At 61.7% G+C, this 113,003-nt stretch carries 104 protein-coding genes and 2 pseudogenes (2 of these 106 running past the window's edge); 54 read left to right on the forward strand and 52 right to left on the reverse strand.

All coding sequences use genetic code 11. The annotated features are described in order from the left end of the window. A protein-coding gene (locus N005_RS03490) for an alkaline phosphatase D family protein (RefSeq protein ID WP_047699444.1) crosses the window boundary here: on the forward strand, nucleotides 1-1,374 show its 3' portion. The gene continues 168 nt to the left of window position 1, outside the view; only the last 1,374 of its 1,542 coding nucleotides appear in the window; its start codon lies off the left edge, out of view; its stop codon occupies nucleotides 1,372-1,374. 131 nt (nucleotides 1,375-1,505) lie between these two features. Here the strand turns inward: N005_RS03490 and N005_RS03495 are convergent, their stop codons facing one another. Both N005_RS03495 and N005_RS03500 read right to left on the reverse strand, forming a co-directional pair. Then, nucleotides 1,506-4,031 (reverse strand): PepSY domain-containing protein, encoded by a 2,526-nt coding sequence (locus N005_RS03495; protein ID WP_047699699.1) that lies wholly within the window; start codon nucleotides 4,029-4,031, stop codon nucleotides 1,506-1,508. Nucleotides 4,032-4,303: 272 nt separating this feature from the next. Continuing rightward, nucleotides 4,304-6,622: a TonB-dependent receptor gene (locus N005_RS03500; protein WP_047699446.1), complete on the reverse strand. Its 2,319-nt coding sequence runs from the start codon at nucleotides 6,620-6,622 to the stop codon at nucleotides 4,304-4,306. Nucleotides 6,623-6,828: 206 nt separating this feature from the next. Here N005_RS03500 and N005_RS03505 point away from each other — a divergent pair, with 206 nt between their 5' ends. Together N005_RS03505 and N005_RS03510 are read left to right on the forward strand one after the other, a co-directional pair. Next, nucleotides 6,829-7,509 (forward strand): Fe2+-dependent dioxygenase, encoded by a 681-nt coding sequence (locus tag N005_RS03505; RefSeq protein ID WP_047699448.1) that lies wholly within the window; start codon nucleotides 6,829-6,831, stop codon nucleotides 7,507-7,509. Further along, nucleotides 7,510-8,271 carry a tetratricopeptide repeat protein gene (locus tag N005_RS03510; protein WP_047699450.1) on the forward strand — a complete coding sequence of 254 codons (762 nt, stop codon included), beginning with the start codon at nucleotides 7,510-7,512 and terminating at the stop codon, nucleotides 8,269-8,271. Between the two features lie 77 nt (nucleotides 8,272-8,348). On the opposite strand, the gene N005_RS03515 is transcribed toward N005_RS03510, so the two are convergent. From N005_RS03515 to N005_RS03535, 5 genes are all read right to left on the reverse strand, one after another. Beyond that, the gene (locus N005_RS03515; RefSeq protein WP_047699451.1) at nucleotides 8,349-9,512 is read right to left on the reverse strand and encodes a type III PLP-dependent enzyme; all 1,164 of its coding nucleotides are present in this window, start codon (nucleotides 9,510-9,512) and stop codon (nucleotides 8,349-8,351) included. Between the two features lie 487 nt (nucleotides 9,513-9,999). Then, nucleotides 10,000-11,157 carry an osmoprotectant ABC transporter ATP-binding protein OsmV gene (locus N005_RS03520; RefSeq protein ID WP_047699453.1) on the reverse strand — a complete coding sequence of 386 codons (1,158 nt, stop codon included), beginning with the start codon at nucleotides 11,155-11,157 and terminating at the stop codon, nucleotides 10,000-10,002. Between the two features lie 222 nt (nucleotides 11,158-11,379). Continuing rightward, nucleotides 11,380-12,072 (reverse strand): ABC transporter permease, encoded by a 693-nt coding sequence (locus N005_RS03525; protein WP_047699455.1) that lies wholly within the window; start codon nucleotides 12,070-12,072, stop codon nucleotides 11,380-11,382. 10 nt (nucleotides 12,073-12,082) lie between these two features. Then, the gene (locus N005_RS03530) at nucleotides 12,083-12,976 is read right to left on the reverse strand and encodes a glycine betaine ABC transporter substrate-binding protein (protein WP_047699456.1); all 894 of its coding nucleotides are present in this window, start codon (nucleotides 12,974-12,976) and stop codon (nucleotides 12,083-12,085) included. Between the two features lie 24 nt (nucleotides 12,977-13,000). Continuing rightward, nucleotides 13,001-13,717, reverse strand: coding sequence for an ABC transporter permease (locus N005_RS03535; protein ID WP_047699458.1), 717 nt, complete (start codon nucleotides 13,715-13,717; stop codon nucleotides 13,001-13,003). Nucleotides 13,718-14,045: 328 nt separating this feature from the next. Between N005_RS03535 and N005_RS03540 the strand changes: the two genes are divergently transcribed. Together N005_RS03540 and N005_RS03545 are read left to right on the forward strand one after the other, a co-directional pair. Then, complete coding sequence (locus tag N005_RS03540; protein WP_047699459.1) at nucleotides 14,046-15,629, forward strand: peptide chain release factor 3; 1,584 nt, start codon at nucleotides 14,046-14,048, stop codon at nucleotides 15,627-15,629. 597 nt (nucleotides 15,630-16,226) lie between these two features. Beyond that, nucleotides 16,227-16,476, forward strand: a pseudogene (locus N005_RS03545) (hypothetical protein). Nucleotides 16,477-16,566: 90 nt separating this feature from the next. Here N005_RS03545 and N005_RS03550 read toward each other — a convergent pair. From N005_RS03550 to N005_RS03590, 9 genes are all read right to left on the reverse strand, one after another. Next, complete coding sequence (locus N005_RS03550; protein WP_047699461.1) at nucleotides 16,567-17,547, reverse strand: peptide ABC transporter ATP-binding protein; 981 nt, start codon at nucleotides 17,545-17,547, stop codon at nucleotides 16,567-16,569. Beyond that, nucleotides 17,547-18,515 (reverse strand): ABC transporter ATP-binding protein, encoded by a 969-nt coding sequence (locus N005_RS03555; RefSeq protein WP_047699463.1) that lies wholly within the window; start codon nucleotides 18,513-18,515, stop codon nucleotides 17,547-17,549. Before N005_RS03555 ends, N005_RS03550 begins: the two co-directional genes overlap by 1 nt. Nucleotides 18,516-18,525: 10 nt before the next feature. After that, a complete protein-coding gene (locus tag N005_RS03560) occupies nucleotides 18,526-19,437 on the reverse strand; it encodes an ABC transporter permease subunit (protein WP_041020610.1) in 912 nt (303 codons plus the stop codon). Between the two features lie 10 nt (nucleotides 19,438-19,447). Then, the gene (locus tag N005_RS03565) at nucleotides 19,448-20,458 is read right to left on the reverse strand and encodes an ABC transporter permease subunit (protein ID WP_047699469.1); all 1,011 of its coding nucleotides are present in this window, start codon (nucleotides 20,456-20,458) and stop codon (nucleotides 19,448-19,450) included. 75 nt (nucleotides 20,459-20,533) lie between these two features. Next, nucleotides 20,534-22,129, reverse strand: coding sequence for an ABC transporter substrate-binding protein (locus N005_RS03570; RefSeq protein ID WP_047699471.1), 1,596 nt, complete (start codon nucleotides 22,127-22,129; stop codon nucleotides 20,534-20,536). Nucleotides 22,130-22,204: 75 nt separating this feature from the next. After that, a complete protein-coding gene (locus N005_RS03575) occupies nucleotides 22,205-23,578 on the reverse strand; it encodes an OprD family porin (protein ID WP_047699473.1) in 1,374 nt (457 codons plus the stop codon). Nucleotides 23,579-23,748: 170 nt separating this feature from the next. Next, nucleotides 23,749-25,353 carry an ABC transporter substrate-binding protein gene (locus tag N005_RS03580; RefSeq protein ID WP_047699475.1) on the reverse strand — a complete coding sequence of 535 codons (1,605 nt, stop codon included), beginning with the start codon at nucleotides 25,351-25,353 and terminating at the stop codon, nucleotides 23,749-23,751. A gap of 446 nt (nucleotides 25,354-25,799) precedes the next feature. Then, nucleotides 25,800-27,425: an ABC transporter substrate-binding protein gene (locus N005_RS03585; protein WP_047699477.1), complete on the reverse strand. Its 1,626-nt coding sequence runs from the start codon at nucleotides 27,423-27,425 to the stop codon at nucleotides 25,800-25,802. A 255-nt stretch (nucleotides 27,426-27,680) separates the two neighbouring features. Beyond that, complete coding sequence (locus N005_RS03590) at nucleotides 27,681-29,282, reverse strand: ABC transporter substrate-binding protein (protein ID WP_047699479.1); 1,602 nt, start codon at nucleotides 29,280-29,282, stop codon at nucleotides 27,681-27,683. A 520-nt stretch (nucleotides 29,283-29,802) separates the two neighbouring features. On the opposite strand from N005_RS03590, the gene N005_RS03595 reads away from it, so the two are divergent. Then, nucleotides 29,803-30,195, forward strand: coding sequence for a DUF6124 family protein (locus N005_RS03595; protein ID WP_047699481.1), 393 nt, complete (start codon nucleotides 29,803-29,805; stop codon nucleotides 30,193-30,195). Between the two features lie 191 nt (nucleotides 30,196-30,386). On the opposite strand, the gene N005_RS03600 is transcribed toward N005_RS03595, so the two are convergent. Next, nucleotides 30,387-31,103, reverse strand: a complete 717-nt coding sequence (locus tag N005_RS03600) for an SIMPL domain-containing protein (RefSeq protein ID WP_047699482.1) — start codon at nucleotides 31,101-31,103, stop codon at nucleotides 30,387-30,389. Between the two features lie 229 nt (nucleotides 31,104-31,332). Between N005_RS03600 and N005_RS03605 the strand changes: the two genes are divergently transcribed. The 4 genes from N005_RS03605 to N005_RS03620 all read left to right on the forward strand — a co-directional run bounded on the left by N005_RS03605 (nucleotide 31,333) and on the right by N005_RS03620 (nucleotide 36,005). Then, on the forward strand, nucleotides 31,333-32,595 hold the full coding sequence (locus N005_RS03605) for an ATP-binding protein (protein WP_047699484.1): 1,263 nt from the start codon (nucleotides 31,333-31,335) through the stop codon (nucleotides 32,593-32,595). Beyond that, complete coding sequence (locus N005_RS03610; RefSeq protein WP_003177957.1) at nucleotides 32,588-33,148, forward strand: response regulator transcription factor; 561 nt, start codon at nucleotides 32,588-32,590, stop codon at nucleotides 33,146-33,148. Before N005_RS03605 ends, N005_RS03610 begins: the two co-directional genes overlap by 8 nt. Nucleotides 33,149-33,242: 94 nt before the next feature. Then, nucleotides 33,243-34,970 carry an ABC transporter ATP-binding protein/permease gene (locus N005_RS03615; protein WP_047699486.1) on the forward strand — a complete coding sequence of 576 codons (1,728 nt, stop codon included), beginning with the start codon at nucleotides 33,243-33,245 and terminating at the stop codon, nucleotides 34,968-34,970. 288 nt (nucleotides 34,971-35,258) lie between these two features. Beyond that, a complete protein-coding gene (locus N005_RS03620; RefSeq protein ID WP_047699487.1) occupies nucleotides 35,259-36,005 on the forward strand; it encodes a FadR/GntR family transcriptional regulator in 747 nt (248 codons plus the stop codon). A gap of 67 nt (nucleotides 36,006-36,072) precedes the next feature. Here N005_RS03620 and N005_RS03625 read toward each other — a convergent pair whose 3' ends face one another. Next, complete coding sequence (locus tag N005_RS03625; protein WP_047699488.1) at nucleotides 36,073-36,450, reverse strand: hypothetical protein; 378 nt, start codon at nucleotides 36,448-36,450, stop codon at nucleotides 36,073-36,075. 229 nt (nucleotides 36,451-36,679) lie between these two features. Between N005_RS03625 and kdgD the strand changes: the two genes are divergently transcribed. From kdgD to N005_RS03650, 5 genes are all read left to right on the forward strand, one after another. Further along, a complete protein-coding gene (gene kdgD, locus N005_RS03630; protein WP_041022062.1) occupies nucleotides 36,680-37,591 on the forward strand; it encodes a 5-dehydro-4-deoxyglucarate dehydratase in 912 nt (303 codons plus the stop codon). Nucleotides 37,592-37,765: 174 nt separating this feature from the next. Continuing rightward, entirely contained in the window at nucleotides 37,766-39,211 is a 1,446-nt protein-coding gene (locus tag N005_RS03635; protein WP_047699490.1) for an aldehyde dehydrogenase family protein, read from the forward strand. 84 nt (nucleotides 39,212-39,295) lie between these two features. Next, a complete protein-coding gene (locus N005_RS03640; RefSeq protein ID WP_047699492.1) occupies nucleotides 39,296-40,666 on the forward strand; it encodes an MFS transporter in 1,371 nt (456 codons plus the stop codon). Between the two features lie 13 nt (nucleotides 40,667-40,679). After that, a complete protein-coding gene (garD, locus tag N005_RS03645; RefSeq protein ID WP_047699494.1) occupies nucleotides 40,680-42,233 on the forward strand; it encodes a galactarate dehydratase in 1,554 nt (517 codons plus the stop codon). 180 nt (nucleotides 42,234-42,413) lie between these two features. Beyond that, nucleotides 42,414-43,355, forward strand: a complete 942-nt coding sequence (locus N005_RS03650; RefSeq protein ID WP_047699496.1) for an AEC family transporter — start codon at nucleotides 42,414-42,416, stop codon at nucleotides 43,353-43,355. A 144-nt stretch (nucleotides 43,356-43,499) separates the two neighbouring features. Here the strand turns inward: N005_RS03650 and N005_RS03655 are convergent, their stop codons facing one another. The 6 genes from N005_RS03655 to gatC all read right to left on the reverse strand — a co-directional run bounded on the left by N005_RS03655 (nucleotide 43,500) and on the right by gatC (nucleotide 48,710). Then, nucleotides 43,500-43,880, reverse strand: a complete 381-nt coding sequence (locus N005_RS03655) for a carboxymuconolactone decarboxylase family protein (RefSeq protein WP_047699499.1) — start codon at nucleotides 43,878-43,880, stop codon at nucleotides 43,500-43,502. Further along, nucleotides 43,877-44,938, reverse strand: coding sequence for a calcium/sodium antiporter (locus N005_RS03660; protein WP_047699501.1), 1,062 nt, complete (start codon nucleotides 44,936-44,938; stop codon nucleotides 43,877-43,879). The genes N005_RS03655 and N005_RS03660 overlap by 4 nt, the downstream gene beginning before the upstream one ends. Before the next feature lie 49 nt (nucleotides 44,939-44,987). Further along, nucleotides 44,988-45,365 (reverse strand): septal ring lytic transglycosylase RlpA family protein, encoded by a 378-nt coding sequence (locus tag N005_RS03665; RefSeq protein WP_047699503.1) that lies wholly within the window; start codon nucleotides 45,363-45,365, stop codon nucleotides 44,988-44,990. 133 nt (nucleotides 45,366-45,498) lie between these two features. Then, nucleotides 45,499-46,944: an Asp-tRNA(Asn)/Glu-tRNA(Gln) amidotransferase subunit GatB gene (gene gatB / locus N005_RS03670; protein ID WP_041024438.1), complete on the reverse strand. Its 1,446-nt coding sequence runs from the start codon at nucleotides 46,942-46,944 to the stop codon at nucleotides 45,499-45,501. 10 nt (nucleotides 46,945-46,954) lie between these two features. Further along, the gene (gatA, locus tag N005_RS03675) at nucleotides 46,955-48,406 is read right to left on the reverse strand and encodes an Asp-tRNA(Asn)/Glu-tRNA(Gln) amidotransferase subunit GatA (protein WP_047699506.1); all 1,452 of its coding nucleotides are present in this window, start codon (nucleotides 48,404-48,406) and stop codon (nucleotides 46,955-46,957) included. A 16-nt stretch (nucleotides 48,407-48,422) separates the two neighbouring features. Continuing rightward, nucleotides 48,423-48,710 (reverse strand): Asp-tRNA(Asn)/Glu-tRNA(Gln) amidotransferase subunit GatC, encoded by a 288-nt coding sequence (gene gatC / locus N005_RS03680; RefSeq protein WP_047699507.1) that lies wholly within the window; start codon nucleotides 48,708-48,710, stop codon nucleotides 48,423-48,425. Nucleotides 48,711-49,082: 372 nt separating this feature from the next. On the opposite strand from gatC, the gene mreB reads away from it, so the two are divergent. From mreB to tldD, 8 genes are all read left to right on the forward strand, one after another. Continuing rightward, nucleotides 49,083-50,120: a rod shape-determining protein MreB gene (gene mreB / locus N005_RS03685; RefSeq protein WP_002555108.1), complete on the forward strand. Its 1,038-nt coding sequence runs from the start codon at nucleotides 49,083-49,085 to the stop codon at nucleotides 50,118-50,120. Nucleotides 50,121-50,258: 138 nt separating this feature from the next. Next, entirely contained in the window at nucleotides 50,259-51,398 is a 1,140-nt protein-coding gene (mreC, locus tag N005_RS03690) for a rod shape-determining protein MreC (protein ID WP_081993216.1), read from the forward strand. Next, complete coding sequence (gene mreD, locus N005_RS03695) at nucleotides 51,395-51,883, forward strand: rod shape-determining protein MreD (RefSeq protein ID WP_047699512.1); 489 nt, start codon at nucleotides 51,395-51,397, stop codon at nucleotides 51,881-51,883. Before mreC ends, mreD begins: the two co-directional genes overlap by 4 nt. A 169-nt stretch (nucleotides 51,884-52,052) precedes the next feature. Then, complete coding sequence (locus N005_RS03700; RefSeq protein ID WP_047699702.1) at nucleotides 52,053-52,649, forward strand: Maf family protein; 597 nt, start codon at nucleotides 52,053-52,055, stop codon at nucleotides 52,647-52,649. Nucleotides 52,650-52,705: 56 nt separating this feature from the next. Next, nucleotides 52,706-54,163, forward strand: coding sequence for a ribonuclease G (rng, locus tag N005_RS03705; protein WP_041024433.1), 1,458 nt, complete (start codon nucleotides 52,706-52,708; stop codon nucleotides 54,161-54,163). Between the two features lie 61 nt (nucleotides 54,164-54,224). Next, the gene (locus N005_RS03710; RefSeq protein WP_047699514.1) at nucleotides 54,225-58,028 is read left to right on the forward strand and encodes a YhdP family protein; all 3,804 of its coding nucleotides are present in this window, start codon (nucleotides 54,225-54,227) and stop codon (nucleotides 58,026-58,028) included. A gap of 160 nt (nucleotides 58,029-58,188) precedes the next feature. Then, nucleotides 58,189-59,052 carry a carbon-nitrogen hydrolase family protein gene (locus tag N005_RS03715; protein ID WP_047699516.1) on the forward strand — a complete coding sequence of 288 codons (864 nt, stop codon included), beginning with the start codon at nucleotides 58,189-58,191 and terminating at the stop codon, nucleotides 59,050-59,052. 5 nt (nucleotides 59,053-59,057) lie between these two features. After that, nucleotides 59,058-60,500, forward strand: a complete 1,443-nt coding sequence (gene tldD, locus N005_RS03720) for a metalloprotease TldD (RefSeq protein ID WP_047699517.1) — start codon at nucleotides 59,058-59,060, stop codon at nucleotides 60,498-60,500. A 44-nt stretch (nucleotides 60,501-60,544) separates the two neighbouring features. On the opposite strand, the gene yjgA is transcribed toward tldD, so the two are convergent. After that, nucleotides 60,545-61,069, reverse strand: a complete 525-nt coding sequence (yjgA, locus tag N005_RS03725) for a ribosome biogenesis factor YjgA (RefSeq protein ID WP_041020876.1) — start codon at nucleotides 61,067-61,069, stop codon at nucleotides 60,545-60,547. Nucleotides 61,070-61,176: 107 nt separating this feature from the next. Here yjgA and pmbA point away from each other — a divergent pair, with 107 nt between their 5' ends. From pmbA to N005_RS03755, 7 genes and pseudogenes are all read left to right on the forward strand, one after another. Beyond that, nucleotides 61,177-62,523 carry a metalloprotease PmbA gene (pmbA, locus tag N005_RS03730; RefSeq protein ID WP_047699520.1) on the forward strand — a complete coding sequence of 449 codons (1,347 nt, stop codon included), beginning with the start codon at nucleotides 61,177-61,179 and terminating at the stop codon, nucleotides 62,521-62,523. 306 nt (nucleotides 62,524-62,829) lie between these two features. Beyond that, nucleotides 62,830-63,225 carry a hypothetical protein gene (locus N005_RS03735; protein ID WP_047699522.1) on the forward strand — a complete coding sequence of 132 codons (396 nt, stop codon included), beginning with the start codon at nucleotides 62,830-62,832 and terminating at the stop codon, nucleotides 63,223-63,225. Continuing rightward, entirely contained in the window at nucleotides 63,218-64,594 is a 1,377-nt protein-coding gene (locus N005_RS03740) for a class II fumarate hydratase (protein WP_047699524.1), read from the forward strand. The genes N005_RS03735 and N005_RS03740 overlap by 8 nt, the downstream gene beginning before the upstream one ends. Nucleotides 64,595-64,621: 27 nt before the next feature. Further along, entirely contained in the window at nucleotides 64,622-65,062 is a 441-nt protein-coding gene (locus N005_RS03745; RefSeq protein ID WP_047699526.1) for a hypothetical protein, read from the forward strand. Nucleotides 65,063-65,064: 2 nt separating this feature from the next. Further along, entirely contained in the window at nucleotides 65,065-65,676 is a 612-nt protein-coding gene (locus N005_RS03750) for a superoxide dismutase (protein WP_047699528.1), read from the forward strand. Between the two features lie 29 nt (nucleotides 65,677-65,705). Then, complete coding sequence (locus N005_RS29915) at nucleotides 65,706-65,900, forward strand: hypothetical protein (RefSeq protein WP_392397508.1); 195 nt, start codon at nucleotides 65,706-65,708, stop codon at nucleotides 65,898-65,900. Further along, nucleotides 65,846-66,076 (forward strand): annotated as a pseudogene (locus N005_RS03755) (ZIP family metal transporter); the annotation flags it as partial. The gene N005_RS29915 and the pseudogene N005_RS03755, both read left to right, overlap by 55 nt. A 130-nt stretch (nucleotides 66,077-66,206) precedes the next feature. Here the strand turns inward: N005_RS03755 and N005_RS03760 are convergent. The 10 genes from N005_RS03760 to N005_RS03805 form a co-directional block, all read right to left on the reverse strand. Next, nucleotides 66,207-66,488, reverse strand: coding sequence for an HPr family phosphocarrier protein (locus N005_RS03760; protein ID WP_047699529.1), 282 nt, complete (start codon nucleotides 66,486-66,488; stop codon nucleotides 66,207-66,209). Nucleotides 66,489-66,503: 15 nt separating this feature from the next. Continuing rightward, on the reverse strand, nucleotides 66,504-67,361 hold the full coding sequence (gene rapZ / locus N005_RS03765) for an RNase adapter RapZ (RefSeq protein ID WP_047699531.1): 858 nt from the start codon (nucleotides 67,359-67,361) through the stop codon (nucleotides 66,504-66,506). Between the two features lie 2 nt (nucleotides 67,362-67,363). Further along, the gene (gene ptsN, locus N005_RS03770) at nucleotides 67,364-67,828 is read right to left on the reverse strand and encodes a PTS IIA-like nitrogen regulatory protein PtsN (RefSeq protein WP_047699533.1); all 465 of its coding nucleotides are present in this window, start codon (nucleotides 67,826-67,828) and stop codon (nucleotides 67,364-67,366) included. A gap of 12 nt (nucleotides 67,829-67,840) precedes the next feature. Continuing rightward, complete coding sequence (hpf, locus tag N005_RS03775) at nucleotides 67,841-68,149, reverse strand: ribosome hibernation-promoting factor, HPF/YfiA family (protein WP_047699535.1); 309 nt, start codon at nucleotides 68,147-68,149, stop codon at nucleotides 67,841-67,843. A 77-nt stretch (nucleotides 68,150-68,226) separates the two neighbouring features. Continuing rightward, nucleotides 68,227-69,723 carry an RNA polymerase factor sigma-54 gene (locus N005_RS03780; RefSeq protein WP_047699536.1) on the reverse strand — a complete coding sequence of 499 codons (1,497 nt, stop codon included), beginning with the start codon at nucleotides 69,721-69,723 and terminating at the stop codon, nucleotides 68,227-68,229. 219 nt (nucleotides 69,724-69,942) lie between these two features. Beyond that, nucleotides 69,943-70,668, reverse strand: coding sequence for an LPS export ABC transporter ATP-binding protein (gene lptB / locus N005_RS03785; protein WP_047699538.1), 726 nt, complete (start codon nucleotides 70,666-70,668; stop codon nucleotides 69,943-69,945). Next, a complete protein-coding gene (gene lptA / locus N005_RS03790; protein WP_047699539.1) occupies nucleotides 70,668-71,213 on the reverse strand; it encodes a lipopolysaccharide transport periplasmic protein LptA in 546 nt (181 codons plus the stop codon). The genes lptB and lptA overlap by 1 nt, the downstream gene beginning before the upstream one ends. Continuing rightward, nucleotides 71,200-71,772: an LPS export ABC transporter periplasmic protein LptC gene (lptC, locus tag N005_RS03795; RefSeq protein ID WP_047699541.1), complete on the reverse strand. Its 573-nt coding sequence runs from the start codon at nucleotides 71,770-71,772 to the stop codon at nucleotides 71,200-71,202. Before lptC ends, lptA begins: the two co-directional genes overlap by 14 nt. 7 nt (nucleotides 71,773-71,779) lie before the next feature. Continuing rightward, nucleotides 71,780-72,304, reverse strand: a complete 525-nt coding sequence (locus N005_RS03800) for a KdsC family phosphatase (protein WP_047699543.1) — start codon at nucleotides 72,302-72,304, stop codon at nucleotides 71,780-71,782. Beyond that, entirely contained in the window at nucleotides 72,305-73,279 is a 975-nt protein-coding gene (locus N005_RS03805; RefSeq protein WP_047699544.1) for a KpsF/GutQ family sugar-phosphate isomerase, read from the reverse strand. It abuts the gene before it with no gap. A gap of 274 nt (nucleotides 73,280-73,553) precedes the next feature. On the opposite strand from N005_RS03805, the gene N005_RS03810 reads away from it, so the two are divergent. From N005_RS03810 to hisC, 10 genes are all read left to right on the forward strand, one after another. Continuing rightward, complete coding sequence (locus tag N005_RS03810) at nucleotides 73,554-74,363, forward strand: ATP-binding cassette domain-containing protein (RefSeq protein ID WP_047699546.1); 810 nt, start codon at nucleotides 73,554-73,556, stop codon at nucleotides 74,361-74,363. Continuing rightward, on the forward strand, nucleotides 74,363-75,160 hold the full coding sequence (gene mlaE, locus N005_RS03815; RefSeq protein WP_047699547.1) for a lipid asymmetry maintenance ABC transporter permease subunit MlaE: 798 nt from the start codon (nucleotides 74,363-74,365) through the stop codon (nucleotides 75,158-75,160). The genes N005_RS03810 and mlaE overlap by 1 nt, the downstream gene beginning before the upstream one ends. Then, nucleotides 75,160-75,627, forward strand: coding sequence for an outer membrane lipid asymmetry maintenance protein MlaD (gene mlaD / locus N005_RS03820; RefSeq protein ID WP_041020863.1), 468 nt, complete (start codon nucleotides 75,160-75,162; stop codon nucleotides 75,625-75,627). Before mlaE ends, mlaD begins: the two co-directional genes overlap by 1 nt. 11 nt (nucleotides 75,628-75,638) lie before the next feature. Beyond that, nucleotides 75,639-76,292 carry an MlaC/ttg2D family ABC transporter substrate-binding protein gene (locus N005_RS03825; RefSeq protein WP_041020862.1) on the forward strand — a complete coding sequence of 218 codons (654 nt, stop codon included), beginning with the start codon at nucleotides 75,639-75,641 and terminating at the stop codon, nucleotides 76,290-76,292. A gap of 8 nt (nucleotides 76,293-76,300) precedes the next feature. Further along, on the forward strand, nucleotides 76,301-76,606 hold the full coding sequence (locus N005_RS03830; RefSeq protein ID WP_047699704.1) for an STAS domain-containing protein: 306 nt from the start codon (nucleotides 76,301-76,303) through the stop codon (nucleotides 76,604-76,606). Nucleotides 76,607-76,721: 115 nt separating this feature from the next. Further along, a complete protein-coding gene (locus N005_RS03835) occupies nucleotides 76,722-76,961 on the forward strand; it encodes a BolA family protein (RefSeq protein ID WP_007953556.1) in 240 nt (79 codons plus the stop codon). Nucleotides 76,962-76,983: 22 nt separating this feature from the next. Then, nucleotides 76,984-78,249 carry a UDP-N-acetylglucosamine 1-carboxyvinyltransferase gene (gene murA / locus N005_RS03840; RefSeq protein ID WP_047699550.1) on the forward strand — a complete coding sequence of 422 codons (1,266 nt, stop codon included), beginning with the start codon at nucleotides 76,984-76,986 and terminating at the stop codon, nucleotides 78,247-78,249. A 127-nt stretch (nucleotides 78,250-78,376) separates the two neighbouring features. Continuing rightward, nucleotides 78,377-79,012, forward strand: a complete 636-nt coding sequence (gene hisG, locus N005_RS03845; protein WP_047699553.1) for an ATP phosphoribosyltransferase — start codon at nucleotides 78,377-78,379, stop codon at nucleotides 79,010-79,012. 123 nt (nucleotides 79,013-79,135) lie between these two features. After that, nucleotides 79,136-80,473: a histidinol dehydrogenase gene (gene hisD / locus N005_RS03850; RefSeq protein WP_047699555.1), complete on the forward strand. Its 1,338-nt coding sequence runs from the start codon at nucleotides 79,136-79,138 to the stop codon at nucleotides 80,471-80,473. 1 nt (nucleotide 80,474) lies between these two features. Further along, the gene (gene hisC, locus N005_RS03855) at nucleotides 80,475-81,527 is read left to right on the forward strand and encodes a histidinol-phosphate transaminase (RefSeq protein ID WP_047699557.1); all 1,053 of its coding nucleotides are present in this window, start codon (nucleotides 80,475-80,477) and stop codon (nucleotides 81,525-81,527) included. 270 nt (nucleotides 81,528-81,797) lie between these two features. On the opposite strand, the gene N005_RS03860 is transcribed toward hisC, so the two are convergent. The 3 genes from N005_RS03860 to algW all read right to left on the reverse strand — a co-directional run bounded on the left by N005_RS03860 (nucleotide 81,798) and on the right by algW (nucleotide 86,047). Beyond that, nucleotides 81,798-82,517 carry a DUF4198 domain-containing protein gene (locus N005_RS03860; RefSeq protein WP_047699558.1) on the reverse strand — a complete coding sequence of 240 codons (720 nt, stop codon included), beginning with the start codon at nucleotides 82,515-82,517 and terminating at the stop codon, nucleotides 81,798-81,800. Nucleotides 82,518-82,531: 14 nt separating this feature from the next. Beyond that, nucleotides 82,532-84,637: a TonB-dependent siderophore receptor gene (locus N005_RS03865; protein ID WP_047699561.1), complete on the reverse strand. Its 2,106-nt coding sequence runs from the start codon at nucleotides 84,635-84,637 to the stop codon at nucleotides 82,532-82,534. 249 nt (nucleotides 84,638-84,886) lie between these two features. Beyond that, a complete protein-coding gene (algW, locus tag N005_RS03870) occupies nucleotides 84,887-86,047 on the reverse strand; it encodes a Do family serine endopeptidase AlgW (RefSeq protein ID WP_024777501.1) in 1,161 nt (386 codons plus the stop codon). 104 nt (nucleotides 86,048-86,151) lie between these two features. On the opposite strand from algW, the gene N005_RS03875 reads away from it, so the two are divergent. From N005_RS03875 to cysN, 4 genes are all read left to right on the forward strand, one after another. Then, nucleotides 86,152-86,910: a Nif3-like dinuclear metal center hexameric protein gene (locus tag N005_RS03875; protein ID WP_047699563.1), complete on the forward strand. Its 759-nt coding sequence runs from the start codon at nucleotides 86,152-86,154 to the stop codon at nucleotides 86,908-86,910. A gap of 191 nt (nucleotides 86,911-87,101) precedes the next feature. Beyond that, nucleotides 87,102-88,019 carry a sulfate adenylyltransferase subunit CysD gene (cysD, locus tag N005_RS03880; protein WP_024777503.1) on the forward strand — a complete coding sequence of 306 codons (918 nt, stop codon included), beginning with the start codon at nucleotides 87,102-87,104 and terminating at the stop codon, nucleotides 88,017-88,019. Between the two features lie 102 nt (nucleotides 88,020-88,121). After that, nucleotides 88,122-88,463 (forward strand): four helix bundle protein, encoded by a 342-nt coding sequence (locus tag N005_RS03885; RefSeq protein WP_041020851.1) that lies wholly within the window; start codon nucleotides 88,122-88,124, stop codon nucleotides 88,461-88,463. A 53-nt stretch (nucleotides 88,464-88,516) separates the two neighbouring features. Beyond that, entirely contained in the window at nucleotides 88,517-90,415 is a 1,899-nt protein-coding gene (cysN, locus tag N005_RS03890; protein ID WP_047699566.1) for a sulfate adenylyltransferase subunit CysN, read from the forward strand. A 176-nt stretch (nucleotides 90,416-90,591) separates the two neighbouring features. On the opposite strand, the gene N005_RS03895 is transcribed toward cysN, so the two are convergent. The 3 genes from N005_RS03895 to N005_RS27985 are packed head-to-tail and all read right to left on the reverse strand — an operon-like array spanning nucleotide 90,592 to nucleotide 93,999. Continuing rightward, on the reverse strand, nucleotides 90,592-91,500 hold the full coding sequence (locus N005_RS03895; RefSeq protein ID WP_047699568.1) for an acyltransferase: 909 nt from the start codon (nucleotides 91,498-91,500) through the stop codon (nucleotides 90,592-90,594). Further along, entirely contained in the window at nucleotides 91,501-93,600 is a 2,100-nt protein-coding gene (gene pta, locus N005_RS03900) for a phosphate acetyltransferase (RefSeq protein ID WP_047699570.1), read from the reverse strand. A 60-nt stretch (nucleotides 93,601-93,660) separates the two neighbouring features. Beyond that, a complete protein-coding gene (locus N005_RS27985; RefSeq protein WP_081993217.1) occupies nucleotides 93,661-93,999 on the reverse strand; it encodes a DUF3565 domain-containing protein in 339 nt (112 codons plus the stop codon). Between N005_RS27985 and N005_RS03905 the strand changes: the two genes are divergently transcribed. The 3 genes from N005_RS03905 (at nucleotide 93,968) to N005_RS03915 (ending at nucleotide 96,417) form a co-directional block, all read left to right on the forward strand. Further along, entirely contained in the window at nucleotides 93,968-94,453 is a 486-nt protein-coding gene (locus N005_RS03905; RefSeq protein WP_024777507.1) for an FKBP-type peptidyl-prolyl cis-trans isomerase, read from the forward strand. The two genes, N005_RS27985 and N005_RS03905, sit on opposite strands and share 32 nt — an antisense overlap. 104 nt (nucleotides 94,454-94,557) lie before the next feature. Continuing rightward, on the forward strand, nucleotides 94,558-95,040 hold the full coding sequence (locus N005_RS03910; RefSeq protein WP_047699572.1) for a glutathione peroxidase: 483 nt from the start codon (nucleotides 94,558-94,560) through the stop codon (nucleotides 95,038-95,040). 273 nt (nucleotides 95,041-95,313) lie between these two features. After that, on the forward strand, nucleotides 95,314-96,417 hold the full coding sequence (locus N005_RS03915) for an NADH:flavin oxidoreductase (protein WP_047699575.1): 1,104 nt from the start codon (nucleotides 95,314-95,316) through the stop codon (nucleotides 96,415-96,417). A 136-nt stretch (nucleotides 96,418-96,553) separates the two neighbouring features. Here N005_RS03915 and N005_RS03920 read toward each other — a convergent pair whose 3' ends face one another. Together N005_RS03920 and cysZ are read right to left on the reverse strand one after the other, a co-directional pair. After that, the gene (locus tag N005_RS03920) at nucleotides 96,554-97,750 is read right to left on the reverse strand and encodes a glycosyltransferase family 4 protein (RefSeq protein ID WP_047699577.1); all 1,197 of its coding nucleotides are present in this window, start codon (nucleotides 97,748-97,750) and stop codon (nucleotides 96,554-96,556) included. A gap of 40 nt (nucleotides 97,751-97,790) precedes the next feature. Then, on the reverse strand, nucleotides 97,791-98,546 hold the full coding sequence (gene cysZ / locus N005_RS03925) for a sulfate transporter CysZ (protein WP_047699579.1): 756 nt from the start codon (nucleotides 98,544-98,546) through the stop codon (nucleotides 97,791-97,793). 309 nt (nucleotides 98,547-98,855) lie between these two features. Between cysZ and trxB the strand changes: the two genes are divergently transcribed. Next, entirely contained in the window at nucleotides 98,856-99,818 is a 963-nt protein-coding gene (gene trxB / locus N005_RS03930; protein ID WP_003205459.1) for a thioredoxin-disulfide reductase, read from the forward strand. Between the two features lie 134 nt (nucleotides 99,819-99,952). Here trxB and N005_RS03935 read toward each other — a convergent pair whose 3' ends face one another. The 6 genes from N005_RS03935 to folM form a co-directional block, all read right to left on the reverse strand. After that, complete coding sequence (locus tag N005_RS03935) at nucleotides 99,953-101,203, reverse strand: 2-aminoadipate transaminase (protein WP_047699582.1); 1,251 nt, start codon at nucleotides 101,201-101,203, stop codon at nucleotides 99,953-99,955. A 270-nt stretch (nucleotides 101,204-101,473) separates the two neighbouring features. Next, complete coding sequence (locus N005_RS03940; RefSeq protein ID WP_047699584.1) at nucleotides 101,474-101,812, reverse strand: HopJ type III effector protein; 339 nt, start codon at nucleotides 101,810-101,812, stop codon at nucleotides 101,474-101,476. Continuing rightward, a complete protein-coding gene (locus N005_RS03945) occupies nucleotides 101,805-102,101 on the reverse strand; it encodes a DUF1244 domain-containing protein (protein WP_047699585.1) in 297 nt (98 codons plus the stop codon). Before N005_RS03945 ends, N005_RS03940 begins: the two co-directional genes overlap by 8 nt. Nucleotides 102,102-102,186: 85 nt before the next feature. After that, nucleotides 102,187-102,567, reverse strand: a complete 381-nt coding sequence (folX, locus tag N005_RS03950) for a dihydroneopterin triphosphate 2'-epimerase (RefSeq protein ID WP_047699587.1) — start codon at nucleotides 102,565-102,567, stop codon at nucleotides 102,187-102,189. After that, a complete protein-coding gene (gene folE / locus N005_RS03955) occupies nucleotides 102,568-103,128 on the reverse strand; it encodes a GTP cyclohydrolase I FolE (protein ID WP_024777516.1) in 561 nt (186 codons plus the stop codon). A gap of 20 nt (nucleotides 103,129-103,148) precedes the next feature. Then, nucleotides 103,149-103,859 carry a dihydromonapterin reductase gene (folM, locus tag N005_RS03960; RefSeq protein ID WP_047699589.1) on the reverse strand — a complete coding sequence of 237 codons (711 nt, stop codon included), beginning with the start codon at nucleotides 103,857-103,859 and terminating at the stop codon, nucleotides 103,149-103,151. 248 nt (nucleotides 103,860-104,107) lie between these two features. On the opposite strand from folM, the gene N005_RS03965 reads away from it, so the two are divergent. Further along, entirely contained in the window at nucleotides 104,108-105,067 is a 960-nt protein-coding gene (locus N005_RS03965) for a MerR family transcriptional regulator (RefSeq protein ID WP_047699591.1), read from the forward strand. Between the two features lie 5 nt (nucleotides 105,068-105,072). On the opposite strand, the gene N005_RS03970 is transcribed toward N005_RS03965, so the two are convergent. Continuing rightward, nucleotides 105,073-105,678 carry a hypothetical protein gene (locus N005_RS03970; protein ID WP_047699593.1) on the reverse strand — a complete coding sequence of 202 codons (606 nt, stop codon included), beginning with the start codon at nucleotides 105,676-105,678 and terminating at the stop codon, nucleotides 105,073-105,075. 52 nt (nucleotides 105,679-105,730) lie between these two features. Continuing rightward, nucleotides 105,731-106,204 carry a PAS domain-containing protein gene (locus tag N005_RS03975; protein WP_047699595.1) on the reverse strand — a complete coding sequence of 158 codons (474 nt, stop codon included), beginning with the start codon at nucleotides 106,202-106,204 and terminating at the stop codon, nucleotides 105,731-105,733. A 159-nt stretch (nucleotides 106,205-106,363) separates the two neighbouring features. Between N005_RS03975 and N005_RS03980 the strand changes: the two genes are divergently transcribed. From N005_RS03980 to N005_RS03995, 4 genes are all read left to right on the forward strand, one after another. Continuing rightward, the gene (locus N005_RS03980; RefSeq protein ID WP_047699597.1) at nucleotides 106,364-106,819 is read left to right on the forward strand and encodes a flavodoxin; all 456 of its coding nucleotides are present in this window, start codon (nucleotides 106,364-106,366) and stop codon (nucleotides 106,817-106,819) included. A gap of 136 nt (nucleotides 106,820-106,955) precedes the next feature. Beyond that, a complete protein-coding gene (locus tag N005_RS03985) occupies nucleotides 106,956-107,738 on the forward strand; it encodes a class II aldolase/adducin family protein (protein WP_047699599.1) in 783 nt (260 codons plus the stop codon). Continuing rightward, a complete protein-coding gene (locus N005_RS03990) occupies nucleotides 107,738-108,649 on the forward strand; it encodes an alpha/beta fold hydrolase (protein WP_047699601.1) in 912 nt (303 codons plus the stop codon). The genes N005_RS03985 and N005_RS03990 overlap by 1 nt, the downstream gene beginning before the upstream one ends. A 360-nt stretch (nucleotides 108,650-109,009) precedes the next feature. Beyond that, a complete protein-coding gene (locus tag N005_RS03995) occupies nucleotides 109,010-109,921 on the forward strand; it encodes an SDR family oxidoreductase (protein ID WP_047699603.1) in 912 nt (303 codons plus the stop codon). A gap of 44 nt (nucleotides 109,922-109,965) precedes the next feature. On the opposite strand, the gene N005_RS04000 is transcribed toward N005_RS03995, so the two are convergent. Continuing rightward, nucleotides 109,966-110,733, reverse strand: coding sequence for an N-acetylmuramoyl-L-alanine amidase (locus N005_RS04000; protein WP_047699604.1), 768 nt, complete (start codon nucleotides 110,731-110,733; stop codon nucleotides 109,966-109,968). Between the two features lie 809 nt (nucleotides 110,734-111,542). Here N005_RS04000 and N005_RS04005 point away from each other — a divergent pair. Continuing rightward, a protein-coding gene (locus tag N005_RS04005; protein ID WP_047699606.1) for a DUF1302 domain-containing protein crosses the window boundary here: on the forward strand, nucleotides 111,543-113,003 show its 5' portion. The gene runs 333 nt beyond the window's last position; 1,461 of the gene's 1,794 nt are visible here — the first part of the coding sequence; the start codon lies at nucleotides 111,543-111,545; its stop codon lies off the right edge, out of view.

The raw sequence follows: 113,003 nt of genomic DNA on the forward strand, positions 1-113,003 counted from the left end.
CGCAGCGACCGCCCGGCGCGGATGGTGGTGGAGTGGGACACCCGTAGCGGCTTCCTCAACCCCCGGCGCGTCGTCTCGCCACTGGCTGACAGCCGCAGCGATTTCACCGCCCGGGTCGAACTCACCGGCCTGCCGCCCGACCAGGCGATTTTCTACCGCGTCCATTTCGAAGACGCCCGGAGCGGCGTCGCCAGTGAGCCCTGGTTGGGTCATCTGCGCAGCGCGCCGCAGTTCAAGCGCAATATCCGTTTTGTCTGGAGCGGCGACACCGTCGGCCAGGGCTTCGGGATCAACCCGGACCTTGGCGGCATGCGCATCTACGAGGCCATGCGCCTGCGCCTGCCGGACTTCTTCATCCACAGCGGCGACACGATTTACGCCGACGGCCCGGTGCCGGCCCAGATCGCCACGGAAGGCGGGCGCATCTGGCGCAACCTCACCACCGAAGCCAAGAGCAAGGTGGCCGAGACGCTGGACGAGTATCGCGGCAACTACCGCTACAACCTGATGGACGAGAACGTGCGGCGTTTCAACGCCGAGGTGCCGCAGATCTGGCAGTGGGACGACCATGAGGTGGTCAACAACTGGTCACCGGGCAAGCAGTTGGACGAGCGCTACCAGACCAAGGATATCGGCACCCTGGTGGGCCGTGCGCGCCAGGCCTGGCTGGAATACGCGCCGATGCGCTTGCAGAAGGCCGATGGCGGCGGGCGGATCTATCGCAAGCTCGCCTATGGACCAATGCTGGATGTGTTCTTCCTCGACATGCGCAGCTACCGCGAGGCCAATGACGCCAACCTCGGCGCGGCCAAACCCTTCCTCGGTCGCGAGCAGTTGAATTGGCTCAAGCGCGAGTTGAAGCAGTCCCGTGCCCAATGGAAAGTCATCGCCGCCGACATGCCCATCGGCCTGGGCGTGCCCGACGGCGAGGTCAGCCCCGGTGTGCCGCGCTGGGAAGCCGTCGCCAACGGTGACCCGGGCCAGGCCCAGGGCCGCGAAGTGGAAATCGCCGAACTGCTCGGGTACCTGCGCAAGCAGCAGGTGCGCAACTACGTCTGGCTTACCGCCGATGTCCACTATTGCGCCGCCCACCACTATCACCCCGAACAGGCCGCGTTCCAGGATTTCGAACCGTTCTGGAAGTTTGTCGCCGGGCCGCTGAACGCCGGCAGCTTCGGACCCAACCCCCTGGACAAGACCTTCGGCCCCGAAGTGGTGTTCCAGAAGGCGCCACCGGCCCAGAACACCTCGCCGTTTGCCGGCTATCAATTCTTTGGCGAGGTGAACATCGACGGGCAGAGCGGGGAGATGAGCGTGGTGTTGCGGGATCTGGAAGGCGTGGCGGTGTTCGAGAAGAAATTGCAGCCGGTGTGAATCCCTGCCGCACAACATTCCCCCTGTGGGAGCGAGCCTGCTCGCGATGCGGTGTGCCAGTCGACAAAAATGCTGTCTGATGCACCGCTATCGCGAGCAGGCTCGCTCCCACAGAAGGGCAAGGGGTTCGGTCAGTAAACGTCCCGCCGATACCGCCCGTGCTCGATCAACCGCTCCACTTCCTCGGCCCCCAGCACGTCGTTGAGCACCCGATCCACTCCCGACGCCATGCCCTGCAAGCTGCCGCAGACATAGATCACCGCGCCGTCGGCCAGCCATTGCTTGAGCAGCGCGGCGGACTCGCGCAGGCGGTCCTGGACGTAGATTTTCTGTTGCTGGTCCCGGGAGAACGCCAGGTCCAGGCGTTCCAGGTCGCCGGAGGTGACCCATTCCTGCAGCTCATCGCGGCAATGGAAATCATGCTCGCGCTGGCGCTCGCCAAACAGCAGCCAGTTGCGTTGCGGGCCTTCGGCGACGCGGGCCTTGAGCAAGCTGCGCAGGCCTGCCAGGCCGGTGCCGTTGCCGAGCAGGATCATCGGCACGTCCTGGGGCGGCAGGTGGAAGCCGCTGTTGCGCCGCACCCGCAGGCTGATGCCGCTGCCCAGCGGGGCATATTCGGTGAGCCAGCCGGAGCCGATGCCCAGGCTGCCGTCGGCGTGGCGTTCCTGGCGCACGATCAGTTCCAGCACGCCATCAGCCGGGATCGAGGCGATGGAATATTCACGCGGCGCCAGCGGGGCCAGCGCGTCCAGCAGCGCCTGGGCATGCAGGCCTACCAGATGGGCGCGGTTTGCCGGCAACTGGCGGGTCGCCAAGGCCTGCTCCAGATGCTGCGGCAATCCGTCGACCTGGACGCGAGCGTTGCCGGCGATACCCAGGCCATCGAGAAAATGCTCGATGGCCAGCAGGTCGTTGCGCGGCAGTATTTCCACCAGGTCGCCGGCGAGCCAACTGCTTGGCCCAGGGGCGCCGAGGCCCAGCAGGTACACACCCGAACCGCTGCTGTCGGGGTTGAGCAAGGTGCGCTGGCTGAGCGTCCACTGTTCGAAATCGGGGGCTTTCCAGGTGTCCGCCGGCGTTTGCCCGGTCAGTTCGGCCAGTTGCTGTTGCCAATGACGCAGGGCGTAAGGGTCGCCGCTGTCGACTTCCACTGGGGCGAACAGGGTCTTGCCGCCGTGCTCCGCCAGCCAGGTGTGCAGGCGCCGGGCGAAACCGCAGAAGTTCTCGTACTGTCGGTCACCCAGGCCCAGCACCGCATACTGCAGGCGCTCCAGGCCCAGGGGGCGACTTAGTATCTTGCGCTCGAAACCCCGGGCGCTGTCCGGTCCTTCGCCGTCGCCAAAGGTACTGACCACAAACAAGGCGTGGGTGGAATTGCTCAGGTCCTGCTCGCTGACCCCGGCCAGTGGCTGAACGTTCACCGGCAGCCCGGCGGCCTGGAGCTGGCCGGCGGTCTGCCACGCCAACTGTTCGGCAAAGCCGCTTTGGCTGGCGAAGCCGATCAGCCATGCGGGCGCGTCGCCGTGGCTGGCCGCCAGCCCTTGCCGCGCCTGGCGGACTTGACGTTTCTTGCGACGACGGTCCAGATACAGCAACCAGCCGGTGATGAAGAACAGCGGCATGGTCAGCGCCGCCACCGTCACCAGGATCCGGCCGATCAGGCCGAAATAGCTGCCGACATGCAGGGCATAGACGCTGGTCAGCAGTTGCGCCTTGAGGCTCTTGTCGCTGTAGCGGCTGTGTTGGCTGACGACGCCGGTGGCCGGGTCGAGGATGATCTGGTTCAGCGCCCGGTCATGGGGCGAGTTTTTCAGCAGGTAGAACACCGTCGCCGGTTGTCCGGCCACCGGCGGCATGCGCACATTGTAGGAGGCCAGGTCCGGGCCGGCGGCGCTGTAGATGCTGCTCCACATGGCCCGGTAATCGGCCACCGGCGGTGGGCCTTCAGGCGCGGGGCCGCGGTTGCGCACCCGTTCTTGATTCGGTGAGTCGGAGAGCAGGCGGGTCACGCCCTTGTTGTACCAGTCGTAGGACCAGGTCAGCCCGGTCAGGGCCGCCAACAGGTAGAACGCCAGGCACCAGGTACCGGCCACCGAATGCAAGTCCCAGTTGAAACTGCGGCCTTTCTTCTTCCAGTCGAGGGCCAGCCAGGCACGCCAGCTGCGCCATTGGCGCGGCCAACGCAGGTACAGCCCGGACAGGCAGAAAAACACCAGGATCAACGTGCAGGCTCCGGTGATCTGCCGGCCTACGTCATCCAGGGCCAGGATGCGGTGCAGCTTGAGCAGCAGGCCGAAGAAGTCCTGGCCCACCACATCGCCCATGAATTGAGCGTTGTACGGGTTGAAATAACGCATGGCACCGCGCTTTTCCCCGGGGGGCGCGGCGAAGATCGCCCGAGCGGCATTGTCGCTGTCAGTCTCGACCCAGAGCATGGCGACGGTTTTACCGGCGGCAGCCTCGATCTGTTCCACCAGTTCGGCGGGCGGCAGGACACCGGCGGGTTGTTTCTCCACCGTCAGCACCTGCGGGTTGAGTGCCCGCAGGATCTCGTCCTGGAACGACACCGCCGCACCGGTAATGCCCATAAATGCCAGGACCAGCCCGGCACTGATGCCGAAAAACCAGTGCAACTGGAACAGGGTTTTCTTCAACACGTCGCCCGCCTTGTTCATTCATTACTATTCATCACGGCGTGCATTATGCCGTGTGTTATCGAGAAGCATTCATAAACACACATAAAAGCCCCGCTCATGAAGATGGGCGGGGCTTTTATGTGTGTGGCCAGCGATGTCGAAAGCCAACCCTGTGGGAGCGAGCCTGCTCGCGATGGCGGCATGTCAGGCGATTGTGTGGTCGACTGATCCACCGCTTAGCGCTCGTCCGAGCGAGGGTGTCCACTGGCCATCACGGCCCCAGCCATTTCCGATCAGAAATGGAAGTTGGTGCTCAACAGCGCCGTGCGCCCCGCCGCCTGGTTGGCGAAATGGGTCGAGAACGCTTTGTCGTAGTAGGTTTCGTTCGTCAGGTTCTGCACGTTGAGTTGCAGGTCCAGGTGCTTGCTGACCTTGTAGGCGGCCATGGCGTCATAGCGTACGTAAGAGTCGACCATGGTGGTGTTGGCCACGCTGCCGAACACATCGTCGACATAGAAAGCGCCGCCGCCGATGCTCAGCTTCGAAGTGAGTGCGTAGGTGGTCCAGACACTGGCGCTGTTCTTCGGTGTGTTCGGCAGCTCATTGCCGTTGGTGACGCTCAACGGGCCGCCGTCGACCTGTTCGCTGTCCAAGTAGCTGTAGCCGGCGAACACTTGCCACTTGTCGGTGATCTTGCCGCTGGCCGACAGTTCGAGACCGTCGACGCGGGTCTTGCCGGCATTCTCATAAGTCGTGGTATCGACCTGGACCCGGGCGTTCTCCTTCTCGGTGCGGAAGATCGCCGCGGTCAGCGAGAGGCGACTGCCCAGCAGATCCCACTTGGTGCCGATCTCGTAGTTCTTGGTGGTTTCCGGCTCCATGTCGCTTGCCAGCAGGTTGCCGCTACGGTCCGGCGTGCCGCCCAGCGGATTGCCCTCCTGGCCTTCGCCGACCATGTTGCCCGGCGGTGTGGCCGAGGTGGCGTAGGACGCGTAGATGCTGCCGTTGTCTGCCGGTTTCCAGACCAGGCCCAACTGACCGGTGACGAACTCACTGACATCGTCGCCTTTGGACGTAGTGGTGCCGGCGGCGTTGTAGGTCTTGTACTTTGTGTCGAAGTGGTCGTAGCGCAGGCCCATGTTCACCAGCCATTGCGGCGTCAGCTCCAGGGTGTCGAACGCATAGAGCGCACGGGTGACGCTGGTGGTGTCGGTGCCGGCGTAGTTGCGCGCGATGGTGCCGTTCCACGGATCGTCCGGGTTCGGGTTGGACAACGAGGTGCAGTTGAAGCCACTCGACGAACCGATCATTGCCGGGGTGCAGTTGGTGTTCGCAGCGGCGGTGCCCGGTACGGTGTCGGTGTTGACGGTGTAGGAGGACTTTTCACCTTTCTCGCGGCTCAGCTCGATGCCGGTGGAGAAGCTGTTCTTGAACCCGGCCACATAGAAATCGCCAAACAGATCGGTCTGGTTGGTGGTGGTGTCGACGTTGCTGACCCGGGTGTTGGCCCGACGCCAGACTGTCCCATTGTTGACGTTGCCCTTGCTGTCGTCGGGCTGGGTCAGGATGTAGTCCTGCATGCTCGAGCCGTGGCGCAGGGTGTTCTTGACCGTCAGGGCATCGTTCAGGTCGTGTTCGATGGCGAAGGTCGCGGTGTCGACGCGGGTCTTGCGGAAGTCGCGGTCGGTGAGGCCATAGAAGTTGCTGCTGTCGCCGCCGTCGTTGGGCTTGTCCGGGTTGGACTTGGTGCGGTCTGCCGTTCTTCCTGACGCTGGCATGCTGTAAGGGATGCCCGAGTCCGGCAGGTCATTGCTTTCCAGATGGTAGTAGTCGAGGTTGACCCGGGTGTCCGTGCCGAGGCCGAACGCCAGCGAGGGCGCGATGCCCCAGCGGTCGTTATTGACCTTGTCGCGGCCGGCGACGTTGTTTTCGTGGCTCATCAGGTTGAGACGGCCGGCGGCGCTGTCGCTGAACTGATAGTTGCCATCCAGGGTGTAGCGCTGGGTCTGGTCCGAGCCCCAGGTGAAGCCTCCATCGAGGCTGTCGCCGAGGTGGGCCTTCTTGCTCACCAGGTTGATGGTGCCACCTGCCGCGCCACGACCACCGATGGCCGAGTTCGGGCCTTTGCTGACTTCGATGGATTCAATGGCGAAGATCTCGCGGCTTTGCGAGCCGGTGTCGCGCATGCCATCCAGATAAGTGTCGCCCTGGGCATCGAAACCGCGGATGAATGGACGGTCACCCTGGGGATTGCCGCCTTCACCAGCGCCGAATGTAATGCCCGGCACGGTGCGCAGGGCATCCTGCATATTGAGCGCGCCGGTGTCCTTGAGCACTTGCTGGGGGATGACGGTCACCGAGCGCGGGGTGTCGACCAGCGGCGCGGTATATTTCGGGGAAGAGGCTTTTTCGACCTGATAGGAGGTCGTGTCCTGAGCTTCGCCGGTGATGCTGGTGGCATCCAGGGCAATGGCCTCGCGCGGGGATTTCTCATCGGTATTCTCCGCCGCCTGGGCCAACTGGGCTGCGGACGTCGCACTCAGCGCGACGCCGATGGCGGATGCCAGCAGACGGGGTGATTGGACCGGTAATTGTGGTGATTGACGCGACATGAAGGTTGCCTTCCCCAAGGTTTCGAGGCCGCGGAATATAGGGTAAACGTGTATTTGTATCAATTGCGAAATATTGCTATTTGAGAGGAATTTACGTTCTTTACACTTTGCCTTTACGGCGTTGATCACATGATGTGCAGTGGGGGTTGTGCACAGACAATAAGAATCACTACCATTGACGCCCATTTTATCCACAGGCCTGATCCATGTTGCTGCACATCCCCGGTGTGTTTTCTCCTGACGAAGTGCAGCGCATCCGCGAGGCACTGGAACAGGCCGAATGGGCGGACGGAAAGATCACCGCCGGTTATCAGTCGGCCAAGGCCAAGCACAACCTGCAATTGCCCGAGGGCCATCCCCTGGCCAAGGAAATCGGCGCGGCGATGCTCGAGCGGTTGTGGAGCAACCCGTTGTTCATGTCCGCCGCGATACCGCACAAGGTCTTCCCGCCGCTATTGAACTGCTACACCGCCGGCGGCAACTTCGACTTCCACATCGACAACGCCGTGCGCCAACCCAAGAGCAGCGCCGAACGGGTGCGCACCGATCTGTCGGCCACCCTGTTCTTCAGCGATCCCCAGGACTACGACGGCGGCGAGCTGGAGATCCAGGACACCTACGGCACCCAACGGGTCAAGCTGCCGGCCGGAGACATGGTGTTGTATCCGGGCACCAGCCTGCACAAGGTCAACCCGGTAACCCGTGGTGCCCGCTATGCGTCGTTCTTCTGGATCCAGAGCCTGGTGCGCGAGGACAGCCAGCGCGCGTTGCTGTTCGAGATGGATGGGGCGATCCAGGCGTTGACTCGCGACGTGCCGGATCACCCTTCGTTGATTCGCCTGACCGGCACCTACCACAACCTGTTGCGCCGCTGGGTAGAGGTGTAGATGGCGGATTTTCGTCTGCGCCGCAAGGAGGTGCTCGACGGCGAGCATCTTCGGGCCATGCTGGATGAAAGCCCGGCGCGGGCGGCCCAGGCGATCCTGCTCGCGGCGGGCGAAGGCGTGCTCGATGCCCAGGCGTTGCTGGGGCAGATCCTGCTCGACGGCCAGGGCATCGCCCGGGATCCGGTGCTGGCGGTACGTTGGTTCGACATTGCCGCGCGGCGAGGGCAGCCAATGGCGCGCAACATGCTGGGGCGTTGCCATGAACACGGTTGGGGTTGTGTCGCCGATGCCAGCGTCGCCGCCGGGCATTACCGCCTGGCCGCCGAGGCGGGGTTGGACTGGGGGATGTACAACTACGCCAATCTGCTGGCGACCGGGCGCGGTGTGGCCCAAGACCAGGCGCAGGCCTTGAGTCTCTACCGTCGCGCCGCCGAGGCGGGTCACGCAAAGTCGATGAATCTGCTGGGGCGATATCTGGAAGACGGACGTTGCTGCCGGGCGGATCCGTTAGCGGCGGTTGAGTGGTATCGACGCTCGGCCGAAGCTGGCGATTTTCGGGGGCAGTTCAGTCATGCGGCGGTGTTGGCGGGGAAGGGGCTCATTGACGAGGCCCTGGGCTGGTTGCGCAAGGCGCTGGCTACCGGGAACGTGAATTTCCTGCGTGTGAGCAGTGAATCGTTATTGGGTGCCTCTCACCCTGAGATTCGCGCCATGGCGCATGCTTACCACCAGCGTTTTCTCCAGTTGACCCCGTTGCCGTAGCGAACGGGATGATTCGAGACCTGGCAGCGCAAAAAAAAGGTCCATGACGTCATGGACCTTTTTATCGACAGGTTGCGTTACACGTAGAACGACTTCAAGGGCGGGAAGCCATTGAATTCCACGGCGCTGTAGCTGGTGGTGTAGGCACCGGTCGAGAGCCAGTACAGGCGGTCGCCGATGGCCAGGTTCAGTGGCAGGCCGTACTTGTAGTTCTCGTACATGATGTCGGCGCTGTCGCAGGTCGGGCCGGCGATGACCACTTCTTCCATCTCGCCTTTCTTCTCGGTCCAGATCGGGAACTTGATGGCTTCGTCCATGGTTTCGATCAGGCCGGAGAACTTGCCCACGTCGGTGTAGACCCAACGCTCGACGGCGGTACGGGATTTACGGGCGACCAGCACCACTTCGCTGACGAGGATACCGGCGTTGGCAATCAGCGAACGGCCCGGCTCGAGGATGATCTCCGGCAGGTCGTCGCCGAAGTCTTCCTTGAGGAAGCGGATGATTTCCTCGGCGTAGGTTTCCAGGCTGTTGGTGCGGGTGATGTAGTTGGCCGGGAAGCCACCGCCCATGTTGATCAGTTTCAGCTCGATGCCGTCTTCTTCCTTGAGACGCTCGAAGATCACCTTGACCTTGGCGATGGCGGCGTCCCAGACGCTGATGTCGCGCTGTTGCGAGCCGACGTGGAACGAGATGCCGTACGGCACCAGGCCCAGGTCGCGGGCCAGGATCAGCAGGTCCATGGCCATGTCGGTCTGGCAGCCGAATTTGCGCGACAGCGGCCAGTCGGCGGTGGTCGAGCCTTCGGTCAGGATGCGTACATAGACTTTCGAACCCGGCGCGGCCTTGGCGATGTTGCGCAGGTCGGCTTCGGAGTCGGTGGCGTACAGGCGCACGCCCTTGTCGTAGAAGTAGCGGATGTCCCGGGACTTCTTGATGGTGTTGCCGTAGCTGATCTGGTCGGGGGTGACGCCCCGGCTCAGGACCTTGTCCAGCTCATAGATCGAGGCGATGTCGAAGTTCGAGCCTTTCTGCTTGAGCAGGTCGATGATTTCCACCGCCGGGTTGGCCTTGACGGCGTAGTAGACCTTGGCGAATTCGAAACCTGCGCGCAGGTCATCGTAGGCCTGGGCGATCATCGCGGTGTCGATCACCACGAACGGGGTTTCCTGCTTGTCGGCGAATGCCTTCATTTTCTGAAAGGTTTCGCGCGCGAAATAATCTTCGACCTGGATCGACATACGTTGGGACTCCTACTGGCAAACATCAGAATCAATGGGTTTGAGGGCAAGCTGCCCCCGTGAACGTCCTCCGTATCCCCACTTTGGTTCGCCTACTTCCCAAGGCATGTCGCCGAAAGCAAAAAGGCCATGGGCTGCGTGGTGCCCTTGGCCTTGCTGTCTCGTCGTCAGTACTTGAGCCGGATGGATCGTTTCCAGCATGGACGTTCGGCGCGAACTTTAGGGCGTGAGGGGCCTGAGATCAACTAAAAATGTCGCGTTTTTGCACACATCCGTCGTGCGGCCCGCGACAGCTCTTGATGTAACCGACCTGTGTGACGGATTGATGTTCCCCTGAGTCGGCTAAAGAGCCTGCCTGGTGTGGTGGGCGCTGCTGTGGCGAGGGAGCTTGCTCCCGCTTGAGTGCGGAGCGCTCATCGGTTTTTTGGGGGCCGCTTCGCGACCCAGCGGGAGCAAGCTCCCTCGCCACAAAGGTGAACTCTCCTGATCAGGCCTGCGCGGTTTCGGCCGGCGAGACAATGCTGGTCTTGCCGCCACGAGAGCGTCCGGAACTCAGGTACTCGGCGATGGACTCCTGGGTCACCTCGCCGAGGAACACCCGTTCGGCATCCATCACCGGCAGCCACGAGCGGTTGAACTCGTACATGCGCGACAGCAGGATCCGCAAGTGCTCGTCATAGGCCGCCGTGGCATTGAACTCCCGCAGGAATTGCCCGCAGGTGCCGGTCTGGCGGTGCAGGTCGCGCCGGCGCACATAGCCCAGGGCCTTGTTCTCGGCGCAGGTGACTACCACGTAGCGACGGTCATGCTCGTCCATCAATTCCAGCGCCTCGGCCACCGGGGTTTCCGGGCTGACCGAGGGCGCGTTGTCGGCCGCGTCCTCGGCCTTGACCAGCAGCAGACGCTTGAGCGTGCTGTCCTGGCCGACGAAATTGCTGACGAACTCGTCGGCCGGGTGCGCCAGCAGCGTGTCCGGATGGTCGCACTGGACCAGCTTGCCGGCACGGAAGATCGCAATCCTGTCCCCCAGCTTGATGGCCTCGTCGATGTCGTGGCTGACCATGATCACGGTCTTGTTCAGCGCCCGTTGCATGTCGAAGAACTCGTTCTGGATCATCTCGCGGTTGATCGGGTCCACCGCGCCGAAGGGCTCGTCCATCAACAGCAGCGGCGCATCGGCCGCCAGGGCACGGATCACGCCGATCCGTTGCTGCTGGCCGCCCGACAGTTCACGGGGATAGCGATGCAGGTACTGCTTGGGTTCGAGCTTGATCATGCTCATCAGCTCGCGGGCGCGGTCGTGGCATTTCTGCTTGTCCCAGCCGAGCAGCTTCGGCACCACCACGATGTTCTCCTCGATGGTCATGTTCGGGAACAGGCCGATCTGCTGGATCACGTAGCCGATGTTGCGGCGCAGGGTCACTTCGTCGAGGCCGGTGGTGTCTTCGCCATTGATCAGGATCTTGCCCGAGGTGGGCTTGATCAGCCGATTGATCATCTTCAACGTGGTGCTCTTGCCACAGCCCGACGGCCCGAGGAATACGCAGATCTCGCCTTCGTTGACGGTCAGGTTCACCGAGTCCACGGCTTTCACATCCTTGCCGTTGCTCTGGAAGATTTTGCTGAGGTTTTGAAGTTCGATCATTTGAGGAGTCCTGTGTAGGGGGTGTTCGCCGCAAATGACGGGCGCGTTGGAGCTGAGATCGCGCCGGGCAAGGCGTGGGACGCAGGGAATGGTGTTCCCTTTCCAAGTCCCACAACGCAGCCCGGCGCGATCTCAGCTCCAACCCGTAGGGCCGAGCCCCACAAAGCGCAATCCGTCGTTGCTCGTCGTTCATTTGGATAAACCAAACTTCTCTCCTCGCGCCTAGTCTTGCGCTTTGTGGGGCGTCGGCGCGCCCGTCATTTGCGGCGAACACCCCCTACTAGTCAGCGAGCGTTGCAGCCATTGCAAAAGTAGGTCGGCGAAGATGGCCAGGAGGCTGACCAGCACGGCGCCGACGATCAGCATCGACATGTCGCTGCGGCTGATGGAAGCGAGGATCAGTACGCCCAGGCCACCGGCGCCGATGGTGGCGGCGATGGTCATGACGCCGATGTTCATGACCACGGCGGTGCGCACGCCGGCGAGGATCACGGGTACGGCGATGGGCAGTTCGACCATGCGCAGGCGCTGGCCGAAGGTCATGCCGATGCCGCGGGCGGCTTCACGGATGCCCGGTTCAACGCCGGTGAGGGCCAGGTAGGTGTTGCGCATGATCGGCAGCAGCGAGTACAGGAACACGGCGGTAATCGCCGGCATCGGCCCCAGGCCCTGGCCGACCTTCGAGTAGAACGGCAATAACAGGCCGAACAGGGCAATCGACGGGATCGTCAGCAGCACTGTCGCGCTGGCCTGCAACGGCCCGGCGAGTGCCGGGAAGCGGGTCATGAAAATGCCCAAGGGCACGCCGATGAGAATCGCCAGGGTGACGGCGATGCCTACCAGGGTGATGTGCTGCCAGGTCAGGTGCATCACCTGCTGCCAGTCGAGATGGGAAAAGGCGTTCAACAGTTCCATGGCTTTTTCCTCAGTCGATGGGGTGCTGGCGCAGGAAGTCGGCGGCCACCACGGAAGGGCTTTCATGGTCGACGTCCACGCGGGCATTGAGTTGGCGCATGGTTTCGTCGTCGAACAGCTCGGCCAGCGGCTTGAGTTGCGCGGCCAGTTGCGGATGGGCGTCGAGGAACGCCTGGCGCACCACCGGCGCGGCGGTGTAGTCGGGGAAGTAGTGCTTGTCGTCCTCGAGCAATTTCAACTTGAAGGCGTTCAACCGGCCGTCGGTGGTGTACACCAGCCCGGCGAATACCTGGCCGTTGCGCAGGGCGGTGTAGACCAGTCCTGCGTCCATCTGCCGGATATTTTTGCGGGTCAGGTTCATGCCGTACTGCTCGACCAGGCCCGCCAGTCCATCAGAGCGGTTGGCGAATTCGGTGTCCAGGGCCACCAGATGGTTCTCGTCCGCTTCGGCCTGCAGAACGCTGTTCAATTGGCTGATGTTGCGGATCTGCGGGTACTGGCGGGCGACTTTCTCCGGCAGCGCCAGGGCGTAGGTGTTGCTGAATTTCGACGGCGCCAGCCAGGCCAGGCCCTTTTTCGCATCGAGTGCTTTCACCCGGGCGTAGGACTGGGCGCTGTCGAGTTTCTCCGTGACATGGTTGTAGGCCACCAGGGACACGCCGGTGTATTCCCAGAGCAGGTCCAGTTGCCCGGTTTCATGGGCGCTGCGGGCCAGGTTGCTGCCCAGGCCGCCAGTGATCTGCGCGTCGTAGCCTTTGCTGCGCAGGTATTGCGCGGTGATCTCCGCCAGCAGCGTCTGCTCGGTGAAGACCCGGGCGCCGAGGCGGATCAGCGGTTTTTCCGCCGCTTGGGCGAACCCGGCGAACAGCAGCACGCAGCCCAGTATCAAGCTCAACTTTTTCATGATGATTCCTTTATCCAGCCGGCTTTATGACGGTCGCAGACCGCGTTCCAGCCAGAGTCGGCTGGCCAGTGTCACCAGGCCGTCGAGCAACAACGCCAGCAGGGCGGTGCAAGCGGCGCCGAGCAGCAGCTGCGGCTGATTGTTCAAGGCGATGCCCGGGAAGATCAGGCTGCCAAGGCTGTTGGCACCGATCAGGAAGGCCAGCGGCGCGGTGCCGACGTTGATCGCCAGGGCGACCCGCACGCCACCGACAATGATCGGCACGGCGTTAGGCAGTTCGACTTTCCACAGCACCTGGCGCGGGGTCATGCCGATGCCGGTGGCGGCTTCCTTGAGCGAACCCTGGACGTTTTTCAGGCCTTCGTAGGTGTTGCGCACGATGGGCAGCAGCGAGGCGAGGAACAGGGCGAAGATGGCCGGCCCGCTGCCGATCCCCAGCACGCCGAGGGCGATGGCCAGTACGGCCAGGGGCGGCACGGTGTTGCCGATATTGAAGACTTGCATGAAGCGCTCGGCGCGCCCGACCATGCCGGGTCGGCTCAAGGCGATACCGGCGGGGATGCCGACGAGCAGGGCTGCCAGCATGGAAACCAGTACCAGCATCAGGTGGGCTTGCAGATAGAACAACAGGTCGTCGCGATAATGTCGGATCGTATCGATGCCGATCCAGTGGACCAACAGGGCCAGGAGCGCGACGACGACCACGCCTCCTGTCAGCCCTTTGCCATAGCGGATAGCCACAGGCGGACTCCTTTGTCTTTCAGTCGGCGCACGCTTCCCCAGGCGGCAGACCGTGGGGTTGCCGGGAAAACGTTCGCGAAAAGCAGCTCTTTTCGATGCCGGTAAAACGGCAGGTGATCGAGCCATGAGCGCAGCCTCGTCAGGCTAACTTGCTGATTTTTCAGCCCCTGACGAATAAATGCAGCAGGGGGGTGGACGTCTCCACGGCGCAAAAGGTTCCCCGTCGGCAAGCCTCCGGCCACCTTCGATGTGCTCAACGGTTCGGTTCCTGGCACAAGTTGAGCTATAATCGCCGCCCTTTTTTGAATCACCTGCCAGGCGATTTCCCATGACCAAACAGGCCGCCGAAGTCGCGAAACGCCGCACTTTCGCCATTATTTCCCACCCCGATGCCGGTAAGACCACCATCACCGAGAAGCTCCTGCTGATGGGCAAGGCGATTGCGATTGCCGGCACGGTGAAGTCGCGCAAGTCCGACCGCCATGCCACCTCCGACTGGATGGAGATGGAGAAGCAGCGGGGTATTTCCATTACCACGTCGGTCATGCAGTTCCCGTATCGCGAACACATGATCAACCTGCTCGACACCCCAGGCCACGAAGACTTCTCCGAAGACACCTACCGCACCCTGACCGCGGTGGACTCGGCGTTGATGGTGCTCGACGGCGGTAAAGGCGTCGAGCCGCGGACCATTGCGCTGATGGAAGTCTGCCGCCTGCGGGACACGCCGATTGTCAGCTTCATCAACAAACTCGACCGCGACATCCGCGACCCGATCGAACTGCTCGACGAGATCGAGGCAGTGCTGAAGATCAAGGCTGCGCCGATCACCTGGCCGATTGGCTGCTACCGTGACTTCAAGGGCGTGTACCACCTGGCCGGTGACTACATCATCGTCTACACCGCCGGTCATGGCCACGAGCGCACCGAAACCAAGATCATCGAACGACTGGACTCCGACGAAGCGCGCGCGCACCTGGGCGACGAATACGAGCGTTTCGTCGAACAACTGGAACTGGTGCAGGGTGCCTGCCATGAGTTCGACCAGCAGGCGTTCATCGATGGTCAGATGACTCCGGTGTTCTTCGGTACCGCGCTGGGCAATTTCGGTGTGGACCACGTGCTCGACGCCGTGGTCGACTGGGCCCCGCGTCCGCTGCCGCGGGTCGCCAACGAGCGTACCGTGGAGCCGGTGGAAGAGAAGTTCTCGGGCTTCATCTTCAAGATCCAGGCGAACATGGACCCCAAGCACCGCGACCGTATCGCGTTCATGCGCATCTGCTCCGGCAAGTACGAAAAAGGCATGAAGATGCGCCATGTGCGCACCGGCAAGGACGTGCGCATCGGCGACGCCCTGACCTTCTTCTCGTCGGAACGCGAACAACTGGAAGAGGCCTTCGCCGGTGACATCATCGGCTTGCACAACCATGGCACGATCCAGATCGGCGACACCTTCACCGAAGGCGAAACCCTGGGCTTCACCGGCATCCCGCACTTCGCCCCGGAATTGTTCCGCCGCGTACGCCTGAAGGATCCGCTCAAGTCCAAGCAACTGCGCCAGGGCCTGCAACAACTGGCCGAAGAGGGCGCTACCCAGGTGTTCTTCCCCGAGCGCAGCAACGACATCATTCTCGGTGCGGTCGGCGTGCTGCAGTTCGATGTGGTCGCCAGCCGCTTGAAGGAGGAATACAAGGTCGAGTGCTCCTATGAGCCGATCACCGTGTACTCGGCCCGCTGGATCGAATGCGGCGATAAGAAGAAGCTTGAAGAGTTTTCCAATAAAGCCGTGGAAAACCTCGCCCTGGACGGTGGCGGTCACCTGACCTATCTGGCTCCGACCCGGGTCAACCTGGCGCTGATGGAAGAGCGCTGGCCGGACGTGAAATTCCGCGCGACCCGCGAGCATCACTAAGCGCTGAGCGGCAAGACCCAAAGCCCCGTTGCGAAAGCTGCGGGGCTTTTTTCTGCCTGCTCGTTACGGCGCTGCCCCTGTGGGAGCCGAGTGTGCTCGCGATGGCGGTGGCCCATTCGGCATTGATGTTGACTGATAGATCGCCATCGCGAGCAGGCTCGCTCCCACAGTGGAACTGCTGGATAGAGGATATTTATGTACGACGCCAGAGACTGTGGGAGCGAGCTTGCTCGCGATGGCGGCGCCCCATTCGGCATTGATGTTGGCTGACAGGTCGCTATCGCGAGCAGGCTCGCTCCCACAGTGGAACTGCTGGATAGAGGATATTTGTGTACGACGCCAGAGACTGTGGGAGCGAGCGTGCTCGCGATAGCGGTGGCCCATTCGGCATTGATGTTGGCTGACAGATCGCTATCGCGAGCAGGCTCGCTCCCACAGGTCATAGCCGTTGGGAATAGACGCTATTCGAAAGTGGTCTGTCCCCAAGTGGCATTCTGTCCTCGGTTCTGCGTCCTAGTCTTACGAGCCAGCCTGTTCGGGATTGGATTTCCTGAACGCCGTGGGGTCCCGGCTTTATTCAGGAAAGAGGAATCGGCTATGAATAGGTTTCTACGCGTGATGTTGCTGCTGAAGGTGTTGGTGATGTTGTCTCTGGGGTCCAGTGCTGTCTGGGCCGAGTGCGTCGATCACGGACAGCATGCTTCGAGCGGGCAAGGGGGGGCAGGGGGCAATGATGTTTGCTGCGACCGAACCCCAACCGGGGGATCAGGACGATGACGACTCGACGATAGACCAGCCCGACACCGACGATGGGGATGAGGACGACGAAGGCGACAGCCAGACGTAATTTCCCGGGTCAGTAGAAAACTGTGGCGAGGGAGCAAGCTCCCTCGCCACAACTGTTTTTCTGCCTTGAGTGCTTTGCAGCTTTTCAGCCTTACGCCGCGCCGTCGAGGAACTGCTCGGCGTAGTGACACGCTACCAACCGATTATCCAGAGGACGCAAGGCCGGTTCATCGGTCTTGCAACGCTCGGTGGCATACGGACAACGCTTGTGGAAGGCGCAGCCGGACGGTGGGTTAAGCGGGTTGGGTAATTCCCCGACGATCTTGATCTTCGGCTTGTTCGGGTCCGGGTGGATGGTCGGGGTGGCCGACAGCAGCGCCTGAGTGTACGGGTGCAGTGGGCGGCTGTAGATGGACTCGTTAGGGCCCATTTCCACCGGACGACCGAGGTACATCACCATCACGTCGTCCGCTACGTGCTGCACCACCGCCAGGTTGTGGGAGATGAACACGTAGGCGGTGTTGAATTCCTGCTGCAAATCCATGAACAGGTTCAGCACCTGGGCCTGGATCGACACGTCCAGCGCCGAGGTCGGTTCGTCCGCCACCAGCACCTTGGGTTGCAGCATCATGGCGCGGGCCAGGGCGATGCGCTGGCGCTGGCCGCCGGAGAACATGTGCGGGTAGCGCTGATAATGCTCGGGACGCAGGCCCACCTGCTTCATCATCGCCTGGACTTTTTCCCGCCGCTCGGTGGCCGACAGGCTGGTGTTGATCAGCAGCGGTTCGGCCAATTGATCGCCGATCTTCTGCCGCGGGTTGAGGGACGCGTAAGGGCTCTGGAACACCATCTGCACGTCTTTGCGCAACTGCTTGCGCTCGGCCTTGTTGGCGCCGGCGACTTCCTGCCCGGCGATTTTCAACGAGCCGGAGGACGGTTCTTCGATCAGGGTCAGGGCCCGGGCGAGGGTGGATTTGCCGCAACCGGATTCGCCCACCACGGCCAGGGTCTTGCCGGCCTCGAGCTCGAACGACACGCCGTTGAGGGCGCGCACGGTGGCGTGGCCCTTGAACATGCCACGGGACACTTCGTAATGACGGGTCAGGTCACGGGCGGTAAGTACGACGGCCATCACGCCACCTCCTGGTTCAGCGGGTAGAAGCAGCGGGCGAGGCTGTTGGTTTTCGGGTCAAGGGCTGGGCGTTGTTGACGGCAGTTGTCCTGCACGTAGGGGCAGCGTGGCGACAACAGGCAGCCTTGCGGACGGTCGTAGCGGCCAGGAACGATGCCCGGCAGCGTCGCCAGGCGCTCGGCGCCCATGCTGTGTTCCGGAATCGCCGCCAGCAACGCTTCGCTGTACGGGTGGGCCGGAATGTCGAACAACTGCGGCACCTTGCCCACTTCCACGGCTTGACCGGCGTACATCACGCAGACGCGCTGGGCGGTTTCCGCGACGACGGCGAGGTCGTGGGTAATCAACACCAGGCCCATGTTCTGTTCTTTCTGCAGGGCCAGCAGCAGGTCCATGATCTGCGCCTGGATGGTCACGTCCAGGGCGGTGGTCGGTTCGTCGGCGATCAACAGCTTCGGCTCGCCGGCAATGGCCATGGCAATCGCCACGCGCTGGCTCATGCCGCCGGACAGTTGATGAGGGTAAGCCTCCATGCGGCTCGCGGCGCCCGGGATCTCGACTTTTTCCAGCAGTTCGATGGCGCGCTTGCGGGCGGCCTTGCCGGACATCTTCAGGTGCAGGCGCAGCACTTCTTCGATCTGGAAGCCCACGGTGTAGCTGGGGTTGAGCGCGGTCATCGGGTCCTGGAACACCATCGCCAGGTCCTTGCCGACGATCTGCCGGCGCTGACGGGCGCTCAGCTTGAGCATGTTCTTGCCGTCGAAGTTCAGCGCATCGGCGGTGACGATGCCGGGGTGCTCGATCAGGCCCATCAGCGCCATCATGGTCACGGATTTACCCGAGCCCGATTCGCCAACGATGGCCAGTACTTCGCCTTTTTCCACGCTCAGGTCTAGGCCATCGACCACGGGTACGGCGTTGGCGTCGCCGAAGCGGACGTTGAGATTCTTGATTTCTAGCAGTGACATGGGAATCTCCTCAGGCGGCATTCTTGAGTTTCGGGTCCAGCGCATCGCGCAGGCCGTCGCCCATCAGGTTGATTGCCAGCACGCTGAGCAAAATGGTCAAACCGGGCAGGCTCACGACCCACCAGGCGCGTTCGATGTAGTCCCGGGCCGAGGCCAGCATGGTGCCCCACTCCGGCGTCGGCGGCTGCACGCCCAGGCCGAGGAAGCCCAGGGCGGCGGCGTCGAGGATGGCCGAGGAAAAGCTCAGGGTCGCCTGGACGATCAGCGGTGCCATGCAATTGGGCAGCACGGTGATGAACATCAGGCGCGGCAGGCCGGCACCGGCCAGACGGGCGGCGGTCACGTAGTCGCGGTTCAGTTCGCCCATGACGGCGGCGCGGGTCAGGCGTACGTAGGACGGCAGCGACACGATGGCGATGGCGATCACGGTGTTGATCAGGCCTGGGCCGAGGATGGCGACGATGGCCACGGCCAGCAGCAGCGAAGGCAGGGCCAGCATGATGTCCATCAGGCGCATGATGGTCGGGCCGAGGATGCGCGGGAAGAACCCGGCGAACAGGCCCAGCAGGATGCCCGGGATCAGCGACATCACCACCGACGACAAGCCGATCAGCAGCGACAGGCGCGAACCCTGGATCAGCCGGGACAGCAGGTCGCGGCCCAGTTCGTCGGTGCCCAGCAGGAACTGGATCTGCCCGCCTTCGAGCCAGGCCGGCGGCGTCAGCAGGAAGTCGCGGTACTGCTCGCTCGGATCGTGGGGGGCGACCCACGGGGCGAAGATCGCGCAGAACACCACCAGGATCATGAACATCAGCCCGGCCACGGCGCCCTTGTTACGGGAAAACGCCTGCCAGAATTCTTTGTACGGGGACGGGTACAGCAGGCTTTGATCGACTGCTACCGAAGGAGTTGGAGTACTCATGGATTTGATCTCAGCGCTGGTGACGGATGCGTGGGTTGGCAAAGCCGTAGAGGATGTCCACGACGAAGTTGACCAGAATCACCAGGCAGGCGATTAACAGGATGCCGTTCTGCACCACGGGGTAGTCCCGGGCGCCGATGGCTTCGATCAGCCACTTGCCGATGCCCGGCCAGGAGAAGATCGTTTCGGTCAGGACCGCACCGGCCAGCAGTGTGCCGACCTGCAGGCCGACCACGGTCAATACCGGGATCAGCGCGTTGCGCAGGCCGTGGACGAACACCACGCGCGTTGGCGACAGGCCCTTGGCCCGGGCGGTGCGGATGTAGTCTTCGCGCAGCACTTCCAGCATCGAAGAGCGGGTCATGCGGGCGATCACCGCCAGCGGAATGGTGCCCAGCACAATGGCCGGCAGGATCAAGTGGTGCAGCGCGTCGAGGAACGCGCCCGGCTCATCGGCGAGCAAGGTGTCGATCAGCATGAAGCCGGTTTTCGGCTCGATGTCGTAGAGCAGGTCGATGCGTCCCGATACCGGGGTCCAGCCCAGGGACACCGAGAAGAACATGATCAGGATCAGGCCCCACCAGAAGATCGGCATCGAATACCCCGCCAGGGAGACGCCCATCACCCCATGGTCGAACAGGGACCCTCGCTTGAGTGCCGCGATCACCCCGGCCAGCAGGCCCAGGATACCGGCGAACAACAGGGCGGCCATGGACAGTTCCAGGGTCGCGGGAAACAGTGAGCTGAACTCGGTCCAGACGCTTTCGCGGGTGCGCAACGATTCGCCGAGATCACCGTGGGCCAGTTTGCCGATGTAGTCCAGGTACTGGGCGTACAGCGGTTTATTGAGGCCAAGGCGTTCCATTGCCTGAGCATGCATTTCGGGATCGACCCGACGTTCGCCCATCATCACTTCCACGGGGTCGCCGGGAATCATGCGAATCAACGCGAAGGTCAGCAAGGTGATGCCGAAGAACGTGGGGATCAACAATCCCAGTCGGCGGGCAATAAAACTAAACATCTTCAGGTGTACCTCATCAGCCGGTTAGGCATGTCCGGCACCCCTTCGATCAGGGGATACCGGACGCTTTCTTATCTACTTCACCTGGGTGGTGGCGAAGTTGTTGGTGGTGAGCGGGCTAATGGAGTAGCCCTCTACGTTCTTGCGCATTGCCGTGAACATCCGGGTGTGGGCCATGCTGATCCACGGTTGGTCCTGGTTGAAAATCACCTGGGCCTGTTCATAGAGCTTGATGCGCTCCTCGGGGTTCACTGTGGCGCGGGCCTGGTCGATCAGCGCCTGGAATTTCTCGTTGCACCAGCGGGCGTAGTTTTCGCCGTTCTTGGCCGCCTCGCAACTGAGCATAGGCGTCAGGAAGTTATCCGGGTCGCCGTTGTCGCCCGCCCATCCGGCGGAGACCATGTCGTGCTCGCCGTTTTTCGCGCGCTTGAGCATTTCGCCCCATTCCATGACGCGGATGTCGACCTTGATCCCGACTTTCGCCAGGTCAGCCTGCATCATCTGCGCGCCGAGCATCGGGTTGGGGTTGGTCGGGCCGCCGCCGTTGCGGGTGAACAGGGTGAACACGGTGCCTTCCGGCACGCCGGCTTCCTTGAGCAGTTGGCGCGCCTTGTCCAGGTCCCGGGGTGGATTCTTCAGCTCGTGATTGAAGCCCAGCAGCGTTGGCGGGTAAGGGTTGACCGCCACGGTAGCGTTGCCCTTGCCGAACAGTGCGTTGACGTAGGCTTCCTTATCGAAGGCGATGTCGATGGCTTTGCGCACCCGCACATCGCTCATGTATTTGTGCTGGGTGTTCATGGCGACGTAGGACACGGTCATGGCGTCCAGTTCATCGACCTTCAGGTTGGCGTCTTTCTTGATGCTCGGGATGTCGTCGGGCTTGGGGTACAGCGCGACCTGGCACTCGTTGGCCTTGAGCTTCTGCAGGCGCACGTTGTTGTCGGTGGCGATGGCCAGCACCAGTGCATCGGCCGGCGGCTTGCCGCGGAAGTAGTCCGGGTTGGCCTTGAAGCGAACCTGGGCGTCCTTGTTGTAGCGCTGGAAGATGAACGGCCCGGTGCCGACCGGCTTGCTGTTGAGGTCGCCGGCCTTGTTGGCCTTGAGCAACTGGTCGGCGTATTCGGCCGGGTAGATCGAGGAGAAGGCCATGGCGATGTCGGCCAGGAACGGCGCTTCGCGGCGGGTCAGGGTGAACTTGACCGTGTGCTCGTCGACTTTCTCGACGCTTTTCAGCAGCTCTTTGAAGCCCATGCTTTCAAAGTAGGGGAAGCCCACGCTCGACAGTTTGTGCCATGGGTGATTCGGGTCCAGCTGGCGCTGGAAGCTCCAGACCACATCGTCGGCGTTCATGTCGCGGGTCGGCTTGAAGTATTCGGTGGTGTGGAACTTGACGCCTTTGCGCAGATGGAACGTGTACGTCAGGCCATCGTCACTGATGTCCCAGGATTCGGCCAGGGCCGGAATCACCTCGGTGGTGCCGGGCTTGAAATCGGCCAGGCGATTGAAAATGGTTTCCGCCACGGCGTCGGCAGTGACTGCAGTCGTGTACTGGACCATGTCGAAGCCTTCCGGACTGGCTTCTGTGCAAACCACGAGTGGCTTGGCCGTGGCGCCAACGGCGACACTCAGCAACGCAGCGGCGATGGCTGCGCGTAGGGGGATCATGTTCATCGTCATATCCTCTGCAATCGGTTGAACGGCAAAAAACCGAACGGTCGACCTTGTGGGTCGACCGTCGGTGGAAGGTTAGAGAATGTTGAACGGAACGGTGGTGACCAAGCGGAACTCGTTGATGCTGCCGTCGGCCTGGTTACGGCTGGAACGGTGTTCGGTGTAGGTGGCACGAATGGCCGTGGCCTTCAGGGGGCCACTCTGCACCGCATAGGACGCGCCGACGCCGGTTTCATAGTGGTTCTCGTCATCCATGCCGCGTACGTCATAGGCGGTACCGGTGTAGTGGGTGCCGTCGATGCCCCAGCCGCGCGCACGGTAGACGTTGAATTTCAGACCTGGCACGCCGTATTCGGCCATGTTGATGCCATAGGCGATCTGGAAGGATTTTTCGTTCGGGCCGTTGAAATCCGACAGCAGGGAGTTGGCCAAGTAGATGCCGTTGGTTTCGTGCAGGTAGTCGAAGTATTCGTTACCGTTCACCGCCTGGTAGGAGAACGTCAGGGTATGGGCCTGGTGGGTCAGGCCCAGCGACAGCGAGTAGGTATCGTTGTCGATTTCCCCCATCTCCTTTTTGCCTTCGTCCACGGTCTTGTAGTAGTTCAGGCCGGTGGTCAATGCCAGCACCGATGCGTCGCCCAGCTCGTGGGTGGCACCGAAGTAGTACTGGTTCCAGAAGTCTTCGACCTTGGAGGCGTACAGGCTGGTCTTCAAGCTCTTGAGTGGCTGGTAGTTCAGGCCGACGACGCTGACCTTGTCGGTTTCTGCGCCGTTGTTGGTGTACTCGGAGCGGAATTTCGACAGGCTCTGTTCGGTACGTGGCGAGACGCGGTCAAACACGCCGGCATCGAACGACAGGTTGCTGAACTCTTCGCTGTGCAGGCTTACACCTTCGAAACTCGAAGGCAGCGGACGGTTGCCGATTACGTCGACGATCGGGGTGCTGAAGTTCTGGCGACCCGCGGTCAGGGTGGTGTTGGAAATCCGGGCTTTTACGTTGGCCAGGCCCAGCTTGCTCCACTGGTCCACGGCATCGCCGTTGTTCTCGGCCAGGGTGCGGTTACCACCGTTGGCAATGTCCTTGCGACTGCGATCCAGGACTACCGCGTTATAGGCCGCGACTTCGGTGCTGAAACCCACGGTGCCTTGAGTGAAGCCCGAGGTGTAGTTGAGGATGGTGCCCTGGACCCAGTTGATACGACGATCGGTGGGGCGTGTCTCACCGTGCTTCTGATAGCTGAAGTTTCCGCGTTTCAACAATTCATTGGCATACCAGTTGCGCGTAGTGCCCGACAGGCTTTGGCCGTCGATAAAGCCCTTGGCTTCGGATTGGGCACTGGTACTCGCCAGTTCGGTCGGCACGAATGCCTGGCTTTGCTGCTCAGCGTACGCCGTAGCGGTAACGCTGCTGATGGCCAGGGCCAGTAACGCGGTGCTGCTCAATTTCATGGGTAACGCTCCTTTTTCTTTCTTTATTAACGCCGGTCTTTTTTGGTGATACGGCTATCGATTTTGCTGCTGACCAGGGATCGCAAACGTTTGCAGTTGGCCTGATCGGCGAATGACGGCAAGACCTCTGCGTAAGGGCCCCAAGGGGCCCTCGCTGTAGGACTGATCGGTTATGGGTTCAGGCTGACGCCCGAGAACACGTTGCGGCCGAAGGGGCTGACTTTGAATCCTTCGACTTTGGCACTCAGCGGCTGGTTGACCGTCGAGTGGGCAACAGGGGTGATCGGCACTTGTTGCTTGAGCAACTGTTGGGCCTGTTTGTAGAGCACGGTGCGCTGGTCGCGGTCGGTGACGACCTTGGCCTGCTTGATCAGCTTGTCGTAATCCTGGTCGCACCACATGGAGTAGTTGTTGCCGCCGATGGCGTCGCAGCTGTACAGCGTGCCCAACCAGTTGTCCGGGTCACCGTTGTCGCCGGTCCAGCCGATCAGGCTGATATCGTGCTCACCGTTCTTGGTGCGCTTGATGTACTCGCCCCATTCGTAGCTGACGATCTTCACCTTCAGGCCGATCTTCGCCCAGTCGGCCTGGAGCATTTCGGCCATCAGCTTGGCGTTGGGGTTGTACGGGCGCTGCACGGGCATGGCCCAGAGGGTGATTTCGGTGCCTTCCTTGACCCCGGCGGCCTTGAGCAGCTCCTTGGCTTTTTCCGGGTCGTAGGCGGCGTCCTTGATCGTGTCGTCGTAGGACCACTGGGTCGGTGGCATGGCGTTGACCGCCAGTTGCCCGGCGCCCTGGTACACCGCATTGAGGATGCCCTGCTTGTTCACCGCCATGTCCAGCGCACGACGCACTTCGACCTGGTCGAACGGCTTGTGGCGGGTGTTATAAGCGATGTAGCCGAGGTTGAAACCGGGTTTCTCGATCAACTGCAGCTTGGGGTCGTTCTTCAACGCCGGCACATCGGCCGGACGCGGATGCAGGGTAATCTGGCATTCGTTAGCCTTGAGCTTCTGCACCCGTACCGAGGCGTCGGTGTTGATCGAGAAGATCAGGTTCTTCAGCTTGACCCGCTCCGGCGCCCAGTAATGGGTGTTGGCGACGTAGCGGATGTTGGAGTCTTTCTGGTAACTCTTGAACTCGAACGGGCCAGTACCGATGGGTTTCTGGTTGATGTCGCTCGGCTTGCCGCTCTTGAGCAACTGCTCGGCGTACTCGGCCGACAGGATCGCAGCGAAGCTCATGGCGATGTTCTGGATGAACGCGGCATCGACGCTGTTGAGGGTCATGACCACGGTCAGTGGGCCGGTCTTCTCCACCTTGGCGATGTTCTTGTTCAGGCTCATGCCGTTGAAGTACGGGAATTCGGTGGGGTAGGCCTTGCGGAAGGGATGCTGCGGGTCAAGCATGCGGTTGAAGGTGAACAGTACGTCATCGGCGTTGAAATCACGGGTCGGCGTGAAGTAGTCGGTGCTATGGAATTTCACCCCTTCGCGCAAATGGAACGTGTATTTCAGGCCGTCTTCGGAAATGTCCCAGCTTGTCGCCAGGCCTGGGACAACGTTGGTCGCGCCCTTTTCAAACTCGGCCAGGCGGTTGTACAGCGGCTCGGCGGCATCGTTATCGGTGGCGGTGGTGTATTGCGCCGTGTCGAAGCCGGCGGGGCTGCCTTCGGAGCAGAACACCAGGCTACCGCCGGCGGCGGCTTGGGCCGCGGATGTTGCGGCCAACAGGCCGGTACTCAGCAATGCAGAAAAAATCAGGGTATGGCGCATGACGCTCCCTCTCTCGTTCGGGGTGTTAAACAGTGAACCGGCGTCCATCCGGGGACAGGTCCGGGGCACTGAGTTCATTCCATTGCATGCAGCGATGTTGCAGGTGAGAAAAGCCGTAGAGCCTCGATCCACTGTCGGGTATGCAGAGGCTTCGGGATGTAGGCAATTTCCGGGGGCTCGGCAGGTAAGGCAATGGCGCGTTTAAAAGCGCTGTTGCAGTCATGCCAGTCAGTCAAGAAAAACCAAGCTGCATGCCGCTCTTGTGGCGAGGGGATTTAGCGAAACGTCGCACCGCCCCACTTGGCTGCGAAGCGGCCCCAATGGCTGGCACCTTTATATGCCTGACACAGCGGGGTCGGCTCTTTAGGGCCGCTTCGCGCCCCAACGGGGATAAATCCCCTCGCCACAAGAGTTCTATGCAGCTAGTTGTTTAACTGGCCCGCACCTCAGTTGCTGACGCTGACACCGTAGAAGGAGTTCAAGCCGAATGGGCTGATCTTGAAGTCCTGCACGTTGGTGCGCATGGGTTGGAACACCGTCGAGTGAGCGATAGGTGTCATCGGCACGGCATCCTTGAGGATGTGTTGCGCCTGTTTGTACAGCTCGGTGCGCTTGGACTGGTCCGAAGTGCGCTTGGCCTGCTTGACGATGTCGTCGAACTTCTTGTCGCACCACTTGGAGAAGTTGTTGCCCTGCAGCGAGTCGCAACCGAACAGCACGTTGAGCCAGTTGTCCGGGTCACCGTTGTCGCCGCTCCAGCCGATCAGCATCGCGCCGTTCTCACCGCCCTTGGAGCGCTTGATGTACTCGCCCCACTCGTAAGTGACGATCTTGGCCTTGATGCCGATCTTGGCCCAGTCGGACTGCAGCATTTCAGCCATCAGCTTGGCGTTGGGGTTGTACGGACGCTGGACCGGCATCGCCCACAGGTTGATTTCGGTGCCTTCCTTGACGCCCGCTTCCTTGAGCAGTTGCTTGGCTTTCTCAGGGTTGTACCCAGCATCCTTGATGGTGGTGTCGTAGGACCACTGGGTCGGTGGCATGGCGTTGACCGCCAGTTGGCCGGCACCCTGGTACACCGAGTCGATGATCTGCTGCTTGTTGACGGCCATGTCCAGCGCCTGGCGCACTTTCAACTGGGCCATCGGGTTGGGCTGGTCGCTGCCCTTGATCTTGTCCATCACGTTGTAGGCGATGTAGCCCAGGTTGAAGCCCGGCTGGTCCGGCATCTTCAGGTTCTTGTCTTCACGGATGGCCTGCAGGTCGGCAGGGCGCGGGAAGAGGGTGACCTGGCATTCGTTCTTCTTCAGCTTCTGGATACGCACCGACGGGTCGGTGGTGATGGCGAAGATCAGGTTGTCGATCTTCACGTCTTCCGGAAGCCAGTATTCCTTGTTGCCGGTGAAGCGGATGTTCGAGTCTTTCTGGTAGCTCTTGAACACGAACGGGCCGGTGCCGATCGGCTTCTGGTTGATGTCGGAAGGCTTGCCTTCCTTGAGCAACTGGGCGGCGTATTCGGCGGACTGGATGGACGCGAAGTGCATCGCCATGTTCTGGATGAACGCGGCATCGACGGCGTTGAGGGTGAACTTGACGGTCTTGTCGTCGAGCTTCTCGACCTTGGCAATGTTGGTGTCCATGCCCATGTCGGTGAAGTACGGGAATTCGGTCGGGTACGCCTTACGGAACGGATCGTCCTTGTTGATCATGCGGTTGAACGTGAACAGCACGTCGTCGGCGTTGAAGGTACGGGTCGGCTTGAAGTACGGGGTCGTATGGAACTTGACGCCTTCGCGCAGATGGAAGGTGTAGGTGAGGCCGTCTTCGGAAATGTCCCACTTGGTCGCCAGGCCCGGGATCACGGCGGTGCCGCCGCGTTCGAACTGGGTCAGACGGTTGAAGATGGTCTCGGCTGAGGCGTCGAAGTCGGTTCCGGTGGTGTATTGACCCGGGTCGAAACCGGCCGGGCTGCCCTCGGAGCAGAACACCAGGTTAGTCGCCGCTTGGGCGAACGGGGCGCTGGCTAATAGGCTTGCGCCGACTAAAAACGGAATGACCGCGTGTTTAAGCATGTTGGCCTCATGATTTGTTGTCATTTTTGGATTTGAGGGCGACCTCGTGAGTCGTCCTGCGGATACTTATGCAGGCCCCATACCCAATGCAAGATCCAGAGCGGTTCCATATCTGAAACAGTGGCACGAACGTACCTTAATGTCGCATCTGTGTAAGTTCTGACGCGGTTGATCGTTTGCGCCGGCTTTTTTGGTGCAAACAGTGCCTTGAATCGGTGCGTCACGGGTAGGTGGCGCACCGGTTCGGGGCGGGTTCTACTGCTGCAAACCCACGCCGTAGAAGGGCGTAAGGCCGAACGGGCTGAGTTTGAAATCCACGACCTTTTTGTTTATCGGTTGGAACACCGTGGAGTTGGCAATCGGCGTGATGGGCACCTGCGCCTTGAGAATCTTTTGCGCCTGCCGGTACAGGTCGATCCGTTGTTGACGGTCGGTCGAGACCTTGGCTTGCTGGATCAGCTTGTCGTAGGCCGGGTCGCACCACTTGGCGTAGTTGCTGCCCTTGACCGCCGCGCAGCTGTAGAGCACGCCAAGCCAGTTGTCCGGGTCGCCGTTGTCGCCGGTCCAGCCATAGATCATGGCGTCGTGCTCGCCATTCTTGGCGCGCTTGATGTACTCACCCCACTCATAGCTGACGATGTTGGCCTTGATGCCGATTTTCGCCCAATCCTGCTGGATCATCTGCGCCGACATCCGCGCGTTGGGATTGGAAGCCCGTTGCACCGTCATCGCCCATAAATTGATGGTGGTACCTGGCGCCACCCCGGCTTCCTTGAGTAGCGCCTTGGCCTTGGTCACGTCGTGGGGCGCGTCCTTGATGGCCGGGTCGAACGACCACTGGGCCGGCGGCAGGGCGTTCTGGGCCAGTTGCCCGGCACTCTGGTAAACCGCCTTGATGATCGCCGGTTTATCGATGGCCATGTCCAGCGCCTGGCGGACCTTGAGCTGGTCCAGGGGCGGGTGCGTCACGTTGTAGGCAAGGAAACCCAGGTTGAATCCCGGTTGCTTGAGCACTTGCAGGTTCGGGTCCTGTTCCATCACTTCGATGTCGGCCGGACGCGGGTAGCCGCTGACCTGGCATTCGTTGCGCTTGAGCTTTTGCAGGCGCACGGCGGCGTCGGGGGTGATGGAGAAGATCAGGTTGTCGACCCTCACGTCCTCGGGTTTCCAGTAGGCCGTGTTGGCGGCGTAGCGGATCTGCGAGTCCTTCTGGTAGCGCTTGAACACGAACGGGCCGGTGCCGACGGGTTTCTGGTTGAGGTCGCCGGCCTTGCCTTCCTTCAACAACTGCGCGGCGTATTCGGCAGACTGCACGGAGGCGAAGCTCATTGCCAGGTTCTGCACGAACGCGGCGTCGACGTTGTTCAAGTTGAAGCGCACGGTGTGCTCGTCGACTTTCTCGACGCTCTTGATCGTGGTGTTCAGGCCCATGTCGGTGAAGTAGGGCGACTCGGTCGGGTAGGCCTGGCGGAACGGGTGCTGCGGATCGAGCAGGCGCTGGAAGGTGAACACCACGTCGTCGGCGTTGAAGTCGCGGGTGGGGGTGAAGTAGTCGGTGGTGTGGAATTTCACGCCGTCGCGCAGGTGGAAGGTGTAGACCAGGCCATCGGCGGAGACATCCCAACGCGTCGCCAACCCCGGCTCGACTTCGGTACCACCGCGCTTGAACTGGGTGAGACGGTTGAAGACGGTTTCGGCCGAGGCGTCGAAGTCGGTGCCGCTGGTGTATTGGCTGGGATCGAACCCGGCGGGGCTGGCTTCGGAGCAATAGACCAGGGTGGTGGCGGCCTGGGCCAGGGGGGCGCAGCCGATCAGGGCGAGGGTGAGCAGCAATGGTTGGAAAGTGGTTCTGTCCATGAAATCCCTTGGGGCGTGGTGACGGTTTTCATGGAGAGTAGCTGTGTAGTGGGGATGGTTGGAAATATCCAAAAGTGAGGGGGACCCCTGGCTTTGGGCATAGCCGCAGGTTGGATGCTGTCCTGTGGCGAGGGAGCAAGCTCCCTCGCCACGGTGTTGCGGTAGGGCTGGAGGCAGCGCGAATCATTCAGGTGCATCGGAAGGATCTTCTGGACCGAAGGGAAACATCCCACGGCTTTTTAGGGTTGTCCCTCGGAAGTGGGCTCTCTAACCTTTGAACGTCGCTGCCATTCAGCGACCGGGTGTGGAAACCTGAACCTTTTAGTAGTGGCATAACTGAACCTCGTGTTGCCGACGTCCTGTTTCGTCTGCAAACTGCGTCCTGGCAGCTGTGCGTGGGCAGGCTTCGGTCTGGCCGGGTCCTACTAACCGGTATTTCCACCCCGCGTACCGCTGCCACCTTATTGTCGTGTGGAAACGACATAGGGATGGCTCCAATCTTCAAGTAGGAGCATTGAATATGGACAAGTTGATTCCCGATCCGCCGTTCAACAGAACCAACCCTCTTTCCAGTTTCGACACCGTCGAAGAACTCCTCAAAGACCGCGCCGCTGCCGAGCGGGTACTCGATCATTACCTCAACCCAAAGTCTCCAGAGCCCAGCACCGACCCGCGCATCGACAGCCTCTTTTCAGTCACCGCCAAAGCAGACGCCGACACGCTATTGACCAGCACCTGCGAAACCCTGGCCTCGGTCAAAGCCATGGCCGAGGATCTGGCCTTCGAGGTGGACGGCACGCGTCGCAGCGTGGCCTTGGGGATTCATCAGTTGGTGGAGTTGTGTCAGTTACTGGTGGACAAGGCGCTGGATCAGCTTGAGGCGCCGGCCCGTTCCGAGGGGGCGCCCACCTGATAAAAGGCGGACACTGACCTGTGGCGAGGGGATTTATCCCCGCTGGGCTGCGAAGCAGACCCAATCCTGACACCTCGGTGTGTCAGAATGATTGAGGTCGCTGCCTTTAGGGCTGCTGTGCAGCCCAGCGGGGATAAATCCCCTCGCCACAAAGGCATGTCACTGGGCTGGATATTTCTGTCAGCCCACTCTCACTGCATCAACACCTCAATCGCCCCATCCGCCGTCATGCTCACCTTGCTGGTGCCCGCTTCCACTTCAGGTGTGACGGACTCGGCATCCATGGCCCCGGCCTTCATCATCATCGGTGCGCGCAGGTAGGGCTGCGGATAACCGTTGGTGTTGAGGTTCAGGTTGACGATTTTGTAGCCCTTGCCACCCAGGGCTTCGGTGGCCAGTTGGGCGCGGGCCTTGAAGGCGTTGACGGCGTCCTTGAGCAGGGCGTCTTCGCTGGTCTGGCGGGTGGCGGTGGAGATGGCGAAGTCCATGCCGCCCATTTTCATGTCGGTCAGCAGTTCGCCGGTGAGTTTGGACAGGGCGGCGAAGTCGGCGCTTTCCAGGCGCAGTTCGGCACGTTCGCGCCAGCCGGTGATTTTCTGGCCCTTGCCGTCGTAGATCGGATAGCTGTTGCGGCTGCCCTGGCGCAGGGTGATGTCCTTGACTTGCTTGGCCTGGCCGATGGCTTTGTTCAGGGTAGTGCTGACGGCGGCGGCGAGTTTGGCCGGGTCGGTGTTTTGCTCTTCGGTGTAGAGCGTGACGATCATCAGGTCACGGGCCACTTCCTGGCTGGCTTCGGCGCGCAGGGAAATCTGGTTGTAGTGCAGTTCATCGGCGGCCAGTGCCGGCAGGCTGGCGACGGTGCCGAGGCTGAGGGCGAGGAGGGCGGCGGGGCGACTGAACATGTGCATGAAAGCTCCTTGGAAAAAGAGCAGCTTCAAGCGGCAAGCTTCAAGCTGCAAGTAAAAGAGTGTAAGTCTAGCCTCTGGCTTGCAGCTTGCAGCTTGCAGCTTGCAGCTTCCAGCTTGCAGCTTGCAGCTTGCAGCTGCTCCTGTGGCGCTTTGCCGCATAGCTGCCGCTGCCGCCCGCGCCTTGGTTATACTCCGTGCGATTCGCCTGGAGCGCTCATCAGGAGAGCTCATGCTCGCCCCTTTGCAAATGACTTCCGCCTCACGCCAGAACCTCTGGCGGCTGACGTTCATCCGTATTCTGGTCCTCGCGGCCCAGGCCGGGTCCGTGGGGCTCGCCTATTGGTTCCAACTGTTGCCGCTGCCCTGGCTGCAACTGGCGATTACCCTGGTGTGTGCCTCGGTGCTGTGTGCGCTGACGGCCATCCGCCTGCGCGCCTCGTGGCCGGTGACGGAGCTGGAGTACGCGGTGCAACTGGCCTGCGACCTGTTTATCCACAGTGCCTTGCTGTATTTCTCCGGCGGTTCGACCAACCCGTTCGTGTCCTATTACCTGGTGCCGCTGACCATCGCCGCGGTGACGCTGCCGTGGCGTTATTCGCTGATCCTGTCCGGCATCGCCCTGGCGCTGTACACCTTGTTGTTGGCGCGGTTCTATCCCCTGGAAACCTTCCCCATCGCCCGGGAGAACCTGCAGATCTACGGCATGTGGCTGAGTTTCGCCCTGGCCGCGGCGGTCATCACGTTTTTCGCCGCGCGCATGGCCGAGGAGCTTCGTCGCCAGGAAGAACTCCGGGCCATCCGTCGTGAAGAAGGCCTGCGGGACGAACAACTGCTGGCCGTGGCGACCCAGGCCGCCGGCGCCGCTCATGAGCTGGGCACACCGCTGGCGACCATGAGCGTGCTGCTCAAGGAGATGCAACAGGATCATCCCGACCCGCTGTTGCAGGAAGACCTCAGCGTGTTGCAGGATCAGGTCAAGCTCTGCAAGGAGACCCTGCAATACCTGGTGCGTGCCGCCGAGGCCAACCGCCGGCTGGCGATCGACATGCAGGACGTCACCGACTGGCTCGACGAGGCCCTCAATCGCTGGCACCTGATGCGCCCGGAAGCCAGTTACCGCTTCCAGTGCCTGGGCTATGGCCCGGTGCCGCGCATGGCGCCGCCACCGGACTTGACCCAGGCGCTGCTGAATCTGTTGAACAACGCCGCCGATGCCTGCCCCGAAGGCCTGGAGGTGGCGCTGGACTGGAATGCCTACGAATTGACCATCAGCATTCGCGACCACGGCGCCGGTGTGCCGCTGGCCATCGCCGAGCAGATCGGCAAGCCGTTCTACACCACCAAGGGCAAAGGCCTGGGCCTGGGCCTGTTTTTGAGCAAGGCGAGCGTGACACGCGCTGGCGGCTCGGTGAAACTCTACCCCCATGAGAGCGGCGGCACGCTCACCGAGCTGCGCCTGCCCCATGCCGACCGAGGAGACGAACATGAGTGACGAGATCCAAGTCGACGGCGAAGAACTGCCGCACCTGTTGCTGGTGGACGATGACGCCACGTTTACCCGCGTCATGGCCCGGGCGATGTCCCGTCGCGGCTTTCGCGTGAGCACCGCCGGTTCCGCCGAGGAGGGCCTGACCATCGCCCAGGCCGACCTGCCGGACTACGCCGCCCTGGACCTGAAGATGGACGGCGACTCGGGCCTGGTGCTGCTGCCCAAGCTGCTGGAGCTGGACCCGGAGATGCGCGTGGTGATCCTCACCGGTTATTCGAGCATCGCCACGGCGGTCGAGGCCATCAAGCGCGGCGCCTGCAATTACCTGTGCAAACCGGCCGATGCCGATGACGTGTTGGCCGCGCTGCTGTCCGAGCACGCCGACCTCGACACCCTGGTGCCGGAGAACCCGATGTCGGTGGATCGCCTGCAATGGGAGCACATCCAGCGGGTGCTGACCGAACACGAAGGCAACATTTCCGCCACTGCCCGCGCCCTGGGCATGCACCGGCGCACCTTGCAGCGCAAATTGCAGAAGCGCCCCGTGCGTCGCTGAACCTGCGCTGAACGGATGTTGTCCACCCCCTCGCGACACATCGGGCCGTTGCTCTATGATCGGCCCGACTCTTTCTCTTTATTGAGCTTTAACGATGAATCAGAACGCTGAATATTCCGCGGTCAACGATGCGGTGCGCGGGCAGTTTTTCCGCCGTGTCTGGCACATGACCACGCCGTACTGGCGAAGTGAGGAGAAGGGCAAGGCCTGGACATTGTTGATCGCGGTTATCGCGCTGTCGCTGTTCAGCGTGGCGATTTCGGTGTGGATCAACAGCTGGTACAAGGATTTCTACAACGCCCTGCAAGAGAAGAACAGCGCGGCATTCTGGCAGTTGATCCTGTACTTCTGCGGCATCGCCGCGGTGGCGATCCTCGGGGCGGTGTATCGCTTGTACCTCACGCAGATGCTCACCATTCGCTGGCGGGCCTGGTTGACCGAGCAGCATTTTGCCCGTTGGCTCGACCACAAGAATTACTACCAGCTGGAGCAGGGTGGTTACACCGACAACCCGGACCAGCGGATTTCCGAAGACCTCAACAGCTTCACCAGCAATACCCTGGGCCTGGGGCTGGGCTTGCTGCGCAACGTGGTCAGCCTGGTGTCATTCTCGGTCATCCTGTGGGGTGTGTCGGGGAGCATCGAGGTGTTCGGCTACACCATTCCCGGCTACATGTTCTGGTGCGCGCTGGTGTACGCGGCGGTGGGCAGTTGGCTGACGCATTTGATCGGCCGGCGCCTGATCGGCCTGAACAACAACCAGCAGCGCTTCGAAGCCGACCTGCGTTTTTCCATGGTGCGGGTGCGCGAGAACGCCGAAAGCATTGCGCTGTACAACGGCGAGCCCAACGAAAACCGTCGCCTGAGCGGGCGTTTCGGCCTGGTCTGGCATAACTTCTGGGACATCATGCGGGTGTCCAAGCGCCTGACGTTCTTCACCTCCGGCTATGGCCAGATCGCGATCATCTTCCCGTTCATGGTGGCGGCGCCGCGCTACTTCGCCGGCAAGATCCAGCTGGGTGAACTCATGCAGATCAACTCGGCGTTCGGCAATGTGCAGGAGAGTTTCAGCTGGTTCATCAGCGCCTATACCGACCTCGCCGCGTGGCGCGCCACCTGTGATCGTCTGCTGAGTTTCCGCCAGGCCATGAGCGACAACGAAGCGCGCGTGCCGGCCATCGATGTGCAAAGCCAGGGCAACCAACTGGAGGTGCACCACCTGGGGTTGGACCTGAATGACGGGCGTCATCTGCTCGACGACGCCGACATGACCGTTGGTGCTGGGGAGCGGGTGATGCTCAGTGGCCGTTCCGGCAGTGGTAAATCCACGCTGTTCCGGGCGATGGGGCACCTATGGCCCACCGGGCATGGTCGCATTGTATTGCCGGCGGCGCGTTATCTGTTCCTGCCGCAGAAACCCTATCTGCCGATTGGCAGCCTGCGCGAAGTGCTGAGTTATCCACAGCCCGGCGACGTCTACCCCAACGAACGTTATGCACAGGTGCTGGAAACCTGCCGCCTGCCGCACCTGATCGCGCGGCTGGATGAAAGCAACCACTGGCAACGCATGCTCTCGCCCGGCGAGCAGCAACGCCTGGCCTTTGCCCGCGCGCTGCTCTACGCGCCGCTGTGGTTGTACATGGACGAAGCGACGTCGGCGATGGATGAGGAAGACGAAGCGACGCTGTACCAGGCGCTCATCGACCAGTTGCCGGGATTGAGTATCGTCAGCGTCGGCCACCGAAGCAGTTTGAAACGATTCCATCCACGACATGTACGTATCGAAAATGGCCAACTGCTGGAGCGCACCGTAACGGTGTGACCACCACAAACCTGTGGGAGCGAGCTTGCTCGCGATAGCGCCAGGTCAGTTGATATTGCTGCGGCTGATCCGCCGCCATCGCGAGCAGGCTCGCTCCCACAAGGGTTTGTGGTGAACCGGATGGTTTGTGTCTACAACCGATCCAATGTGGGAGCGAGCCTGCTCGCGAAGGGGGTCGCTCGGTTCGCTGCATAGACTCAAACGATGGCATCGCGCATCCCACGGTGATCATACAACCACGTTACGCTATGATAATGCGCATTCAATCGCTTGCCGAGAAAGAGCCCCATGGAAAACCCGATCGACGTACCACGCTTTCCCCGTAAGCGCCGCAGCCTGGCGCAGGAGTTGGTGACGGTGCTGACCGAGCAGATCCGTGACGGCCTGCTCAAGCGTGGCGACAAGTTGCCCACCGAGTCGGCGATCATGGAGGCCCATGGCGTCAGCCGCACCGTGGTCCGCGAAGCGATTTCCCGCTTGCAGGCGGCCGGCCAGGTGGAAACCCGCCACGGCATCGGCACCTTCGTGCTGGACACCCCCAGCCCGAGTGGTTTTCGGATCGACCCGGCCACGGTGGTCACCTTGCGCGATGTGCTGGCGATCCTGGAATTGCGCATCAGCCTGGAAGTGGAATCCGCCGGGCTCGCAGCCCAGCGTCGCAGCGACGAGCAGTTGGCCGCGATGCGCGCCGCCCTCGATGCGCTGAACGAGAGCGCGGCCCATGCTACCGACGCGGTGGCCTCGGACTTCGCTTTCCACCTGGAAATCGCCCTGTCCACCGGCAACCGCTATTTCACCGACATCATGACCCACCTGGGCACCAGCATCATCCCGCGCACCCGGGTGAACTCGGCCCGCCTGGCCCATGACGACCAGCAACACTACATGGACCGCCTGAGTCGCGAGCACGAGGAAATCTACGAAGCCATTGCCCGCCAGGACTCCGATGCCGCCCGTGCCGCCATGCGCCTGCACCTGACCAACAGCCGCGAGCGGTTGCGCCAGGCCCATGAAGAAGCGCAAGCGCAGGGCTAAATCCCCTCGCCACAGGATGGTCTACCTCCATACCTATGTGCCTGCACGCGGCCCAAGCCGAAGAACCCTACTCAACCTTCAAGCGCACCGGCGCCGAAAGCATGTCGTCGCCATAATTATCGGACTCGCTGAAATACCGATAACGCAGTTCGACCACCTGGCCGCGATATTTTTCCAGCCTGGCCTTGGGCACGGTCAGTTCCAGTACGGTGAGTTTCTGCGCGTTGCCCTCGTCGTCATAGCTGGCCAGGGACTTTCGATCGGCCCATTCAACGGGTTCCGAGCCGAGTACCGGGGCGACTTCCCACTCGTATTCGATTTTATCCAGGTCCGGGATCCTGAATTTCAATCCGGCCTCCAGGTCCGCCAAATGAATGGTGACCACATCCGTGTTGGGATCTGTGTCTGAGAATTGGACGAGAACGGGCTTTTTATAGGTGCTCATGACGTCACTCCTTGAGGGATCGACCGTGCGGTCAGGCTGTTTTTAGGACATCGCCTGACGAGGCGAAACTGTCAAAGTCGACAGTGCGGATGAACGGTCTGCCGGACTTTTTCCCCCTCGATGACGAAATGCAGTTGACGTTCGTATTTTAAGTTGTACGATGACCTACAACTTCTGGCCGAAGCTTATCTCTCTCATACACATTTTTGCGTCCCAGGGTGTTCGAATAATGAATCCACAAGAACTGAAGTCCATCCTCTCGTCTGGCCTGCTGTCGTTCCCGGTCACCGATTTTACTGCCCAAGGCGATTTCAATCGCGACAGCTACATCAAGCGCCTCGAGTGGCTGGCTCCCTACGGCGCCTCGGCCCTGTTCGCCGCCGGTGGTACCGGTGAATTCTTCTCCCTGGCCGCCAGCGAGTATTCCCAGGTCATCAAGACGGCTGTAGACACCTGCGCCACCAGCGTGCCAATCCTCGCCGGTGTCGGCGGTGCGACTCGCCAGGCCATCGAATACGCCCAAGAAGCCGAGCGTCTGGGTGCCAAAGGCTTGTTGCTGCTGCCGCACTACCTGACCGAAGCCAGCCAGGACGGCGTTGCCGCCCACGTTGAAGCCGTATGCAAATCGGTGAAAATCGGCGTGGTGGTTTACAACCGCAACGTCTGCCGCCTGAACGCCGTGCAGCTCGAACAACTGGCCGAGCGTTGCCCGAACCTGATCGGCTACAAGGACGGCCTGGGCGATATCGAGCTCATGGTGTCGATCCGTCGTCGCCTCGGCGATCGCTTCAGCTACCTGGGCGGCTTGCCGACCGCTGAAGTCTACGCTGCGGCCTACAAGGCCCTGGGCGTGCCGGTCTACTCCTCGGCGGTGTTCAACTTCATCCCGAAAACCGCGATGGACTTCTACAACGCTATCGCCCGCGACGATCACGCCACCGTCGGCAAGATCATCGATGACTTCTTCCTGCCGTACCTGGATATCCGCAACCGCAAGGCCGGTTATGCCGTGAGCATCGTCAAGGCAGGGGCGAAGATCGTCGGCTACGACGCCGGTCCCGTGCGCACGCCGCTGACCGATCTGCTGCCGGACGAATACGAAGCCCTGGCCGCGCTGATCGACAAGCAAGGCAAGCAGTAAAAGACTCGACGAGCCGCTGAGCAATCAGCGGCTCGTTCCCATGCGGAGCGTGGGGATACACCCAGGGATGCTCTGCGTCGCCAAAAGCCGAACGCAGAGCGTCCGTTGAGGCGTTTCCACGTTGAGCGTGGGAACGATCGGATCCAGACAGGCTATTTGTAAGGAGAAGCATCCGTGGCAGATGCAAAGCGTTTCGATAACTACATCAATGGTCAGTGGGTGGCCGGTGCCGACTATTGCACCAACATCAACCCGTCTGACCTGTCCGATGTCATCGGTGAGTACGCCAAGGCTGACGCTGCTCAAGTCAATGCCGCCATCGAAGCCGCCCGCGCCGCGTTCCCGGCCTGGTCGACGTCGGGCATCCAGGCGCGTCACGATGCGCTGGACAAGGTCGGCAGCGAGATCCTCGCCCGCCGTGAAGAGCTCGGCCAACTGCTGGCCCGGGAGGAGGGCAAGACCCTGCCCGAGGCCATTGGCGAAGTGACCCGCGCTGGCAATATTTTCAAGTTCTTCGCCGGTGAATGCCTGCGCCTGTCCGGCGACTACGTGCCGTCGGTACGTCCGGGCGTCAACGTCGAAGTGACCCGTGAAGCCCTGGGTGTGGTCGGTTTGATCACGCCGTGGAACTTCCCCATCGCCATCCCCGCGTGGAAAATCGCTCCGGCCCTGGCCTACGGCAACTGCGTGGTGATCAAGCCCGCCGAGCTGGTGCCGGGTTGCGCCTGGGCCCTGGCGGAAATCATTTCCCGCGCCGGTTTCCCGGCCGGTGCGTTCAACCTGGTGATGGGCAGCGGCCGCGTGGTCGGTGACATCCTGGTCAACAGCCCGAAAGTCGACGGCATCAGCTTCACCGGTTCCGTAGGCGTGGGTCGGCAGATCGCTGTCAGCTGCGTATCGCGCCAGGCCAAGGTGCAGTTGGAAATGGGCGGCAAGAACCCGCAGATCATCCTCGACGACGCCGACCTCAAGCAGGCTGTCGAACTGGCGGTGCAGAGCGCGTTCTATTCCACCGGTCAACGCTGCACGGCCTCGAGTCGCCTGATCGTCACCGCCGGTATCCACGACAAATTTGTCGAGGCCATGGCCGAGCGCATGCAGTCGATCAAGGTCGGTCATGCCCTGAAGGCGGGTACGGACATCGGCCCGGTGGTCTCCGAGGCCCAGCTCAACCAGGACCTGAAATACATCGACATCGGCCAGAGCGAAGGTGCGCGGCTGGTCAGCGGTGGTGGCCTGGTGACCTGCGACACCGAAGGCTATTTCCTGGCGCCGACCCTGTTCGCCGACAGCGAAGCGGCCATGCGCATCAGCCGTGAAGAGATCTTCGGCCCGGTGGCCAACGTCGTGCGCGTCGCCGACTACGAGGCAGCGCTGGCGATGGCCAACGACACCGAGTTCGGTCTGTCCGCCGGTATCGCCACCACGTCGTTGAAGTACGCCAACCACTTCAAGCGCCATTCCCAGGCGGGCATGGTGATGGTCAACCTGCCAACCGCCGGCGTGGATTACCACGTGCCATTCGGCGGGCGCAAAGGTTCGTCCTATGGTTCGCGCGAGCAAGGTCGCTACGCGCAGGAGTTCTACACCGTGGTGAAAACCTCCTACATCGGCTCGTAACCGCAACACCGGCCGGGCTGGCTATCCAGCCCGGTCGCACAATCTGCTGACCCGCATAAAAATAAATAGTGGGAGTACTGTTACATGCAAGCGACCAAGCCGACTCACGTCCGCTATTTGATCCTGCTCATGCTGTTCGTGGTGACAACGATCAACTATGCCGACCGTGCCACCATCGCCATCGCAGGCTCCAGCCTGCAAAAAGACCTCGGCATCGATGCCGTCACCCTCGGTTATATCTTCTCCGCCTTCGGCTGGGCCTACGTGGCCGGGCAGATTCCCGGCGGCTGGCTGCTCGACCGTTTCGGGTCGAAAAAAATCTATGCGCTGAGCATCTTCACCTGGTCGCTGTTCACCGTACTGCAAGGTTATGTCGGTGAGTTCGGCCTCTCCACCGCCGTGGTTGCGCTGTTCATGCTGCGTTTCCTGGTCGGGCTGGCCGAAGCGCCGTCCTTCCCGGGTAACGCACGCATCGTCGCGGCCTGGTTCCCCACCGCAGAACGCGGCACCGCCTCGGCGATTTTCAACTCGGCGCAATACTTCGCCACCGTGTTGTTCGCACCGCTGATGGGCTGGATCGTCTACCGCTTCGGCTGGCAGCACGTGTTCATCGTGATGGGCGTGATCGGCATCGTGTTCTCGCTGATCTGGCTCAAAGTGATCCACAGCCCGCGCCAGCACCCGATGATCAACGAAGCCGAGTTCAACCACATCGCCGCCAACGGTGCGATGGTCGACATGGATCAGGACAAGGGTAAGGGCAAGGAGAAGAAGGCCGACGGTCCGAAGTGGGATTACATCCGCCAACTGCTCACCAACCGCATGATGCTCGGCGTATACCTGGGCCAGTACTGCATCAACGGTATCACCTACTTTTTCCTGACCTGGTTCCCGGTGTATCTGGTCCAGGAGCGTGGCATGACCATCCTCAAGGCCGGTTTCATCGCGTCCTTGCCGGCGATCTGCGGTTTCATCGGTGGTGTGCTGGGTGGGGTGATTTCCGATTACCTGCTGCGCAAGGGCCACTCGCTGACCTTCGCCCGCAAGGCACCGATCATCGCCGGCCTGCTGGTGTCCAGCAGCATCGTGGCCTGCAACTACGTGGAAATCGAATGGATGGTGGTGGGCTTCATGGCCCTGGCCTTCTTCGGCAAAGGCGTGGGCGCACTGGGCTGGGCCGTGGTGTCCGATACGTCGCCAAAACAGATCGCCGGCTTGAGCGGTGGCCTGTTCAACACCTTCGGCAACCTGGCGTCGATCACCACGCCAATCGTCATCGGCTACATCATCAGTGCCACCGGTTCGTTCAAGTGGGCACTGGTGTTCGTCGGTTGCAACGCCTTGGTGGCGGTGTTCAGCTACCTGGTCATCGTCGGGCCGATCAAGCGTGTCGTGCTCAAGGAACCTGCGGCCAAGGATGCCGACCTCTCTAGTCTGTCTGAAGCCAAATCCTGAAGGAGCGGCACCGATGCAACTGATTGAACATGCCGATTCGCCCCGTTACATCCGCCTGCACGAGCGGGACAATGTGGTGATCGTCGTCAACGACCAGGGCGTACCGGCCGGGACCGAATTCCCGGACGGCCTGGTCACCGTGGACTTCGTGCCCCAGAGCCACAAGGTCACGCTGCAGGACATTCCCGAGGGTGGCGAGGTGATTCGCTACGGCCAGGTCATAGGCTATGCACTGCAACCGATCCCTCGTGGCAGTTGGGTCAAGGAAGACCAGTTGCGCATGCCCACCGCGCCACCGCTGGACAGCCTGCCGCTGTCCACTGATGTGCCGGCGGCGGATGCGCCGCTTGAGGGTTATACCTTCGAAGGCTACCGCAACGCCGACGGTACCGTCGGCACGCGCAATATCCTGGGCATCACCACCACGGTGCAATGCGTGACCGGGGTGCTGGATCATGCAGTCAAGCGCATCAAGGATGAACTGCTGCCCAAGTACCCGAACGTCGACGACGTGGTGGCGCTGACCCACAGCTACGGCTGTGGCGTGGCGATCACCGCCACCGATGCGTACATCCCGATCCGTACCGTGCGCAACCTGGCACGCAACCCGAACCTGGGGGGCGAAGCGCTGGTGATCAGCCTCGGTTGCGAGAAATTGCAGGCCGGCCAGGTGATGCACGAAAACGACAGCTCGGTGGACCTCAGCGAGCCTTGGTTGTATCGCCTGCAGGACTCCAGCCACGGCTTCACCGAGATGATCGAACAGATCATGGAACTGGCTGAAACCCGCCTGAAGAAACTCGACCAGCGCCGTCGTGAAACTGTACCGGCCTCGGAGTTGATCCTGGGCATGCAGTGCGGCGGCAGCGATGCGTTTTCCGGCATCACCGCCAACCCGGCCCTGGGCTATGCCTCGGACCTGTTGCTGCGCGCCGGGGCGACGGTGATGTTTTCTGAAGTCACCGAAGTGCGCGACGCCATCTACCTGCTGACCTCCCGGGCGCAAACCCGGGAAGTCGCCCAGGAGCTGGTGCGCGAGATGGACTGGTATGACCGTTACCTGGCCAAGGGCGAGGCGGATCGCAGCGCCAACACCACGCCGGGCAACAAGAAGGGCGGGCTGTCGAACATCGTCGAAAAATCCCTGGGCTCGATCGTCAAGTCGGGCAGCAGCGCGATCAACGGCGTGCTCGGCCCGGGCGAGCGCTTCAAGCACAAAGGCCTGATCTTCTGCGCCACCCCGGCCAGCGATTTTGTCTGCGGCACATTGCAACTGGCGGCGGGGATGAACCTGCACGTGTTCACCACCGGCCGTGGCACGCCGTATGGTCTGGCGATGGCGCCGGTGGTAAAGGTCTCGACCCGCACCGAACTGGCCCAGCGCTGGCCGGACCTGATCGACATCGACGCCGGCCGGATTGCCACGGGCCGCGCTTCGATCGAAGAACTGGGTTGGGAGCTGTTCCACTATTACCTTGATGTGGCCAGCGGCAAGAAGCAGACCTGGGCAGAGCGGCACAAACTGCACAACGACATCACCTTGTTCAACCCGGCGCCGATTACCTGATCTGACGTTGTCGTTGATCGTTCCCACGCTCTGCGTGGGAATGCTGCCAGGGACGCTCTGCGTCCCGAGAGCCGAACGCGGAGCGTCCGTTGAGGCATTTCCACGCAGAGCGTGGGAACGATCAGTGGGAAAGTGGCTTATCATTAGCCACCTAACGACACCCTTCTCAAGGTCCCCGGCATGCTGGCAATTTTCTTAGAAACCCTGAACATCACCGCGCCGGTGTTTGCCATGCTGTTTCTGGGGGTGTTGCTCAAGCGCGTCAACTGGATCAACGACAATTTCATTCACACCGCCTCGTCCCTGGTGTTCAACGTCACCATGCCGGCGCTGTTGTTCCTCGGCATCCTCCATGCCGACCTGCATGCGGCGCTGCAGCCGGACCTGCTGATCTATTTCTCCGTCGCCACCCTGGTGAGTTTCGCCGTGGCCTGGGGGTGGGCGATCTGGCGCTGCCCGCGGGAAGATCGCGGCATCTACACCCAAGGTGCGTTTCGTGGCAACAACGGGGTCATCGGCCTGGCGCTGGCGGCAAGCATGTATGGCGACTACGGGATTTCCCTGGGGGCGATCCTCGCGGCGCTGGTGATCCTGTTCTACAACACCTTGTCGACCATCGTGCTGGCGGTCTACAGCCCGGTGATCAAGTCCGACCCGTGGAGCATCTGCAAAAGCGTGTTCAGCAACCCGCTGATCATCAGCGTGATCATCGCCGCACCGTTCGCCTATTGGCAGATCGGTTTGCCGAACTGGTTCGAGACGTCAGGCAAATACCTGGCACAGATGACCTTGCCCCTGGCGCTGATCTGCATCGGCGGTACGCTGTCGCTGGCGGCATTGCGCAAGAGCGGCAAGATGGCCATGAGTTCGAGCCTGGTAAAGATGGTCGGCCTGCCGGCGCTGACCACCCTGGGCGCCTGGCTCTGGGGTTTTAGAGGGGCGGAACTGGGCATCCTGTTCCTGTACTTCGGCAGCCCCACCGCCGCCGCCAGCTTCGTCATGGCCCGCGCCGCCGATGGCAACCATGAACTGGCGGCGGCGATCATCGTCATCACTACATTGATGGCGGCGATCACCACCAACCTGGGGATCTTTGTGTTGCAGTGGGGTGGGTGGATCTAGGCTTGGATTTCTGGTGTTCTTGAGGTCCAATCGCGAGCAGGCTCGCTCCCACATTCGAGCGCGTTCCTTCTGAAGAGACCCGATCCACTGTGGGAGCGAGCCTGCTCGCGATGGCGCCAGTCCATACCGCCCCAATCCCGCGCTTCATTCCGCCTGCTGATACGCCTCGATCACTTCCTGTGCCGCCCGAAACGCATCGATCGCCGCCGGCACTCCCGCATACACCGCGCAATGCAGCAACGCTTCGCGAATCTCCTCCACCGTACAGCCATTATTCAGTGCGCCACGCACATGACCTTTGAGCTCCTGCGGGCATTTGAGGGCGGTGAGGGCGGCCAGTGTGATCAGGCTGCGGGTTTTCAGCGGCAGGCCTTCGCGGCTCCAGACGCTGCCCCAGGCATGTTCATTGACGAAGTCCTGCAGGGGCTGGGTGAATTCGGTGGCGTTGCCCAGGGCGCGGTCGACGAACGCGTCGCCCATCACCTGGCGACGCATGTCCAGGCCGGTCTTTGGAGTATCGGTCATGGCAAATCCCTCTTGTGGTGTTGGCGGCGCCAGGCGCGCACGGAGGTGAACAGCAAGAATGCCAGCAAGCCCGGCAGCACGTAGAACAGCATCAGCCGCTCCAGCCGGCCGGCCAGGGGCATGCCGGTGGTGAACGCGATCACGTGGAGCCCATAGGCCAGGTACAAGCCCAGGAGCAACAAGCCTTCGGCGCGGGTGACCCGGTAGCCGGAATAGAACACCGGCAGGCACAGCACCGCCACGCCGAGCATCACCGGCAGGTCGAAGTCCAGCGCGTTCGGTGAAACCGAAAGCGGCGTCGGCGCGACGAGGGCGGTCACCCCGAGGACCCCCAGCAGGTTGAACAGGTTGCTGCCGATCACGTTGCCCACCGCGATATCGCGCTGGCCGCGCAAAGCGGCGATCAATGAGGTGGCGAGCTCCGGCAGCGAGGTGCTGACCGCGACGATGGTCAGGCCGATGATACGTTCGGAAAGACCCAGGTCGGTGGCCACTTCCACCGCTGCGCCCAGCAGCAGATGCCCGGCGAAAATCAGCATCGCCAGGCCCGCTGCAATCATCGACAGGCTCCTGAGCCAGGATACCGGTGTCATGTCGACCGCTATGGCATGGGGGCGCCCGGAGTGCCGTGACTGGCGCAGCAGCAAGCCCAGGTACACCGCCAGGGCGATCAGCAGTAGCACGCCGTCCAACCGCGTCAGCTCTTCGTTCCAGGCCAGTACGAACACCAAGAGGCTGGCAGCGATCATCAGCGGGATGTCCAGGCGCACCAGTTGGCGCGAGACCCGCAACGGAATGATCAGCGCCGACAGGCCGAGGGTCACGAGGATGTTGAAGATGCCGCTGCCGATCACGCTGCCCACGGCGATGTCGGCGTTCTGCGTCAGGGTCGCTTGCAGGCTGACGGCCATCTGCGGCGCGCTGCTGCCGAAGGCGACGACGCTCAGGCCGATGATCAGGGGACGTACTTGCAAACGTGCCGCCAGGCCGACAGCGGCCCGCACCAGCAACTCGGCACCGGCAATCAGCAACAGCAAGCCTCCGAACAGTTCGATCAGGCTGAACAGCGGTAAATCGGCGAGTAGGGAAATGGCCGGGCTCCGTCTATCAATCGTCGAGGGCTTGCACGCGTACCCGCGCGGTGCCGGTGCGCAACATGCCCAACTGCTCGGCGGCTTCGCGGGACACGTCGATCAGGCGGCCTCGGGTATACGGGCCGCGGTCGTTGATACGGACCACGACACTGTCATTGTTGCCCAGGTTGGTGATTTTCACCCGTGTGCCGAACGGCAACTGGCGATGGGCGGCGGTCAGGCTGTGTTGGTCGAAACGCTCGCCACTGGCGGTGCGCTTGCCGTGGTGCCTGGCACCATAATAGGAGGCCACGCCTGTCTGGTCGTAGCCGTGTGGATCGACCGTCCCGCTCTGGCTGGCGCAACCGGCCAACAGGGACAGCAGGGCGCAGGCGCCGAGGAGACGCTTCATTCTATGACCCCATGATCGTTCCCATGCTCTGCGTGGGAATGCAGCCCGTGACGCTCTGCGTCACAAAAAGCGGACGCGGAGCGTCCAGTGAGGCGTTCCCACGCGGAGCGTGGGAACGATCACCGTCCATAAATCAGCCCTCGAGCTTGCTTTTCAGCAATTCGTTGACCTGTTGCGGGTTGGCCTTGCCTTTGGAGGCTTTCATGGCCTGGCCGACGAAGAAGCCGAACATCTTGCCGCGCTTGGCTTCGTCCGCCGCACGGTATTGTTCGACCTGTTCGGCATTGGCCGCGAGCATCTCATCGAGTACGGCGGAAATGGCGCCGGTGTCGGTGACCTGCTTCAAGCCGCGCTTCTCGATGATCTCGTCGGCGCTGCCCTCGCCGTTGGCCATGGCTTCGAAGACCATCTTGGCGATCTTGCCGGAGATGGTGTTGTCCTTGATCCGCAGTAGCATGCCGCCCAGTTGCTCGGCCGATACCGGCGACTCGTCGATTTCCAGCCCCTGCTTGTTCAGCAGGCTGCCCAGTTCGACCATTACCCAGTTGGCCGCCAGTTTGGCATCGCCGCCGATGCCGACGACTTTCTCAAAGTAATCGGCCTGTTCGCGGCTGGTGGCCAGGACGTTGGCGTCATAGCTCGACAGCCCGAACTGCGCCTGGAAGCGCTCGCGTTTCTGCGGCGGCAGTTCCGGCAGGGTGGCGCGCACGTCGTCGAGGAACGAGTCTTCGATCACCACCGGCAGCAGGTCCGGGTCGGGGAAGTAACGGTAGTCGTTGGCTTCTTCCTTGCTGCGCATCGGACGGGTTTCGTCCTTGTTCGGGTCGTACAGGCGGGTCTGCTGGATGACCTTGCCGCCATCCTCGATCAGTTCGATCTGGCGCTGGATCTCGCTGTTGATCGCCTTCTCGATGAAGCGGAACGAGTTGACGTTCTTGATTTCGCAACGGGTGCCGAATTCGGCCTGGCCCTTGGGCCGGATCGACACGTTGCAGTCGCAGCGCAGCGAGCCTTCGGCCATGTTGCCATCGCAGATACCCAGGTAGCGCACCAGTGCGTGGATCGCCTTGACGTAGGCCACGGCTTCCTTGGCGCTGCGCATGTCCGGCTCGGAGACGATTTCCAGCAACGGCGTGCCGGCACGGTTCAGGTCGATGCCGGTGGCGCCGTTGAACTCTTCGTGCAGGCTCTTGCCGGCGTCCTCTTCCAGGTGTGCGCGGGTGATGCCGACACGCTTGACCGTGCCGTCTTCCAGGGCGATGTCCAGGTGGCCCTTGCCGACAATCGGCAGTTCCATCTGGCTGATCTGGTAGCCCTTGGGCAGGTCCGGGTAGAAGTAGTTCTTGCGGGCGAACACGTTGTGCTGGCCGATCTCGGCGTCAATCGCCAGGCCGAACATCACCGCCATGCGCACCGCTTCGGCGTTGAGCACCGGCAGTACGCCGGGCATGCCCAGGTCGACCAGGCTGGCCTGGGTGTTGGGCTCGGAGCCGAACGTGGTGGAACTGCCGGAAAAGATTTTCGACCGGGTGGTGAGCTGGGTGTGAATCTCCAGCCCGATCACGACTTCCCATTGCATGTGTTTCTCCTCAGAAGCCGGTTGGGGTGCGGGTGTGCCAGTCAGTGTTCAACTGATACTGGTGAGCCACATTGAGCAGGCGGCCTTCCTGGAAATACGGTGCGAGCAACTGCACGCCCACCGGCAGGCCGTCGACGAAACCGGCCGGCATGGACAGGCCCGGCAAACCGGCGAGGTTGGCGGTGATGGTGTAGACGTCTTCCAGGTAGGCAGCGACCGGGTCGCTGTTCTTGGCGCCGAGTTTCCAGGCCGGGTTCGGCGTGGTCGGGCCGAGGATGATGTCGACCTCGTTGAAGGCGGCCATGAAGTCGTTCTTCACCAGGCGACGGATTTTCTGCGCCTTGAGGTAGTAGGCGTCGTAGTAGCCCGCGGAGAGCGCATAGGTACCGACCATGATCCGCCGCTGCACTTCGGCACCGAAGCCTTCGCCACGGGAGCGCTTGTACAGGTCGATCAGGTTTTCCGGGTTTTCGCAGCGATAGCCGAAGCGCACGCCGTCGAAACGCGACAGGTTCGAGGAGGCTTCCGCCGGGGCGATCACGTAATAGGCTGGAATCGCGTGCTGCATGTTCGGCAGGCTGATTTCCTTGACCACGGCGCCGAGCTTTTCCAGTTCCTTGACGCTGTTGTGGATCAGGTCGGCAATGCGTGGGTCGAGGCCGGCACCGAAGTACTCCTTCGGTACGCCAATGCGCAGGCCTTGCAGCGAGCCGCTGAGGCCGGCGCTGTAGTCCGGCACCGGTTCGTCGATGCTGGTGGAGTCGTTCGGGTCGAAGCCGGCCATGCCTTGCAGCAGGATCGCGCAGTCTTCGGCGGTGCGGGCCAGCGGGCCGCCCTGGTCGAGACTGGAGGCGTAGGCGATCATGCCCCAGCGCGACACGCGGCCGTAGGTGGGCTTGAGGCCGGTGAGGTTGGTGAACGCCGCGGGCTGGCGGATCGAGCCGCCGGTGTCGGTGGCGGTCGCGGCCGGCAACAGGCGCGCGGCCACGGCGGCGGCGGAACCTCCGGACGAACCGCCCGGTACGTGTTCCAGGTTCCAGGGGTTCTTCACCGCGCCGTAGTGGCTCGACTCGTTGGCCGAACCCATGGCGAATTCGTCCATGTTGGTCTTGCCCAGGGTCACGGCGCCGGCGGCGGCCAGCTTGGCGACCACGGTGGCGTCGTACGGGGCCGTGAAGTTGTCGAGCATCTTCGAGCCGCAGCTGGTGCGCACGCCCTGGGTGCAGAACAGGTCCTTGTGGGCGATCGGCGCGCCCAGCAGGGCGCCGCTTTCACCGTTGGCACGGCGGGCGTCGGCCGCCCTGGCCTGGCTCAGGGCCAGCTCTTCGGTAACGCTGATGAAACTGTTGAGCTGCGGGTCGAGCTGGGCGATGCGCGCCAGCAGGGCCTTGGTCAGCTCTTCGGAGGAAAATTTTTTATCGGCGAGTCCGCGGGCGACCTCGGCCAGTGTCATGTGATGCATGAGAGGCTCTTTCCCTTTAGTCGATGACTTTCGGAACCAGGTACAGGCCGTTTTCGACCGCTGGAGCGATGGCCTGGTAGGCCTCGCGGTTGTCGGGTTCGGTCACGACGTCGGCGCGCAGGCGCTGGCTGGCTTCCAGTGGGTGGGCCAGCGGTTCGATACCGTCGGTATTGACCGCCTGCATCTCGTCGACCAGCCCCAGAATGCTGTTCAGGGCGGAAGTGATATGTGGAAGATCGGCTTCATTGAGGCCCAGGCAGGCCAGATGAGCGATTTTTTCCACGTCGGAGCGTTCAAGCGCCATGGGATTCTCCAGTGGAAAACAGAACGGACGCAGTCTGTCCGTGTGTTAGATTGTCGGAACACTACCGCATTTCTACGGCCCAGTGCCCTGTTTCACAAATACTGTTCCTTTTTTGACGGCGTCTATTGTCGTCATGCTGCGTTGCCGCTTCTCGCCATAGCGGGCTATGACTCGTCGCGGCGCCTTGCCTGACGACAATAGCCGCTCGTCAAAAAAGGAACGTATCTGCGAAACAGGGCATTGGCCGCGATTGTAGGGGTTGGTGCACAGAAAAGCGGCCAATTTAACATATTGGCGCCTTGCCCAAAATCCCTGTCGTTGTTAGAGTTTGCCGCACTTTTTTACCCACGCGTTGCCTAGGGTCCCTTTCCCATGTTCAAGAAACTGCGTGGCATGTTTTCCAGCGATCTTTCCATTGACCTGGGCACTGCCAACACCCTTATTTACGTGCGCGAGCGCGGTATCGTCCTGAATGAACCCTCGGTCGTGGCCATCCGCACCCACGGTAACCAGAAAAGTGTCGTGGCTGTTGGTACCGAAGCCAAGCGCATGCTGGGCCGTACACCGGGCAACATCGCAGCCATTCGTCCGATGAAGGACGGCGTGATCGCCGACTTCAGCGTCTGCGAGAAGATGCTGCAGTACTTCATCAACAAGGTTCACGAAAACAGTTTCCTGCAGCCCAGCCCTCGTGTGCTGATCTGTGTTCCATGCAAGTCCACCCAGGTGGAGCGTCGTGCCATCCGTGAATCGGCCCTTGGCGCCGGTGCCCGCGAGGTGTTCCTGATCGAAGAGCCGATGGCCGCTGCCATCGGTGCCGGCCTGCCGGTGGAAGAAGCCCGCGGTTCGATGGTGGTCGACATCGGTGGTGGCACCACCGAGATCGCGCTGATCTCCCTCAACGGTGTGGTCTATGCCGAATCCGTGCGTGTGGGCGGCGACCGCTTCGACGAAGCGATCATCACCTACGTGCGTCGCAACTACGGCAGCCTGATCGGCGAATCCACCGCCGAGCGCATCAAGCAGGAAATCGGCACGGCCTACCCGGGCGGTGAAGTCCGTGAAGTCGACGTTCGTGGCCGTAACCTGGCCGAAGGCGTTCCTCGCGCGTTCACCCTGAACTCCAACGAAGTCCTGGAGGCTCTGCAGGAGTCCCTGGCGACCATCGTCCAGGCGGTGAAGAGCGCCCTGGAGCAGTCGCCGCCGGAACTGGCATCGGACATCGCCGAGCGCGGCCTGGTGCTGACCGGTGGTGGCGCATTGCTGCGTGACCTCGACAAGTTGCTGGCCCAGGAAACCGGTCTGCCGGTGATCGTTGCCGAAGATCCGCTGACCTGCGTTGCCCGCGGCGGTGGTCGTGCCCTGGAAATGATGGACAAGCACACCATGGACCTGCTCTCCAGCGAATAAGTCTCGCCGGATCCATGTTGTTCGCCTACGGGCAGCACTTTGCAGTGCTGCCCGTAGGCGTTTATCTTCTGTCATTCGTATCCAGGCCGGTTTGATGCCGTATGAATAAAGAGAACATTTGCCTGGGAGGAGCGGCTTATTAAACCGCTTTTTGCCAAGGGTCCCTCGTTGGGTGTGCGCTTGCTGGTGCTGGCCGCGCTATCGGTTGCGCTGATGGTGGTCGATGCCCGCTTCACACTGCTCAAGCCAGTGCGCAGCCAGATGTCGCTGGTCCTGATGGAATCCTATTGGATCACCGACCTGCCGCAACGGTTGTGGCAAGGTGTGGCCAGCCAGTTCGGCAGCCGGACCGAACTGGTCGCCGAAAATGAAAAACTCAAGACCGAGAACCTGCTGTTGCAGGGACGCCTGCAGAAGCTGGCGGCCCTCACCGAGCAGAATGTGCGGCTGCGCGAGTTGCTCAACTCTTCCGCACTGGTCAACGAAAAGGTCGAAGTGGCCGAGTTGATCGGCATGGACCCCAACCCGTTTACCCACCGGATCGTCATCAACAAGGGTGAGCGCGACGGCGTGGTCCTCGGCCAGCCGGTGCTCGACGCCCGCGGCCTGATGGGCCAGGTGGTGGAGTTGATGCCCTACACGTCTCGCGTGCTGTTGTTGACCGATACCACCCATAGCATCCCCGTGCAGGTCAACCGCAACGGTCTGCGGGCGATTGCCAGCGGCACCGGCAATCCGGAACGCCTGGAGCTGCGGCATGTGGCCGACACCGCCGATATCAAGGAAGGCGACCTGCTGGTCAGCTCCGGGCTCGGCCAGCGCTTCCCGGCAGGCTATCCGGTGGCGACCGTCAAGGAAGTGATCCATGACTCCGGCCAGCCATTCGCCATTGTCCGCGCGGTACCGACCGCCGCGTTGAACCGCAGCCGTTACCTGCTGCTGGTGTTCAGCGACAACCGCACGCCGGAAGAGCGCGCCAACGACGCTGCCGCGGCCCAGGAAGCCCAGGACCGGCAGGGCGGCGAAGCGGCTGCCCCCGGCGCTGGCGCACCCGTGCCGGCCGCAACGCCGAATCCGCCCGCGTCCACACCGGCTATGCCAGCAACCACGCCGGCTGCTGCACCCGCTACCACGCCTGCCAGGTCGGCGACGCCCGCCGCGACACCGGCCAAGCCTGCAACCCATGCGCCGGCCACTCATGCACCAGACGCCCAACCGGCACGCCCGGCTGCCAGAGCGCCGGCCGCGCCCGCCACCAGGGGAGCACGAGAAGAATGAGCAGTACCCACTCCGGTAACGGCTGGATGGTCTGGTTGACCTTCGCCCTGGGCCTGTTGCTCAGCGTTTCGCCGCTGCCGCAATTCATGGAGATCCTGCGCCCGTTGTGGCTGGCCTTGCTGCTGGCCTTCTGGGCGCTGGCGCTGCCGCACAAGGTCGGCATGGTCACCGCCTGGTGCCTGGGGCTGGCCGAAGACGTGCTCTATGGGACGTTGCTGGGGCAGAACGCGCTGATCCTGACCTTGATTACCTTCCTGGTGCTGTCGCTACAGCAGCGCCTGCGGATGTTCCCGATGTGGCAACAGTGCCTGGTGATCCTGGTGATCTTCGGCCTGGCGCAATTGGTACAGCTATGGCTCAGCGCGCTGACCGGCAATCGCCAGCCAACCCTGGCACTGGTGCTGCCAGCCCTGGTCAGTGCCTTGCTCTGGCCCTGGGTCAGCTTCGGTTTGCGTGGCCTGCGCCTGCGTTTCAAGATCAACTGATTGGCTGGGGCTGACCGTACCCCTGTGGCGAGGGAGCTTGCTCCCGCTCGACTGCGCAGCAGCCGCAGGATTCAGGGCCACTTCGTGCCCCGGCGGGAGCAAGCGCCCTCGCCACAAAAGCTCCCTGATCACGGTTGTCTTGCCTGCGCTTTAAAAGAGGGAAATGTTGATGAAACCGCTTTACCTCGCCTCAGGCTCGCCGCGTCGGCGTGAATTGCTCACGCAGATCGGTGTGTCCTTTACCGCCATCAGCGCGGACATCGACGAAACTCCCCTGGACCCTGAAACCCCATCCGCCTATGTCGAGCGCCTGGCGCGCGGCAAGGCCGAGGCCGGACGGCGGACCCTGCCGATCGATGTCGATGGCTGCGTATTGGGTGCCGACACGGCGGTAGTGCTCGATGGGCGGATTCTCGGCAAGCCTCTGGACCAGGACGATGCGCGCTCGATGCTGCTGGGCCTGGCGGGTCGCGACCATGAGGTGTTGACCGCTATCGCCTTGCTGGACGGTCAGCGCTGCGAATCCCGGGTGGTCAGCAGCCGGGTGCGTTTTCGCCCCATCAGCGAAGCGGAAGCGGCGGCCTATTGGGCCAGCGGCGAACCCCGGGACAAGGCCGGTGGCTACGGCATCCAGGGGCTGGGGGCGGTATTCGTCGCCGGGCTGGAGGGCAGCTATTCTGCGGTGGTTGGCTTGCCGCTGTGCGAAACCGCGCAACTGCTGGAGCATTTCGGCATACCCTGTTGGCAAACCTTGAACGTGCGTTGAACGCCGTCTGACCAGATGCAGCCATTATCGTGAAAATGCCTGAACGAGACCCTGCCATGAGTGAAGAGATCCTGATCAACATCACGCCGATGGAATCGCGCGTGGCGGTGGTTGAAAACGGTGTGCTGCAAGAGGTTCATGTCGAGCGCACGCAAAAGCGCGGCATTGTCGGCAACATCTACAAAGGCAAGGTGGTGCGGGTGTTGCCGGGCATGCAGGCGGCGTTCGTCGATATCGGCCTGGACCGTGCGGCGTTCATCCATGCCTCGGAGATTTCCATGCGCGAAGGGCCTGCCGTGGAGAGCATCGGCGCACTCGTCCATGAAGGCCAGAGCCTGGTGGTGCAGGTCACCAAGGACCCTATCGGTTCCAAAGGCGCGCGCCTGACCACGCAACTGTCCATTCCGTCGCGATACCTGGTGTACATGCCACGCACCGCCCATGTCGGCATTTCCCTGAAGATCGAGGACGAAGCCGAGCGCGAGCGCCTCAAGCAGGTGGTCAGCGATTGCGTGGAGAAAGAAGGGATCAAGGAGGCTGGCGGCTTCATCCTGCGCACCGCGGCCGAAGGTGCCGGGGCCGATGAGATTCTCATGGACATCCGTTACCTGCGCAGGCTCTGGGACCAGATCGCCGCGCAGATCAAGACCATTGCCACGCCCAGCGTGATCTATGAAGACCTGGGCCTGGCGCTGCGCACGCTGCGGGACCTGGTCAGCCCCAAGATCGAGAAAATCCGCATCGACTCCCGGGAAACCTTCCAGAAGACCACCCAGTTCGTGGCCGAGTTGATGCCGGAAATTGCCGACCGCCTCGAGCATTATCCCGGCGAGCGGCCGATTTTCGACCTGTACGGCGTCGAGGACGAAATCCAGAAGGCCCTGGAGCGCAAGGTGCCGCTCAAGTCCGGCGGCTACCTGGTGGTCGATCCGGCCGAGGCCATGAGCACCATCGACGTCAACACCGGGGCGTTCGTCGGCCATCGCAACCTCGAAGAAACCATCTTCAAGACCAACCTGGAAGCCGCCACGGCCATCGCTCGGCAACTGCGCCTGCGCAACCTGGGCGGGATCATCATCATCGACTTCATCGACATGGAGGACGAAGAGCATCAGCGCCAGGTGCTGCGAACCCTGGAGAAGCAGCTCGAGCGCGACCACGCCAAGACCAACATCATCGGCATCACCGAGTTGGGCCTGGTGCAGATGACCCGCAAACGCACCCGCGAAAGCCTTGAGCAGGTGCTGTGCGAGCCGTGCAGCGCCTGCCAGGGTCGGGGCAAGCTGAAGACCCCGGAAACCGTGTGTTACGAAATCTTCAGGGAAATTCTCCGGGAGGCGCGCGCCTACCAGGCCACTGGCTATAGAGTGTTGGCAAACCAGAAAGTGGTGGACCGCCTGCTCGATGAGGAGTCGGGCAATGTCGCGGAACTGGAGGCCTTTATCGGGCGCACGATTCGCTTCCAGGTAGAAACCATGTACTCCCAGGAACAATACGACGTTGTGCTGCTCTGAAGTGGCTCCTGACGCGGTGGTCCCGCCGATTTGAATACCTTTGCCTGGGGAGTCCACTGACATGGAGCGTTTGACCCGCATTCTGGCCGCGCTGACCCGCTGGGGCTTGGGTCTGTGCGCGCTGCTGCTGGTGCTGCTGGCGTTGTATGTCAGCCTGGGGCGGGAACTGGCGCCGCTGGTGGCCGAATACCGTACCGAGATCGAGCACCGGACCACCGAAACGCTGGGCATGCCGTTGCAGGTTGGCAGCCTTGAGGGCAAGTGGAGTGGCCTGGCGCCGATTCTGCTGGCTCGCGACGTGATGATCGGCGATGGTGCCAATGCCATGCATCTGGATGAGGTGCGTGCCGTGCCCGACCTGTGGGCCAGCCTGCTGGCCCGCCAGGTACGCATCGCCCACCTGGAGCTCGGTGGTCTGAAGATCAGCCTCAAGGAAGGCGCCGACGGCAAGTGGGCCCTGGAAGGCCTGCCGGTCAAGGACGATCAACCGTTCGATCCGCAGCGATTGTTTGATCGCATGCAGATGGTCTCGAAGCTTTCGATCCTGGACAGCCAGGTGACCTTGCAGCCGCTGGATCAAGCACCACTGACCCTGACCTATGTGGGCCTGAGTCTCAGAACCGGCGTCAGCCGCCAGCGCCTGGATGCGCGCCTGACCCTGCCCGACGGGCAACCGCTGGCAATCAACCTGCGTACCCGGATCCGCGCCGCCGATTGGAAGAACGGCCAGGCCGATGCCTACCTGAGCCTGCCACAGAGCGACTGGTCGAAATGGTTGCCGAAGCGCTTGACCCGCGAATGGCATTTCTCCCAGGCCAAGGCCGGCGGCGAGTTCTGGCTGAGTTGGGGGAGTGGCATGTTGCAAAGTGCCGCCGTGCGCCTGAATGCACCGGACATCAGCGGCGCCTACGCCGAGCGCAAGCCGGTACAGATCCGAAACCTGGCACTCAACGGCTATTTCCAGCGCGGCAGCGACGGGTTCACCGCGACGTTCGATTCCCTGGCGATGAGCCTGGGGGAAACCCGCTGGGAATCGCGCTTGCAACTGCAGCAGAGTGCGGCCACCGAGAAAGCTGAAGAACTCTGGCATCTACAGGCCGATCGTCTCGACCTGACTCCGATTACGCCGCTGCTCAATGCCTTGGCGCCTTTGCCCGAGGGCGTCGCGACGGCCATCGACCGTCTCAGGTTCACTGGCGCGCTGCGCAACGTGTGGGTGGACTACCGGCCGCAGAATGCCGGTGCTCGCAAGGTCAGCTTTGCCACCAACCTGGACACGGTGGGCTTCGATGCCTATCACGGCGCGCCGGCGGCGCGTAACGTTTCGGGCAGTCTCAGCGGCGACCTCGGTGGCGGCGAGCTGCGCATGGACAGCAAGGATTTTTCCCTGCACCTGGACCCGATCTTCGCCAAGCCCTGGCAATACCTGCAGGCCAATGCGCGGCTGACCTGGAAGCTCGACCAGCAAGGTTTCACCCTGATCGCGCCCTACCTGAAGGTGCTGGGGGAGGAGGGCCGGATTGCCGGCGATTTCCTGATCCGCCTGCATTTCGATCACAGCCAGGAAGACTACATGGACCTCCGGGTCGGTTTGGTGGACGGCGACGGGCGCTACACCGGCAAGTACCTGCCGGCGGTGCTGAGCCCGGCCCTGGATGAGTGGCTGCGCACGGCCATCGTCAAGGGTGCCGTGGATGAAGGGTTTTTCCAGTACCAGGGCTCGCTGAACCACGGCGCCGAGGACGCGGCCCGCAGCATCAGCCTGTTCTTCAAGGTGCATGACGCCGAACTGGCCTTCCAGCCCGGTTGGCCTTCGGTGAGCAAGGTCAGTGGCGATGTCTTCGTCGAAGACAGCGGTGTGCGTATCTTCGCCAGCCAGGGACAATTGCTGGACACCCAGGTCAAGGACGTGGCGGTGAACATTCCCCATGTCCCGAATGGACAGCATTCCCATCTGCTGCTGGAGGGCGGGTTCGCCGGGGGCCTGGGGGACGGGCTGAAAATCCTGCAGACGGCGCCCATCGGCACGGCCGAGACGTTCGCCGGCTGGGAGGGCGAAGGCGGCCTGCAAGGCAATGTGAAGCTTGATATTCCCTTGGCCAAGGGGGATCAACCGAAGATCCTGGTGGACTTCAGCACCGACAACGCCCGGCTCAAGCTCAGCGATCCGGTGCTGGAGCTGACCCAGCTCAAGGGCGATTTCCGCTTCGACAGCAGCAAGGGGCTGAGCGGCAAGAACATCGCCGCCCGGGCGTTCGACCGACCTTTGACCGCGCAGATCTTCGCCGATGGCCGTGCCGGTGCGCTCAATACCCGGGTGGTTGCGTCCGGCCGGCTGGAGGTCAAGAAGCTCACCGACTGGCTGAACGTCACACAGCCGCTGCCGGTATCCGGAGTCGTTCCTTACCAATTGCAGGTAATACTCGACGGCGCCGACAGCCAGTTGTCGGTCAGTTCCAACCTCAAGGGCGTAGCGGTGGACCTGCCGGCCCCCTTCGGCATGACGGCCGATACCGGGCGCGACACGGTGTTCCGCATGACGCTGCAGGGGCCGGAGCGGCGTTACTGGGTCAATTATGGCGACCTCGCCAGCTTCACTTACGCAGCGCCGGGCGGGAAGCCGGCCGATGGTCGCGGCGAGCTGTTGCTCGGGGACGGCGACGCTGTTTTGCCTGGCGCAAAAGGGGTGCGGCTGCGTGGGACGCTGTCGGAACTGGATGTCGGGCCGTGGCAGGACCTGCTGAACAAATACGCCGGACAGGACCCGGGCGGCAGCGCCAGGCAATTGCTCAGCGGCGTCGACCTGAAGGTGGGCAAGCTCACGACCATGGGAACGACTCTGGACCAGGCAGCGGTGCAGCTCGACCGTAAGCCGGATGCCTGGGCCCTGGGCCTCGACAGCCAGCAGGCCAAGGGCAGCGCCAGCTTCCCGGATGCGAAAAGCGCTCCGATCGGGATCAAGCTCGATTACGTTCGCCTGCCGGCCGCGGACCCGACGGTGCAAGCCGATGAAAACGCGCCGGACCCGCTGGCATCGGTAGACCCGACCCGGATCCCGGCCATGGATATCGCGATTGACCAACTGTTCCAGGGACCGGATCTGATCGGCGCCTGGTCGTTGAAGGTGCGTCCGACCGCCAAGGGTATCGCGCTGAACAATCTGGACATGGGTCTCAAGGGCATGGCGTTGCAGGGCAGTGGCGGCTGGGAAGGCGTGCCCGGTTCCACCCGCAGTTGGTACAAGGGGCGTATCAGCGGCAAGAACCTGGCGGATGTGCTCAAGGGCTGGGGATTCGCCCCCAGCGTGACCAGCCAGGACTTCCATCTGGACGTCGATGGCAACTGGCCCGGCTCACCGGCCTGGGTCGCGACCAAGCGCTTTTCCGGCAGCCTCGATGCGTCGTTGAGCAAGGGCCAGTTCGTCGAGGTCGAGGGCAGCGCCCAGGCGTTGCGGGTGTTCGGCCTGTTGAACTTCAACTCCATCGGCCGGCGGCTGCGCCTGGACTTCTCCGACCTGTTCGGCAAAGGCCTGAGCTACGACCGGGTCAAAGGGCTGCTGGTGGCGAGCAATGGTGTCTACGTGACCCGTGAACCCATTACCCTGACGGGGCCTTCGAGCAACCTGGAACTCAACGGGACCTTGGACATGGTGGCCGACCGGGTCGATGCCAAGTTGCAGGTGACATTGCCGGTGACGAACAACCTGCCGATTGCCGCACTGATTGTCGGCGCACCGGCGGTGGGTGGCGCGCTGTTTTTGATCGACAAGCTGATCGGCGACCGCGTGGCGCGTTTTGCCAGCGTAAGATACGACGTCAAGGGCCCGTGGAAAGAGCCGAAGATCACTTTCGACAAGCCGTTCTGATGGACAACGCCAATCCCCCTGTGGGAGCGAGCCTGTGGGAGCAAAGCTTGCTCGCGATGAACGATGACGCGGGTTTACGGTTGGACCGAGTCGTTCGTATCGCGAGCAAGCTTTGCTCCCACAACCCTCGTGGCGAGGATAAGGACAGGAGGAAAACACCATGCCAGTCGCAGTGATTCAAATGGTCAGCCAGAGCGATGTGCTCGCCAACCTGGCGCGGGCCCGTGTATTGCTGGAACAGGCCGCCGCCGGCGGTGCGCGGCTGGCGGTGTTGCCGGAAAACTTCGCGGCGATGGGGCGGCGGGACGTGGCCGACCTCGGGCGTGCCGAAGCCATCGGTCAGGGACCGATCCTGCCCTGGTTGAAACAGGTCGCCCGTGACCTCAGGTTATGGATTGTGGCCGGTACATTGCCTTTGCCGCCGGTGGACCGGCCCGAGGCCAAGGCCCATGCCTGCTCGCTGCTGGTGGACGATCAGGGCCAGATCGTGGCGCGGTACGACAAGCTGCACCTGTTCGACGTGGATGTGGCCGACAATCGTGGGCGCTACCGTGAGTCTGATGACTATGCTTATGGCGGTAACGTGGTAGTTGCCGATACGCCGGTGGGCAGGGTCGGCCTGACGGTCTGCTATGACTTGCGTTTTCCGGAACTGTACAGCGAGCTGCGGGCTGCCGGTGCCGAGTTGATCACGGCGCCCTCGGCGTTCACCGCCGTCACCGGTGCGGCTCATTGGGAGGTGCTGATTCGCGCCCGGGCCATCGAAACCCAGTGCTATGTGCTGGCGGCCGCCCAAGGAGGCGTGCATCCGGGGCCTCGGGAGACCTTCGGCCATGCGGCCATTGTCGACCCCTGGGGGCGTGTGCTGGCGCAACAGGATCAAGGCGAAGCCGTGCTGCTGGCCGAGCGTGACAGCAGCGAACAGGCGTCCATCCGGGCGCGCATGCCGGTGGCCAGCCATCGGCGCTTTTTCTCGCAGGGCGCTCGACAGCGACCTGTCCAAGACGACGAATTCAAGGCGTAAAACATATGAGCGGGTTGTTGTCCTCTGTCAGTGAACACCTTCTAGCCCCCGGCGGCGTGACCCTGGAAAGCCTGCAAGGCGTGCTGGGCGACCTGGCCGGCCCGGGTATCGACGCGGCCGACCTGTATTTCCAGGGCCAGATCTCCGAGTCCTGGTCCCTGGAAGACGGCATCGTCAAGGAAGGCAGTTTCAACCTTGACCAGGGCGTGGGCGTGCGTGCCCAGTCAGGCGAGAAAACCGGCTTTGCCTACAGCAATGCCATTACCCTCGAAGCCCTGGGGGCCGCGGCTCGTGCGGCGCGTTCGATTTCCCGGGCCGGGCAGAGCGGTACGGTCCAGGCCTTCAGCAGCCAGGACGTTGCGCAGTTGTATGCGCCGGATAATCCGCTGGAAGTTATGAGCCGCGCCGAGAAGGTCGAACTGCTCAAGCGCATCGACGTCGCGACCCGTGCCCTCGACCCGCGCATCCAGCAGGTATCCGTGAGCATGGCCGGTGTCTGGGAGCGCATCCTGGTGGCCTCTACCGACGGTGGCCTGGCGGCGGATGTGCGGCCGCTGGTGCGCTTCAATGTCAGTGTGATCGTCGAACAGAACGGTCGCCGCGAGCGCGGTGGTCACGGCGGAGGCGGGCGCACCGACTACCGTTATTTCCTCAGCGAAGACCGCGCCATGGGCTACGCCCGGGAGGCCTTGCGCCAGGCGCTGGTCAACCTGGAAGCCATTCCCGCACCGGCTGGCACATTGCCGGTGGTGCTGGGCTCCGGTTGGTCCGGCGTGCTGCTGCACGAAGCGGTGGGGCATGGCCTGGAGGGCGATTTCAACCGCAAGGGCAGTTCGGCCTACAGCGGGCGCATGGGCGAAATGGTCGCTTCGAAGCTCTGCACCATTGTCGACGACGGCACCCTGGCCGGGCGTCGCGGCTCGCTGAGCGTCGACGACGAGGGCACGCCGACCGAGTGCACCACGCTGATCGAGAACGGCGTCCTCAAGGGCTACATGCAGGACAAGCTCAACGCCCGGTTGATGGGCGTGGCCCGCACCGGCAACGGCCGCCGTGAGTCGTATGCGCACCTGCCGATGCCGCGCATGACCAACACCTACATGCTGGGCGGTCAAAGCGATCCGGCGGAAATCATCGCTTCGGTGAAGAAAGGCATCTACTGCGCCAACCTCGGCGGCGGCCAGGTGGACATCACCAGCGGCAAGTTCGTGTTCTCCACCAGCGAGGCCTACCTGATCGAGGACGGCAAGATCACCGCGCCGGTCAAGGGCGCGACGCTGATCGGTAACGGACCGGAGGCGATGAGCAAGGTGTCGATGGTCGGCAACGACCTGGCGCTGGACAGCGGCGTAGGGACGTGCGGCAAGGACGGGCAGTCGGTGCCCGTGGGTGTTGGTCAGCCGACCCTGAAGATCGATGCGATTACCGTGGGTGGCACGGGCGCATGACAGGAGCAGCGGGTGGAGTACGAGCCTCCACCCGCGGACGTCACTCAGCGCAGGCCGCGTTGAGTCTCGTCCAGCTCACGGATGTACTTGAAGATTTTACGGCTCGAAGCCGGTGGCTTGTTCTGCGCCACTTCGTGCTGGGCCTGACGGATCAGGGAGCGCAACTGCTGGCGATCGGCCTCCGGGTAGTCGACGACGAATTTTTCCAGGGTGCCGTCGTCGCCTGCGATCAAGCGATCGCGCCAGCGTTCCAGGTTATGGAAGCGTTCGTTGTACTGCCGGGTGGAGGCGTCGAGTTGATCGAGCAGGACCAGGATGGCGTCAGTGTCCTGATCACGCATCAGTTTGCCGATGAACTGCAGGTGCCGTTTACGCGCGATATTCGCGGTGTGCTTGGGCGCATCGGCCAGGGCCCGGCGCAAGGCGTCGGTCAGGGGCAGTTTGGCCAGCAAGTCCGGCTTGAGTGTTGTCAGGCGCTCGCCGAGGTCAACCAGAGCATGCAGCTCGCGTTTGACCTGGGATTTGCTTTTTTCACCCTCGTAGAGGGAGTCGTCGTAAGAATCAACCATGGGGGCAGTCCGCAAAGAAACGCCGCCATGATAACCAGTCGGGGGCCGCTTGTCCGGCCCGGTCGCTCGAAGGCCTTACCGAAAGCAGAATTTGAGTGGAGAAAGCCATGAGTGCAGTTCAGAGCGTCGGCCCGCAGGCATTGCCGGCACTGCAGGAGCAGGTCGAGCAGATCCTTGCCGAAGCCAAGCGACAGGGCGCCAGCGCCTGTGAGGTGGCGGTGTCCCTGGAGCAGGGCCTGTCGACGTCGGTACGCCAGCGTGAGGTGGAAACCGTCGAGTTCAATCGCGACCAGGGTTTTGGCATCACCTTGTACGTCGGCCAGCGCAAGGGCTCGGCCAGCACATCGGCCAGCGGCCCGGACGCCATTCGCGAAACCGTCGCCGCGGCACTGGCGATCGCCCAGCACACCTCCGAAGACGAAGCTTCGGGCCTGGCCGATGCCGCCCTGATGTGCAAGGAGGCGCGGGACTTCGATCTGTTCCACGCCTGGGATATCACGCCCGAGCAGGCCATCGAGCAGGCGTTGCGTTGTGAAGCGGCAGCGTTCGATACCGACCCGCGGATCAAGAACGCCGATGGCACGACGCTCAATACCCATCAGGGTTGCCGGGTGTACGGCAACAGCCACGGTTTCATCGGCGGCTATGCGTCGACCCGTCACAGCCTCAGCTGCGTGATGATCGCCGAAGCCAACGGCCAGATGCAGCGCGATTACTGGTACGACGTGAACCGCCAGGGTAATCTGCTGGCGGATCCGCTGGCGATCGGTCAGAAAGCCGCGCAACGGGCAGCCAGTCGCCTGGGCGCGCGACCGGTGCCGACCTGTGAAGTGCCGGTGCTGTTTGCCGCCGAGCTGGCCGGTGGATTGTTCGGCAGCTTCCTGTCGGCGGTGTCCGGCGGCAACCTGTATCGCAAGTCTTCGTTTCTCGAAGGCGCCCTGGGCCAGAAACTGTTCCCGGAATGGATGACCATCGATGAGCGCCCGCACCTGATGCAGGCCATGGGCAGTTCGGCGTTCGACGGCGATGGCCTGGCCACGTATGCCAAGCCGTTCGTGGAGAGGGGGGAACTGGTGTCCTACATCCTCGGCACCTATTCGGGCCGCAAACTCGGTATGCCGAGCACCGCCAATGCCGGTGGCGTGCACAACCTGTTCGTGACCCATGGCGAAGAGGACCAGGCGGCCTTGCTGCGGCGGATGGGAAGAGGGTTGCTGGTGACCGAGCTGATGGGCCATGGCCTGAACATGGTGACCGGCGATTACTCCCGGGGTGCGGCCGGGTTCTGGGTCGAAAATGGCGAGATTCAATTCCCGGTCCAGGAAGTGACCATTGCCGGCAACATGCGCGACATGTTCAAGCAGATCGTGGCGGTGGGCAATGACCTGGAACTGCGCAGCAACATCCGCACCGGTTCGGTGTTGATCGAGCGGATGACCGTGGCGGGTAGCTGAGCTGTAATTGCTATTAAGACGGCGCGTCATCCTAGCGGGTGACGCGCCTTTTTTGTGTCCGCTTGGCCCTGTTTTTGGATTCAGGACATGGACCCTGTGGCGAGGGGATTCATCCCCGCTGGGGTGCGAAGCAGCCCTAAACCTACTCTCGCGGTGTCTCTGGTTGGTTGCATGGACCTTTTTGGGGGGGGCGCTTCGCACCCCAGCGGGGATGAATCCCCCTCGCCACGATGACGCTTTCTTATGCTTGTGTTGAATATAATTATCATTTAATAATAAATCTCATTACCTGCCTGAGCCCCGGTCATGAGTTCTGTCTTGCACGAGCAACCCTACCTTGAAAGTTGGCGCTGGATGAGTCGCCGGATCCGTTGTGCCATGAGCCCGGACGAGCCGCGGCTGATCGAGCAGTACCTGGCCGAAGGGCGTTACCTGGCCCGCTGTACCGCCACTTCGCCGTGGATGATTTGCGAAACGGCCTTTCGCCTATTGCTCGACACTGCTTCGGATGTCGCGTTGCCCTGGCATTGGCGCACGCTCTGCCTCGACCAGGCCTGGCGCCCACTGCGTGACCTCGAACGCCAATCACTCTGCCGCTGCCGCCTCGCCCGCTGGCAGCGTCATGCCTGGGCGCTGGCGACCTGCGTCCTGGAACCCTCGATTTCTCTCAATGAACCGGTACAAGGATTTCCCGATGAATGACACCCGTATCGAACGCGACAGCATGGGCGAGCTTCACGTCCCGGTAGATGCCCTCTACGGCGCCCAGACCCAACGTGCCGTGGATAACTTTCCCGTCAGCGGCCAACGCATGCCGACGCAGTTCATTCGTGCGCTGATCCTGGCCAAGGCGGCGGCCGCCCGGGCCAACGTGGAGCTGGAACAGATCAGCGCGGCCCAGGGCAAAGCCATAGTCGATGCGGCCCAGGGGCTGCTCGAAGGGCAGTTCATGGATCATTTCCCGGTGGATATTTTCCAGACCGGCTCCGGCACCAGTTCCAACATGAACGCCAACGAAGTGATCGCCACCCTCGCCAGTCGCTTGCTGGGGGAGACGGTCAACCCGAACGACCACGTCAACTGTGGCCAGAGCAGCAATGACATCATCCCCACCTGTATTCATGTCAGTGCCGCCCTGGCCCTGCATGAACAACTGCTGCCGGCACTGACGCACCTGGTGCGGGTGATCGAGCGCAAGGCCGTGGAGGTTCATCCGTACATCAAGACCGGTCGTACTCACTTGATGGATGCCATGCCGGTCCGCCTGAGCCAGGTGCTCGAAGGCTGGGCGCAGCAGTTGAAGGCCAACCTCGATCATTTGCAGGGCTTGCTGCCAAGCCTGCAATCCCTGGCCCAGGGTGGTACGGCGGTCGGCACCGGAGTCAACGCGCATCCACGCTTCGCCGAGCTGTTCAGCCAGCAACTGACCCGGCTGACCCAGGTGCAATTCACCCCCGGCAAGAACCTGTTCGCGCTGATCGGTTCCCAGGACACCGCCGTGGCGGTTTCCGGGCAGCTCAAGACCACGGCGGTGTCGTTGATGAAAATCGCCAATGACCTGCGCTGGATGAATTCCGGACCGCTGGCAGGCCTGGGCGAAATCGAGCTCGAGGGCTTGCAGCCAGGCTCCTCGATCATGCCGGGCAAGGTCAACCCGGTGATTCCCGAGGCCACCGCGATGGTCGCGACCCAGGTAATCGGCAATGACACGGTGATCACCGTGGCCGGTCAATCGGGCAATTTCGAATTGAACGTGATGCTGCCGATCATCGCCCAGAACCTGCTGAGCAGCATTGGCTTGATGTCCAGTGTCAGCCGGTTGTTGGCGGACAAGGCCATCGCCACGTTCAAGGTCAATGAGGCCGGGCTCAAGCAGGCGTTGTCACGCAACCCGATCCTGGTCACTGCACTGAACCCGATCATCGGTTACCAGAAAGCCGCTGAAATCGCCAAGAAGGCCTATCAGCAAGGGCGTCCGGTCATCGATGTCGCCTTGGAACACACCGACCTGTCGCGCAGCGAACTTGAGGTCCTGCTGGATCCCGAGAAGCTCACCGCCGGTGGGGTGTGACTCCGACACCTGCGTGGAGGATTCATCATGGAGCACTGGAAACGCACGATCGAACGGGCCAATCGCCACTTCATGCTGGGCGAACTGGTGGACGCCCGTGAGGCATACCTGCAAGCCCTGGCCCTGGCGCAGGTGCTGTTCGAACGCTGGGCTGATGCCGATGAAGCCGTGGCCGCTTGCGTGGTCTCCCATCACAACCTGGCGGATCTGCACCTGCGCCTGAACCAGCCCGAGGAAAGCGCCGAGTACCTGTGCGCTATCCACCAACGGTTGCTGCAGGCCATGCAGGACGAGTGCCTGCCTTCGGCCTTGCGGGCTGCCGCGATGCGCCAGAGCCACAAGACTTATGTCGAACTGCTGGGTTTCATCAGTGAGCATGGCGAGTACCCGCGCACCCAACGGCTGCTCCACAGCAACGACCTGTCATGCCTGCATCGCCATACCCCCCTTCATCATGGAGTTCATTGAAAATGGCTTTTACCCTGCCTGCGCTGCCCTACGCCTACGCTGCCCTGGAACCGCACATCGATGCGCAAACCATGGAAATCCATTACACAAAACACCATCAGGCCTATATCAATAACCTCAACGCGGCCGTGGAGGGAACCGAGTACGCCCAATGGCCCATCGAGAAACTGGTGGCCAGCGTGGCGCAATTGCCCCAGGACCTGCGGGCGGCAGTGATCAACCATGGCGGCGGCCATGCCAATCATTCCTTGTTCTGGGATGTGATGTCCCCTGAGGGAGGTGGCCAGCCTGATGGCGCGCTCGCCGCGGCGATCGAGGCGCAACTGGGCGGCCTGGAGCGGTTCAAGGAGGCGTTCACCAAGGCGGCGCTGAGCCGTTTCGGCAGCGGCTGGGCCTGGTTGAGCGTGACCCCGAAAAAGCGGCTGGTGGTGGAGAGCAGCGCTAACCAGGACAGCCCCTTGATGGCCGGCAATACACCGATCCTCGGCCTGGATGTGTGGGAGCACGCCTATTACCTGCAGTACCAGAACCGCCGGCCGGAATACATCAACGCCTTCTACAACGTGATCAATTGGCCGGCAGTCGCCCGACGCTATCAGGCTGCGCTCGCCTGAGCTGCCCATCGAACCACCCAAGGCTGACTATGGACATTGAAACTCTGGCGCCGAGAAGCGGGCGGATGTTCCGCTACGCCTTGGGCTCGTTATTGCTGTTGGCCGGGATGACATTGCTGGCGGCCGAAGGCCTGGCCTGGCTCGGCCTTGAGCCAAGGCTGCTGCATGCGCTGCATCGGGGCTGGTGGAGCCACTGTTCGCGCTGTTGTGCGCCTGGCTGGTAAGCCTGGCCGGGATGTTGCTGCCGCTGGGGCTGGCACTGGCGGCCGGAGCCATGTTGCTGGTGGTGACCCAGGAGGTCATTCCCGAATCCCGCCGCAACGGTCATGAGAAGCTGGCGAGCCTGGGATTGCTGGTGGGATTTTGTCTGATGATGGTGATGGATACGGCGTTGGCGTGACAGGGGGAATCTGTGAGTCAATCTGTGGCGAGGGGATTTATCCCCGCTGGGCGTGAAGCAGCCCTGATATCTGTCACCGCTGAGCATCAGGTCGACTGAGCTCTTTTTGGGGCTGCTTCGCAGAGGGGGGTTATTCGCCTTCGTCGAAGTAGTTATCGATCAGTTTCACCAGGGCGTCCATCGCTTCCTGCGCTTGTTCACCTTGGGTTTCCAGGTAGATCTTGGTGCCCTTGCCCGCAGCAAGCATCATCATGGCCATGATGCTTTTTCCGTCGATCATGGTTTCAGGCGCAGGCGTCTTGCCGACACGGATGGTCGTTTCCTTGAACTGACCGGCCACGCCGACAAACTTGGCTGAAGCCCGGGCGTGCAAGCCCAGCTTGTTGATGATTTCAATTTCCCGAGCAGGCATCGCGATGTGAATCCTTTAGCTGAGGTCGCGGTGGCGAACCTGGACGTTCTTCAGGGATTGTTGCAGGAGCTGACCCAGGCGCTCGGTCAGGTAGACAGAGCGGTGATGACCACCGGTACAACCGATGGCAATCGTGACATAGGCGCGGTTGCTGGCGGCAAACCGGGGCAGCCATTTGAGCAGGTAACCGGAGATGTCCTGGAACATTTCCTCGACATCCGGTTGGGCAGCCAGGTAGTCGATCACCGGCTGATCGAGCCCGGATTGCTCGCGCAGCTCCGGCTTCCAATAGGGGTTGGGCAGGCAACGGACATCGAACACCAGGTCGGCGTCTACCGGCATGCCACGCTTGAAGCCGAACGATTCCACCAGGAACGCCGTGCCTGGCTCCGGCTGGTTCAGCAGGCGCAACTTGATGGTGTCGCGCAACTGATACAGGTTCAGGTTCGTGGTGTTGACCTTCAGGTCCGCCAGGTCGGCGATCGGCCCGAGCAACTGGCTTTCGTCCTCGATGGCTTCGGCCAGGGAGCGGCTGGCATTGCTCAGCGGGTGGCGCCGCCGGGTCTCGGAGAAACGCTTGAGCAGTGTTTCGTCATCGGCATCCAGGTACAGCACATCGCACTGGATATGCCGGTTGCGCACTTCCTCGAGCAGTTCGGGGAAACGCGACAGGTGGCTCGGCAGGTTGCGTGCGTCGATGGATACCGCCACCAGCGGTTGCGCCAGCTCGGTGTGGATCAGCGCCCGTTCGGCCAACTCAGGCAGCAGGCCGGCCGGCAGGTTGTCGATGCAATAGTAGCCGCTGTCCTCAAGCACATTGAGCGCCGTGCTTTTACCGGAGCCGGAGCGGCCGCTGACGATGATCAGGCGCATGATTAATGACCGTTCTGCTCGTCCAGGACGACCTGATACAAGGCTTGGTTACTCGGCGCGCTGCGCAGTTTTTCACGCACTTCCTTGCGGTCCAGCATGCTGGCGATCTGGCGCAGCAGCTCAAGATGCGCATCGGTCGCCGCCTCCGGAACCAGCAGTACGAACAGCAGGTCGACCGGTGCGCCGTCGATGGCGTCGAAATCTATGGCGGCTTCAAGGTGCAGCAGCGCGCTGATGGGCGTGGTGCATCCCTTGAGGCGACAGTGGGGAATGGCGATGCCGTTGCCAAAACCGGTGGAACCGAGTTTTTCACGAGCAACCAGGGCCTCGAAGACGTCCTGCATTTCCAGATCCGGCACTTCGCGGTGGATCAGGTTGGCGATTTGTTCGAGGGCTTTCTTTTTACTGCCGCCCGGCGCGTTCACCATGGAACGGCCGGGGGTCAGGATGGTTTCTAGTCGGATCATGGATTGGGGGAGTTAACGACCAGTCGCGCCCTGGAGGGCGTCCTGATGCTTTTCCTTATGTTTTTTGAGTTGTTTGTCCAACTTGTCGGCCAGGAGGTCGATGGCTGCATACATATCATCATGTTCAGCGATGGCGACTACGTCTCTACCTGGTACATGCAGGGTGGCTTCGACTTTCTGCTTGAGCTTTTCGACCGTCATGATGACTTGCGCCTTGGTGATCTTGTCGAAATGCCCTTCAAGCCTTCTCAGCTTGGACTCGACATATTCACGCAGAGGGGCGGTCACTTCCAGTTGATGTCCACTGATGGTGAGTTGCATACAGCTTCTCCTTCGTTGCCAGTGCATAAAGCGGCAGGCAGAAATGCCTGCCACTGGAACGCTGTGGCGTGGCCTTGCTACATCAGCCGCTTGCGTTCGCTCGAAGGCGCGATCCCGAGGGATTCACGATACTTGGCGACGGTACGGCGGGCCACCTGAATGCCTTGTGCCTCCAGTAAACCAGCGATCTTGCTGTCACTCAACGGCTTTTTCTGATTTTCCGCGGCCACCAGTTTCTTGATGATCGCGCGGATGGCCGTGGAAGAGCATTCGCCGCCTTCGGAGGTGCTCACGTGGCTGGAGAAAAAATATTTCAACTCGTAGATACCCCGCGGGGTATGCATGAATTTCTGCGTGGTCACCCGGGAGATTGTCGATTCGTGCATGCCCACGGCCTCGGCAATGTCATGCAGGACCAACGGTTTCATCGCTTCGTCGCCATAATCCAGGAAGCCCCGTTGATGTTCGACGATCTGGGTGGCGACCTTCATCAGGGTTTCGTTGCGACTCTGCAGGCTCTTGATGAACCAGCGCGCTTCCTGCAACTGGTTGCGCATGAAGGTGTTGTCGGCGCTGGTGTCGGCGCGTCTTACAAAACCCGCGTATTGGGCGTTGACCCGGAGCTTGGGTACCGATTCCTGGTTCAGTTCCACCAACCAGCGATCGTTGTGCTTGCGCACGATCACGTCTGGAACCACATACTCGGGTTCGGTGGCCTCGATCTGTGAGCCCGGGCGTGGGTTGAGGCTCTGGACCAGTTCGATCACCTGGCGCAGCTCATCTTCCTTGAGCTTCATGCGGCGCATCAGCTGGCTGTAGTCGCGGCCGCCCAGCAGATCGATATAGTCGGTGACCAGTCGCTTGGCTTCGGCCAGCCACGGCGTCTTGGCTGGCAGCTGGCGCAGTTGCAGCAGCAGGCACTCACCCAGGTTGCGGGCGCCGATGCCGGCCGGCTCGAACTGTTGGATACGGTGCAGGACGGCTTCGATCTCGTCCAGCTCGATGTCCAGCTCCGGATCGAAGGCTTCGAGGATTTCTTCGAGGGTTTCGTCCAGGTAGCCCTGGTTGTTGATGCAGTCGATGAGGGTCACGGCGATCAGGCGATCGGTGTCGGACATCGGTGCCAGGTTCAGTTGCCACAGGAGGTGGCTTTGCAGGCTTTCACCGGCGGAGGTGCGGGTGGTGAAGTCCCACTCGTCATCGTCGCTGCTCGGCAGGCTGCTGGCACTGGTCTGGTAGACGTCTTCCCAGGCCGTGTCCACGGGCAGGTCGTTGGGGATCCGTTCGTTCCATTCGCCTTCCTCGAGGTTATCCACCGTCGGGGCGGCTTCTTCCTGGTAGGAGGTTTCCTGGATCTCGGTATTGGGTTTCTGCTCGACGTTGTCGGCCAGCGGATCGGTGTTGTCGAAGTCGTCGCCTTCTTCCTGGCGTTCGAGCATCGGATTGGATTCCAGGGCCTCCTGGATTTCCTGTTGCAGGTCCAGGGTCGACAATTGGAGCAGGCGGATGGCCTGTTGCAGCTGCGGTGTCATCGTCAGCTGCTGGCCCATTCTCAAGACTAGCGATGGTTTCATGGCAGGGGCTTAACACCTTATTCGCCGGCGCACATGCGCCATCCACTACAAGGGCGCCGAAGCGCCAAACCTTAAGCAAATTATATGCCTGAAACCGAGGTGTTTGCCTAGGGGTAGCTCTCAATTAGTTTCCCGATGATAGGGGATTCACTGAGGGCGTCCCGAGGCACTGCCGGGGTAAACCGACGGCGCCAGGACAACTTGCCAGGCACTTCGTGCTTACAGGCGGAACTCATGGCCCAGATACACTTCCTTGACCAGTTCGTTGGCCAGGATGGTGGCGGAGTCACCTTCGGCGATCAATTGACCGTCATTGACGATATAAGCGGTTTCGCAGATGTCCAGCGTCTCGCGTACGTTGTGGTCGGTGATCAGCACGCCGATCCCCTTGGCCTTGAGGTGGTGGATGATCTGTTTGATGTCGCCCACCGAAATCGGGTCTACGCCGGCGAATGGCTCGTCGAGCAGAATGAATTTCGGCGCAGTGGCCAGGGCGCGGGCAATTTCCACCCGGCGCCGTTCGCCACCGGACAGGCTCATGCCCAGGTTGTCGCGGATGTGGCTGATGTGGAATTCCTGCAACAGGCTTTCCAGTTCCTGGCGACGACTGGCCTTGTCGAGTTCCTTGCGGGTTTCGAGGATCGCCATGATGTTGTCGGCGACCGACAGTTTGCGGAAGATCGACGCTTCTTGCGGAAGATAGCCGATGCCGGCCTTTGCCCGGCCATGCATCGGCTGGTGGCTGACGTCCAGGTCATCGATCAGGACGCGGCCCTGATCGGCCTGGACCAGGCCGACGATCATGTAGAAACAGGTGGTCTTGCCCGCGCCGTTGGGGCCGAGCAGGCCGACGATCTGTCCGCTTTCGATGGACAGGCTGACATCGCGCACGACCTGACGGCCCTTGTAGCTCTTGGCCAGGTGCTGAGCTTTCAGAGTTGCCATTACTGGGGCCTTTGCTCGGTTTTCTTTTTCGGCTGGATGACCATGTCGACCCGTGGACGCTGCTCGGTCACCTTGTTGCCGGTGGCGCGACCGGCGCTGGCGAGCTTCTTGTTGGTGTCGTAGACGATTTTCTCGCCCTGGGTGACGTTGTTGTCCTTGTCGATGACCTTGGCGCGATCGATCAGCACGACGCGGTCCTGGGCGGCGTGATACTGGATGGTCACGCCGTAGCCCTGCACGGGCTTGGTGTCGCCGGCCGTTTGCAACTGCTCGAAATAAGCCAGGTTGCCCACCGAGGTCACCACGTCGATATCGCCGGACTGGGTGCGGGTGATGGTCACGGTGTTGCCGGTAACCTTCATCGAGCCCTGGGTGATGATCACGTCGCCCTTGTAGGTGGCGATACCGTTCTTGTCGTCCAATTGGGCGTCGTCGGCCTGGATACGGATAGGCTGGTCGCGGTCGTTGGGAAGAGACCAGGCGCTCGCGCTTCCCAGTGCTGCGCCCAGACTGAGCAAAATAGGGAGGGTTTTAGCGAGCTTCATACTGTCCTCTTACGTTCGATAGCAGGTGTATCCTGCTTTCCTTCAGATACGCTTTCATTCCGGTGCCGGTCGATACACCACCGGCGCCGTCGATTCTAACGGGTTGCTCGGTCTGCGCATATTGTTGTTGCGGGAACACGGTCATGCGAGTGCTGGTGATGATGGTCGTGCGATTCTTCTCGTCGGTTCGCGCGACGCGTACCGAGTCGATCAGTTCCACTTCGGTGCCGCCGGGATTGACTTCGGCGCGCTTGCTCTGCACGTGCCAGGGGAACGCCGTGCCACGGAACATGTTCAGGTCGGGATTGGCGACCAGGGTAATATCGGTGGCCTTGACGTGATCGACCTTGTCGGAGGTCATTTCGTACTGCACCTTGCCATCAGGCAGGTATTGCAGTGTATGCGTGTTGGTCGCATACCAGTCGATATCGTTCGCCTCGACCTGGACGGCGGGGCGGTCGAGAAAGCGTTCGGGGCTGATGTTCCAGTAGCCCACCGCCGCGAAAATCGCCGCGATGCACGCGAATAGCAGGATGGTGCGAATCTTCTTGCTCAGCATAAATGGCTCACAGGTACGCGGCGTTGGCCGCTTCGAGGCGGCCCTGGGCGCGCAGGATCAGTTCGCAGAATTCACGGGCCGCGCCTTCGCCGCCTCGCGCGGCGGTGACGCCATGGGCGTGCTCGCGAACGAAACCGGCCGCATTGGCCACTGCCATGCCCAGGCCTACCCGGCGGATCACCGGCAGGTCTGGCAGGTCGTCACCCAGGTAGGCGACCTGCTCGTAGCTCAGGTTGAGTTGGCCCAGGAGCTCGTCCAGGACCACCAGTTTATCCTCGCGCCCCTGATAAAGGTGGGGAATGCCGAGGTTCTTCGCGCGTCGCTCGACCACCGGGGTCTTGCGGCCGCTGATGATAGCCGTCTGCACACCGGCGGCCATCAGCATCTTGATGCCCTGGCCGTCGAGGGTATTGAAGGTCTTGAACTCGCTGCCGTCCTCGAGGAAATACAGGCGTCCGTCGGTCAGCACCCCGTCCACGTCGAATACGGCCAGCTTGATCTCTTTACCGCGTTGCAGCAGGTCTGTGTTCATTTACATGACTCCCGCACGCAGCAAGTCGTGCATGTTCAGGGCGCCCACCGGGCGGTCTTCGGCGTCGACCACCACCAGGGCGCTGATCTTGTGGTCTTCCATGATTTTCAGGGCTTCGGCGGCGAGCATTTCGGCGCGGGCCGTCTTGCCGTGGGGGGTCATGACCTGGTCGATGGTGGCGCTGTGCACATCGATGGTGCGATCCAGGGTGCGACGCAGGTCGCCGTCGGTGAAGATCCCGGCAAGCTTGCCGTCGGCCTCGAGGATCACCGTCATGCCCAGGCCCTTGCGGGTCATTTCCATGAGCGCGTCCTTGAGCAGCGTGCCGCGTTGCACCCGGGGCAGTTCTTCGCCAGCGTGCATCACGTTTTCGACCTTCAGCAGCAGGCGGCGACCCAGGGCGCCACCGGGGTGGGAGAAGGCGAAATCTTCCGCGGTGAACCCCCTGGCTTCCAGCAGGGCCACGGCCAGTGCATCGCCCATGACCAGAGCCGCGGTGGTGGACGAGGTCGGTGCCAGGTTCAGGGGGCAGGCCTCGTGCTCGACGTGAACGTTGAGGTTCACTTCGGCGGCCTTGGCCAGCGGCGAGTTCGGGTTGCCGGTGAGGCTGATCAGCCGGATGCCCAGGCGCTTGATCAGCGGCAGCAGCGTAATGATTTCATTGGTGGAGCCGGAGTTGGACAGCGCCAGGATGATGTCGTCCCGGGTGATCATGCCCATGTCACCGTGGCTGGCTTCGGCCGGGTGGACGAAGAATGCCGTGGTGCCCGTGCTGGCCAGGGTTGCGGCGATCTTGTTGCCGACGTGCCCGGACTTGCCCATGCCGACCACGACGACGCGGCCTTTGCTGGTCAGAATCATCTCGCAGGCGCGTACGAAATCAGCGTCGATGCGGGGCAGCAAGCCTTGCACGGCTTCGAGCTCGAGGCGGATGGTACGTTGTGCCGATTGAATCAGATCGCTGGATTGGCTCATGTCAGAAATCGTATAGCCCGATGAAAAGGCGGCGATTATAGCGGCAATGAACAATTCCCTCACGCTAGTTCGTCATGCTTCGTGCAAACACCTCGCCGGGTTTGAATAAAATGTACTCATTTACCTTAAGCCAGGCTTAACCGGCCCGGGGTGGCCCTTGGGCGCGTGGCCGTTGCAGTGATATAGTTCGCCGCCGGTCCGGATGCCTGGCGGTAGCGATGTTTATCGGCTAGCCAGGGCATTCGGATGTGAGGCTGCATCGCAAGGAGTTTAGATGAGTGCCGACAACGCCTACGCGGTCGAGCTGAAGGGGCTGTCCTTCAAGCGAGGGACGCGCAGCATTTTCAATGACATCGATATTCGTATACCGCGCGGCAAGGTGACCGGCATCATGGGGCCTTCCGGGTGCGGCAAGACCACGCTGCTGCGCCTGATGGGCGCACAGTTGCGTCCCAATGCCGGTGAAGTCTGGGTCAATGGCCAGAATCTTCCCAAGCTGTCGCGCAGCGACCTGTTCGATGCACGCAAACACATGGGCGTACTGTTCCAGAGTGGCGCGCTGTTCACCGATCTCGACGTGTTCGAAAACGTGGCGTTCCCGCTGCGGGTCCATACCGACCTGCCGGAAGAGATGATCCGCGACATCGTCCTGCTCAAACTGCAGGCGGTCGGGCTGCGTGGCGCCCTCGATCTGATGCCGGACGAGCTGTCCGGCGGCATGAAGCGCCGGGTCGCACTGGCGCGGGCGATTGCCCTCGATCCGAAAATCCTCATGTACGACGAGCCCTTCGTCGGGCAGGATCCGATCGCCATGGGCGTGCTGGTGCGTCTGATCCGCCTGCTCAACGATGCGCTGGGCATCACCAGCATCGTGGTGTCCCACGACCTGGCCGAAACCGCGAGCATCGCGGACTACATCTATGTGGTCGGCGATGGCCAGGTATTGGGGCAGGGTACGCCCCAGGAGTTGAAGGCTTCGGACAACCCGCGCATTCGCCAATTCATGAAGGGCGATCCGGACGGTCCGGTGGCGTTCCATTTTCCGGCCACGGATTACCGTACCGATCTGCTGGGGAAGCGCTGATGCGCAAGAAATCATTGATAGAAAGAATTCGCCTGTTCGGCCGTTCCGGCATCGACGTGCTGGCGGTACTGGGCCGTTCCACATTGTTCCTGGCCCATGCCTTGCTGGGGCGCAACGCCACGGGCGGCGGTTTTGGCCTGCTGGTCAAGCAACTGCATTCGGTGGGGGTGATGTCCCTGGTGATCATCGTCGTGTCCGGTATTTTCATCGGCATGGTGCTGGCGTTGCAGGGTTTCAACATCCTGTCCAGCTACGGTTCGGAGCAGGCGGTCGGGCAGATGGTCTCGCTGACGCTGTTGCGTGAGCTCGGCCCGGTGGTGACGGCATTACTGTTCGCCGGGCGTGCCGGTTCGGCGCTGACGGCCGAAATCGGTAACATGAAGTCCACCGAGCAGCTGTCCAGCCTGGAAATGATCGGCGTAGACCCGCTCAAGTACATTATTGCCCCGCGCCTGTGGGCCGGCTTCATTTCCCTGCCGGTGCTGGCGATCATCTTCAGCGTCGTCGGGATCTGGGGTGGCTCATGGGTGGCCGTCGACTGGTTGGGGGTCTATGAAGGTTCCTACTGGTCCAACATGCAGAACAGTGTCGACTTCCTGGATGACGTGCTCAATGGCGTCATCAAGAGCGCCGTGTTCGCCTTCGTGGTGACCTGGATCGCCGTGTTTCAAGGCTATGACTGCGAGCCCACGTCTGAGGGGATCAGCCGTGCCACAACCAAGACCGTGGTGTACGCCTCGCTGGCGGTGCTGGGCCTTGACTTTATTCTGACCGCCTTGATGTTTGGAGATTTCTGATGCAAAACCGCACCCTGGAAATCGGTGTCGGCCTTTTCCTGTTGGCCGGCATCCTGGCTTTGTTGCTGCTGGCCCTGCGTGTCAGCGGCCTGGCGCCGACCGCGAATACCGATACTTATAAACTTTATGCTTATTTTGACAATATCGCCGGTTTGACGGTCAGAGCCAAGGTGACCATGGCCGGTGTCACCATCGGCAAGGTCACGGCAATCGATCTGGATCGCGACAGTTTCACCGGACGGGTGACGCTGCAGCTGGAAAAGCGCGTGGATAACCTGCCGACTGATTCCACTGCATCTATCCTTACGGCGGGCCTGCTGGGCGAGAAATACATCGGTATCAGCGTGGGCGGGGAAGAAACCCTGCTCAAGGACGGTGGGACCATCCATGACACGCAGTCGTCGCTGGTGCTCGAGGACCTGATCGGGAAATTCCTGCTCAATACCGTTAGCAAAGACGCCAAATGAGGAGCCTTTCGATGATCTCTATCTTGCGACGCAGCCTGTTGGTCCTGCTGGCAGCCCTGCCGCTGATGACCAATGCCCTGGCGGCGCCTTCCGCCCACGACATCATCCAGGACACCACGACCCGGTTGCTGGCGGACCTTGCCGCCAACAAGGAGAAATACAAGCAGGATCCGGGGGCGTTCTATGACGCGCTGAACGGCATCGTCGGTCCGGTGGTGGACGCCGATGGCATCTCCCGCAGCATCATGACAGTCAAGTACTCGCGCAAGGCAACCCCTGCGCAGATGACCCGCTTCCAGGAAAACTTCAAGCGCAGCCTGATGCAGTTCTATGGCAACGCCTTGCTCGAATACAACAACCAGGGCATCACCGTGGGGCCGGCCAAGGACGAAAGTGGTACCCGCACCAGCGTCGACATGCAGGTCAAGGGTAACAACGGCGCGATCTATCCCGTCTCCTACACCCTCGAACAGTTGAACGGCGAGTGGAAGGTGCGCAACGTGATCATCAACGGCATCAACATCGGCAAGTTGTTCCGCGACCAGTTCGCCGATGCGATGCAGCGCAATGGCAATGACCTGGACAAGACCATCGATGGTTGGGCCGGCGAAGTCGCCAAGGCCAAGGAAGTGACCGAGCAAGCCAAGGAGAAGCAGGAGCAATGATCGAGTCGGTGGGTGAGTCGGCCGTTCGTCTGGGCGAAGCCGGTGAGTTGCTGCTCAGTGGCGTGCTGGACTATCGCACCGGCCCGGCCCTGCGCCAGCAAGGGCAGGCGCTGATCAAGTCCGTCAGTGCCGCCGAGCTGGTCATTGATTGCTCGGCGGTGCAGAAATCCAGCAGTGTCGGCTTGTCGCTGCTGCTGTGCTTCATGCGGGACGCCAAGGCGGCCGGCAAAACGTGGAGCATCCGTGGGATGCCCGAAGACATGCGCGAAATAGCCCAGGTCAGCGAACTGACCGAGCTGTTGGCGCACTCCTGACCCACATCGCTGGAAAAGTCCCCCCGTCAGAGTCCTGCTTCGCGGGGTTCGCAGGCGCGGGGCTTTTTTGTATGATGTGCGACCCGCGCGCACAGGGCGCCGATTGAGGTTGAGCATGCAGGCTGTAGAAGTGAAGAGCTTCCTTGAAGGAAAGCTGCCTGGTACGCAGGTGGAAGTTGAAGGCGAAGGCTGCAATTTCCAGCTGAACGTGATCAGCGATGAACTGGCGGCGTTGAGCCCGGTGAAGCGTCAGCAGAGCATCTATGCCCATTTGAACCCATGGATTGCCGATGGCAGCATCCACGCGGTCACGATGAAATTTTTCAGCAGCGCGGCCTGGGCCGAGCGCACCTGAGCCCAAGGGCCTCGAGATTCTTATGGATAAACTGATTATTACCGGCGGCGCTCGTCTTGATGGCGAGATCCGTATTTCCGGGGCGAAGAACTCGGCCTTGCCGATCCTGGCCGCGACCTTGCTGTGCGATGGCCCGGTGACCGTGGCCAACCTGCCGCACCTGCATGACATCACCACGATGATCGAGCTGTTCGGTCGCATGGGCATCGAACCGGTGATCGACGAGAAACTCGCCGTCGAGATCGACCCGCGTACCATCAAGACCCTGGTTGCCCCGTACGAGCTGGTGAAAACCATGCGGGCGTCGATCCTGGTGCTGGGCCCGATGGTTGCCCGTTTCGGTGAAGCCGAAGTCGCGTTGCCTGGCGGTTGCGCCATTGGCTCGCGCCCGGTGGACCTGCACATCCGTGGCCTGGAAGCCATGGGCGCGGTCATCGACGTCGAAGGCGGCTACATCAAGGCCAAGGCGCCTGAAGGCGGACTGCGCGGCGCGCATTTCTTCTTCGACACCGTCAGCGTGACCGGCACCGAGAACATCATGATGGCTGCTGCTCTGGCCAAGGGCCGTAGCGTGCTGCAGAACGCTGCCCGCGAGCCGGAAGTGGTGGACCTGGCGAACTTCCTGATCGCCATGGGCGCCAGGATCAGTGGCGCCGGTACCGACACCATCACCATCGATGGCGTCGAGCGCCTGCACTCGGCCACGTACAAAGTGATGCCGGACCGGATCGAAACCGGTACCTACCTGGTCGCTGCCGCCGTCACCGGCGGTCGCGTCAAGGTCAAGGACACTGATCCGACCATCCTTGAAGCCGTCCTGGAGAAACTCAAGGAAGCCGGCGCCGAAGTCACCTGCGGCGAAGACTGGATCGAAGTGAACATGCACGGCAAGCGGCCCAAGGCTGTGAACGTGCGGACCGCGCCATATCCGGCGTTCCCGACGGACATGCAGGCGCAGTTCATCTCGCTCAACGCCATTGCCGAAGGCACCGGCGCGGTGATCGAGACGATCTTCGAAAACCGTTTCATGCACGTCTACGAACTGCACCGCATGGGCGCCAAGATTCAGGTCGAAGGCAACACCGCCATCGTCACCGGCGCCGAGAAGCTCAAGGGCGCGCCAGTGATGGCCACCGACCTGCGGGCTTCGGCCAGCCTGGTGATTTCGGCCCTGATTGCCGAAGGCGATACCCTGATCGACCGCATCTACCACATTGACCGTGGCTACGAATGCATCGAAGAAAAACTGCAGATGCTCGGCGCCAAGATCCGCCGCGTACCGGGCTAGTTCCGGCTGCATGGGGCACAAGGATGTGCCTGGATTTCGTTTCAAATCGAGAGTGGTCCACCCTCGATGGGTGTCCGGCGCCGCTTGCGTCCGGGCATGAGTACCTTGATAAGGACTGACGTTTCCCATGTTGACCATCGCACTGTCCAAGGGCCGTATCCTTGACGACACCCTGCCGCTTCTGGCTGAAGCGGGCATCGTGCCGACCGAGAATCCGGACAAGAGTCGCAAGCTGATCATCCCCACGACCCAGGCCGATGTTCGCCTGCTGATCGTGCGTGCCACCGATGTGCCGACTTACGTTGAACATGGTGCCGCCGATCTTGGCGTTGCCGGTAAAGACGTGCTGATGGAATACGGCGGCCAGGGCTTGTATGAGCCCCTGGACCTGCGGATCGCCCGGTGCAAGCTGATGACCGCCGGCAAGGTCGGCGCGCCGGAGCCCAAGGGGCGCCTGCGGGTGGCGACCAAGTTCGTCAACGTTGCCAAGCGTTACTATGCCGAGCAGGGTCGCCAGGTCGATATCATCAAGTTGTACGGTTCGATGGAGCTGGCGCCGCTGATCGGCCTGGCGGACAAGATCATCGACGTCGTCGACACCGGCAATACCCTGCGGGCCAACGGCCTGGAACCCCAGGATTTCATCGCGGACATCACCTCGCGGCTGATCGTCAACAAGGCATCGATGAAAATGCAGCATGCTCGTATCCAGGCTCTGATCGATACCCTGCGCAAGGCAGTGGAATCGCGACACCGCGGCTGATTTACCTGCGCGACCTCGAGTCGCGCCCGTCTATCCGTGTCATAGCCAATTTTCTCAGGTGCCCACGCGAATGGACTGGTAGCTTAGGGCGCCTGAGCATTTGCCATTAATGAGGCCCTCGCTATGACCGCTCCCACTTCGATTCGCCGACTCAACGCTGCCGATCCGGATTTCGCGCATCATCTGGATCATCTGCTGAGCTGGGAAAGTGTGTCTGACGACTCGGTCAATCAGCGGGTGCTGGACATTATCAAGGCCGTGCGCGAGCGTGGCGATGCCGCCTTGGTGGAGTTCACGCAGACATTCGACGGTCTGCAAGCGGCGTCCATGGCCGACCTGATCCTGCCGCGCGAGCGCCTGGAACTGGCCCTGACCCGGATCACCGTGCCCCAGCGTGAAGCCCTGGAGAAAGCCGCCTCCCGGGTGCGCAGCTATCACGAAAGACAGAAACAGGACTCCTGGAGCTACACCGAAGCCGACGGCACGGTGCTGGGCCAGAAAGTGACGCCACTGGACCGCGCCGGTTTGTACGTGCCGGGCGGCAAGGCGTCCTATCCTTCTTCGGTGCTGATGAACGCGATTCCGGCCAAGGTTGCCGGCGTTGCCGAAGTGGTCATGGTCGTGCCGACGCCGCGGGGTGAAATCAACGAACTGGTGCTGGCCGCTGCCTGCATCGCCGGCGTGGACCGGGTGTTCACCATCGGTGGCGCCCAGGCCGTGGCGGCATTGGCCTACGGCACCGAAAGCGTGCCAAGGGTCGACAAGGTGGTCGGGCCGGGCAACATCTATGTCGCCACCGCCAAGCGCCACGTGTTCGGCCAGGTCGGTATCGACATGATCGCCGGCCCTTCGGAAATCCTCGTGGTGTGCGACGGCCAGACCGACCCGGACTGGATCGCCATGGACCTGTTTTCCCAGGCCGAGCACGATGAAGACGCCCAGGCGATCCTGGTCAGCCCGGATGCCGAGTTCCTCGACAAGGTCGCCGCCAGCATCGACAAGCTGCTGCCGACCATGGAGCGCGCCGAGATCATCAACACCTCGATCAATGGCCGTGGCGCGTTGATCAAGGTCGATGACATGGAACAGGCGATCGAGGTCGCCAACCGCATCGCGCCGGAGCACCTGGAGTTGTCGGTCGCCGATCCGCAGGCCTGGTTGCCGCAGATCCGCCATGCCGGTGCGATCTTCATGGGCCGCCACACCAGCGAGGCCCTGGGCGATTACTGTGCCGGTCCCAACCACGTGCTGCCGACTTCCGGCACCGCGCGTTTCTCGTCGCCGCTGGGGGTGTATGACTTCCAGAAACGTTCGTCGATCATCTTCTGCTCCGAGCAGGGTGCCTCCGAACTGGGCAAGACGGCTTCGGTACTGGCCCGTGGCGAATCGCTGAGCGCCCACGCCCGCAGCGCCGAGTATCGAATTCTTGATGAGTCCACCATTGACGGGCAGGGAAACTGAAATGAGTAAATTCTGGAGCCCGTTCGTCAAGAACCTGGTGCCCTATGTGCCGGGCGAACAACCGAAGCTGACCCGCCTGGTCAAGCTCAACACCAATGAAAATCCCTACGGCCCATCGCCCAAGGCCCTGGCGGCGATGCAGGCCGAACTCAATGACAACCTGCGTCTGTACCCGGATCCCAACAGCGACCTGCTGAAGAGCGCCGTGGCTCTCTACTACGGTGTGCAGGCCAACCAGGTGTTCCTTGGTAATGGCTCGGATGAAGTGCTGGCGCACATTTTTCACGGCCTGTTGCAACACGACCAGCCGATCCTGTTCCCGGACATCAGCTACAGCTTCTATCCGGTGTATTGCGGGTTGTACGGCATCCCGTTCGATGCGGTGCCCCTGGACGAGCAGTTCAGGATCGATCCGGCGGACTATGCCAAGCCGAACGGCGGGATCATTTTCCCCAACCCGAACGCTCCGACCGGTTGCCTGCTGGCGCTGGACGCGGTGGAACAGATGCTCAAGGCCAACCCGGATTCGGTGGTGGTAGTCGATGAAGCCTACATCGACTTCGGTGGCGAGACGGCCATCAGCCTGGTGGACCGCTATCCCAACCTGCTGGTCACCCAGACCTTGTCCAAGTCCCGTTCGCTGGCGGGATTGCGGGTGGGCCTGGCGGTGGGCCATCCGGACCTGATCGAAGCGCTGGAGCGGATCAAGAACAGCTTCAACTCTTACCCGCTGGATCGCCTGGCAAACGTGGGCGGCGCGGCGGCGTTCGACGACCGCGAGTATTTCCAGCAGACCTGCCGCCTGGTCATCGAGCACCGCGAGTGGGTGGTGGCGCAACTGGAGGCCAAGGGTTTTGAAGTGCTGCCTTCGGCGGCCAACTTCATCTTCGCCCGTCACCCCCGGCATGATGCGGCGGGGTTGGCGGCGAAGCTGCGGGAGCAGGGCGTGATCGTGCGGCACTTCAAGCAGGAGCGGATTGCCCAGTTCCTGCGGATCAGCATTGGCACGCCGGAGCAGAACCAGGCGCTGATCGACGCCCTCGGCGAGCTCTAGAGCCCTGCGCTGAACGGTAGGAAATCCTCTGTGGGAGCAAGGCTTGCCCGCGATGGCGGTGGGTCAGTGACTCAAATGTCGACTGATTCGGCGCTATCGCGGGCAAGCCTTGCTCCCACACTTACTTCCGGGGTTCCTGGATTGCCGTCTTATCGCTGAATCCCTGTGGGAGCGAGCCTGCTCGCGATGGCGTACTTTCAGCTCAGGTCTATGTGGCTGACTCACCGCTATCGCGAGCAGGCTCGCTCCCACAGGTTGTGCATCAAGGCCTCATTCGTGGTGCGGCTCGCCCAGGAATGTCAGCGAAGTGAACACACCACGGGTCGCCACGTCCTTGTCGTCCTTGAGCGGGATTTCCATCTGCGCGGCGATGACGTTCAAGCCTTCATTGCGCACCAGCACCTGGGCCCGGCCGTCGGCGTCGGTTTCAGTGGATACGGTGTTCGGCGCGCTGCGGTAATCGCCCACCAGTTTTACACCGGCCGCGGGCTTGCCATCCAGCAGGACTCGTACCGGCAGTGACTGGCCGGGACCTACGGTCAATGGGTCGACCTCCGGCAGGATCACGAACTTGATCGGCTCCAGCTTCGGCAGCTTTGCTCCTGGCTCATAGATGGCCAGGCTGTATTTGAAGGTGTGGGTCGATTCGACCGCGCCGGGCACCTTGCTGCGGCCTTCGTTGATCCACTTCTTGTCGGCGGTTTGCGACCACATGCCGTTGTCCAGTGCCACTGCGAGCACGGCCGGTGGCTTGAGCGGTTGCAGGCGCGCGTGGTCGGGGAGGCGTTGCACCGTGACGGGAATCATCTTGCCGCCCAGGTCATAGGCCCAGGCGCCACTGATCTTCTGCGCCTTGAACGCATTGTCCTCGGCGCCGTGGCCGTAAATCACTTCAATGTTGCCGCGCCGTTGTTCGGTCCACAGACCGTGGGCCGAGGCTTGTGTCGCCAGGAGCAGGCCGAGCAGGGCGAGTGTCTTGGGGTATTTCATGCGGATTTTCCTTATTACAGATCGAGGGTGAGACTGACGGTGAAGTTGCGCGGGTCGCCGGGATTGACCCAGTAGTTGCTGTAGGAGCGCTCGTAGTATTTTTCGTCGAAAACGTTGTTCAGGTTCAGGCCGACGGTGACGTTGTCGCTGGCCTTGTAATGAGCCAGCAGATCCACGGTGTGATAAGCCGGTAGCTCGAAATCCTTGCCGGCTTCGCCCGAACGATCCCCCACGTAAGTGAACGCCGCGCCGACATCCGAGCCGCGCAGGCGTCCGTCCTGGAACTCATAGACACCCAGCAGGCTGCCGCTGCGCTTGGCCACGCCGAGGATCCGGCTACCCGTGGGGATGGTCTTGTCACCTTCAGTCACTTCGGCATCGATGTAGGCAAAGGCGCCGATCACCCGGACGGCCTCCGTCAGTTGCCCGCTGACCTGCAGATCGAACCCCAGGCTACGGGCCTTGCCCATGGCACGGCTGGTATTGGTGCCGGGATCCAGCGCCAGGACGTTTTCCTTCTCGATATGGAAGGCCGCCAGGGTGGTGCTCAAGCGATCGTCGAACAGCTCGCTCTTGATCCCGGCTTCATAGCCGACGCCTTCCTCCGGGTCGAAGGTCTTGCCGCTCGCGTCCAGGCCGTTGTTGGGCTTGAACGAGGTGGAGGCGTTGGCGAACAGTCCGACTTCAGGTGTCAGTTGGTACAGCAGGCCGGCCCGTTGCGTCAGGGCATCGTGACGTTGGCGGCTGGTGCGCTGGGTGGTGTGATCATCGATGCCTTGCTCGAAATGCTCGTAGCGCACGCCGAGCATGCCTCGCAGTTTGTCGGTGAAGATGATCTGGTCCTGGAGATTCAATGCACGGCTTTGGACATGCTCGAAGAAGTCCGTGCCGGTGCGCAGCCCGTTGGGTTTGGGCTGGCCGTAAATGGGCTGATAGATGTCGATGGGATAGGTGCCGCCGTTGATGGTGGTGACGCGCTCGTTCTTGCGGTAATCCTCGTATTCGCTGCCGATCAGCAGTTCGTGCTGCCACGGCCCCAAATCGAACAGGCCACGCAGTTCCAACTGGGTGATGCTGTCGTGCCAATCGTTGTCGCGTTCGCGGTAACGGCGGTTGATGGTGTGGCCATCGGCATTCAGCGGACGTGCTTCGGAGGCGAAGCCCCAGAGTTCACCTTGTTTGTAATGACTGGCCAGGCGCAATTGCCAAGTGTCGTTGAGCTGGTGCTCGAGGGCGGCCTGGAGCATGTTGTTATGGTTGTCGATGTCACCGTCGTTGGGTTCGCCCAGGAAGGTCGAGCGGGACATGCCGCCCCAGCGATTACCTGGCGCGACGATGCCCCGGTCGAACGTCGAGCTGTGGCGCACCATTTCACTCTCCACCAACAGCCGTGTGTCGGGACTCAATTGCCAACTGATGGAAGGCGCCACGAATACCCGCTGGCTTTCGACGTGATCGCGAAAGCTGTGATTGTCCTCCACCGCCAGGTTCACCCTCGACAACAGCGTGCCTTCGGTGTCCAGTGCCGTATTGACGTCCAGCGCGGTGCGGTAGCGGTCCCAGCTACCGGCGCTGGTTTGTAGGGTGGTGAAGGCTTCGGGCTGGGGTTTCTTGGTGACGATATTCACCGTGCCCCCTGGGTCGCCTCGCCCATAGAGGCTGGCCGCCGGCCCCTTCAACACCTCGATGCGTTCGATGTTGGCGGCGTCCGGCGTGCTCGGGTAGCCACGGTTGGCGCTGAAACCGTCCTTGTAGAACTCTGACGTCGTGAAGCCGCGCACGCTGTATTCGTAAAGTGTCAGGCCGCCGAAGTTGTTCTGTTTCGATACGCCGCCGGCGAACTCCAGTGCTCGTTCGACGCTGGTGCTGCCCAGGTCCGTGAGGACGTCAGCCGGGATTACGCTGATCGATTGGGGGATGTCCCGCAGGGCCGTGTCGGTTTTGGTGGCGCTGGCGGAGCGGGTGGCGCGATAACCTTTCACCGGTCCGGTGGGGGATTCGTAATCGGAGGTGACGCTGATGGCGTCCAGTTCCAGGGGCTGGGTTTCCTCGGCAAAGGCCGGGTCGCCCAGCAGGCCCAAGGCCAGGCTGGCGAGGGAAATCCGTTTTAGGGATGACATGTTATGTTGTTCCAATTGTCTTAATTGAAACAATATAACACTACTAATGAGAATTTATGCTATCTGCGATTTCCCATTAAATTTTCAGACAGTCAGGCTTTTGTGGCGAGGGGATTTATCCCCGCTGGGCTGCGAAGCAGCCCCCGGGAAATTGAATGCTTTTTTTCTGATGTTTCAGGGTTGGCCCATTTAGGGCTGCTCCGCAGCCCAGCGGGGATAAATCCCCTCGCCACAGGGGGGTTGAGCCGGTTACTGCTCTTCCTTGACCGCTACCGGCGCGGGCGGTGGGCGCAGGCCGATTTCGGCGGTGAGCTTGAGCTCCTTGCCGTTGCGCATCACCTGGATGGTGACTTTGTCGGTGGGCTTGATCCGCGCCACCTGGTTCATCGAGCGACGGCCATCGCCGGCCGGTTCGCCATCGATACTCAGGATCACATCACCCAGTTGCAGGCCGGCCTTCTGGGCCGGGCCATCGCGGAAAATCCCCGCCACCACGATGCCAGGCCGGCCGGACAAACCGAAGGACTCTGCCAGCTCCTGGGTCAGCGGCTGCACTTCAATGCCCAGCCAGCCACGGATCACCTGGCCATGTTCGATGATGGATTTCATCACTTCCATCGCCAGTTTCACTGGGATGGCGAAACCGATGCCCTGGCTGCCGCCGGACTTGGAGAAGATCGCCGTGTTGATTCCGGTGAGGTTGCCGTTGGCATCCACCAGCGCGCCGCCGGAGTTGCCGGGGTTGATCGCGGCGTCGGTCTGGATGAAGTCTTCGTAGTTGTTCAAACCCAACTGGTTGCGCCCGGTGGCACTGATGATGCCCATGGTCACGGTCTGGCCGACGCCGAAGGGGTTGCCGATGGCGAGGGCGACGTCACCGATGCGGATGCTGTCGGAGCGGCCGATGGTAATCGCCGGCAGATTCTTGAGGTCGATCTTCAATACCGCGAGATCGGTTTCCGGGTCGCTGCCGATCACCCGGGCCAGGGTCTCGCGGCCATCCTTGAGGGCCACCACGATCTGGTCGGCACCGCTGGTGACGTGGTTGTTGGTCAGCAGGTAGCCTTCCGGGCTCATGATCACGCCCGAGCCCAGGCTCGATTCCATGCGTTTCTGCTTCGGCGAGTTGTCACCGAAGAAGCGCCGGAATTGCGGGTCTTCGAACAGGGGGTGGCTGGGTTTGTTGATGACTTTGGTGGTGTACAGGTTGACCACGGCCGGCGCGGCGATGGTCACGGCGTCGGCGTAGGACACCGGCCCCTGCAGCAACGCCTTGCTCTGCGGTGCCTGCTGCAGATTGACATCGAGGCTCGGCAGGCCAACCCATTCGGGATAACGCTGGATAATCAGTAGTGCGACAAGCACGCCGGCCAACAGCGGCCAGCCGGAAAAACGCAGCGCCTTGAGCATCTATCACGTCCTACAAAAGTTGCAGGCGGAATGAGACCGCCCATAATGACGCGCATTATACGAGGCCGCGCGCGCCTCGGAACGGGATATTTAGGAGTCTTTTCATGGCCGTAGCCCTGAGCACCCTGGTTGAAGAAGCGGACCGTTACCTGGCCAGCAGCCGGGTTGCCGATTATTGCCCAAACGGCCTGCAGGTCGAAGGCGCGCCCCAGGTGATGCGCATCGTCAGCGGCGTGACCGCCAGCCAGGCGTTGCTCGACGCCGCGGTGGAGGCCGATGCCGACCTGGTGCTGGTGCATCACGGTTACTTCTGGAAGGGCGAGAACCCGTGCATCACCGGGATGAAGCAACGTCGCCTGAAAACCCTGCTCAAGCACGACATCAGCCTGCTGGCCTACCATCTGCCCCTGGACCTGCACCCCGAGGTCGGCAACAACGTGCAGCTGGGCCGTCAACTGGACATCACCGTCGAAGGGCCGCTGGACCCGGACAACCCCAAGGTCGTCGGCCTGGTCGGTTCCTTGTCCGAACCGATGACGCCTCGGGATTTCGCCCGCAGGGTCCAGGAAGTCATGGGCCGTGAGCCGTTGCTGATCGAAGGTGAGCAGATGATCCGCCGGGTCGGCTGGTGCACCGGTGGCGGCCAGGGCTACATCGACCAGGCGGTGACGGCCGGGGTCGACCTGTACCTCAGCGGCGAAGCGTCGGAACAGACTTTCCACAGCGCCCGGGAAAACGGCATCAGCTTCATCGCCGCCGGCCATCATGCGACCGAACGCTATGGCGTGCAGGCGTTGGGCGATTACCTGGCGCGACGCTTTGCCCTGGAACACATCTTCATCGATTGCCCGAATCCGATTTGAGTGTTCTGGAATTCCTGTGGGAGTGAGCCTGCTCGCTCCCACAAAGGGGTATTGCGATGGCCGAACCACCAGGCATATCCATATGCTGTTTCGATCTAGTTGGCGCCCTGATTAGAAGAGGTCGCTGTGCTAGGATTCTTCGCTCGAACACGGCCCGCTGGCCGTTCATAAGAAAGTTTTCGTGAGTAGCCATGGTCGACAAACTGACGCATCTGAAACAGCTGGAGGCGGAAAGCATCCACATCATCCGCGAGGTGGCCGCCGAGTTCGATAACCCGGTGATGCTGTACTCCATCGGTAAAGACTCTGCCGTGATGCTGCACCTGGCACGCAAGGCGTTCTTCCCCGGCAAGCTGCCGTTTCCGGTGATGCACGTCGACACCCGCTGGAAATTCCAGGAAATGTACAAGTTCCGCGATCGCATGGTCGAGGAGATGGGCCTGGACCTGATCACTCACGTGAACCCGGACGGCGTGGCGCAAGGCATCAACCCCTTCACCCACGGCAGCGCCAAGCATACCGACATCATGAAGACCGAAGGCCTGAAGCAGGCCCTGGACAAGCATGGTTTCGACGCAGCGTTCGGCGGTGCCCGCCGCGATGAGGAAAAATCCCGGGCCAAGGAGCGCGTCTACTCGTTCCGCGACAGCAAGCACCGCTGGGACCCGAAGAACCAGCGCCCGGAGCTTTGGAACGTCTACAACGGCAAGGTCAACAAGGGCGAGTCGATCCGCGTCTTCCCGTTGTCGAACTGGACCGAGCTGGATATCTGGCAGTACATCTACCTCGAAGGCATCCCAATCGTGCCGCTGTACTTCGCCGCCGAGCGCGAAGTCATCGAGAAGAACGGCACGCTGATCATGATCGACGACGAGCGCATCCTCGAGCACCTGTCCGAGGAAGAGAAGGCCCGCATCGTCAAGAAGAAAGTGCGTTTCCGTACCCTTGGCTGCTACCCGTTGACGGGCGCGGTGGAGTCCGAGGCCGAAAGCCTGACGGACATCATCCAGGAAATGCTCCTGACGCGAACTTCCGAGCGCCAGGGCCGGGTCATCGACCACGATGGCGCAGGCTCGATGGAAGATAAAAAACGTCAAGGTTACTTTTAAGCTTCGAGTTACAAGCGGCAAGCTGCAAGTTAAGGGCGGAATGCGTAACTTCCCAGCTTGGTGCTTGCAGGCGGTGCTGCGAGCCGGATTGGATGGCTCGCAATGGATTTCGAGAAACTGATTGTTTGGCAGCGAAGTAAGGATTTGGCGGTAGGGATCTATAGAGAGTTTGCGCGATGTGGGGATTTTGGATTCAAGGATCAAATCACCCGCTCGGCACTTTCGGTGCCTTCCAATATTGCTGAAGGTATGGAGCGCCGTAATGCCAAAGAGAAAATTTATTTCCTTTGGGTTGCGAAAGGTTCCTGCGGGGAGCTGCGTACCCAAATCCTTATTGCTCGGGATATTGCTTACGTCGCAGATTCGCTGGCTGAAAACTGGGTTATGGAAACCCGCGAGCTTTCTCGAATGCTGGGCGGGTTGATCAACAAAATTTCTGACTAGCTGTACGCCGACAAGCTTGCCGCTTGAAGCTTACAGCTCGGAGCTTGAATGCAATGAGCCACCAATCTGATTTGATCAGCGAGGACATCCTCGCCTACCTGGGCCAGCACGAACGTAAAGAGCTGCTGCGCTTTTTGACCTGCGGTAACGTCGACGACGGCAAGAGCACCCTGATCGGGCGCCTGCTGCACGACTCCAAGATGATCTACGAAGATCACCTGGAAGCCATCACCCGCGATTCGAAGAAAGTCGGCACCACCGGTGACGACATCGACCTGGCGTTGCTGGTCGACGGCCTGCAGGCCGAGCGCGAGCAGGGCATCACCATCGATGTCGCGTACCGCTATTTCTCCACCGCCAAGCGCAAGTTCATCATCGCCGATACCCCCGGCCATGAGCAGTACACCCGCAACATGGCCACCGGTGCCTCCACCTGTGACCTGGCAATCATTCTGGTGGACGCCCGCTACGGCGTGCAGACCCAGACCCGTCGCCACAGCTTCATTGCCTCGCTGCTGGGCATCAAGCACATCGTCGTGGCCATCAACAAGATGGACCTCAAGGACTTCGACCAGGGCGTGTTCGAGTCGATCAAGGCCGACTACCTGAAGTTCGCCGAAGGCTTGAAGATGAAGCCCACCAGCATGCACTTCGTACCGATGTCGGCCCTCAAGGGCGACAACGTGGTGAACAAGTCCGAGCGCTCGCCGTGGTACACCGGCCAGTCGCTGATGGAAATCCTCGAGACCGTGGAAGTGGCGGGCGACCGCAACTTCACCGATCTGCGTTTCCCGGTGCAGTACGTCAACCGTCCGAACCTGAACTTTCGCGGTTTCGCCGGCACCCTGGCCAGCGGCATCGTGCACAAGGGCGACGAAGTGGTGGTGTTGCCATCAGGCAAGAGCAGCCGCGTCAAATCCATCGTCACCTTCGAAGGTGAGCTGGAGCAGGCCGGCCCGGGCCAGGCCGTGACGCTGACCATGGAAGACGAGATCGACATTTCCCGGGGCGACCTGTTGGTGCATGCCGACAACGTCCCGCCGGTCACCGACAGCTTCGAAGCGATGCTGGTGTGGATGGCCGAGGAGCCGATGCTGCCGGGCAAGAAATACGACATCAAGCGTGCGACCAGCTATGTGCCTGGCTCCATTGCCAGCATCGTCAACCGGGTCGACGTGAACACCCTCGAAGAAGGCCCGGCCAGTGCGTTGCAGCTCAACGAAATCGGCAAGGTGAAGATTGCCCTGGATGCGCCGATCGCCTTGGACGGTTACGAGAGCAACCGCACCACCGGCGCGTTCATCGTCATCGATCGCCTGACCAATGGCACCGTTGGCGCCGGCATGATCGTCGCCCAACCGCTGGCCCACGGCAGCAGCACCCATCACGGCAAGCTTGCCCATGTATCGGTGGAGGAACGCACTCAGCGTTTCGGCCAGCAGCCGGCGACGGTGCTGTTCAGCGGTCTCTCGGGCGCCGGCAAGAGCACATTGGCCTACGCCGTGGAGCGCAAGCTGTTCGACATGGGCCGTGCGGTCTTCGTCCTCGATGGCCAGAACCTGCGCCATGACCTGAACAAAGGCCTGCCGCAAGACCGTGCCGGACGCACCGAGAATTGGCGCCGAGCGGCCCACGTCGCCCGTCAGTTCAACGAAGCCGGTCTGTTGACCCTGGCGGCATTCGTTGCACCGAGCGCCGAAGGGCGTCTGCAGGCCAAGGACTTGATCGGCAAGGAGCGCTTGCTGACCGTCTACGTCCAGGCCTCGCCGACGGTGTGCGCCCAACGTGATCCGCAAGGGCTGTATGCCGCCGCCGGCGACAACATCCCGGGCGAGTCCTTCCCGTATGACGTGCCGCTGGACGCCGATCTGGTGATCGACACCCAGTCGCTGACGCTGGAAGAAAGCGTCAAGCAGGTGCTGGATCTGCTGCGCAGCCGTGGCGCGATCTAAGCGCAAGCGGCAATGAAAAAGCCCGCCGATGAGCAATCATCGGCGGGCTTTTTCATTTGCTGAGTCCAACAAGGTCTAACTGTGGGAGCGAGCCTGCTCGCGATGGCGGTGGTTCAGTCTCCATCTCTGCAAGCTGATGCACCGCCATCGCGAGCAGGCTCGCTCCCACAAGGGGATCAGTGGTGGGTTGGGTACTCGCGATGCATCTGCTCCAGCAGCGCATCCTTGTCCTGCCACAACTGATTGATCCAGCCCTGGAATTCCAGGCGATAGGCGCCGTCCTGGTCGTAGTTCCTGCCGACGAACTGCGGCGGAATCGGCAGTTCCTGGAAATGCACCACCACTTCTCCAACGTTGCCGCAGAGCAAATCCCAATACCCCGGACGACCGCCAGGATAGTGGATGGTCACGTTGATAATCGACGCCAGTTGTTCACCCATGGCATCCAGCACAAACGCGATGCCGCCGGCCTTGGGCTTGAGCAGATAGCGAAACGGTGACTGCTGCTGGGCATGCTTGCCTTCAGTGAAGCGCGTGCCTTCGGCGAAATTGAAAATGCCCACCGGGTTGTCGCGAAACTTCGCGCAGGTCTTGCGGGTGGTTTCCAGGTCCTTGCCTCTCTTTTCCGGATGCTTTTCCAGATAGGCCTTGGAGTAACGCTTCATGAACGGGAACCCCAGCGCCCACCAGGCCAGGCCGATCACCGGGACCCAGATCAGTTCCTGCTTGAGAAAGAACTTCAAAGGGCGGACGCGGCGATTGAGCACGTATTGCAGCACCATGATGTCGACCCAGCTCTGGTGGTTGCTGGTGATCAGGTACGAGTGCTGGTAGTCCAGGCCCTCCAAACCGCTGAGGTGCCAGTGGGTGCGGCGCAGCAGGTTCATCCAGGCCTTGTTGTTGCTGATCCAGGCTTCATGGATGTGGCTCATCAGCCAGTCGGTGAAGCGTTGGGCGGCGGGGAAGGGCAGCAGGAGCTTGAAGATCGCCACGATGAACAGCGGCGTGCAGCAGGCAATGGTATTGAGCGCCAACAGCAGCGAGGCGATGACGCCTCGCACCGGGGCAGGCAGGAAATCCAGCATTCAAATGTCCATGGGTCGGTTGGCGGCTTGGATCGCGGTAAGGGCGATGGTGTACACGATGTCATCGACCTGGGCGCCACGGGGCAAGTCGTTCACCGGTTTGCGCAGGCCCTGGAGCATCGGCCCGAGGCTGACGCAATCGGCGCTGCGCTGGACGGCCTTGTGGGTGGTGTTGCCGGTGTTCAGGTCCGGGAAGATGAACACCGTCGCCCGCCCGGCCACCTGGCTGTTGGGCGCCAGTTGCCGCGCCACGGTTTCGTTGGCGGCGGCGTCGTATTGCAGCGGGCCGTCGATCAACAGGCCATGCTGCGCCTCGTGGGCCAGCAAGGTCGCTTCGCGGACTTTCTCCACCTCTTCGCCGCTGGCCGATTCACCGCTGGAATAGCTGAGCATCGCCACCCGTGGCGTGATGCCGAACGCGGCGGCCGAGTCGGCGCTTTGCAGGGCGATCTCCGCCAACTCCGCTGCGCTGGGATGCGGATTCATCACGCAATCGCCATAGACCAGCACTTCCTCGGGAAACAGCATGAAGAACACCGACGACACCAGGGAGCAGCCCGGCGCCGTCTTGATCAACTGCAAGGCCGGACGGATGGTGTTGGCGGTGGAGTGGACAACGCCGGACACCAGCCCGTCGACTTCGTCCAGCGCCAGCATCATCGTGCCGATCACCACGGTGTCTTCCAGTTGTTGCTCGGCCATCGGCGCATTCAGGCTCTTGCTCTTGCGCAGTCGCACCATCGGCTCGACGTAACGCTCGCGGATCGAATCCGGGTCGAGAACTTCCAGCCCTGGCGGCAGTTCGATGCCCTGGGCCCGGGCTACCGCCTCGACGTCGGCCGGCTTGGCCAGCAACACGCAGCGGGCGATGCCGCGGGCCTGGCAAATCGCGGCGGCCTGGACCGTCAACGGTTCGCTGCCTTCCGGCAGGACGATGCGCTTGTTGGCGGCCTGGGCGCGCTGGATCAATTGATAGCGGAACACCGCCGGCGACAGGCGCATTTCCCGTGGGGTGCCGCAGCGTTGGTGCAGCCACTGGGCGTCCAGGTGGCTGGCGACGAAATCGGTGATGATCTCCGCACGTTCGCGGTCGTCGATCGGGATTTCCTTGTTCAAGCCGTTGAGCAGGTTGGCGGTGTCATAGGAGCCCGTGCTCACCGACAGCACCGGCAGGCCCGCCTGCAGGGCGCCGCGGCACAGCTCCATGATGCGTGGGTCAGGCAGGGTGTCGCTGGTCAGCAGCAGACCGGCCAGCGGCACGCCGTTGATGGCGGCCAGGCTCACGGCGAGGATGATGTCGTCGCGATCGCCGGGGGTCACCACCAGCACGCCGGGCTTGAGCAGTTCCACGGTGTTGCGCATGGTGCGGGCGCAAATGATGATGTTGCTCATGCGCCGGCTTTCGTAATCGCCGGCATTGAGTACCTGGGCGCCCATCAGGTCGGCTACGTCGCGGGTGCGCGGGGCGTTGAGCTCGGGGCGGAACGGAATGCAGCCCAGCAGGCGGAAATCGCCGCTGCGCAGCAGGGGTGAATGCTCCTTGAGTCGGGCGGAAAACGCTTCCATGCTTTCGTCGGTGCGGACCTTGTTGAGGATCACACCGAGGACTTTCGGGTCTTTCGGCCCGCCGAACAGTTGGGCCTGCAATTCCACGCGCCCGGAAAGCTCGGTCAGCACTTCGTTTTCCGGCGCCGACACCAGGATCACCTCGGCGTCCAGGCTCTTGGCCAGGTGCAGATTGACCCGTGCGGCGTAACTGGCGTTGCGGGTCGGGACCATGCCTTCGACCACCAGTACGTCCTTGCCGATGGCCGCCTGCTGGTAAAGCGTAATGATTTCTTCCAGCAGCTCATCGAGCTGGCCGTCACCGAGCATGCGCTCGACATGAGCCAGGCCCAGCGGCTGCGGCGGCTTGAGGCCGTGGGTGCGGGCCACCAGTTCGGTCGAACGTTCCGGGCCGGTGTCGCCGGGGTGAGGCTGGGCGATGGGTTTGAAAAAACCGACTTTCAGCCCGGCCCGTTCAAGGGTACGCACCAGCCCGAGGCTGATGGAGGTCAGGCCCACACCAAAATCGGTGGGCGCGATAAAAAAAGTTTGCATGCGGATTCTCTAAGGGAGCATGGCAAAGGCGAGGCCTGTGTATAGCCGTCTACCGTCAATTCAGTCACCAAGATTATCGCTAACCGGCGCCTGAGCACACCAGCCGCAATCAAAGGGCTGGCCTATTTTTTCAATACGTTGCGTGGGATCCAGCACCCAGGCCCGGGATTGCCAGGGGGGCTGATGGCGCAGGTGCTGGGTATGCCCACAGGACAGCTCGGCCACCCAGTGACCCTCCTCGTCCTGATGGAAACCGGTGACCGTCGGTCCGGGCACACAGGCCCGTTTGTCAGGGTTCCGTTCGCTTTCGGGCAAATCCTTGTTTAGACTTGTCCGTTCTTCATTCTTATGCAAAAGGTCTCGCCCCATGCTGATCGCCGCCAATAAGGCTGTCTCCATCGACTATACCCTGACCAACGACGCTGGTGAGGTCATCGACAGCTCTGCCGGCGGCGCTCCGCTGGTCTACCTGCATGGCGCAGGCAACATCATCCAGGGCCTGGAAAAAGCCCTGGAAGGTAAAACCACCGGTGACGAACTGAACGTGACCGTTGAACCGGAAGACGCTTACGGCGAGTACTCCGCCGAACTGGTCAGCACCCTGAGCCGCAGCATGTTCGAAGGCGTGGACGAGCTGGAAGTGGGCATGCAATTCCACGCCTCGGCGCCGGATGGCCAGATGCAGATCGTCACCATTCGCGACCTGGACGGCGACGACGTCACCGTTGACGGCAACCACCCGTTGGCCGGCCAACGCCTGAACTTCAAGGTCAAGGTTGTCGACATCCGCGATGCCAGCCAGGAAGAAGTCGCCCATGGTCACGTCCATGGCGAAGGTGGTCATCACCACTGATTTTCTGCGCTACGCTGAAGTGAACAGGAAAGGCGCCATGGGCGCCTTTTTTAGTCGGTTACCGGCCATGGCTGTTTCGAAGATCCGCAAACCTGGAGTTCGTCATGAGTGCTTTTCACGACCTTAAACTGAAAGCCCTGGATGGTCAGGAGCTTCCTCTGGCGCCTTTCAAGGGGCAAGTCGTGCTGGTGGTCAACGTCGCCTCCAAATGCGGCCTGACGCCTCAGTACGCTGCGCTGGAAAATCTTTATCAGCAGTACAAGTCCAGGGGTTTCAGCATCCTGGGCCTGCCTTGCAATCAGTTCGCCGGGCAAGAACCGGGTACCGAACAGGAAATCCAGGCGTTCTGCAGCAATAGCTATGGCGTGACGTTTCCACTGTCCAGCAAGCTGGAAGTGAACGGTCATGACCGGCATCAGCTCTACCGCCTGCTGGCGGGCGAGGGCGCGGAGTTCCCCGGGGACATTACCTGGAATTTCGAGAAATTCCTGCTCGGCAAGGACGGCCGGGTGCTGGCGCGTTTTTCGCCACGCACGACGCCGGATGATCCGGCTGTGATCCAGGCGATCGAGAAAGCGCTGGGCTGAATTGAAGAGCCCAACCGAACCCTGTGGCGAGGGGATTTATCCCCGCTGGGCTGCGTAGCAGCCCTAGAATCTGACACCTCGGTGTGTCAGCCTGATCAGGTTGCTTGCTCTTGGGGTTGCTGCGCAACCCAGCGGGGATAAATCCCCTCGCCACAGGTTCGGCGCACGGCTTTTGATCCTTAATCACTCCAATCAATAGTGCTACCCAGCCCCGCCCACGGCACATATTATCCTCGTCATATCCGACCTGCGACCTTGACCGTGGAGTGCCCCATGCCTGTAAAAGCCCTGTTCAAACCCTTCCAACTCGGCGCGTTCGAGCTGCCGACCCGGGTGGTGATGGCGCCGATGACCCGTTCCTTTTCGCCGGGCGGCGTGCCCAACGCCAAGGTCATCGAATATTACCGTCGCCGCGCAGCGGCCGGGGTTGGCCTGATCATCACCGAAGGCACGACAGTCGGGCACAAGGCTTCCAACGGCTATCCGAACGTGCCGCACTTCTATGGCGATGCTGCGCTCGCCGGCTGGAAGCAAGTGGTCGATGCGGTGCATGCCGAAGGCGGCAAGATCGTTCCACAGTTGTGGCATGTGGGCAGTGTGCGCCGCACCGGGACCGAGCCGGATGCCAGCGTGCCGGGTTATGGCCCGACCGAAAAGCTCAAGGACGGCCAGGTGGTGGTCCACGGCATGACCCAGGCAGACATCGACGAAGTCATCGCCGCCTTCGCCCAAGCGGCGAAAGATGCCCAGCGCATCGGCATGGATGGCGTGGAGATCCATGGCGCCCATGGTTATCTGGTGGATCAGTTCTTCTGGGAAGGCAGCAACCAGCGCACCGATGGCTACGGTGGCAGCCTGGCCAACCGTTCGCGCTTCGCCATCGAGTTGATTCGTGCCGTGCGTGCAGCCGTAGGCGAAGGATTCCCGATCATCTTCCGCTTCTCCCAATGGAAACAACAGGACTACACCGCGCGCCTGGTGCAGACCCCCGAAGCCCTGGGCGAATTCCTCAAGCCACTGTCCGACGCTGGCGTGGATATCTTCCACTGCTCGACACGTCGCTTCTGGGAGCCGGAATTCGACGGCTCCGAGCTGAACCTGGCCGGCTGGACCCGCAAGCTCACCGGCAAGCCGACCATCACCGTTGGCAGCGTCGGCCTGGATGGCGAGTTCCTGCAGTTCATGGTCAATACCGACAAGGTCGCGCAGCCGGCCAGCCTGGAGAAACTGCTGGAGCGCCTGAACAATGACGAATTCGACCTGGTGGCGGTAGGGCGGGCGCTGCTGGTGGATCCGGATTGGGCGCAGAAGGTGCGCGACGGTCGGGAACAGGAGATCCTGCCGTTCAGCCGTGAAGCACTGATGACGCTGGTTTAAGTCGCCTGTACCGACGCCATCGCGAGCAGGCTCGCTCCCACATTCGATCTTCTGCGAAGGCCAATACCGCGCTCGACGAAGATCCCCTGTGGGAGCAAGCCTGCTCGCGATGGCGATCTTCACATCTGCGAAAAAATCAGCGCATTGTCGACGCAGCCGGCATCACCTGCTCACCCACACAAGCCCCCCGCAACTGCGCCTCGAACTGCTCGATCACCGACGCCCAACCCTGGCGGCTGGCGTGCTGGCGAGCATTGAGCCGCACGCAGCGTAACGCTTCGGGATCCTCCAGCAACCAGCGGGCCCCATCGCAGAACGCCTCCTCATCCCCGGGCATCGCCAGCACGCCGTTGTAGCCATGGCGGATGTGCTGTGCCGCGGCGGCCTGATCGTAGGCCACCACGCCCAGCCCGGACGCCAGGGCTTCCAGCACGACATTGCCGAAGGGTTCGGTCAGGCTCGGAAAGACGAACACATCCCCGCTGGCGTAGTGGCTGGCCAGCGCCTCGCCACGCTGGGTGCCGCAGAAAATCGCGTCGGGCAATGCCTGCTCCAGGGCGGACCGTTGCGGGCCGTCGCCGATCACCACCAGCTTCATTCGCCGCTGCGGGAACGTACTGCACAGCCGGTCGAAACAACGCTTGAGCAAGCCGAGATTCTTCTCTGGCGCCAGGCGCCCAACGTGGATCACGGCAATATCGTCATCGCCCAGGCCCCAGCTTTCCCGCAGGGGGACCGAGCGCTTGACCGGATGGAACAACTGGCTGTCGACGCCGCGGGATAACAGCATGACGCGCGCGAAATGCCGCCGTTCCAATTCCAGTTGCTGGCTGAGGCTGGGCACCAGCGTCAGGTTGGAGCGGTTGTGAAACCAGCGCAGGTAATGGGTGAGTGCGCGACTCAGCAACCCGAGGCCATACTGCCGGGTGTATTGCTGGAAATTGGTGTGGAAGCCACTGACCACCGAAATACCCAGGCGCCGAGCCGCCCGCAATGCCGACAAACCCAACGGCCCCTCGGTGGCGATGTACAGCACATCGGGCCGCTGACGCTTCCAGCGCCGCAGCAGCTTGTGCATGGACACCTGGCCCCACTGCAACCCCGGATACCCTGGCAGCGGCCAGCCCCGGCACAGCAGCAAATCGTTGCTGGCCTGGCGTTGATCGGTGGCCTGCCGCGGACGCACCAGCTCTACCCGGTGCCCCCGGGCACACAGACCCTCATGCAAGCGGCCCAAAGTATTGGCCACGCCGTTGATTTCCGGCGGGAAGGTTTCGGTGATGAGGGTGATATGCAGGTGTGTGCTCATGACCCCAGTGTCGACCGGGGCCATTTCGCCAGTGTGACGCCTGAATGATGGATTTGTGACCGGTTCAGCCTTGGCGGGCCAATATGGCCTCGGCCCCTTGCTCGCGCACCCAGAACAGGGTCGCCCCGGCCACGGCCGCCGGCATCATCAGGATGTTGACCACGGGAATCAGCAGTGCCAGGTACACGCTGCCGCCAAAACCCAGGCTCTGCCAGCGCTTCTGTCGCAGCCAGGCGAGCATTTCGTTCCAGCCCAGCTTGTGGTTGTCCGCCGGGTAGTCGATGTACTGGATCGCCATCATCCACACGCCGAACAGCAGCCACAGCGGCGCGGCCACCAGATTGAGCACGGGGATGAACGACAGCACGAACAGCCCCAGGGCGCGGGGCAGGAAATAGCCGAGCTTGCGTGCCTCCCGGGCCAGGGTGCGGGGGATCATGGCAACCAACTCGCCCCAACTGAAGGCCGGGAAGTCGTCGGTGCCACGGACCACTACCTCGACTTTCTCTGCCAGAAAACCGTTGAACGGCGCGGCGATGATGTTGGCGAGCATCGTGAAGGTAAAGAACACCATCAGTACCACCAGCACCACGAACAACGGCCAGAGGATGTAGCTGAGGAAACTCAGCCAGTCCGGCAGCGACGGCATCAACGTGTCGACCCACAGGCTGAATTGATGGCCGGCCAGGTAGATCAGGCCGACGAACAACACGAGGTTGATCGCCAGCGGCAACAATACGAACAAACGCAGGCCCGGGCTCAAGACCAGCTTGAGGCCTTCTTGCAGATATTGCGGGCCGGACAGGACAGGGGCGGGCATGGGAAGCTCCGAGAGAAGGTGAACGCGCCGACCTTACCGGCTTTGCCCGGCGCGGGAAAGCGTCTACACGGCGTGTAACAGGTTTATTGAACGGACGACTCTATTGAAGGCGCCGCCCGACATAGAACTCACCTATGAGCTGGATTGTTAAACCGTATTTCCTTAATCTTCGCTCCCTCGATACGCTGCACCCATTCTTTTTCAGGGCCGTCGAACCAAAGCCTTCCCCAAGTGCATCAACGGTCCTTTTTTATTCCCGCCGTTCACCCGGCGCTCCGGCCCGCAAGGGCTGGTCAATTGGAGCAGGTCATGTCTGAAGTTCGTCATTCGCGAGTCATTATTCTCGGTTCCGGCCCTGCCGGTTACAGCGCCGCCGTTTACGCGGCCCGTGCCAACCTCAAGCCACTGCTGATCACCGGCATGCAGGCCGGCGGTCAACTGACCACCACCACTGAAGTCGACAACTGGCCGGGCGATGTCCATGGCCTGACCGGCCCGGCGTTGATGGAGCGCATGAAAGAACACGCCGAGCGTTTCGAGACCGAGATCGTCTTTGACCACATCAATGCCGTGGATTTCGCCGCCAAGCCGTACACCCTGACCGGCGACAGCGCCACCTACACCTGCGATGCCCTGATCATCGCCACTGGCGCCAGCGCCCGTTACCTGGGCCTGCCGTCGGAAGAGGCGTTCATGGGCAAGGGCGTTTCCGCTTGCGCCACCTGCGACGGTTTCTTCTACCGCAACAAGCCCGTGGCCGTGGTCGGTGGCGGCAACACCGCTGTCGAGGAAGCCCTGTACCTGGCCAACATCGCCAGCACGGTCACCCTGATCCACCGCCGCGAAACCTTCCGCGCCGAGAAGATCCTGATCGACAAGCTCAATGCCCGCGTGGCCGAAGGCAAGATCATCCTCAAGCTCAATGCCACCCTGGACGAAGTGCTGGGCGACAACATGGGCGTGACCGGTGCCCGCCTGAAAAACAACGACGGCAGCTTTGACGAGATCAAGGTCGACGGCGTCTTCATCGCCATCGGCCACACGCCGAACACCTCGTTGTTCGAAGGCCAGCTGGAACTCAAGGACGGTTACCTGGTGGTCAAGGGCGGCCGCGACGGCAACGCCACCGCCACCAGCGTCGAAGGGATCTTTGCGGCCGGTGACGTGGCCGACCACGTCTACCGCCAAGCCATCACCTCGGCCGGCGCCGGCTGCATGGCGGCCCTGGACACCGAACGTTACCTGGACGGCCTGCAGAACGCTTCGTTCTGATTTCTGCCTGAGAGCAAGCGAAGCACCTGTGGGAGCGAGCCTGCTCGCGAAGGCGGTGAATCAGTCAACATCATGCTGACTGACCCACCGCTATCGCGAGCAGGCTCGCTCCCACAGTGTTTTGTGTGGTCTGTTCAGCCCAGCTTCGTCAGGCATGCTTCGAGAATATCCAGGCCTTCCTCCAGCACTGCCGGCTCGGTCGTCAACGGAGCCAGCAGGCGGATGATATGGCGCGACTTGCCACTGGGCATCAGCAGCAGGCCTGCGTCCCGTGCCAGAGCCAGCAACTGGGTCAGCTGCGCCGCTGCCGGGGTACCGTCGGCATGGGCCAGTTCGATGCCGCGCATGGCGCCGACGCCCGTCAGGCGGCCCAGGAACGGTGTCAGCCCCCGGCGGCGCCATGATTCGTAGCGGCTGACAATCGCCTCTTCCTGTTGCGTACCCCAGGCGTGCAGGTGCGTGTCGGTCATTTCCTCCAGTGTCGCCAGTGCGGCGGCACAGGCAATGGGGTTGCCCGAATAGGTACCGCCCAAGCCGCCCTTGGGCAGGTTGTCCAGCAAAGCCTTGCGCCCCACCACAGCCCCCAGCGGGACACCGCCGGCAATGCTCTTGCCCAGGAGGATCAGGTCGGGCTCGATGCCCAGTCGCGAGAACGCGAAACGTTGGCCGGTGCGCCCGAAGCCCGACTGGATTTCATCGATGATCAGCACGATGCCCTTGTCGTCGCAGAACTGCCGCAGGGCCTGGGCGAAAGGGATGTCCAGCGCCAGGAAGCCCGCCTCGCCCTGTACCGGTTCGACGATGAAACAGGCCACATCGTTGACGTCGATCTCCACGCTGAACAATCGCTCCATGGCCTGTAAGGCTTCTGCGCAGGTCACGCCGTTGTCCTTGCTCGGATAGGGCAGGTGATAGACCGGCCCCGGCAACACGCCGATTTTCTGTTTGTAGGGCGCGACCTTGCCGTTGAGGTTCAGAGTGGCCAGCGTGCGGCCATGGAAGCCGCCGTCGAAGGCGATGACGGCAGTGCGGCCCGTGGCCCCGCGCACGATCTTCAAGGCATTTTCCGCCGCCTCCGCGCCGCTGTTGGTGAGCATGCCGCTGATGGGGTAGTCCACCGGGATAAACGCGGTCAGGCGCTCCATCAATTCGATGTAGGGCGCATGAGGTGCGGCGTTGAAGGCATAGTGAGTCAATCGGGTGGCCTGCTCGCGAATGGCCTCGACGACGCGTGGATGGCAATGGCCGAGGTTCAACACGCCGATGCCGCCCACGAAGTCGATGTAGCGCTTGCCGTCGGTGTCCCAGACCTCGGCGTTTCTGCCATGGCTGAGGCTGACGGGGTGCACTATGGAGATCGATTGGCTGATGGTTTCGCTGCTCATGGATGACGGCTCGAAGGAAGAGAGGATTTCCTTTATCTAAGCCGTGAGCAGTGGCGGGCGGCAAACGAAATAAAGTTGCCGGGTCAATCTTAAAAGTCGGGATGTCTCAGGGACGAGTCTCTTGAGGCGGTCTGTGGCGAGGGAGCTTGCTCCCGCTTGAGTGCGTAGCACTCACAAAAGGAAGTTGCCAGTGCTGCGCACTGGAGCGGGAGCAAGCTCCCTCGCCACAAAAGCGGATCCTGCAAAAAGCGGATCTCCCCAGAAGGACGATCAGCGACGCTGCAATGGCTGGGCCGCGAACTTCACGCCGGCCAGTCCGTGGGCCATCAACGCGCGGATATTACCGTGGTCGCTGCCGTCGGGAGTGTCCAGCACCGAGCGGTAATGCTCGCCGAACGCCAGCAGCGCTTCTTCGTCGCTCAAGCCTTCGAGCAGAGCCAGGCCGAGGGTCTTGCAGGAGCCTTCGTTCTGCCCGGCCGCATTTTCCACGTTGCCGTTGGTGAAAGGCTGAGGCTGATAGTCATAGCCATCGTTGATGAAGGCCAGGGTCTCGGCGAAGGTGTGTTCGCCGCTCTGGAGGCGGGCGCGCAGGGTGTTCAGATCAGGCATCGGGTTTTCCTTTGGCGAACGCAGCTTGCTGTTCGGCGCTGGCTTCTTGCTGGTATTGGGCTTTCCATTCGGCGTACGGCATGCCGTAGACCCGTTCACGGGCGTCATCGAGGCTGACCTCGATCTGGCGTTCGTCGGCAGCGGCCTTGTACCATTTGGACAGGCAGTTGCGGCAGAAGCCGGCGAGGTTCATCAGGTCGATGTTCTGCACATCCTTGCGGCTGTCCAGGTGGGCAACCAGCCGACGGAAAGCGGCGGCTTCGAGTTCGAGGCGTTGTTGGTCGTTCATGATGGTCTCTTCGAGACAGCTGCAAGCGGCAAGCTTCAAGCTGCAAGTGGATTACGATCAGGTCTGAGCTTACAGCTTGCAGCGGCTACGAAGTAGCCCGGTTTGCCGCCAAAGTGATCGACACCGATTCGGCAAAACGCAGGGCATGGGGTTTGTCGACTTCGACTTCGGCGTATTGCACCGACTCGTTGCTCATGACCAGGTCCAGCAACTCCTGGGTCAGGCGTTCCAGCAGGGCGAAGCGATTGCCTTCCACGTGGGCGATGATCGCCTTGGTGATGGTGCGGTAGTTCAGCGCGTGATCGATGTCGTTGTCACGCACCGCTTCCTGTGCCGGGTAGAGGATGGTCAGGTTGATCAAGACATCCTGTTTGTTGAGGATTTCATCCTCGTTGATCCCGATGAATGTGCGCAGGCGCAGGTCCTTGACCCGGATGCGCGCCATGGCTGGCTGAAGTTGTGGCATTTACTTGCTCCGTCGAATCAATTGCAGGAACTCCTGGCGAGTGGTGCTGGATTCGCGAAAAGCCCCGAGCATCACTGAAGTGTTCATGGTCGAGTTCTGTTTTTCGACACCGCGCATCATCATGCACATGTGCTGGGCCTCGATGACCACCGCGACACCGGCGGCCTGGGTAACCTGTTGCACCGCGGCGGCGATTTGCCGGGTGAGGTTTTCCTGGATCTGCAGGCGGCGGGCGAACATGTCCACCAGCCGGGCGATCTTCGACAGCCCCAGGACCTTGCCCGTAGGAATATAAGCTACATGGGCCTTGCCGATGAAGGGCAGCAAATGATGTTCGCACAGGGAATAGAGTTCGATGTCGGCGACGATCACCATTTCATCGCTGTCCGAATCGAACAGGGCGCCATTGACTATCTGTTCGACGCTTTGCTCGTAGCCATGGCAAAGGTACTGCATGGCCTTGGCGGCACGAGCCGGTGTGTCCAGCAGACCTTCGCGCTCCGGGTCTTCACCCAGGCCGATGAGGATCTCGCGGTAATTCTGGGGCAGGGATAACGCCATGATGGATCCTCGCAGCAAGGCTATTTGACGTGTCGCCCGCCGTTGACGGTCAGGGTCGTGCCGGTGACATAGGGGTTGTCCAGCAGATACCGCAGGCTCTGGTAGACGACTTCGCTACCGGGCTCGATGCCCAACGCCGACTTGGCCAAGGTCTTGGCGCGATAAGCGGCGTCGTCTTCGGCCTTGAACAGTAGCAGGGCCGGCGCGATACCGTTGACCTTGATCGCCGGTGCGAACTTCGCCGCGAACGACAGGGTCAGGCTGTCGAGCCCAGCCTTGGTGGCACAGTAGGCGATGTGCTTGCTGCTGCCCTTGCGGGTGACATCATCGCTGATATGCACGATATCCGCGGGAGCCGAGCGCTGCAGCAGTTCGGCACAATGCAAGTTGATCAGATACGGCGCAAGCATGTGCACGCCGAACATGGCATTGAAGGCCGCCGATTCATCGCCTGGCGTTTCGACCAGCCATGCGGAAGCGTTGTGCACGATGGCCCGCAACCGGTCAGTGTGCTGCTTGAGTTGTTCGATAAACGCCAGGATTGCGCCTTCGCTGGAAAAATCGGCGAACATCGCAGTTGCCCCCAGATCCCGGAGCGTCTGCACACCTGGACGCTCGGTACGATAAGTGACGATGACCGGATGACCGTCTTCCAGCAGTCGCCGAGCACAGTGCAAGCCGACACGCTGGGCTGCACCGGTGAGCAGGATAGGGGCGTCGGTACTGGGCATGGAAGGGACTCGGTTCACAGCAGAAGCAAAACTATATCAGTGACCGTGGGGATGTACCTATTTGTAGTGGTTGAACCTATGGAGCGGACCATTCGCTCGGGCACTTGTCACGATTACGTATAATGGATATTTTTTTTGTTACAAAAAACAACAAATTCGCACATCGGCATCGGTTTGCTCTTGTCATCAGACGACTAAGAGGGAGTAAACTAGGATCCAATTTACCAGTCGGGCCTGTTGGATAAAAAATGAACGTTATCACCGACGATCAGTTCGTTATCCAAGCAGCAGCGGGCCTGGAGCGCGAAGACCTGTTTCCCATCCGCGAGGTTTCTCGGCTTACGGGGGTGAATCCCGTGACCTTGCGCGCATGGGAGCGTCGCTACGGTCTGATCCAGCCGACACGTACCGAAAGCGGTCATCGCTTGTATTCCATGGGCGATATCGAGAAGGTACGTAGCATCCTTGCCTGGATCGAACGTGGGGTTGCTGTCAGTAAAATTAGCAAGATCCTGAGCAAGACCGAATCGTTACAACCGGTCTCTGCGTTGATTCCACCGGGTCTGGTGAGAGTCGACTATGCACAATGGCAGCGCCAGGTCGCGGTAGCAGTCGCCAACTTCGACGATGTAGAACTGGATCGCATCTATGGGCAGATTTTTTCCAGCTACGCGGTGCCGATCGTGTTTCAGCGCATCCTGATGCCCCTCTGGCAACAACTGTTGCAACGTCAGCAGGAGTTCGGGCAGACCAGCGAATGGCTGTTTTTCGACGGATTCCTGCGCTCGCGCGTCTCCCAGCGGCTGTTGCTCAAGCGCGAGGATCGGTCGCGACGCGTGCTGGTCAGCGCCATTGCCGGACAATGCCGTGAGCTGGAGTTGCTGGTGACGGCGTTGTATGTGTCGAAGGCGGAAGTGGGGATCCGGTTGATGACTGTCGGCCAGCCGTTCGACGAACTGACCCTGGTATGCCAGAAGACTCAACCTCTGGCGCTGGTGCTGGTGTCCAACCATGCGCCGGTTGCCGAATTGCCCAAGCGCCTGAACAGGTTGGCGATGAGCCTGGATTGCCCGTTGATGTTGGCCGGTGATGCGTCCGACCTGATGCAGGAATGCCTGGCAGGATCGTCGATCGGTTGCCTGGGCAATGACGGAACAGTGATTGGCCAGCGCTTGCGTCAGTTGCTGGCAGGTAACCTGGATACCTAGGTGACCTAGAGATGCATGGCCGGATGGGACAGGCGATGCTGCTGGAGGATGTACTGACGCAGGCGTTCGGTTTCGTCCTGGTCGTTTTGGTTCAGATGGTAGGCGTACAAGCCTTGCTCGGTTTCCCGTTCGAAAGTGCCGCGCAACGAAATCCTTTCGTAGCCTGAAGGGCTGAACCACAGGACAAATTGCTTCGGTGGTTTGGTGCGGTTGCGGTTTTCCACTAATACACCCTTGCAAGACACCTCGTGGACCCACAAGGCCCCGGGCTGGCCCTTGGCATTTTCCAGCGCTACCGGCTCTTCGAGGGGCAGGCGCCATGGGCGTACTTTCGGCCCCTCCTCGTAAATACTCGGCACACCCAGGCGCAGGTGCATCGCATGGAATTCATCTTCCACAAGGTGCAACGGGAAGGTCATCTGCTGGTTTTCGAAGTTGGCTTGCAGCGTGACCTGCTCGTTTGCCGCCAGGCGTGTCAGCAAGTCACGGATCTGCGATCCGCTATTGACCAGAAGGCTGGACGTCACATCCCGCTCATTCAATTGCGGGATGTGTTGCATGGTCCGGATGAAGTCCAGCTCATCCTGGGTCAGGAGGGCGTCACGCTGCATGGTGTGCTCGAAATGATTGTGCGTTTTCACTGGTGATTGTAGTGACTGACCGTTAATTCGGTGTTTTGTTTGTGCCGTTCGTCGCATTGAGATGGGCAATCGTCGCACGGGCTTCGGCCAATTCCTTTTCCAACTGGGCGACGCGTAGTTGTGCCTTGACCTGGGCCGTGACGTCTTTTTGCACACCTACGAAATAGGTATGGCCATCCGCGTCGTTTTTTACCGTGGACAGCGACAACTCATTCCAGAACGGTGTGCCGTCCTTGCGGTAGTTGCGCAGCACTTCCCGACAGGCGCCGCCCTGTTTCAAGGTCTTGCGAATTCGCTCCAGGGAGGGTTGGTCGCGGTCACCCGATTGCAGGAAACGGCAATCCTGGTAGAGGATCTCATCGCGGTTATAACCGGTCAGCCGTTCGAAAGCCGGGTTCACGTAGATCAGAATATTGTCTTCGCCTTCCTTTTCGGCGATGACGATTCCGTCATTGGAAGCATTTATCACCAGTTGCATCAGTTGCGCATTGATCATGGAGCACGTCCTTTGTATAGCCCATGTTAAGTACCGCATTATTCGAAGAAGCTGATGCGATGTCTACTGGCCATTAGCGCTTGTGGAGCGTCAATCGTAGTCATGCGGTTCGGCCTGTTACTATCGCGTTTCTTTTTATCCAGGCTCAGGACCAGATTGATGAAAGTCGCCATCCTTTCCGGCTCGGTGTACGGCACCGCTGAAGAAGTCGCTCGACACGCCGCCAAGCTGCTCGGTGATGCAGGCTTCGAAACCCTGCACAACCCGCGGGTAACCCTCGCCGACATCCAGGCATTCGGCCCGCAGGCCTTGTTGGCCGTGACATCCACTACCGGCATGGGCGAGTTGCCGGATAATCTGATGCCGCTGTATTCGACAATCCGCGATCAACTGCCGGCATTCCTTCATGGCCTGCCCGGTGCGGTGATCGGCCTGGGGGATGCCAGTTATGGCGACACCTTCTGCGGCGGTGGCGAGCAGATGCGCGAGTTGTTCGCCGAGCTGGGCGTGCGCGAGGTGATGCCGATGTTGCGCCTGGATGCCAGCGAAAGCGTCACACCCGAAACCGATGCCGAACCCTGGTTGAGCGAGTTGATCGGCGCGTTGCGTGGTTGATAGAGGGCACGGGCTCCTCGCCGGTGTCCCGCTCGGCCATTAAGCTGGCTGCCAAGGCAACTACCGTCCCGGTAAGGGCTGACTAGACTCACTCTCTTGTGCCCATACCTATAACGATAAGCCCGAGGTCAGAGCCGTGAGCATAGCGCCCATCCAACCGACACTCAGCATCAGGGAACAGGTCAGTGCCGCTGAATGGCAAACCCGTATCGATCTTGCCGCCTGTTACAGACTGGTCGCGCTGCATGGCTGGGATGACCTGATTTTCACCCATATTTCTGCGAAGGTTCCCGGCACCGAGGACTTTCTGATCAACCCATTCGGGTTGATGTTCCATGAAATCACCGCCTCGAGCCTGGTCAAGGTCGATCTGGCCGGCCACAAGCTGATGGACAGCCCTTACGATATCAACCCGGCCGGCTACACCATTCACAGTGCGGTGCACGAGGCACGAGACGATGTCGCCTGCGTGCTGCACACCCATACCGCTGCCGGTGTGGCGGTCTCGGCCCAGAAACAGGGTGTATTGCCGATCAGCCAACAGTCGTTGTTCGTGTTGTCGAGCCTCGCCTATCACGCCTATGAAGGCGTAGCCCTGAATCATGAAGAAAAGGCCCGCTTGCAGGCGGACCTGGGGGGCAGCAACTTCCTGATGCTGCACAACCACGGGCTGCTGACGTGCGCTGGCACCATCGCCGATACTTTCCTGATGATGTTCACTTTCCAGCGGGCCTGCGACATCCAGGTGTTGGCGCAGAACGGCGGGGTTGAGCTGATACCCATCGAGCCGAGCGTACTGGCCGGTGCCCGGGCGATGATTGCCGGGGTCACCAAAAGCGCCCAGGGCATGGGCGGTGCGCTGGCCTGGCCGGCGTTGCTGCGCAAGCTCGACCAACAAGACCCGGGCTACAGAAACTGATGCCTATGGTCCAGATTCCGCTGCGTATCTGGCGCCAGCGCGGCCAGACCTTCCTGTTCCGGGGCCACACCATCCGGTATTGGGTGGCGGGGCATGGCGAGCCTCTGCTGTTGATCCACGGTTTCCCCACAGCCAGTTGGGACTGGCATTACCTGTGGCAGCCGCTGGCACAGCGTTATCGCGTGATCGCCTGCGACATGCTCGGTTTTGGCGACTCCGCCAAGCCGACGGATCACGTCTACAGCCTGCTGGAGCAGGCGGATCTGCAGCAGGCATTGCTGGCTCATCTGCAGGAGCGGCAAGCGGTGCACATTCTGGCCCACGATTATGGTGACAGCGTGGCCCAGGAGCTGATCGCCCGGCATTGTGAGGCACGCATCGAGATCGCCAGTTGCGCGTTTCTCAATGGGGGCCTGTTTCCGGAAACCCATCGTCCGGTTCTGGCGCAGAAGTTGTTGCTCAGCCCGTTGGGCTGGCTGATAGGTCGTGCTTTTTCACGCGAAAGCCTGGCCAGGAATTTTCGACAGATCTTTGGTCCCTGGCGCGGCCCCAGCGAAAGCGAACTGGATGATTACTGGAGCCTGGTCAAAAGCCACGACGGACCCCGGATCATGCACAAACTCATCCGCTACATCCCCGAGCGCCGCGTACAACGTGACCGCTGGGTACAGGCGATGCAGCGCGGCGAGGTACCGCTGCGGGTGATCGACGGCGCATTCGATCCGATTTCCGGCGCGCACATGGTGGCGCGATACGAGGCTCTGATCCCGAATGCGGATACGGTGCTGCTGCCCGATATCGGCCACTACCCACAGACCGAAGCCCCGGTACAGGTGCTCCAGCATTATCTGGCATTTCGTGAAAAGCTCGCGGAGCCGGTGTGGCTGCGGGCCTCGATGAAATGTCTGTGACCGTCATCGCGGGCAAGCCCGGCTCCCATCGCTGTCTGGATTGAACTGATATCTGCGCCCACCGCCCATCCCCTGTGGGAGCGAGCCTGCTCCGAGCAGGCTCGCTCCCACCCCTGTCCTGGGTGAGCCTGATAGCTGTGTCCGCCACCGCTCCCCTGTGGGAGTGAGCCTGCTCGCGATAGCGGCGGGTCAGCTTGCATGAATGTTGGATGTGCCGCCGCACCCGGTTCGGGTTGAATCCGGTACCGCATCATCCCCTCACCTTATCGCCTACCATTCACTCTCAACCGTGTTGATTGTGACCGTCAGCCCCGTGCCTGACACTCAGGCTTTAAACCCTGGTCTGCTGGAGTTCTGCCCATGAGTGAGTCTGTGCGCTTCGAAGATAAAGTGGTGATCGTCACGGGAGCCGGCGGTGGGCTGGGGCGGGCCCATGCGCTGCTGTTCGCCAGGCAAGGCGCCAAGGTGCTGGTCAATGACCTCGGTGGCTCCGCCCAGGGAGAAGGGGCCAATGCCTCGGCGGCGGATCGGGTGGTCGCTGAAATCCGCGAAGCCGGGGGCATCGCCGAGGCGAACCACGATTCCGTCACCGACGGTGACAAGCTTGTGCAAAACGCTCTCGACGCGTTTGGTCGGGTCGATGTGGTGGTGAACAACGCCGGGATCCTGCGGGACAAGACCTTCCACAAAATGGAAGACGCCGATTGGGATCTGGTCTATCGCGTCCACGTCGAAGGCGCGTACAAAGTCACTCGCGCCGCCTGGCCGCACCTGCGCGAGCAGAATTATGGCCGGGTCATCTTCACCGCCTCCACGTCCGGCATCTACGGCAACTTCGGCCAATCCAACTACGGCATGGCCAAGCTCGGCCTTTATGGCCTGACGCGTACCCTGGCTATTGAAGGTCGCAAGAACAATATCCTGGTCAACGCCATCGCCCCCACCGGCGGCACGCGCATGACCGAAGGCCTGATGCCGCCGCAGGTGTTCGAGCAACTCAAGCCCGAGCTCGTCAGCCCGCTGGTGGTGTACCTGGCCAGCGAAGGCTGCCAGGAAACCTCCGGGTTGTTCGAAGTGGGCGGCGGCTGGATGGGCAAGGTTCGCTGGGAACGCAGCCTCGGCGTCGGGTTCGACCCAAGCAAGGGCTTCTCGCCCGAAGACGTTGCTGCCCATTGGCAGCAGATCTGCGATTTCGACAACGCCGTGCATCCCAATGACAACCTGGAAGCGTTGAAGGAAATGATGGCGAACATGCAGCGTTACGCCGTGTAGCCTTTCTTGCCCGAGCCGGTTGTCGTTGCCGACGATAACCGCGCTCAGGGAAAGTACTTCTTCACCAGGGCCGCCAGGTTCGCGGCCGTCTCGATGTCCATCACCCCGTCATGTTTCGCCGGCCGAAAATGCAACTGGAAGGCGCGTACCAAGCGCTGGAAGCCCATACTTGTCGTGGCTGCCGTCGTGTCATACCCATACCTCCTGAACAGCCCCAGTAGATGTTCCCGGGTCGGCACGCCTGCGCATCGGTAGGCCTGCAGGAACGACTGCTGCGTGCTCTCATCGAACCACGCGCCGATGCCTTTCAAATACAACGCGTGCCAGGGAAACATCGGCCCAGGGTCACTCTTGCGCCCGGCGGCGATGTCCGAATGCGCCACCACATTGACCGGACTGATATCGGGATAACGCCGGAGTATGTCGAGGGCCAACTGTTCCACTGCTTCGATTTGCTGCGGCGAGTAAGGCGGGAAGGTGAATGTCCCCTGGTAGTCAGCGGCCAGATTGACGATTTCGACTCCAATGGACGTGTCGTTCAAATTGCTGCGATTGCCCCAACTGCTCACCCCTGCGTGCCAGGCTCGTTTGTTTTCGTCCACCAGATTGAAAATCTGCGGCTCGTTGAAACCTGCTTTCACATAACTCGGGTCTGCGAAGTCCGGGATCAGGTAATGCGCACTGACGGAGGCACCGGTCAGTGCATTGATGGAGGACGAGAAGTTGGCGGCCGTGTAATGGAAGACCAGGAAGCGAATGCGGTTGTTGTGGCCTTTGTTTGAACGGTAGCGGGTGGAGTTTATCGGGTACATGAAAGTGCTCATTGATAATTGAAGGGATCGAAGCGGCGCACTTCGATTGATTTCAGACTAACAATGATCTTCAAATTGGCTTGTAGTGAGGGTCTTGGTTTTTTGTAGGAATTGGTGTTTGGTTTGTGGGGATATATAGCCTGACAGGAAAAGAAACCGCTACACAAACAGCGGCTAAAGGTTAGGTGTATCTTTTTTCAAACTCTTCGTGCCAATAAGCTAAATATCATTGGATTTGAATCATGTCCAATTGTGGATACGTCCTCAAAGTTGCAACCACAGTGACGATTTTCTTTAATGGCTGGTTCTTTAATATTTGCTCAACGGTATTCATTTGAACTTTCCGGCTCGAACAGTCCGTCTGGAGTCATGCATAAAAAAAGCCGCTGCCAAAGCAGCGGCCTGAAAATGACGTTGCAAAGGAGCCACAAACCAACGTCGGTAAGCACGGGATGATGGACCGATACGCCAATCCATCCGAATGACGGTGCGCCAGGCGTGAGGGATGCCATGGCGGGTGCTTGCAGGCCCGTTACCCTGGAAGCCCGGCCAGCATAGGGATCGAGCGCATCGGGAAACAGACCGGATCCGGACATGCACTGTTACGGCGTGCGCAACAGTCGAAACGAGACGCCGAACATGCATTGCACTGATGGACCACTATCCAGCCCATTCATGGCGTGTGCAAAGCCCCGTCCTGCGCGGGCGCTAATCCTTTCGAGCGACAACGTGAATACCTCCTTGGTGCGCTTATCGCCCATCACGGGCGGCAGTAGGGTGAAGTCTCTGTCACTCACCGGGGAAGACGCATGACAACAATAACAATGCGCGCCATCTTCAAGCCGCAGGCGCTGGCCGTTGCGGTGGCCTTGGGCTGCTCTGCCCAGGCGCAGGCCGTTTCATTCAATATCGGCGAGATCGAAGGCCAGTTCGATTCCTCGTTGTCCGTGGGCGCGAGCTGGGGCATGAGCGATGCCGACAAGGATTTGATCGGCACGGTCAATGGCGGTCGGGGTCAGTCTTCCACCGGTGATGATGGGCGGCTGAATTTCAAGAAGGGCGAGACCTTCTCGAAGATCTTCAAAGGGCTGCACGACCTCGAACTCAAGTACGGTGATACTGGCGTGTTCGTGCGTGGCAAGTACTGGTATGACTTCGAGCTGAAGGATGAAAGCCGTCCGTTCAAGGACATCAGCGACAGCAATCGCAAGGAAGGCGCCAAGTCTTCCGGGGCGGAGCTTCTCGATGCCTTCGTCTACCACAACTATTCCATCGCCGATTTGCCGGGCACCGTGCGCGCCGGCAAGCAGGTGGTCAGTTGGGGGGAGAGTACCTTCATCGGTAACTCCATCAACAGCATCAACCCGGTGGACGTGTCCGCGTTCCGTCGTCCGGGTGCCGAGATCAAGGAAGGCCTGATCCCGGTGAACATGCTGTTCGCCTCCCAGGGCCTGACCGACAAGCTCACCATCGAGGGTTTCTACCAGCTTGAGTGGGACCAGACGGTGGTCGATAACTGCGGCACGTTCTTCGGCAATGACGTGGTGGCGGATGGTTGCACCAGCGGCTACACCGTGGGCAGCCCGGCCATTGCGCCGTTCGTGCCGCTGACCCAGGCGTTTGGTCAAGGGATCGAGGTATCCAGCGAAGGCGTGGTCATTCCTCGTGGCGGCGATCGTGATGCCCGTGACTCCGGCCAGTGGGGCACAGCGTTGCGCTGGCTCGGCGACGACACCGAGTACGGCTTGTACTTCATGAATTATCACAGCCGTACGCCTACTGTCGGCACCACGACCGCAGGGACCTCAACCCTGGCGGCTTTGCCGGGAATGGTTGCGATTGCCAACGGCCTGTCCCCAGGCAGCGGTGCCGGCCTGGCCCAAAGCGTCATGCTCGGCCGCGGTCAGTACTACCTCGAATACCCCGAGGACATCCGTCTGTACGGCGCCAGCTTTTCCACCACGTTGCCCACCGGCACCGCATGGACCGGTGAAATCAGCTATCGCCCCAACGCTCCGGTACAGCTCAATACCAACGACCTGACCCTGGCCTTGCTCAACCCGATTGCCGGTGGAGCGGCCTCACCGATCGCAACCAGCGCGGGCGCCGACAACACCGGCTACCGCCGCAAGGAAATCACCCAGATCCAGAGCACCATGACCCACTTCTTCGATCAGGTGCTGGGCGCGGATCGCCTGACCCTGGTGGGCGAGGCGGCGGTGGTGCATGTCGGCGGGCTGGAGTCCAAGGACAAGCTGCGTTACGGCCGC

The sequence above is a fragment of the Pseudomonas mediterranea CFBP 5447 genome, from assembly GCF_000774145.1.
Lineage (GTDB): Bacteria > Pseudomonadota > Gammaproteobacteria > Pseudomonadales > Pseudomonadaceae > Aquipseudomonas > Aquipseudomonas mediterranea.

Excerpts from the sequence above, each read along its gene's own strand:
- N005_RS03835 (WP_007953556.1), top strand. The coding sequence starts at position 76,722 with ATGCAGGCTGTAGAAGTGAAGAGCTTCCTTGAAGGAAAGCTGCCTGGT.
- N005_RS03865 (WP_047699561.1), bottom strand. The coding sequence starts at position 84,637 with ATGTCATCCCTAAAACGGATTTCCCTCGCCAGCCTGGCCTTGGGCCTG.
- N005_RS03915 (WP_047699575.1), top strand. The coding sequence starts at position 95,314 with ATGCCTGTAAAAGCCCTGTTCAAACCCTTCCAACTCGGCGCGTTCGAG.
- N005_RS03625 (WP_047699488.1), bottom strand. The coding sequence starts at position 36,450 with ATGAGCACCTATAAAAAGCCCGTTCTCGTCCAATTCTCAGACACAGAT.
- N005_RS04000 (WP_047699604.1), bottom strand. The coding sequence starts at position 110,733 with ATGTACCCGATAAACTCCACCCGCTACCGTTCAAACAAAGGCCACAAC.
- N005_RS03510 (WP_047699450.1), top strand. The coding sequence starts at position 7,510 with ATGGCGGATTTTCGTCTGCGCCGCAAGGAGGTGCTCGACGGCGAGCAT.
- N005_RS03590 (WP_047699479.1), bottom strand. The coding sequence starts at position 29,282 with ATGGACAGAACCACTTTCCAACCATTGCTGCTCACCCTCGCCCTGATC.
- N005_RS03520 (WP_047699453.1), bottom strand. The coding sequence starts at position 11,157 with ATGATCGAACTTCAAAACCTCAGCAAAATCTTCCAGAGCAACGGCAAG.
- N005_RS03640 (WP_047699492.1), top strand. The coding sequence starts at position 39,296 with ATGCAAGCGACCAAGCCGACTCACGTCCGCTATTTGATCCTGCTCATG.
- lptA (WP_047699539.1), bottom strand. The coding sequence starts at position 71,213 with ATGAAGCTCGCTAAAACCCTCCCTATTTTGCTCAGTCTGGGCGCAGCA.
- N005_RS03935 (WP_047699582.1), bottom strand. The coding sequence starts at position 101,203 with ATGAGCAGCGAAACCATCAGCCAATCGATCTCCATAGTGCACCCCGTC.
- N005_RS03665 (WP_047699503.1), bottom strand. The coding sequence starts at position 45,365 with ATGAAGCGTCTCCTCGGCGCCTGCGCCCTGCTGTCCCTGTTGGCCGGT.
- N005_RS03920 (WP_047699577.1), bottom strand. The coding sequence starts at position 97,750 with ATGGCCCCGGTCGACACTGGGGTCATGAGCACACACCTGCATATCACC.
- hisG (WP_047699553.1), top strand. The coding sequence starts at position 78,377 with ATGTTGACCATCGCACTGTCCAAGGGCCGTATCCTTGACGACACCCTG.
- mlaE (WP_047699547.1), top strand. The coding sequence starts at position 74,363 with ATGCGCAAGAAATCATTGATAGAAAGAATTCGCCTGTTCGGCCGTTCC.
- N005_RS03970 (WP_047699593.1), bottom strand. The coding sequence starts at position 105,678 with ATGCAGCGTGACGCCCTCCTGACCCAGGATGAGCTGGACTTCATCCGG.
- N005_RS03975 (WP_047699595.1), bottom strand. The coding sequence starts at position 106,204 with ATGATCAATGCGCAACTGATGCAACTGGTGATAAATGCTTCCAATGAC.
- N005_RS03990 (WP_047699601.1), top strand. The coding sequence starts at position 107,738 with ATGCCTATGGTCCAGATTCCGCTGCGTATCTGGCGCCAGCGCGGCCAG.
- N005_RS29915 (WP_392397508.1), top strand. The coding sequence starts at position 65,706 with ATGGACATTGAAACTCTGGCGCCGAGAAGCGGGCGGATGTTCCGCTAC.
- N005_RS03810 (WP_047699546.1), top strand. The coding sequence starts at position 73,554 with ATGAGTGCCGACAACGCCTACGCGGTCGAGCTGAAGGGGCTGTCCTTC.
- N005_RS03650 (WP_047699496.1), top strand. The coding sequence starts at position 42,414 with ATGCTGGCAATTTTCTTAGAAACCCTGAACATCACCGCGCCGGTGTTT.
- N005_RS03525 (WP_047699455.1), bottom strand. The coding sequence starts at position 12,072 with ATGGAACTGTTGAACGCCTTTTCCCATCTCGACTGGCAGCAGGTGATG.
- rapZ (WP_047699531.1), bottom strand. The coding sequence starts at position 67,361 with ATGCGCCTGATCATCGTCAGCGGCCGCTCCGGCTCCGGTAAAAGCACG.
- rng (WP_041024433.1), top strand. The coding sequence starts at position 52,706 with ATGAGTGAAGAGATCCTGATCAACATCACGCCGATGGAATCGCGCGTG.
- ptsN (WP_047699533.1), bottom strand. The coding sequence starts at position 67,828 with ATGATCCGACTAGAAACCATCCTGACCCCCGGCCGTTCCATGGTGAAC.
- kdgD (WP_041022062.1), top strand. The coding sequence starts at position 36,680 with ATGAATCCACAAGAACTGAAGTCCATCCTCTCGTCTGGCCTGCTGTCG.
- N005_RS03905 (WP_024777507.1), top strand. The coding sequence starts at position 93,968 with ATGCTGATCGCCGCCAATAAGGCTGTCTCCATCGACTATACCCTGACC.
- N005_RS03605 (WP_047699484.1), top strand. The coding sequence starts at position 31,333 with ATGCTCGCCCCTTTGCAAATGACTTCCGCCTCACGCCAGAACCTCTGG.
- hisC (WP_047699557.1), top strand. The coding sequence starts at position 80,475 with ATGAGTAAATTCTGGAGCCCGTTCGTCAAGAACCTGGTGCCCTATGTG.
- gatA (WP_047699506.1), bottom strand. The coding sequence starts at position 48,406 with ATGCATCACATGACACTGGCCGAGGTCGCCCGCGGACTCGCCGATAAA.
- folM (WP_047699589.1), bottom strand. The coding sequence starts at position 103,859 with ATGCCCAGTACCGACGCCCCTATCCTGCTCACCGGTGCAGCCCAGCGT.
- yjgA (WP_041020876.1), bottom strand. The coding sequence starts at position 61,069 with ATGGTTGATTCTTACGACGACTCCCTCTACGAGGGTGAAAAAAGCAAA.
- N005_RS27985 (WP_081993217.1), bottom strand. The coding sequence starts at position 93,999 with ATGGAGACAGCCTTATTGGCGGCGATCAGCATGGGGCGAGACCTTTTG.
- lptC (WP_047699541.1), bottom strand. The coding sequence starts at position 71,772 with ATGCTGAGCAAGAAGATTCGCACCATCCTGCTATTCGCGTGCATCGCG.
- N005_RS03740 (WP_047699524.1), top strand. The coding sequence starts at position 63,218 with ATGAATGACACCCGTATCGAACGCGACAGCATGGGCGAGCTTCACGTC.
- algW (WP_024777501.1), bottom strand. The coding sequence starts at position 86,047 with ATGCTCAAGGCGCTGCGTTTTTCCGGCTGGCCGCTGTTGGCCGGCGTG.
- N005_RS03610 (WP_003177957.1), top strand. The coding sequence starts at position 32,588 with ATGAGTGACGAGATCCAAGTCGACGGCGAAGAACTGCCGCACCTGTTG.
- N005_RS03655 (WP_047699499.1), bottom strand. The coding sequence starts at position 43,880 with ATGACCGATACTCCAAAGACCGGCCTGGACATGCGTCGCCAGGTGATG.
- N005_RS03615 (WP_047699486.1), top strand. The coding sequence starts at position 33,243 with ATGAATCAGAACGCTGAATATTCCGCGGTCAACGATGCGGTGCGCGGG.
- N005_RS03710 (WP_047699514.1), top strand. The coding sequence starts at position 54,225 with ATGGAGCGTTTGACCCGCATTCTGGCCGCGCTGACCCGCTGGGGCTTG.
- N005_RS03895 (WP_047699568.1), bottom strand. The coding sequence starts at position 91,500 with ATGCTGGATTTCCTGCCTGCCCCGGTGCGAGGCGTCATCGCCTCGCTG.
- N005_RS03600 (WP_047699482.1), bottom strand. The coding sequence starts at position 31,103 with ATGCACATGTTCAGTCGCCCCGCCGCCCTCCTCGCCCTCAGCCTCGGC.
- N005_RS03735 (WP_047699522.1), top strand. The coding sequence starts at position 62,830 with ATGAGTTCTGTCTTGCACGAGCAACCCTACCTTGAAAGTTGGCGCTGG.
- N005_RS03560 (WP_041020610.1), bottom strand. The coding sequence starts at position 19,437 with ATGAGTACTCCAACTCCTTCGGTAGCAGTCGATCAAAGCCTGCTGTAC.
- N005_RS03555 (WP_047699463.1), bottom strand. The coding sequence starts at position 18,515 with ATGTCACTGCTAGAAATCAAGAATCTCAACGTCCGCTTCGGCGACGCC.
- N005_RS03965 (WP_047699591.1), top strand. The coding sequence starts at position 104,108 with ATGAACGTTATCACCGACGATCAGTTCGTTATCCAAGCAGCAGCGGGC.
- N005_RS03760 (WP_047699529.1), bottom strand. The coding sequence starts at position 66,488 with ATGCCTGCTCGGGAAATTGAAATCATCAACAAGCTGGGCTTGCACGCC.
- folX (WP_047699587.1), bottom strand. The coding sequence starts at position 102,567 with ATGCCACAACTTCAGCCAGCCATGGCGCGCATCCGGGTCAAGGACCTG.
- murA (WP_047699550.1), top strand. The coding sequence starts at position 76,984 with ATGGATAAACTGATTATTACCGGCGGCGCTCGTCTTGATGGCGAGATC.
- cysD (WP_024777503.1), top strand. The coding sequence starts at position 87,102 with ATGGTCGACAAACTGACGCATCTGAAACAGCTGGAGGCGGAAAGCATC.
- N005_RS03875 (WP_047699563.1), top strand. The coding sequence starts at position 86,152 with ATGGCCGTAGCCCTGAGCACCCTGGTTGAAGAAGCGGACCGTTACCTG.
- N005_RS03945 (WP_047699585.1), bottom strand. The coding sequence starts at position 102,101 with ATGAACGACCAACAACGCCTCGAACTCGAAGCCGCCGCTTTCCGTCGG.
- N005_RS03715 (WP_047699516.1), top strand. The coding sequence starts at position 58,189 with ATGCCAGTCGCAGTGATTCAAATGGTCAGCCAGAGCGATGTGCTCGCC.
- N005_RS03575 (WP_047699473.1), bottom strand. The coding sequence starts at position 23,578 with ATGAAATTGAGCAGCACCGCGTTACTGGCCCTGGCCATCAGCAGCGTT.
- N005_RS03500 (WP_047699446.1), bottom strand. The coding sequence starts at position 6,622 with ATGTCGCGTCAATCACCACAATTACCGGTCCAATCACCCCGTCTGCTG.
- gatB (WP_041024438.1), bottom strand. The coding sequence starts at position 46,944 with ATGCAATGGGAAGTCGTGATCGGGCTGGAGATTCACACCCAGCTCACC.
- pta (WP_047699570.1), bottom strand. The coding sequence starts at position 93,600 with ATGCAAACTTTTTTTATCGCGCCCACCGATTTTGGTGTGGGCCTGACC.
- garD (WP_047699494.1), top strand. The coding sequence starts at position 40,680 with ATGCAACTGATTGAACATGCCGATTCGCCCCGTTACATCCGCCTGCAC.
- trxB (WP_003205459.1), top strand. The coding sequence starts at position 98,856 with ATGTCTGAAGTTCGTCATTCGCGAGTCATTATTCTCGGTTCCGGCCCT.
- mlaD (WP_041020863.1), top strand. The coding sequence starts at position 75,160 with ATGCAAAACCGCACCCTGGAAATCGGTGTCGGCCTTTTCCTGTTGGCC.
- N005_RS03570 (WP_047699471.1), bottom strand. The coding sequence starts at position 22,129 with ATGAACATGATCCCCCTACGCGCAGCCATCGCCGCTGCGTTGCTGAGT.
- N005_RS03585 (WP_047699477.1), bottom strand. The coding sequence starts at position 27,425 with ATGCTTAAACACGCGGTCATTCCGTTTTTAGTCGGCGCAAGCCTATTA.
- N005_RS03825 (WP_041020862.1), top strand. The coding sequence starts at position 75,639 with ATGATCTCTATCTTGCGACGCAGCCTGTTGGTCCTGCTGGCAGCCCTG.
- N005_RS03580 (WP_047699475.1), bottom strand. The coding sequence starts at position 25,353 with ATGCGCCATACCCTGATTTTTTCTGCATTGCTGAGTACCGGCCTGTTG.
- N005_RS03805 (WP_047699544.1), bottom strand. The coding sequence starts at position 73,279 with ATGAGCCAATCCAGCGATCTGATTCAATCGGCACAACGTACCATCCGC.
- N005_RS03620 (WP_047699487.1), top strand. The coding sequence starts at position 35,259 with ATGGAAAACCCGATCGACGTACCACGCTTTCCCCGTAAGCGCCGCAGC.
- N005_RS03995 (WP_047699603.1), top strand. The coding sequence starts at position 109,010 with ATGAGTGAGTCTGTGCGCTTCGAAGATAAAGTGGTGATCGTCACGGGA.
- N005_RS03940 (WP_047699584.1), bottom strand. The coding sequence starts at position 101,812 with ATGCCTGATCTGAACACCCTGCGCGCCCGCCTCCAGAGCGGCGAACAC.
- N005_RS03540 (WP_047699459.1), top strand. The coding sequence starts at position 14,046 with ATGACCAAACAGGCCGCCGAAGTCGCGAAACGCCGCACTTTCGCCATT.
- tldD (WP_047699517.1), top strand. The coding sequence starts at position 59,058 with ATGAGCGGGTTGTTGTCCTCTGTCAGTGAACACCTTCTAGCCCCCGGC.
- N005_RS03530 (WP_047699456.1), bottom strand. The coding sequence starts at position 12,976 with ATGAAAAAGTTGAGCTTGATACTGGGCTGCGTGCTGCTGTTCGCCGGG.
- N005_RS03550 (WP_047699461.1), bottom strand. The coding sequence starts at position 17,547 with ATGGCCGTCGTACTTACCGCCCGTGACCTGACCCGTCATTACGAAGTG.
- gatC (WP_047699507.1), bottom strand. The coding sequence starts at position 48,710 with ATGGCGCTTGAACGCTCCGACGTGGAAAAAATCGCTCATCTGGCCTGC.
- N005_RS03980 (WP_047699597.1), top strand. The coding sequence starts at position 106,364 with ATGAAAGTCGCCATCCTTTCCGGCTCGGTGTACGGCACCGCTGAAGAA.
- N005_RS03595 (WP_047699481.1), top strand. The coding sequence starts at position 29,803 with ATGGACAAGTTGATTCCCGATCCGCCGTTCAACAGAACCAACCCTCTT.
- N005_RS03885 (WP_041020851.1), top strand. The coding sequence starts at position 88,122 with ATGGATTTCGAGAAACTGATTGTTTGGCAGCGAAGTAAGGATTTGGCG.
- N005_RS03800 (WP_047699543.1), bottom strand. The coding sequence starts at position 72,304 with ATGAACACAGACCTGCTGCAACGCGGTAAAGAGATCAAGCTGGCCGTA.
- folE (WP_024777516.1), bottom strand. The coding sequence starts at position 103,128 with ATGGCGTTATCCCTGCCCCAGAATTACCGCGAGATCCTCATCGGCCTG.
- N005_RS03505 (WP_047699448.1), top strand. The coding sequence starts at position 6,829 with ATGTTGCTGCACATCCCCGGTGTGTTTTCTCCTGACGAAGTGCAGCGC.
- N005_RS03860 (WP_047699558.1), bottom strand. The coding sequence starts at position 82,517 with ATGAAATACCCCAAGACACTCGCCCTGCTCGGCCTGCTCCTGGCGACA.
- hisD (WP_047699555.1), top strand. The coding sequence starts at position 79,136 with ATGACCGCTCCCACTTCGATTCGCCGACTCAACGCTGCCGATCCGGAT.
- hpf (WP_047699535.1), bottom strand. The coding sequence starts at position 68,149 with ATGCAACTCACCATCAGTGGACATCAACTGGAAGTGACCGCCCCTCTG.
- pmbA (WP_047699520.1), top strand. The coding sequence starts at position 61,177 with ATGAGTGCAGTTCAGAGCGTCGGCCCGCAGGCATTGCCGGCACTGCAG.
- mreD (WP_047699512.1), top strand. The coding sequence starts at position 51,395 with ATGAGCAGTACCCACTCCGGTAACGGCTGGATGGTCTGGTTGACCTTC.
- N005_RS03745 (WP_047699526.1), top strand. The coding sequence starts at position 64,622 with ATGGAGCACTGGAAACGCACGATCGAACGGGCCAATCGCCACTTCATG.
- lptB (WP_047699538.1), bottom strand. The coding sequence starts at position 70,668 with ATGGCAACTCTGAAAGCTCAGCACCTGGCCAAGAGCTACAAGGGCCGT.
- N005_RS03910 (WP_047699572.1), top strand. The coding sequence starts at position 94,558 with ATGAGTGCTTTTCACGACCTTAAACTGAAAGCCCTGGATGGTCAGGAG.
- N005_RS03515 (WP_047699451.1), bottom strand. The coding sequence starts at position 9,512 with ATGTCGATCCAGGTCGAAGATTATTTCGCGCGCGAAACCTTTCAGAAA.
- N005_RS03750 (WP_047699528.1), top strand. The coding sequence starts at position 65,065 with ATGGCTTTTACCCTGCCTGCGCTGCCCTACGCCTACGCTGCCCTGGAA.
- N005_RS03565 (WP_047699469.1), bottom strand. The coding sequence starts at position 20,458 with ATGTTTAGTTTTATTGCCCGCCGACTGGGATTGTTGATCCCCACGTTC.
- cysN (WP_047699566.1), top strand. The coding sequence starts at position 88,517 with ATGAGCCACCAATCTGATTTGATCAGCGAGGACATCCTCGCCTACCTG.
- N005_RS03700 (WP_047699702.1), top strand. The coding sequence starts at position 52,053 with ATGAAACCGCTTTACCTCGCCTCAGGCTCGCCGCGTCGGCGTGAATTG.
- mreB (WP_002555108.1), top strand. The coding sequence starts at position 49,083 with ATGTTCAAGAAACTGCGTGGCATGTTTTCCAGCGATCTTTCCATTGAC.
- N005_RS03780 (WP_047699536.1), bottom strand. The coding sequence starts at position 69,723 with ATGAAACCATCGCTAGTCTTGAGAATGGGCCAGCAGCTGACGATGACA.
- cysZ (WP_047699579.1), bottom strand. The coding sequence starts at position 98,546 with ATGCCCGCCCCTGTCCTGTCCGGCCCGCAATATCTGCAAGAAGGCCTC.